The 115343-nt window shown below is 47.0% G+C and carries 92 protein-coding genes, 1 tRNA gene and 1 riboswitch (2 of these 94 only partly in view); of the genes, 36 read left to right on the top strand and 57 right to left on the bottom strand.

Translation table 11 applies throughout. The annotated features are described in order from the left end of the window. The 3 genes in view from AC5JBY_RS07545 to AC5JBY_RS07535 are tightly spaced (at most 35 nt apart) and all read right to left on the bottom strand, a layout consistent with a single transcriptional unit that may run on beyond the window. Positions 1-3: the start of a hypothetical protein gene (locus AC5JBY_RS07545; RefSeq protein WP_495903954.1), read on the bottom strand. 429 nt of this gene lie to the left of the window's left edge; the window shows 3 of its 432 coding nt (coding positions 1-3); the start codon lies at positions 1-3; its stop codon lies off the left edge, out of view. 10 nt (positions 4-13) lie between these two features. After that, positions 14-904, bottom strand: a complete 891-nt coding sequence (locus tag AC5JBY_RS07540; RefSeq protein ID WP_495903953.1) for a hypothetical protein — start codon at positions 902-904, stop codon at positions 14-16. 35 nt (positions 905-939) lie between these two features. After that, positions 940-1491 (bottom strand): RNA polymerase sigma factor, encoded by a 552-nt coding sequence (locus AC5JBY_RS07535; RefSeq protein ID WP_495903952.1) that lies wholly within the window; start codon positions 1489-1491, stop codon positions 940-942. A 441-nt stretch (positions 1492-1932) separates the two neighbouring features. Between AC5JBY_RS07535 and AC5JBY_RS07530 the strand changes: the two genes are divergently transcribed. The 6 genes from AC5JBY_RS07530 (at position 1933) to AC5JBY_RS07505 (ending at position 8718) form a co-directional block, all read left to right on the top strand. Further along, entirely contained in the window at positions 1933-2958 is a 1026-nt protein-coding gene (locus AC5JBY_RS07530; protein WP_119053129.1) for a rod shape-determining protein, read from the top strand. A gap of 97 nt (positions 2959-3055) precedes the next feature. Further along, on the top strand, positions 3056-3907 hold the full coding sequence (gene mreC / locus AC5JBY_RS07525) for a rod shape-determining protein MreC (protein WP_495903951.1): 852 nt from the start codon (positions 3056-3058) through the stop codon (positions 3905-3907). Next, the gene (gene mreD / locus AC5JBY_RS07520) at positions 3900-4433 is read left to right on the top strand and encodes a rod shape-determining protein MreD (RefSeq protein WP_495903950.1); all 534 of its coding nucleotides are present in this window, start codon (positions 3900-3902) and stop codon (positions 4431-4433) included. Before mreC ends, mreD begins: the two co-directional genes overlap by 8 nt. Positions 4434-4503: 70 nt before the next feature. Then, entirely contained in the window at positions 4504-6570 is a 2067-nt protein-coding gene (mrdA, locus tag AC5JBY_RS07515; protein WP_495903949.1) for a penicillin-binding protein 2, read from the top strand. A 6-nt stretch (positions 6571-6576) separates the two neighbouring features. Further along, positions 6577-7914 (top strand): rod shape-determining protein RodA, encoded by a 1338-nt coding sequence (rodA, locus tag AC5JBY_RS07510; protein ID WP_495903948.1) that lies wholly within the window; start codon positions 6577-6579, stop codon positions 7912-7914. 66 nt (positions 7915-7980) lie between these two features. Further along, positions 7981-8718, top strand: a complete 738-nt coding sequence (locus AC5JBY_RS07505; protein WP_495903947.1) for an MBL fold metallo-hydrolase — start codon at positions 7981-7983, stop codon at positions 8716-8718. Between the two features lie 327 nt (positions 8719-9045). On the opposite strand, the gene porN is transcribed toward AC5JBY_RS07505, so the two are convergent. The 8 genes from porN to AC5JBY_RS07465 all read right to left on the bottom strand — a co-directional run bounded on the left by porN (position 9046) and on the right by AC5JBY_RS07465 (position 20078). Further along, positions 9046-10095, bottom strand: a complete 1050-nt coding sequence (gene porN / locus AC5JBY_RS07500) for a type IX secretion system ring subunit PorN/GldN (protein ID WP_495903946.1) — start codon at positions 10093-10095, stop codon at positions 9046-9048. A 24-nt stretch (positions 10096-10119) separates the two neighbouring features. Next, positions 10120-11703 (bottom strand): type IX secretion system motor protein PorM/GldM, encoded by a 1584-nt coding sequence (gene porM, locus AC5JBY_RS07495; protein WP_495903945.1) that lies wholly within the window; start codon positions 11701-11703, stop codon positions 10120-10122. An 82-nt stretch (positions 11704-11785) separates the two neighbouring features. Further along, the gene (gene porL, locus AC5JBY_RS07490) at positions 11786-12556 is read right to left on the bottom strand and encodes a type IX secretion system motor protein PorL/GldL (RefSeq protein WP_495903944.1); all 771 of its coding nucleotides are present in this window, start codon (positions 12554-12556) and stop codon (positions 11786-11788) included. Between the two features lie 138 nt (positions 12557-12694). Next, positions 12695-13969 carry a T9SS ring complex lipoprotein PorK/GldK gene (porK, locus tag AC5JBY_RS07485; RefSeq protein WP_495903943.1) on the bottom strand — a complete coding sequence of 425 codons (1275 nt, stop codon included), beginning with the start codon at positions 13967-13969 and terminating at the stop codon, positions 12695-12697. A 153-nt stretch (positions 13970-14122) separates the two neighbouring features. Continuing rightward, positions 14123-16183, bottom strand: a complete 2061-nt coding sequence (locus AC5JBY_RS07480; RefSeq protein ID WP_495903942.1) for a thioredoxin domain-containing protein — start codon at positions 16181-16183, stop codon at positions 14123-14125. Positions 16184-16308: 125 nt separating this feature from the next. Next, positions 16309-17067: a uroporphyrinogen-III synthase gene (locus AC5JBY_RS07475; protein WP_495903941.1), complete on the bottom strand. Its 759-nt coding sequence runs from the start codon at positions 17065-17067 to the stop codon at positions 16309-16311. A gap of 77 nt (positions 17068-17144) precedes the next feature. Then, the gene (locus tag AC5JBY_RS07470; RefSeq protein WP_495903940.1) at positions 17145-18188 is read right to left on the bottom strand and encodes a DUF4271 domain-containing protein; all 1044 of its coding nucleotides are present in this window, start codon (positions 18186-18188) and stop codon (positions 17145-17147) included. Positions 18189-18275: 87 nt separating this feature from the next. Further along, on the bottom strand, positions 18276-20078 hold the full coding sequence (locus AC5JBY_RS07465) for an autotransporter assembly complex protein TamA (protein WP_495903939.1): 1803 nt from the start codon (positions 20076-20078) through the stop codon (positions 18276-18278). A 47-nt stretch (positions 20079-20125) separates the two neighbouring features. On the opposite strand from AC5JBY_RS07465, the gene hemW reads away from it, so the two are divergent. After that, the gene (hemW, locus tag AC5JBY_RS07460) at positions 20126-21247 is read left to right on the top strand and encodes a radical SAM family heme chaperone HemW (protein ID WP_495903938.1); all 1122 of its coding nucleotides are present in this window, start codon (positions 20126-20128) and stop codon (positions 21245-21247) included. A gap of 64 nt (positions 21248-21311) precedes the next feature. Here hemW and AC5JBY_RS07455 read toward each other — a convergent pair whose 3' ends face one another. After that, a complete protein-coding gene (locus tag AC5JBY_RS07455) occupies positions 21312-22241 on the bottom strand; it encodes a DNRLRE domain-containing protein (RefSeq protein WP_495903937.1) in 930 nt (309 codons plus the stop codon). Positions 22242-22496: 255 nt separating this feature from the next. Here AC5JBY_RS07455 and AC5JBY_RS07450 point away from each other — a divergent pair, with 255 nt between their 5' ends. Beyond that, on the top strand, positions 22497-23210 hold the full coding sequence (locus AC5JBY_RS07450) for a TylF/MycF/NovP-related O-methyltransferase (RefSeq protein WP_495903936.1): 714 nt from the start codon (positions 22497-22499) through the stop codon (positions 23208-23210). A gap of 131 nt (positions 23211-23341) precedes the next feature. On the opposite strand, the gene AC5JBY_RS07445 is transcribed toward AC5JBY_RS07450, so the two are convergent. The 5 genes from AC5JBY_RS07445 to AC5JBY_RS07425 form a co-directional block, all read right to left on the bottom strand. Next, positions 23342-24376, bottom strand: coding sequence for an NAD(P)H-dependent glycerol-3-phosphate dehydrogenase (locus AC5JBY_RS07445; RefSeq protein WP_495903935.1), 1035 nt, complete (start codon positions 24374-24376; stop codon positions 23342-23344). 111 nt (positions 24377-24487) lie between these two features. Beyond that, entirely contained in the window at positions 24488-25867 is a 1380-nt protein-coding gene (locus tag AC5JBY_RS07440; RefSeq protein ID WP_495903934.1) for an efflux RND transporter periplasmic adaptor subunit, read from the bottom strand. 20 nt (positions 25868-25887) lie between these two features. Then, on the bottom strand, positions 25888-27330 hold the full coding sequence (locus tag AC5JBY_RS07435) for a TolC family protein (protein WP_495903933.1): 1443 nt from the start codon (positions 27328-27330) through the stop codon (positions 25888-25890). Positions 27331-27447: 117 nt separating this feature from the next. Beyond that, positions 27448-28635 carry a trans-sulfuration enzyme family protein gene (locus tag AC5JBY_RS07430; protein WP_495903932.1) on the bottom strand — a complete coding sequence of 396 codons (1188 nt, stop codon included), beginning with the start codon at positions 28633-28635 and terminating at the stop codon, positions 27448-27450. Between the two features lie 5 nt (positions 28636-28640). Further along, positions 28641-29972 carry an APC family permease gene (locus AC5JBY_RS07425; protein ID WP_495903931.1) on the bottom strand — a complete coding sequence of 444 codons (1332 nt, stop codon included), beginning with the start codon at positions 29970-29972 and terminating at the stop codon, positions 28641-28643. Positions 29973-30019: 47 nt separating this feature from the next. Between AC5JBY_RS07425 and AC5JBY_RS07420 the strand changes: the two genes are divergently transcribed. The 17 genes from AC5JBY_RS07420 (at position 30020) to AC5JBY_RS07340 (ending at position 47573) form a co-directional block, all read left to right on the top strand. Continuing rightward, on the top strand, positions 30020-32071 hold the full coding sequence (locus tag AC5JBY_RS07420; RefSeq protein ID WP_495903930.1) for a TonB-dependent receptor: 2052 nt from the start codon (positions 30020-30022) through the stop codon (positions 32069-32071). Between the two features lie 278 nt (positions 32072-32349). Then, positions 32350-32569, top strand: a riboswitch (cobalamin riboswitch). Between the two features lie 122 nt (positions 32570-32691). After that, positions 32692-34578, top strand: a complete 1887-nt coding sequence (locus AC5JBY_RS07415) for a TonB-dependent receptor plug domain-containing protein (protein WP_495903929.1) — start codon at positions 32692-32694, stop codon at positions 34576-34578. A 27-nt stretch (positions 34579-34605) separates the two neighbouring features. Next, a complete protein-coding gene (locus AC5JBY_RS07410; protein WP_495903928.1) occupies positions 34606-35187 on the top strand; it encodes a DUF6580 family putative transport protein in 582 nt (193 codons plus the stop codon). A 117-nt stretch (positions 35188-35304) separates the two neighbouring features. Next, a complete protein-coding gene (locus AC5JBY_RS07405) occupies positions 35305-36246 on the top strand; it encodes an ABC transporter substrate-binding protein (RefSeq protein WP_495903927.1) in 942 nt (313 codons plus the stop codon). Beyond that, on the top strand, positions 36233-36457 hold the full coding sequence (locus AC5JBY_RS07400) for a cysteine-rich CWC family protein (RefSeq protein WP_495903926.1): 225 nt from the start codon (positions 36233-36235) through the stop codon (positions 36455-36457). Before AC5JBY_RS07405 ends, AC5JBY_RS07400 begins: the two co-directional genes overlap by 14 nt. Beyond that, positions 36444-36989: a bifunctional adenosylcobinamide kinase/adenosylcobinamide-phosphate guanylyltransferase gene (locus AC5JBY_RS07395; protein ID WP_495903925.1), complete on the top strand. Its 546-nt coding sequence runs from the start codon at positions 36444-36446 to the stop codon at positions 36987-36989. The genes AC5JBY_RS07400 and AC5JBY_RS07395 overlap by 14 nt, the downstream gene beginning before the upstream one ends. Continuing rightward, positions 36982-37710, top strand: coding sequence for a Dph6-related ATP pyrophosphatase (locus AC5JBY_RS07390; protein WP_495903924.1), 729 nt, complete (start codon positions 36982-36984; stop codon positions 37708-37710). The genes AC5JBY_RS07395 and AC5JBY_RS07390 overlap by 8 nt, the downstream gene beginning before the upstream one ends. Next, on the top strand, positions 37707-38777 hold the full coding sequence (cobT, locus tag AC5JBY_RS07385) for a nicotinate-nucleotide--dimethylbenzimidazole phosphoribosyltransferase (protein WP_495903923.1): 1071 nt from the start codon (positions 37707-37709) through the stop codon (positions 38775-38777). The genes AC5JBY_RS07390 and cobT overlap by 4 nt, the downstream gene beginning before the upstream one ends. Before the next feature lies 1 nt (position 38778). Continuing rightward, entirely contained in the window at positions 38779-39591 is an 813-nt protein-coding gene (locus AC5JBY_RS07380) for an adenosylcobinamide-GDP ribazoletransferase (RefSeq protein ID WP_495903922.1), read from the top strand. A gap of 14 nt (positions 39592-39605) precedes the next feature. Then, the gene (cobC, locus tag AC5JBY_RS07375) at positions 39606-40217 is read left to right on the top strand and encodes an alpha-ribazole phosphatase (RefSeq protein ID WP_495903921.1); all 612 of its coding nucleotides are present in this window, start codon (positions 39606-39608) and stop codon (positions 40215-40217) included. Positions 40218-40257: 40 nt separating this feature from the next. Further along, a complete protein-coding gene (locus AC5JBY_RS07370; RefSeq protein WP_495903920.1) occupies positions 40258-40836 on the top strand; it encodes a MarC family protein in 579 nt (192 codons plus the stop codon). A 7-nt stretch (positions 40837-40843) separates the two neighbouring features. Next, a tRNA-Arg gene (locus AC5JBY_RS07365) sits at positions 40844-40915 on the top strand. An 82-nt stretch (positions 40916-40997) separates the two neighbouring features. Further along, positions 40998-42911, top strand: a complete 1914-nt coding sequence (locus AC5JBY_RS07360) for a tetratricopeptide repeat-containing sensor histidine kinase (protein ID WP_495903919.1) — start codon at positions 40998-41000, stop codon at positions 42909-42911. 179 nt (positions 42912-43090) lie between these two features. Continuing rightward, positions 43091-43624 (top strand): RNA polymerase sigma factor, encoded by a 534-nt coding sequence (locus AC5JBY_RS07355; protein WP_495903918.1) that lies wholly within the window; start codon positions 43091-43093, stop codon positions 43622-43624. Positions 43625-43636: 12 nt separating this feature from the next. Then, complete coding sequence (locus tag AC5JBY_RS07350; RefSeq protein ID WP_495903917.1) at positions 43637-44959, top strand: hypothetical protein; 1323 nt, start codon at positions 43637-43639, stop codon at positions 44957-44959. A gap of 155 nt (positions 44960-45114) precedes the next feature. Then, the gene (locus AC5JBY_RS07345; protein ID WP_495903916.1) at positions 45115-45903 is read left to right on the top strand and encodes an alpha/beta fold hydrolase; all 789 of its coding nucleotides are present in this window, start codon (positions 45115-45117) and stop codon (positions 45901-45903) included. Between the two features lie 113 nt (positions 45904-46016). After that, positions 46017-47573 carry a M20/M25/M40 family metallo-hydrolase gene (locus AC5JBY_RS07340; protein ID WP_495903915.1) on the top strand — a complete coding sequence of 519 codons (1557 nt, stop codon included), beginning with the start codon at positions 46017-46019 and terminating at the stop codon, positions 47571-47573. Positions 47574-47711: 138 nt separating this feature from the next. Here the strand turns inward: AC5JBY_RS07340 and AC5JBY_RS07335 are convergent, their stop codons facing one another. Further along, positions 47712-48911, bottom strand: coding sequence for a DUF5009 domain-containing protein (locus tag AC5JBY_RS07335; RefSeq protein ID WP_495903914.1), 1200 nt, complete (start codon positions 48909-48911; stop codon positions 47712-47714). A gap of 203 nt (positions 48912-49114) precedes the next feature. Here AC5JBY_RS07335 and AC5JBY_RS07330 point away from each other — a divergent pair, with 203 nt between their 5' ends. The 4 genes from AC5JBY_RS07330 to AC5JBY_RS07315 are packed head-to-tail and all read left to right on the top strand — an operon-like array spanning position 49115 to position 56228. Beyond that, complete coding sequence (locus AC5JBY_RS07330) at positions 49115-49840, top strand: hypothetical protein (RefSeq protein ID WP_495903913.1); 726 nt, start codon at positions 49115-49117, stop codon at positions 49838-49840. A 1-nt stretch (position 49841) separates the two neighbouring features. Then, positions 49842-52619 (top strand): TonB-dependent receptor, encoded by a 2778-nt coding sequence (locus tag AC5JBY_RS07325; protein WP_495903912.1) that lies wholly within the window; start codon positions 49842-49844, stop codon positions 52617-52619. An 11-nt stretch (positions 52620-52630) separates the two neighbouring features. Continuing rightward, on the top strand, positions 52631-53782 hold the full coding sequence (locus AC5JBY_RS07320; RefSeq protein WP_495903911.1) for a DUF4249 domain-containing protein: 1152 nt from the start codon (positions 52631-52633) through the stop codon (positions 53780-53782). A 37-nt stretch (positions 53783-53819) separates the two neighbouring features. Then, entirely contained in the window at positions 53820-56228 is a 2409-nt protein-coding gene (locus AC5JBY_RS07315; protein ID WP_495903910.1) for a hypothetical protein, read from the top strand. A 162-nt stretch (positions 56229-56390) separates the two neighbouring features. Here the strand turns inward: AC5JBY_RS07315 and AC5JBY_RS07310 are convergent, their stop codons facing one another. The 7 genes from AC5JBY_RS07310 to AC5JBY_RS07280 all read right to left on the bottom strand — a co-directional run bounded on the left by AC5JBY_RS07310 (position 56391) and on the right by AC5JBY_RS07280 (position 64175). Continuing rightward, complete coding sequence (locus AC5JBY_RS07310) at positions 56391-58016, bottom strand: T9SS type A sorting domain-containing protein (RefSeq protein ID WP_495903909.1); 1626 nt, start codon at positions 58014-58016, stop codon at positions 56391-56393. 372 nt (positions 58017-58388) lie between these two features. Beyond that, positions 58389-58856 carry a DUF6265 family protein gene (locus AC5JBY_RS07305; RefSeq protein ID WP_495903908.1) on the bottom strand — a complete coding sequence of 156 codons (468 nt, stop codon included), beginning with the start codon at positions 58854-58856 and terminating at the stop codon, positions 58389-58391. 71 nt (positions 58857-58927) lie between these two features. After that, positions 58928-59737 carry a DUF6597 domain-containing transcriptional factor gene (locus AC5JBY_RS07300; RefSeq protein ID WP_495903907.1) on the bottom strand — a complete coding sequence of 270 codons (810 nt, stop codon included), beginning with the start codon at positions 59735-59737 and terminating at the stop codon, positions 58928-58930. Between the two features lie 81 nt (positions 59738-59818). Beyond that, positions 59819-61147, bottom strand: a complete 1329-nt coding sequence (locus tag AC5JBY_RS07295) for an outer membrane beta-barrel protein (protein WP_495903906.1) — start codon at positions 61145-61147, stop codon at positions 59819-59821. 594 nt (positions 61148-61741) lie between these two features. Then, entirely contained in the window at positions 61742-62689 is a 948-nt protein-coding gene (locus AC5JBY_RS07290; protein WP_495903905.1) for a hypothetical protein, read from the bottom strand. Next, the gene (locus AC5JBY_RS07285) at positions 62686-63375 is read right to left on the bottom strand and encodes a hypothetical protein (protein WP_495903904.1); all 690 of its coding nucleotides are present in this window, start codon (positions 63373-63375) and stop codon (positions 62686-62688) included. The genes AC5JBY_RS07290 and AC5JBY_RS07285 overlap by 4 nt, the downstream gene beginning before the upstream one ends. Positions 63376-63377: 2 nt before the next feature. Further along, positions 63378-64175, bottom strand: a complete 798-nt coding sequence (locus AC5JBY_RS07280) for a hypothetical protein (protein WP_495903903.1) — start codon at positions 64173-64175, stop codon at positions 63378-63380. Between the two features lie 194 nt (positions 64176-64369). Here AC5JBY_RS07280 and AC5JBY_RS07275 point away from each other — a divergent pair, with 194 nt between their 5' ends. Beyond that, the gene (locus AC5JBY_RS07275) at positions 64370-65119 is read left to right on the top strand and encodes a sensor histidine kinase (protein ID WP_495903902.1); all 750 of its coding nucleotides are present in this window, start codon (positions 64370-64372) and stop codon (positions 65117-65119) included. 14 nt (positions 65120-65133) lie between these two features. Here the strand turns inward: AC5JBY_RS07275 and AC5JBY_RS07270 are convergent, their stop codons facing one another. The 8 genes from AC5JBY_RS07270 to kdpF form a co-directional block, all read right to left on the bottom strand. Further along, positions 65134-66834: a sensor histidine kinase gene (locus AC5JBY_RS07270; RefSeq protein WP_495903901.1), complete on the bottom strand. Its 1701-nt coding sequence runs from the start codon at positions 66832-66834 to the stop codon at positions 65134-65136. 8 nt (positions 66835-66842) lie between these two features. Continuing rightward, on the bottom strand, positions 66843-67964 hold the full coding sequence (locus AC5JBY_RS07265; RefSeq protein WP_495903900.1) for a sensor protein KdpD: 1122 nt from the start codon (positions 67962-67964) through the stop codon (positions 66843-66845). Further along, positions 67957-68541 carry a GNAT family N-acetyltransferase gene (locus tag AC5JBY_RS07260; protein WP_495903899.1) on the bottom strand — a complete coding sequence of 195 codons (585 nt, stop codon included), beginning with the start codon at positions 68539-68541 and terminating at the stop codon, positions 67957-67959. The genes AC5JBY_RS07265 and AC5JBY_RS07260 overlap by 8 nt, the downstream gene beginning before the upstream one ends. A gap of 17 nt (positions 68542-68558) precedes the next feature. Further along, positions 68559-68918, bottom strand: coding sequence for a DUF7674 family protein (locus AC5JBY_RS07255; protein ID WP_495903898.1), 360 nt, complete (start codon positions 68916-68918; stop codon positions 68559-68561). Positions 68919-69004: 86 nt separating this feature from the next. Continuing rightward, on the bottom strand, positions 69005-69559 hold the full coding sequence (locus AC5JBY_RS07250; protein WP_495903897.1) for a K(+)-transporting ATPase subunit C: 555 nt from the start codon (positions 69557-69559) through the stop codon (positions 69005-69007). A 40-nt stretch (positions 69560-69599) separates the two neighbouring features. Then, positions 69600-71651: a potassium-transporting ATPase subunit KdpB gene (gene kdpB, locus AC5JBY_RS07245; protein WP_495903896.1), complete on the bottom strand. Its 2052-nt coding sequence runs from the start codon at positions 71649-71651 to the stop codon at positions 69600-69602. Positions 71652-71688: 37 nt separating this feature from the next. Then, complete coding sequence (gene kdpA / locus AC5JBY_RS07240) at positions 71689-73401, bottom strand: potassium-transporting ATPase subunit KdpA (protein WP_495903895.1); 1713 nt, start codon at positions 73399-73401, stop codon at positions 71689-71691. A gap of 20 nt (positions 73402-73421) precedes the next feature. Next, positions 73422-73499, bottom strand: a complete 78-nt coding sequence (gene kdpF / locus AC5JBY_RS07235; RefSeq protein ID WP_495905586.1) for a K(+)-transporting ATPase subunit F — start codon at positions 73497-73499, stop codon at positions 73422-73424. A gap of 465 nt (positions 73500-73964) precedes the next feature. Here kdpF and AC5JBY_RS07230 point away from each other — a divergent pair, with 465 nt between their 5' ends. Then, positions 73965-75221, top strand: coding sequence for a dicarboxylate/amino acid:cation symporter (locus tag AC5JBY_RS07230; protein WP_495903894.1), 1257 nt, complete (start codon positions 73965-73967; stop codon positions 75219-75221). Here the strand turns inward: AC5JBY_RS07230 and AC5JBY_RS07225 are convergent. From AC5JBY_RS07225 to AC5JBY_RS07140, 18 genes are all read right to left on the bottom strand, one after another. Continuing rightward, complete coding sequence (locus AC5JBY_RS07225) at positions 75218-76585, bottom strand: sigma-54-dependent transcriptional regulator (protein WP_495903893.1); 1368 nt, start codon at positions 76583-76585, stop codon at positions 75218-75220. The genes AC5JBY_RS07230 and AC5JBY_RS07225 overlap by 4 nt on opposite strands. 124 nt (positions 76586-76709) lie before the next feature. Continuing rightward, the gene (locus AC5JBY_RS07220) at positions 76710-78644 is read right to left on the bottom strand and encodes a T9SS type A sorting domain-containing protein (RefSeq protein ID WP_495903892.1); all 1935 of its coding nucleotides are present in this window, start codon (positions 78642-78644) and stop codon (positions 76710-76712) included. 225 nt (positions 78645-78869) lie between these two features. Next, positions 78870-80012, bottom strand: a complete 1143-nt coding sequence (locus AC5JBY_RS07215) for a lycopene cyclase family protein (RefSeq protein WP_495903891.1) — start codon at positions 80010-80012, stop codon at positions 78870-78872. After that, positions 80009-80491: a sterol desaturase family protein gene (locus tag AC5JBY_RS07210; protein WP_495903890.1), complete on the bottom strand. Its 483-nt coding sequence runs from the start codon at positions 80489-80491 to the stop codon at positions 80009-80011. Before AC5JBY_RS07210 ends, AC5JBY_RS07215 begins: the two co-directional genes overlap by 4 nt. A gap of 12 nt (positions 80492-80503) precedes the next feature. After that, a complete protein-coding gene (gene idi / locus AC5JBY_RS07205; protein WP_495903889.1) occupies positions 80504-81031 on the bottom strand; it encodes an isopentenyl-diphosphate Delta-isomerase in 528 nt (175 codons plus the stop codon). Positions 81032-81059: 28 nt separating this feature from the next. After that, positions 81060-81899, bottom strand: a complete 840-nt coding sequence (locus AC5JBY_RS07200; protein WP_495903888.1) for a phytoene/squalene synthase family protein — start codon at positions 81897-81899, stop codon at positions 81060-81062. Between the two features lie 139 nt (positions 81900-82038). Then, complete coding sequence (gene crtID, locus AC5JBY_RS07195) at positions 82039-83517, bottom strand: bifunctional phytoene desaturase/3,4-desaturase (RefSeq protein ID WP_495903887.1); 1479 nt, start codon at positions 83515-83517, stop codon at positions 82039-82041. A 140-nt stretch (positions 83518-83657) separates the two neighbouring features. Beyond that, positions 83658-84158: an RNA polymerase sigma factor gene (locus tag AC5JBY_RS07190; RefSeq protein ID WP_495903886.1), complete on the bottom strand. Its 501-nt coding sequence runs from the start codon at positions 84156-84158 to the stop codon at positions 83658-83660. Between the two features lie 151 nt (positions 84159-84309). Next, on the bottom strand, positions 84310-85188 hold the full coding sequence (locus tag AC5JBY_RS07185) for a MerR family transcriptional regulator (RefSeq protein WP_495903885.1): 879 nt from the start codon (positions 85186-85188) through the stop codon (positions 84310-84312). Positions 85189-85553: 365 nt separating this feature from the next. After that, the gene (locus AC5JBY_RS07180; RefSeq protein ID WP_495903884.1) at positions 85554-85892 is read right to left on the bottom strand and encodes a DUF6686 family protein; all 339 of its coding nucleotides are present in this window, start codon (positions 85890-85892) and stop codon (positions 85554-85556) included. 24 nt (positions 85893-85916) lie between these two features. Beyond that, complete coding sequence (locus AC5JBY_RS07175) at positions 85917-86951, bottom strand: hemin-degrading factor (RefSeq protein ID WP_495903883.1); 1035 nt, start codon at positions 86949-86951, stop codon at positions 85917-85919. Positions 86952-86957: 6 nt separating this feature from the next. Then, on the bottom strand, positions 86958-87779 hold the full coding sequence (locus tag AC5JBY_RS07170; RefSeq protein ID WP_495903882.1) for a heme ABC transporter ATP-binding protein: 822 nt from the start codon (positions 87777-87779) through the stop codon (positions 86958-86960). Continuing rightward, positions 87776-88831: a FecCD family ABC transporter permease gene (locus AC5JBY_RS07165; RefSeq protein WP_495903881.1), complete on the bottom strand. Its 1056-nt coding sequence runs from the start codon at positions 88829-88831 to the stop codon at positions 87776-87778. The genes AC5JBY_RS07170 and AC5JBY_RS07165 overlap by 4 nt, the downstream gene beginning before the upstream one ends. Then, positions 88828-89643, bottom strand: a complete 816-nt coding sequence (locus AC5JBY_RS07160; RefSeq protein WP_495903880.1) for a heme/hemin ABC transporter substrate-binding protein — start codon at positions 89641-89643, stop codon at positions 88828-88830. Before AC5JBY_RS07160 ends, AC5JBY_RS07165 begins: the two co-directional genes overlap by 4 nt. A gap of 88 nt (positions 89644-89731) precedes the next feature. Then, the gene (locus tag AC5JBY_RS07155; RefSeq protein ID WP_495903879.1) at positions 89732-90772 is read right to left on the bottom strand and encodes an HmuY family protein; all 1041 of its coding nucleotides are present in this window, start codon (positions 90770-90772) and stop codon (positions 89732-89734) included. 38 nt (positions 90773-90810) lie between these two features. Next, the gene (locus tag AC5JBY_RS07150; protein WP_495903878.1) at positions 90811-92871 is read right to left on the bottom strand and encodes a TonB-dependent receptor plug domain-containing protein; all 2061 of its coding nucleotides are present in this window, start codon (positions 92869-92871) and stop codon (positions 90811-90813) included. Between the two features lie 222 nt (positions 92872-93093). Further along, positions 93094-94053 (bottom strand): helix-turn-helix domain-containing protein, encoded by a 960-nt coding sequence (locus AC5JBY_RS07145; RefSeq protein ID WP_495903877.1) that lies wholly within the window; start codon positions 94051-94053, stop codon positions 93094-93096. Between the two features lie 219 nt (positions 94054-94272). Next, positions 94273-95244, bottom strand: a complete 972-nt coding sequence (locus tag AC5JBY_RS07140) for a peptidoglycan DD-metalloendopeptidase family protein (RefSeq protein ID WP_495903876.1) — start codon at positions 95242-95244, stop codon at positions 94273-94275. Positions 95245-95488: 244 nt separating this feature from the next. On the opposite strand from AC5JBY_RS07140, the gene alaS reads away from it, so the two are divergent. Continuing rightward, positions 95489-98128, top strand: coding sequence for an alanine--tRNA ligase (gene alaS / locus AC5JBY_RS07135; RefSeq protein WP_495903875.1), 2640 nt, complete (start codon positions 95489-95491; stop codon positions 98126-98128). An 89-nt stretch (positions 98129-98217) separates the two neighbouring features. Here the strand turns inward: alaS and AC5JBY_RS07130 are convergent, their stop codons facing one another. Then, positions 98218-100608, bottom strand: a complete 2391-nt coding sequence (locus AC5JBY_RS07130) for an ABC transporter permease (protein WP_495903874.1) — start codon at positions 100606-100608, stop codon at positions 98218-98220. A 295-nt stretch (positions 100609-100903) separates the two neighbouring features. On the opposite strand from AC5JBY_RS07130, the gene AC5JBY_RS07125 reads away from it, so the two are divergent. The 4 genes from AC5JBY_RS07125 (at position 100904) to AC5JBY_RS07110 (ending at position 105931) form a co-directional block, all read left to right on the top strand. Continuing rightward, a complete protein-coding gene (locus AC5JBY_RS07125) occupies positions 100904-101962 on the top strand; it encodes a PDZ domain-containing protein (protein ID WP_495903873.1) in 1059 nt (352 codons plus the stop codon). 157 nt (positions 101963-102119) lie between these two features. After that, positions 102120-103610 (top strand): Asp-tRNA(Asn)/Glu-tRNA(Gln) amidotransferase subunit GatB, encoded by a 1491-nt coding sequence (gene gatB, locus AC5JBY_RS07120; RefSeq protein ID WP_495903872.1) that lies wholly within the window; start codon positions 102120-102122, stop codon positions 103608-103610. 6 nt (positions 103611-103616) lie between these two features. Further along, positions 103617-104831, top strand: coding sequence for a TlpA family protein disulfide reductase (locus AC5JBY_RS07115; RefSeq protein ID WP_495903871.1), 1215 nt, complete (start codon positions 103617-103619; stop codon positions 104829-104831). A gap of 296 nt (positions 104832-105127) precedes the next feature. Next, entirely contained in the window at positions 105128-105931 is an 804-nt protein-coding gene (locus AC5JBY_RS07110; protein WP_495903870.1) for a hypothetical protein, read from the top strand. A 347-nt stretch (positions 105932-106278) separates the two neighbouring features. Here AC5JBY_RS07110 and AC5JBY_RS07105 read toward each other — a convergent pair whose 3' ends face one another. From AC5JBY_RS07105 to AC5JBY_RS07085, 5 genes are all read right to left on the bottom strand, one after another. Further along, the gene (locus AC5JBY_RS07105; RefSeq protein WP_495903869.1) at positions 106279-107748 is read right to left on the bottom strand and encodes a hypothetical protein; all 1470 of its coding nucleotides are present in this window, start codon (positions 107746-107748) and stop codon (positions 106279-106281) included. Between the two features lie 163 nt (positions 107749-107911). Further along, positions 107912-108367 carry a hypothetical protein gene (locus AC5JBY_RS07100; protein WP_495903868.1) on the bottom strand — a complete coding sequence of 152 codons (456 nt, stop codon included), beginning with the start codon at positions 108365-108367 and terminating at the stop codon, positions 107912-107914. A gap of 215 nt (positions 108368-108582) precedes the next feature. Continuing rightward, entirely contained in the window at positions 108583-108978 is a 396-nt protein-coding gene (locus AC5JBY_RS07095) for a hypothetical protein (protein ID WP_495903867.1), read from the bottom strand. Beyond that, on the bottom strand, positions 108975-113498 hold the full coding sequence (locus AC5JBY_RS07090; RefSeq protein ID WP_495903866.1) for a DUF6443 domain-containing protein: 4524 nt from the start codon (positions 113496-113498) through the stop codon (positions 108975-108977). Before AC5JBY_RS07090 ends, AC5JBY_RS07095 begins: the two co-directional genes overlap by 4 nt. Positions 113499-113516: 18 nt before the next feature. Next, on the bottom strand, positions 113517-115343 hold the 3' portion of the coding sequence (locus AC5JBY_RS07085; RefSeq protein ID WP_495903865.1) for a hypothetical protein. The gene runs 1158 nt beyond the window's last position; only the last 1827 of its 2985 coding nucleotides appear in the window; its start codon lies off the right edge, out of view; the stop codon is at positions 113517-113519.

Here is a 115343-nt window from a genome sequence, read left to right as displayed (position 1 = left end):
CATGGTCGTAAAGTTAGTTTGTACCTGTGTTTTTTGAAAGCAGATTCTGGTCCAGGTATTTTTGAATTTCTTCGTCTGATACATCCTGCAACATATCACTCATATCACTTTCTTCGATCTCCGGTTTGGTATTGGCTGCCAGCAGGTCGGCAGGCACTGCCACAGGCACCTCGTCGAGGTAGCTTTGCAGTTCTTCTGTAGATAGCTTGTCTACTTCTTTTGAAGCTAACCCTATTTCATCGATAGAACCACTGCCAGGTTTTCCACCCACAAACCACCAGGCGCCTATTGCCACAATACCGATCAATGCTGCAGCCACGGCATAACGCATGAGCTTACGTCCAAAGCCAATGGATATCACCTTGGCTGGCTCATTCATTTTTTTTACTCTGTCCATTACCTGGCCGGGCAGCGCTTCAAAATAACCAGCAGGTGCTTCATACACTTGCTTATTCTTTAATCCTGTCATCAGTGGCGACAGGTTTTCCAGTTCTTCATTCACGAAATCGATGGCCTGCACACCGGAAACAACATTATCAGAAAGGTCGGAAAAATAACCGGCAGGCGCCTGAAAGGGCATTTTTTTATCGAGCTTACTCAACAGCGGAGAAAGCATGGAAAGCTCCTCCTGGGCTGTAAGTCCATTATCCGACGCCTTTACCCGCGCCAGGATATTACCGGCCAGCTGATCAAAATAGCCAGCTGGTACCGAGTAGGGATTGGTGCCTGCCTGTTGCAAAACAGGCGGCAGCGCAGCTTCCTCCTCCCGGATCCGCTGCATTACCTGCGCAGCCAGCCCTTCGAAGTAACCGGCCGGCACTTCGTAGGGAAGTTGCCTGCCAATCCGGGCCACTTCGGGGCTGATGGCTTGTAATTCGCTTAATATGTTGACACTGTGTTCCATGACCGCTATATGAGACCTTTTTTGTTAAGTAAAGTTTAATGGTTCAGGATATAATCTTCGATTTTTTTTACCGCATGGTGGTAGGAAGCTTTGAGCGCTCCTTCGGAGGTTTCCAATACCTTCGACATCTCCTCGTACGGCATTTCATCGTAGTACCTTAAACTGAACACAATTCGCTGTTTTTCAGGCAATTGCTGAATGGCCAATTGTAGCTTCCATTCCAGCTTGGAGGCATCGAAATCCTTATCGGCCTTGATCTTATTTTCCAGTCCGCTTTCCACATCTCCCAACGGCACAGATGACCGTTTTTTTTGCTGCTCCAGAAAAGTGAGACTTTCGTTCGTAGCAATACGGTATAGCCAGGTGTACAACTGTGAATCTTCCCTGAAATTCTCCAGTGCATTCCATACCCGGATGAACACGTTTTGCAACACATCGTTGGCATCTTCGTGTTCGATCACCATACGACGAACATGCCAGTATAGTTTTTCCTGGTACTTCCGGATGATGGATGTATAAGCACTCTCTTTGGTGGCAGGATTGCGGAATTGGACCAGCAACTCACTGTCTTGCGTAGTAACTGCCATAGGTTAGCATTTATGGTTGGTCAGCAATATGAATTGGAATAAAATTAACCCATTTGGTTTAAAACGTGGAGCTGCTTTAAGAAAGTATTAGCAAGTATAAGCACTGGTAAATTCCACGACATAACCGTGACACGAGTTTCATCTTTTTCTTCGTTACTTTGCGTTGCAATACCTCGTTGTTTTTCGCTTAGTGCTTTATCAAAGAAATCAACAACAACAAACAATTAACAGTGATATCGCACGTTAGTGCAACAGCAGGCAACCGCATTGTCAAAAGAACAATCTCGGCCAAAGAAGGGGAAAAGGCAACAACAGAATTCACAGATGTTGAAAAAATACTGTCCTGGCCGCACCTACAGCGGGATTACACTTTGTTAATTCGGATTATTTGCATCAATTTTGCAGGCATTATATTCATATCCAAAAATCTGACCTTTTAAAATGGGCTTATTCAACTTTTTTACCCAGGAGATTGCCATAGACCTGGGTACAGCCAATACCCTCATTATCCATAACGATGAAGTAGTAGTGAATGAACCAAGCATCGTTGCACTGGATCGCAATAACCCCAAAACCGTACTGGCCGTAGGAAAGCGTGCGCTGATGATGCACGAGAAAACCCATGAAAGTATACGCACCGTTCGTCCGTTGAAGGATGGCGTAATCGCCGATTTCAACGCTGCCGAACTGATGATCCGGGAGATGATCAAAATGATCTACCCCAAAAAACCATTGTTCCCCCCAAGCTGGCGTATGATGATCTGCATCCCCTCCAGCATTACTGAGGTGGAAAAGCGTGCCGTTCGCGACAGTGCCGAACAGGCAGGCGCCAAAGAAGTATACCTCCTGCATGAGCCGATGGCAGCGGCCCTGGGTATTGGTATCGATGTTGAAGAACCTGTTGGAAACATGATCATCGATATTGGTGGTGGTACCACTGGTATTACTGTGATAGCCCTGGCAGGTATCGTGTGCGACCAGAGTATCCGTATTGCCGGTGATGAATTCACTGCCGACATCATGGAAGCGCTCCGCCGCTACCATAGCTTGCTGATCGGTGAGCGTACTGCCGAGCAGATCAAGATCAACATTGGCGCTGCGATGAAAGACCTCGACAACCCACCCGATGATATCCCCGTTAACGGCCGTGACCTTGTAACGGGTATTCCCAAGCAGATCATGGTAAGCTACCAGGAAATTGCAGAAGCACTGGATAAAAGCATCTTCAAGATCGAAGAAGCTATCCTGAAAGCACTGGAAATGACACCGCCCGAACTTGCAGCGGATATCTATCGCCGCGGCTTGTACCTCACTGGTGGTGGCGCCCTCCTGCGTGGTCTGGATAAAAGGCTCAGCCAAAAGATCAAACTGCCGGTGCACGTGGCCGATGATCCGCTGAAGAGCGTGGTACGCGGTACGGGGCTGGCGTTAAAGAACTACGAACACTATCCCTTTGTGATGCGATAAAGAGTTGAAAGGTTGAAAAGTTGACGGGTTAAAAAGGAATGGCCTGTTCTTTGCCTTTTCAACATTTCAACTGTTCAACTTATAAACTATACCGTCGGTGCGCAATATCTTCCTTTTCATCAGAAGGTACTTTAACTTCCTGTTCTTCATAGTGATGCAACTGGTGGCATTGTACATCCTGTTCCATTATAACCGTTTCCATGAAGCTGCCTTCATGGGCGTGGCCAATCAGGTAACAGGCCGTATCAATGAGAAATACAATAATGTAGAGTATTATTTCAAGCTCAAGAAGGCGAACGAAGCACTGGTGATGGAAAATGAACAACTGCGCAACCAGCTACGCCAGAACTACGACGCACCCGATAGCACCCAGCGTATGATCACGGATTCTGCCAACTACGATAGCCTGGCGAAGTATCGCAAATACCTGTATCGTACAGCCAAGGTGGTCAACAACTCCACCAACTTCCAGAACAACTATTTCACTATCCACCGCGGAGAAGCCCAGGGTATCAAAAAAGATATGGGTGTCATCAGCCCCACTGGTATTGCCGGCGCCGTTATTTACACCAGCAAGGATTTCTCCATTGTGATGAGCATGCTGAATAACCAAAGCCGTCAAAGCGGCAGGCTGAAAAAGAGTGTTGAGACTGGCCAGGTACTGTGGGATGGAAAAGATCCCCGATTCGTTACCATGATCAACCTGCCCAAAAGCATAGTGGTCAACAAAGGAGATACCATTGTCACCAGCCAGTATTCCAGTCGGTTTCCACAAGGTATCATGATTGGAACCGTGGCCGAGATCATGGACGACAAGAGCAGTAACTTCTATACGCTTAAATTAAAGACAGCTACCGACTTTTATAACCTCGAGCATGTAACCGTAATAGAAAACCTGCAGAAGGAAGAGCAAAAAAAGCTGGAGGAGGCTATTAAAACCAATGAGTGATCTCGTTAAAAATATTATCCGGTTCGCCATATTCATCTTCATACAGGTGTACGTGTTATTCGAGATACCACCATTACACCGTTTTATAGTTCCCTACATTTACTTCCTGTACATCCTGTGGCTGCCATTCCGTATTTCCCGTGGTACCCTCACCCTGGTAGGGTTTCTGTTTGGCCTTACCCTGGATTTCTTTACCAACCACCCTGGTTTGCATGCTGCCCCCTGCGTTTTGATAGCTTACCTGCGCCCCTTCCTCATCAACATTCTTATCCCGCAGGAAGGCGCTGAACAAAACTATAAATCGCCTTCCATCACCAGTATGGGATTGGCGCCTTATGCTACTTACATCCTTATCTTAACGTTGCTGCACAATACTTACCTGGTATTTCTCGAATGGCTCAACTTTGGCTCGTTCTGGTTTTTCCTGGGTAAAGTGCTCGCAACAACCGGCATTAGTTTATTGTTAATATTGATCACCGAATTGCTCTTTTACCGTAAAGAAAAATTCAGGACCAATACTGCTTAGGGAAACAACAATTAATACAAATACTCACACTTAATTTGTACATTGATCTAAGAATCTTGTACACAGTCCTATGGCTCTATTTAACCAATCGCGCAGTAATATTATCCGGCTCATCTTCCTGGGAATATTCTTCATTATATTGGTACAGCTGTTAAACCTGCAGGTGATCTCCGGCAAATACGAACAACTTGCCATGGACAATGCCGTGTTTCCCAAAGTACGTTATCCCGACCGCGGCATCATCTTCGACCGGAAGAACAGGGCCATCCTCAATAACACCATCATGTATGACCTGGTGGTGACTCCCAACGAATCAAAGCATACTGATACCTTCAGCCTTTGCGATGTACTGGGCATCGATACGGCAGAATACCGGAAACGTATGCTGGAAGCACGCTTCAAGAACGGTCCTTACCGACCTTCTATCTTTGAGGATCTGTTGACACCCGAATTGCACGCGCGCCTGGACGAGAACATCTGGAAGTTTCCCGGCTTTGCGTTGGTAGAACGTCCCGTACGCGTTTATCCCTTCAATGCAGCAGCTCACATCTTAGGATATATCGGAGAAGCCGACTCCTCCATCATTAAACGCTCACGTGGCTTTTACAGGATGGGTGACTACGTAGGCCGCAGTGGATTGGAATCCTATTACGAGTCGGTGCTCATGGGTCAGCGTGGGGTGCAATACATGATCAAGGACAACCGTAACCGTCTCGTGGGCAGCTATGAGAATGGCCGGCGCGATACTGCCGCTATTGCAGGACGCAACCTGCGTACCTATATCGACATGGACCTGCAGCAGCTGGCCGAGAAACTCATCAACAACAAAGTAGGCGCTATCGTAGCGCTCGATCCTAAAACTGGAGGCATCCTCGCCATGGCCTCCGGTCCCAACTACGATCCCAACAGCCTTACCGGTCCTAATAAGCAAAAGAACTATGGCCAGCTTACGCTGGATGTAGCAGGCCCGCTTCTCAACAGGGCTATACAGGGTAACTATGAACCTGGTTCTACCTTTAAACCATTGGGTGCATTGGTTGCGCTGGATGAAGGCGTGATCACGCCTTCTTATGGCTATCCCTGTGGTGGCAGGTATTTCGGTTGCGGACACGGCAAGCCTGCCTGTACCCACAACAACCCGGGCCACGCTGCCAACCTCACACTGGCGATTGCCAACTCCTGTAACTCCTACTTTGTGCAGGTATACCGCAATGCAGTGGACAACCCTGAATTCAGGGGCGTGAAGAAAGGTTATGAGAAATGGAGGGAATACCTCAATGCATTCGGCCTTGGCCAACGTACCGGCGTAGACCTTACGAGCGAAGCACCCGGCCTCATTCCGGATACAAGCCGCTATAATACTATATACCGCGGCTCCTGGAACTCCTGTACCAACCTTACGCTGGGCATTGGACAGGATATGATGAATGCCACCCCCCTGCAGTTGGCTAATGCTATGTGCATCGTTGCCAACAAAGGTTTCTATTATACACCTCACTTCGTGCAACAGATAGACGGACAATTAGCTTCCGACACCTTGCTGAACAAATTCAAGCAAAAACATGAAGTGCTGACCCGGATATCGGACGACGCCTATGAAGCTGTTCACAGGGGCATGCAACAGGTGATCGATGGAACTTCCTCGCGCGCCAAGATACCCGGTATCAACGTTTGCGGTAAAACAGGTACCGCCGAAAAGTTCCGTATCATACAAGGAAAAAGGATCAAGCTCGACGATAACTCCGTATTCGTATGCTTCGCACCACGGGAAGATCCTAAAATTGCATTGGCCGTCATCGTTGAGAACAGCGGCTTTGGTAATACCTGGGCAGCTCCTATCGCAGGCCTCATGATGGAAAGGTACCTGAAAGACAGCCTTCCCGCCGAGCGCTTAAAAGAAGTAGACAGAATTGCCGGCTCCAGCCTGCTGCCGTCTTACATCCCTTATCTGCAATACATCGAAGATTCGGCCAGGGCACAAAACTGGTTGAACAGATATAGAGACAGCTCTGCCATCAAGAAATTCAACCGGGAACGTAGCAGACCACCTTTTCCCCGGTCTAAAGAAGGGAAAACAAGGCATGCCTTTGTAGTACCAGATCCTAAATTATTCACGAACAAAAATATCCTTGCTTAAACCGGTATGAGCCAACGAAATCCTGCTATATCAAAAGGTGTTGACTGGGTACTGATCTGGCTCTACCTCGCCTTAGTAGCCATTGGTCTACTGAGCATTTTTTCCGTTACCTATCGGGAAGGGGAAAGTGTGGTTCAAAGCTTCATTGGATTTAAGACAGACTATAGCAAACAGTTCTATTTTTTTATAGGCTCCATTGTATTGGGCCTGTTCATTTTGCTTACCGATAGTAAATTCTTTACCGCTACTGCCAATATATGGTATGCGGTAGGCATCTTCATGCTCCTGCTGGTATTCCCATTTCACACGGAGGTAAAAGGAACAGAGTCCATCATCCGTCTTGGAGGGTTCAACCTTCAGCCGGCAGAGATGTGTAAAATATTTGTAAACCTGGCATTGGCCAAATACCTCTCCCGGGTAGAAACAGATTTCACTACACCCCGTTCACACCTGATCGCTGCAGCTATCATCTTAGCGCCGGCAGCCATTACCATCGCACAAAAGGAAACGGGATTGGCCCTTGTATTCTTTGCCTTCTTCCTCGTTATGTTCCGGGAAGGCTTTCCTGCTGGCTACCTCATCATCGGATTTTCGGTTGGTGTGTTGGTAGTAGCTACCCTGCTGGTAGATAAATTCATCCTGGCGCTGGTGCTTTCGGCCATCGCAGTAACGATGATCTACCTCATGCGCAAGCAGATCAAGCGCAGAAGAAGATTGTTGCTTTCCGTGGGACTTATCTGGGGTTTGAGTATTATCACCATTGTGTTTGTTGTGCCCTTTCTCTTCACCAAAGTGCTGCAAAAGCACCAGGTGGAACGTATATTCTCCCTCATCGGTAAAGAGAACCCTTATGCCAGGCTTAATACGGTAGAAGGCGAAGAGCCTGTTGCCGCCACCAAGAAGGACGTCGACTACAACGTGCGGCAAAGTAAGATCGCCATCGGTTCTGGCGGTTTCAGTGGAAAGGGATTATTGCAAGGCACTCAAACACGTTTCGACTTCGTGCCCGAGCAACGCACCGACTTCATCTTCTGTACCATTGGAGAAGGCTTCGGCTTCCTTGGCAGTTCCCTGGTGTTGGGCATTTACCTGTTTCTCCTGTTGCGGATCGTAAACATTGCAGAAAGGCAGCGAAGTGTTTTCAGCCGCTGCTATGCCTATGGTGTTGCATCCGTCTTCTTCTTCCATATTGCCATCAATGTTTGTATGACCATTGGTCTGGCGCCTGTGATCGGTATCCCTTTACCTTTTATCAGTTATGGAGGAACCTCACTCCTCACCTTCTCTACCATGCTGTTCATATTGATACGGCTGGACGCCGACCGGCAGATGGTGCTCCGCTAAAACAATACAGGCGGAAGACCTGTTTTAATGCTATTGCGGTAAAGAAAATACCCGCAATTTTGCAGCATGAAAATCATTCCGTTAAGCGAAGGCACTTTCACGATCGACAAAACAAAGCTGTTCGTTCCCTTTGATACCTCCACCGATGAACTCCAGGAAAGGCCCACAGGCAGCTTGCTGGTAGAAGTGCAGCCCTTTGTGGTCATTACTTCCGAAGATGTGCTGCTGCTGGATACAGGTCTTGGCTTCAAAACGCCGGAAGGCAGGTTGCAACTCCATGAAAACCTCATCAACAACGGCATCAATCCCTCGGAAGTTACCAAAGTACTAATGACACACCTGCACAAAGACCATGCAGGCGGCATCAGTAACCCCGATCTCACCTCAGGTCAGCTGAGTTTTCCGAAAGCCACTTACTTCATACAACGTAAGGAATTTGAATTTGCCTTCGAGAAAGGCTTTCCCTCTTATATACCCGAAGAACTGGAAGCACTACGCAACTCACCACAGGTTACCTGGCTGGATGGCAATGGTGTGATCGATGGTTACATTAAATACGAAGTAACGGCAGCCCATAGTCCGTGGCACCAGGTGTATTGGATCGTAGATGGTGGCGAGCGGGTATTCTTTGGAGGTGATGATGCGCCACAGCTACAACAAATGCGTAGTCGCTTTGTAGCAAAGTACGATTATGACGGAAAAAAGTGTATGGAGCTACGGCAACAGTGGTGGAAGCAAGGCGAAGAAGAAAAATGGACGTTCCTGTTTTACCATGATGTAAAAAATCCTGTGTGGAGTTTCTGATTTGCCGAAAAGTGTAAAATATACATAGTGGATTCCGCAATCTGTGTTCGTAAAAACACGCACCATATATAACAAATGTATATAATAAAAAAGGGGCCCGGATAGAAATCCAGCCCCGTTTTTAAAATCCAATATCCTATGAAAAACCATTGTAAAAATAGTGAATCAAACCCACAAAACAATACCTGATAGTGGGTATTTTAAAAATTTTTCTTCCTCCCATTTGCCCAAAATAGTACTCATTTTTAAGGGGTTACGTAGTTACTGAAATAAAAAACAAAAGGCACCGTAAAACTACGGTGCCTTTTGCTGGTATTAATTTTAAGTTTAATAAGACCAGAGGTCCTGTTCATAGTTAAAGATCCGCTCGCGAATGTTCTCGCCTTCCAGCAATGCCAGAATAGGATCTTTAATGTATGACTTAATGAACTCGTCGTTCGGGTTGCTGATCGTCGATTTGATGATCCGGCTGGCGAACATACGGCTTTCGAACAGTTCTTCCCAGCTCATACGGGCGCCGAAGTTTTTACCATTGTACACTTCGTGTTTGGCAAAAGTGGAGCGCAGGTCAGGATAATATACCCAGAAAACAGGCGTAACGTCACGGAAAGAACCGTCTTCGTTGGTTACTGTTTTCAGCGGGGCAATACCTAAGATCCGTACGTGCATTCTGGAAGACTCCTTGTCGAATACCCAGTCTTCTTTAACCCAATATCTTTCAACTTTATCGGGATTGAATTCCTCGATGATGGTTGTATCTCTCATGATACCTTTAGAACCATCCGGGTCTTGCACCAGGTCAGGCACCTGAATGACACGTGGCTTGGCAACAAGCTGCTCGGAGATCTGATTGAAGGTCATGGGAGTAGTGAACCGGTCATCTTCTGCAGAGAATGCTGTGATGCTGTCGTTCTTGATAGCACTCAGCAGAATATTAATGAACCGTTGGTTACCCTGATCGCCATCAGCTTTATAAACGAATGGCAGGTTCATTTTTTCGTGTACGTCGATCTCTCTCCATACACGCTGCAGGTAGGCCGCATCATCTTCGCGAATGTGCTCATAAGACAACGGTATCCGGTCTTTCACCAGGTTACGTTCGATGGCATTATCATTGCGCAGTGACCTTTTGATCGCGGAGATCTTGATCTCTGCTACAGGAGGGGGAGCAGCCGGCTTAACAGTATCAACAGGAGGTGTAATAGCTGCGTTGTTCTCAGCATTATTGTTCCTGCTGGTCGTACTACCCTTCTTTGCAGGAGTTGTAGTACGCTTTTTAGCGGGCCTGTTTGGCTTTTTAGCCTGCGCGTCGGCATCCACAGTAGCAAATGCCATCACTGTGAGCAGCAAACACAATTTGATAATACGGTTCTTCATTATCCCTTGTTGTTTAATAAGTTATTATTTAAGCTGGAACTGCATACCTGGAATTTCCTGTTGGCGTCCGTCGGGACCAACCACCTGGATCTTATCAAAGAATACGCGTGTTCCGGGACCTGCACGGCCAATCAGTGACTCAGCAGAACCACTCCAACGGTTACCGTTGTTGATGGCTTCAGCATAGATCTGGATCGGACCGCCTACTGCACCTACCTGGTAGCTAACTACTTTATAGGGCGCTTCAAAGTCAGAGTCCAGCTTGGCAATTACAGCACCGATAGCTTTCAGCTCCGCAGAGGAAATGTTACCACCTTTCTTAGCACCAATGAAGGCTGTAGGAGGAGGTAAGAATTTAACCCGCATTGGGAACTTATAAGGTTTGCCATTGGCAGTTACAGTAATTTCAGCCATACCGGGATTCTTTGGCTTGATCGTGTAGCTGTCGCCACTTACTTTGGAAACAGGCACACCGCCAGAGAAACTTACCTGTACTTTTTCGCTACCTACACTACCACCAGAGATGGTGAGCGGGTTATCAACGCCAATGTACAGTACATTCATTTTTTGAAGGAACACAGAGGCGCCTGAAGGAACACCTACTGTATAAGTTACCTTCTTGTCTACCTTATCAACAGAGCCGTCGGGCTTGTTGAACTCGATATGAACATTCACAGAGTGCTCACCAGTACCGCTTGCAGTGGTCTTGAAGATCGCAGTACCATCGCTACCCAGTGCTTGAGGGGCGCCATTGATCGTGATCCTTGGCTTGGCCGCATCACTGAAAGCTCCTACACCAGCAGTGATCTCGATATTGTCACCAGGCATAGCGTAAGTAGTATTCGAAGTGGCGATAGCCTGGAACTTATCATATACCAGTTTAACGGTACCGATCTGTGAGTGCAGGTAATCTACCATTTGCGCTTCAGAGCTCTTTACATCATTCTGGAATTTGCTCAGGATGGTCATAGCAGCAACAGTAGGCGTCATGTGGAAATAGTTGGTAGTCCAACCTTTCGCATCATTGCTGTACTCTTTACCGCTTTGGCTCTTGGGCACATTCATATTGATGGGAAGATTCTTATTGAATGCTTCAATGTCTTTTTTCAGGTCTTCCTGAAACTTAGGATTATCGGCAAATTCCTCGGGCTTCAACACACCGATCACATTCTTACGATAAGCGACCAGCTTGTCATAGAGTTCTTTACCTTTTCCTTCTTTGTCCATCAGGGCAGTAGGAGCATCGAGGTTATCTTCAGAATAATGTTCAACACCATCCTTGATCTCAAGCTTGGACTTCTTTTTCATTTCCGTCTTGATGTTCTCGATGTAGTTGTACAAGTCTGCAGATATTTTCTTTACCTCTTCTGCTTTAGGTGCCCAGATAGCAGCTTTAGCAGCTGTCTGGGGATCTTTTGCTTTGTCAGCAAAAGACGAGTAAGTAGCATTATTCTTTTCAGTAATTACAGCATTGGAGTTAGCAATGCTGACATTAACAACTTTGAACGCGTTAAGGATTTCAGATGATACGTTGAGTGCCAGGAGCGCTGTAAGCACCAGGTACATCATGTTGATCATCTTCTGCCGGGGCTCTTTGGGTAAACCCATAGATGTAGGTTTTTCAGTTTAAACAATTCTTTTTAACAACGGAGCTTCTCTGTTTCATGGATACAGGATATGGATCACCGGATTAACGGCCTTGCATAGCATTGAGCATGTTACCATAGATCGTGTTCAGGCTGCCCAGGTTGCTGCTCAGCTTGGCGATCTGCTCGTGTGCTTTCTTGGCATCATCTACGCTACCCTTCATAGTCTGAGAAGCCTCAGCCAGGTTGCTATAGAATGTGTTCATAGCCTTCAGGTGATTATTCGTATCCTGTAATTCCAGTTCATAGATAGCATTCAATGAACCCAGGTTTTTGGTCAATACCTGAACCTGCTCATGGAATTGTTTAGTGCTGTCGGCAGCAGAATTGAAATGCGTGATGGTTGCTGTAGCGCCCTGGTAAGCATTCTTCATAGATTCCAGTGCAGTTGCAGCCTCAGCGGTTTTCTTAGTATAATCGCTGGTAGCTTTTACAGCATCAGATACATCAGCAATCTTGTCAACTGAAGTACCTAACTTTTTAAAGCCATCGCTCAATTTGCTCAGGTTAGCTGGAGTGATATCAGCTTCCTGGAGCATTTTATCCATCTTATCGAGAGCTGGGTTTCCTGCTGATGATGCGCCACCAGCCAGTTTGGGTAATGCTTCTGCAATTGCATGCATCTCAGAACCCGGAGGTGGTAAGATAGCGTACACCACGAAGATAACAGCTTCGGTAATGAGGCCGGCTGTTAAGAAGAAGTCAGCAAGCGCCTGGTGAGTGATTTTTTGCCAGGCACCAAAGATTACGATAGCAGCGCCCATACAAACAAACACATTCACCACTCTTTCGGTAGATTTAGAAACTCCAGCCATAATTTTAATTGTTTAAATGGTTAGAAAACGGATTTTATAGGGTTAAAATAGAGAAAACAATACTATTATCTTGACCACAGTGTATTACACCGCCATCAAAACGCATAAACAGTTAGAAATAGTACTCTTAGCAGCAACTTATTTTCTCTGCATCGGAGGCAAGTCGATTACACAACGGAAACCGATGTAAGACTTGGCAGTGTCCATGTACTCGTAGTTACGGGTGCTGGTTTGCAGGTAATAACCTACGTCTTTCCAGCTGCCACCACGAATTACTTTACGTTTCATACGGGGAGGATCAGCGTCATCCGCATTGAAACGGATGTCAGGATTCATATCGTGTTGGAAGTTGTAAGCACCTTCGTAATACAGAGAAGAGGTCCACTCGGCCACGTTACCTGCCATGCAATACAGTCCGAAGTCGTTAGGCCAGTAAGCATCAGCACGTACTGTGTAGAAACCGCCGTCTTCGGGATAGTTACCACGCCCGGGCTTAAAGTTGGCCAGCAAACAACCCTTCTTGTTCCGGAGGTAATAGTTACCCCAAGGGAACATGGATTGTGAACGACCGCCACGGGCAGCGTATTCCCACTCAGCCTCGGTAGGCAGACGGAAATCCGATTCAGTAGGCCTTTTCTTGCTTTCGAGGAATGAATTGAGGTAGTGAGTTCTCCATTCGCAGAACGCAGTCGCTTGTTTCCAGCTCACACCAACTACGGGATAGTTACCGAAAGCAGGGTGAGAGAAATAGCGCTTGGTCATTGGTTCATTATAAGAATAGCTGAAATCACGTATCCAGATAAGCGTATCAGGATAGATCTTTACATCTTTCTTTTTGATGAACTTAGAACGGGAAACAGTTGCGTTCTCTCTTTTTGAAGCTTCCTTAAGATCGAATATCTCAGAGTGGAATTCAATCTTGGTAGGATCGATATCTTTTTTACCAAAGATCCTGTTCTCAGGAGTCAGGATCATGTTGTCGATCTTTTCAATGGTAGCCTTGTCATTCCATTTAATGGTCTTAGCTTTCTTCCAGTCGATCACGAACACACCGTCGATCTCCTTACCGTACTGTAAACGTACAGCGGCAATAGAGTCACGTACCCATTGTACGAACTGACGATATTCGTTGTTGGTGATTTCTGTGGCATCCATCCAGAAGCCATTAATGGAGATCTGTTTGTTCCGTGCAGTGTAAGCGTAGTTTACGTCTTCATCGCTGGGTCCCATGTGGAAGGTTCCAGGCGGAATGTACACCATGCCGGGGGGCTTGGTCAAATTGTACTTGCTTGCCGGAGCGACCCCATAGAGCTGGCCATCATTCGGCAAACCTTTGGAAGACTTCCCCAGCCCACATCCTGTAGCAATGGAAACCATAGCCACAATAGCTGTAAAGGCGGATAGGTTTTTCATTTTCATCATATTAAAGGGTATTGGGCAAAAATAATGTTTTACCGACTTCATCACAAGTTTAGAATTTATTTTTTAAAACTGCAATACAGAACTCCAGCATAGGAATAAACGATGCGTGAAACCAGATTATTGTATACCGAAAAATATTAAGTTTTACACATTTTCCAATAATTTCACCAATGCATCTGCCTCATTTACAGGCTGTTGACAAGCATATCCCCGACACAGAAAAATGGCTGCGTCCGACGAGTAAGGCTTTTGTACCAGCATGGGAAATTCCTGGCTTGTGGGTTCAGAGGGAGCGGACTGAAGTACGTGAATAGGGATAAATCGTCGTAAAACATCCTCGCGAAGCATTGCAAAATCCCCGCCAATAATCGCTATCTCCGGAACGGTATAAGTGAGGGCCTGGATCATCGTAGCCCACACACCGAAAGAACCGGGATACCGGGTAACTGTCTGTTGTAACAAAGCACAGATCTGCACACTTCGCTCACGCCATCCGGGTACATCAAAAATAATACCTAGGCAATAGAGGTTGATGGCCATCACTGCGTTACCCGAGGGTACCGCTCCATCATACACTTCCTTCTTACGTACGATAATATCGGGCTGTCCGGTTGGTGTGAAGAAGAAAAAACCTGTATCAGTTTCGCTAAAGTTATCGAGAACCCGGTTCGTAAGCGCCCTGGCAGTATGCAGGTAAGCGGCATCCCCCGTGATCTCCTGTAGCTGCAACAATGCCTGGATCAGGTAAGAATAATCGTCCAGGAAGGCCGGAAACCTGGCATCCCCTCCTTTGTAGGTATGCCCAAACGAGCCGTCCGGCAGCTGAAAACGTTGAAGTATGAACTCCATATTCCGCACAGCCACCTCGCGGTAATGGTCACTACCCAGCGCCCCGGCAGCTTTGCAATAGGCATGATTCATCAGCGCATTCCAGCCAAGCAGCTGCTTGTCGTCCAGCAGCGGACGTATACGCCGGTTCCTGACCTGCATCAGCAGACCGCGGCACTTGTCCATCCGCTGCCACAAGTCTTCCACCTTCAGGCCATGTTGATCTGCAAACTGTTGCGGAGGCGTTTTAATATTCAGGATGTTCTTATGTTCCCAATTGCCTTCCTCCGTCACGTCATAAAACGCACAGAATAGCGGCGACTCTTCGCCCAGGACCGCATCGATAGCCTGTTTGTCCCACACATAAAACCTGCCCTCCTCCCCTTCACTGTCGGCATCGAGCGCCGAATAAAATCCGTATTCCTCCGACAGCATTTCGCGCTCCACGAAAGCCAGCGTTTGGCGGATAGCCCTTTCATACAGCGGATCATGCGTAAGCTGGTAGCCTTCACACAGCACGATCACCAGCAGCGCATTATCGTACAGCATCTTTTCAAAGTGCGGCACCAGCCACGCCGCATCGGTGGCATAGCGGGCAAAGCCGCCACCCAGTTGATCATAAATGCCACCCAGCACCATTTTATCGAGGCTAAGGCAAGCCTGTTGCAAAGCCCTGGGTTCTTTGGTATAGTGAAAATGATGAAGCAGGAATTGAATCGTAAACGTCTGTGGGAACTTGGGCGCCCGGCCAAAGCCGCCCTCGTCCTGGTCGGCCGTTTTCATGATGTTCTCAAACATGAGGTGGGCCTTTTCCCGGTTGAAGAGTGCATCAAAATCAAGCTCCAGGCCAGCTACGCTTTGCACACCAAACTCATTGGAGCGCACCAGGTGCTGCGTCAGGTCTTCAGCCTGCTGATCGATCGCCTCCCGCTTTTCCCGGAAAGCATTGCTCACCCCTGCCAGCACATCCTGCCAGGAGGGCCTGTTGAAAACTGCTTTGGGAGGGAAATAAGTGCCGCCATAGAAAGGCTTACCGGCAGGCGTTAAGAATACATTCAATGGCCAACCACCGCTGCCGGTCATCGTTTGCACAGCATCCATATAGATATGGTCCAGATCGGGCCGCTCTTCCCGGTCGATCTTGATGTTGATGAAATATTCGTTCATGAAAGCAGCCGTCGTCTCATCTTCGAAGCTCTCTTTTTCCATCACATGGCACCAGTGACAGGCTGCGTAGCCAATACTAACCAGGATTGGCTTATTCTCTGTCCTGGCCTTGTTCAAGGCCTCTTCTCCCCAGGGATACCAATCCACGGGATTATGAGCATGCTGCAATAAATAAGGGCTGCTTTCTTTAATAAGCCTGTTTGTAGCCATTGAATAGATCAGTTAAAATTGAAAATTGTCCTAATGGTAGAGCATTGAACATTACAGGCAAAAATGCTCAATGTTCAACATATGTCCGATGAATATCGGGACAATTCGCAATAAAATAAAATGACCTACTTCTTCTTCAAAATACCGGCCAGGTATTGCTCAAGGGCAGCTACCATGGAAGGCGCCTGAGGCTGAGGAGCTTTTATGTCTAATGTAAGGCCCGCATCTTCAATAGCGCGGGAAGTGTTGCTGCCGAATGCCCCGATACGGGTACCATTCTGCTTGAACTTAGGACAATTGTCGAACAGGCTTTTTACACCGCTGGGCGTAAAGAAGCAGATGATGTCGAATTCGGTGTTGTCCAGTACTTCCTTCACATCATTGCTGATGGTGCGGTACATATAGGGGGTTGCAAAACCGCAATTGTTGTTCTTGAGCCAGTTCACGATCTCATTGTCCTGCTGGTTTTCGGAGCAGGGATAAAGGAACTTTTCGTTCTCTTTATGCTTGTTGACCACGTCGAACATGCTCTTATTGGTGCCGTCAGCACCATAAAACACCTTGCGTTTGCGGTAGAGGATGAATTTCTGGAGATATAAAGCCACGGCTTCCGTGATGCAGAAATACTTGGTATCCTGTGAGATGCTTACTTTCATTTCCTCGCAGATACGGAAGAAATGATCGATCGCGTTGCGGCTGGTGAAGATGACAGCAGTGTACTGCGCAATCTCAATCTTTTGCCGGCGGAAATCCTTCGCAGGAATTCCATCCAACCGGATAAAGGGATGAAACTGCAGTTCCACGTTATACTTCTTCGCAAGCTCGAAGTACGGTGACTTGTCGGTCTCTGGTCTGGGTTGGGTGATCAATATTTTTTTAATCACACTAATCGAATTAAGATCAGTTGCTACGCTTTTAGCCCCGTTTTTAACCATATTTTGTGCCGTATGGATTCGCAAAATTAATAACTTCTTTCCACAAACTTCAACAACACCCTGTAAATCAACAATAGCGGTGCTATTTCGAAGGCGCAAAGGTAAAGGAAAAAATGGAACCTACTCACCTTTATTTCACTACGAATTGGTTTATAAGAGATTATGAACCGATAAACCAGCGCCAACGCCAATAAAATGAACGCCAGGGTCATCACCACCGGTAGCCAGGACCCGTACGGGAACGCCATCAGGATCAGTACCGGCACCAGGAAAATCCCGACCATTTTATTGACCATAAAGATGATGAATATGTAAGTATCGGTTGCATTGCTCACGTTAAAGATCCAGCCAATGATCTTCAGGATAATGAACTTGCCCAGGTATATACCCATCACCAGCAAACAGCCATAACTCCACAACAACCACAGGTTTTGCCCAGGCATGTAATGATAATACCGGGCCGCAAAAGCCAGGAACATACCCCCGGTGCTCACAAAAAGGATATTCAGGAACAAGGAAGGCAGCGGCGTTTGAGACAGCTGCTCCCGCAATTGCTGCTGCCGCATGGTGACGCGGAAAAACAGCGTGGTGATATTATCCAGGTATTTGGGGAAGAAGATCTTGATAATCGCATAATAGAACAACAGGCCGAAAAGAAAGTAAAAAATGCCATCGGTACTGGTGCCCTCGGCCTCTTTAAGGAACAGCTGCCGGGGCGTGCCTTTGAACCTGAGGTTATAATATGGATGGTCGCGCAAAGCTGCCTGGAACCTTGCCAGTGTGTTTTCAGCCGGGATACTATCCAATTTAAGCGGCGGAGGCATAAAGGCAGTATCTTTTGTGGCCGGCTGCACGGAGTCTGCTACTACAGGTTTATTAACCTGTGCCGCACTATCGACCTTTTTCCTGGCAACAACAGGCTTGCGAACAGGTGTATCAGCTTGTACCGGTGCTACGGGAGCCACAGGAGAGGCAGTATCGGCTTGCCGCGTAGTGGAATCCTGGGTTTGAGCAAAGGAAAATTGGGACAACAGGATACAATAAAAAACAAGTAGTACAATTTTTTTCACCTGCAATAATTGGGTGTGCAAAAGTATTAAGAATACTTAATAATGAACGGAGAACGACGAAGTATATTGATTCATTATAATGCCCGCCTAAAAATAATTCACATAGCCCAGGTGAATCTTGGATTGCCGCAGGTTGAACTTACTGTCATCCCGCTTGCCTGCCGCATAGGAAATGTTGAAAATGCCCGCCTTGGTCTCGAAAGCCATACCCAGCCCTACCCCCAAAAAAGAGTTGCTCACGTTCACCGTCGGCACCTTGTTGCTGGCCCAGCCCAGGTCTGTAAAAGCAAACATGTAAGAGTTCTGCCCCAGCAGGTACCGGTATTCCACGGTGCCCACCGCATAACGGGAAGCAAAAATGCTTTCTTCGTCAAAGCCCCGCAACAGGCGGTAGCCGCCAATCTGGAACAGCTCATTCCTGAATATACTGGGGCTTTCAAACCAGCCTCCGCTGACACTCGTCTTTAGCGTGGAAGCCCGGGTAAGCTTAAAATAATGAGCCGCCGTCAATTTCACCCTGAATTGATAAGCATTCAGCGTCACCGTATCGTACAACCTGTTAAAATCAAATGAAGGATCACTGTCGTCACGCAGCTTCACAATAGAACTGTTCTTATTGATCTTTTTGGTACCGGCAGATGCGTTGATCGTAATTTCATTCCCCCTGCGCGGGTTGAACCGGTAATCGGTATTGAACCATTCATAGTTAATCCCGAAGTTTACCGATCGCACATCAGCCTCTACTGGTAAACGACGCGTGTTCTTGATCTGAAACGTGTCCACCGTCAACAAGTTGGAGGACAGGTTTTGAATATAGATACTCCCCGTTTGGTTCGAAGCAAGCGCATACTGCATACCCAGCAACAAGCTGATATTAACGAAAGAAGAGTCCTTCTTGAAAAGATCGAAACCGAAATTGATACCGAATGGAGAGTTGAACAGATAAGGATATGCAAAAACAATATTGAGCCTGGGCGATTTCACCTGCACCTGTTGCCAGTTCAATCCGATGGTCTCCCCACCGCCCAACGAGTTCTTCAGGTTGATGGTAGCTTCACCTGTTACCAACAGCTTGTTGTTCACGAGTTGATCATTGGCCGGCAGGAAACCTACCAGCACATTTATCTGACTACTCTTTTTAGGCGCCAGATACACATTCAGGATAGAGCCCGTGCCCAGCAAAGTCATGTCCCAGGGTTGTTGCTCCTGCACAAAAGGCAGCTCACTCAACTTTTTACTGACCGTTTGCAGTCTGTCTTTCCTGAACAGGCTGCCATTGGGAATACTCAGGTAATGCTGCAGAAAAGAAGACGATAATTTCGCATTACCCTTATTGTAAATACTGTCGATCTTATACAGAGGCCCTTTCTCGATCTTTAAAGCAGCTTCAAATGCATTATCCTGTACAGAGATGCTGTCCAGCTTTATCTTGGCAAAGGGATAACCGTTGTTTTCCAGGTAATCGAGGATCTTCTGTTGCAGGGTCTGCAACTCCTGGAAGCTAACCGGCTTCGACGACTTCTTACCGCTCCAGTTCACCTGCTCCAGTATTTTCCTGTCTGCAGAATCTGTATACAACCGGGCCCAATTCATAGGCTCCCCTATAAAAACATGAATGCTGGCTGAGAGAGAATCATACGAAGCGCTGTCTACTGAAGCAGCGGGATACCCCTTGGATTGAAGCAGAGAAGGAATACTATTGACATATTCTTCGCAAAGCAGCTGATTCCTGAAATCGGTTTGCAGGCGCATTTGCCGGATAAACACCGAATCCTTATCCACCGGAACGATCTGCAGGCGATACTGCGCGTGGAGCAACAACGGCAGCAGGAACAGGATGACAAAAACGCCCCTTCTACCCATATTCCGATATACTGCTACCTTTGTCATCCATTTCAACAATTGAACTGTAATATCCGATAAAAATACGGAACCCAATGGCAGGCATCTACCTACATATACCCTTTTGCAAACGAGCTTGCCATTACTGCAACTTTCATTTTTCCACGTCACTTGGCCTAAAGAACGATTTTTTAACCGCTTTATTGAAAGAGATCGAACTGCAGCAACAATACCTTGCAGGAGAAATAGTCGAAACCATCTACTTTGGCGGAGGAACCCCTTCTTTATTGAACAATGAGGAGCTGCAAAAAATACTGGGCGCCCTGTCCCATCACTTTACTATCGACCCCACTGCCGAAATAACCCTCGAAGCCAACCCCGACGACATCAACGAAACTACCCTGCTGCAATGGAAGCAGGCAGGCATCAACCGCTTAAGCATCGGCGTACAGTCATTCTTTGAAGAAGACCTGCAATGGATGAACCGCGCCCATACGGCGCAACAGGCAATTGGCAACCTCCAACTGGCCTTGCAGCACTTCAGCAACCTTACCATCGACCTGATCTATGGCACACCCACGCTTTCCGATGAGCGGTGGCAACAGAACGTACAACAGGCAGTGGAGTTGGGCATACACCACCTTTCCTGTTATGCATTGACGGTAGAACCTAAAACGGCGCTGGACACGATGATACGCAAGCACCAGGTGAGCAACGTGCAGCCCGACGATCAGGCCCGGCAGTTCCTGTTGCTGATGGACTGGGCCGCAGCGGCAGGCTACGAACATTATGAAATATCCAACTTCGCTTTGCCAGGCCACCGCAGCCGGCACAATAGCTCTTATTGGCAAGGCAAAAAATACCTGGGCCTGGGTCCATCCGCTCATTCCTTCAATGGACTGGGCAGGCAGTGGAATATTGCCAACAATGCCCTTTACATACAATCACTGAAACAGGGAACAGTACCTTTTGAAGTAGAGACCCTCACACCCGATCAGCGGCTCAATGAGTACATCATGACCTCCCTACGCACCATGGAGGGGCTTAGCCTCGATCATGTGCAGCAACTAAGCGGCGATAAAATGAGCCAGGCCCTGCGCAGGAACAGCCACAAATACATACAACAGGAATTGCTGCGCGAACAAGATGGAAAGCTCATATTGACCAAACAAGGAAAGCTCTTTGCGGATGGAATAGCAGGAGACTTGTTTGTATAAGCCGCAGGCAAAATAAAAGCCGCCCCTGGGTAGGGACGGCTTCTGCTATTCAGCACAAATATCTTTATTGGTAAGTAACCACCAGTTTGGGGCGTTTGTCCGGGAACCGGGTTTCAAAGCTACCTACGAATATGCGTGAAGTATAGATCACTTCATTTTCAAGCTTGAAGTAAAAACCATAATTGGCATTATTGGTAACCATCGAAGCCACCTGGCCTTTTACATCAAGGTCGAGATCAAGGAACTTTAGACCGGTATGCGGCACATAAACCTGGTTGGCATTTGTAACTGTAGGGGGATTCGACCAGCTGACACTTGAAGAAGTCCAGTTGCTGGTGATCTGACGCACATAGAAAGCATTGGCAGAACCTGAATTTGCTTCTGTTACATTACCACTTTGAGTCGGAGCAGGATAAGAATATAAGTATAAACGTGCGCTGGTAACCGTCGCACTCGCCGGAATACTGCTCAGATCAAACTTAAGTACCATACGCACATCGAACTGGTCTCCGCCTTTAGTCCATGACTCTACCGCACACTCAAGCGGTCCATTTGCGAAGTGAGAACCCAGGTAATAGATAAGTTGAAACTCATTAGGGTTGCTGGCAGGCTGTAGTGTCAACGTTTGGGAAACAGGCAGCTTAGCCTGAACAGAAACGGTGTCAACACCTGTGGCGCCTTTATTATCGGTAGCCATCAATTGAAACAAATAGATACCATTTTTCAGGTCTTTGATGGAAGTTGTGGGCGAACCTTCATTAACAATATGCGCTTTGGAAGGCCCGGAAACCTGGCTCCACAAATAAGCGACTACCTTTCCATCGGTATCCGAAGCAGATCCTGTAAGCGTGGTAGCGTCTACAGTGATTACCTGTGCCGGACCGGCATCAACTTTCGGAACATAATTTTCAGGAGGAAGCGGGTCTTTCTGGCAGCTTGTAATAAAAAGCGCCGACACACAAAGAACGGAGAGAGCGTTTCGTAATAATGACATAAAAACTTGTTTAAGGGTAGCACAGTTCAATAACAGCGCGAAGATAGCGAAAACCACTAACGTAACTATTTAGCTGAAATTGTTTGACTTAAAGCAAGTCAACGGCACCATTTAGTCCACATAAATCAAAAAATCACTACTCCACCGCATTATTACTACGACACTAATAATATTTATAATAATTTTTACGATACTGCATTACCTACCATTACACATTAGACCTCCCTTACATACACTACCCCCTAAATCGGCTACATGAAACTTTTTCTGATCAGGTATACCAAAATTTGGTTTACCTACTTACAGCTGCATTACATCTTTAATGCACTCAACGGTTTTTTCCTGAACCTGATGCACATGTCAAAGCTTTCCGAATGGATAAGCAAGAACAAACCCCTCTACAATGATTTTCCTTCAAAATGGGACTATAACAAGCGATTCGATTTCTATGAATGGGTATTACTGCAGGAAAAGTTGACAGATAGCCCGGTCAATTACCTGGAATTCGGAGTAGCACATGGCCATTCGATGCGTTGGTTTTCTGAAAAAAATTGCCATGCGGATAGTGAGTTCCACGGATTCGACACCTTCACCGGTTTACCGGAAGATTGGGGTCCCTATAAGAAAGGAACATTTGGTACCGGCAACCAGGTACCGGTGATCGATGATACACGCATACAGTTCCATCAGGGACTTTTCCAACAAACCCTGCCCGGGTTTGTAAAACAGTTTCCGGAAAATAAGCGCTCCATTCTCTTTATGGATGCCGACCTTTACTCAGCCACCTTGTATACGCTGACGTCACTGGCGATTTTCCTTAAAAAAGGGGATATCATTTTCTTCGATCAATTTGCAGTTCCTACCCATGAGTTCAGGGCATATACGGACTTCATCGAGTCTTCTTACCTCAACCTTGAATTGATCGGGGCTTCCAATAACTATTACTTTGTAGCCTTTAAAGTAGTTTAATGCTGCCGTTTGTGGCCCTTGAGGTATTTAACAAGCTCCACAACAGAGAGGACTCCTATGATCAGGAGAATTACAATGGGGCCATATGATTGATAAGAGAAAGGCATAATTCAATATGTAAGTTACACTATTTAGACCAGCACTTGTTCTATCTGTTTAAAGCCATCGGCAGGTTTAACATTTTGCCATAAAATGCGGTATACAGCCGTAGCGATAGGCATTTCAGCCTGCACCGTTTGATTCATATCAAAGATGCACTTGCAGGCATTGTACCCTTCCGCTACCATGTTCATTTCCAATTGTGTAGCCCGCACCGAATACCCTTTGCCAATCATATTCCCAAACGTACGGTTACGGCTAAAGAGCGAATAACAGGTCACCAGCAGGTCACCCAGGTATACCGACGCTGAGTAATTGGCCGCTTTTCGATGCGTAATGGGGTCTTCCTCGTGAATACCCACCTCTATATGCTGAATACCGACCTTCTTGAGAAAACCGGCCATTTCATCGGCACAATTGGCAATCAGCACACTCAGAAAGTTGTCACCATATTCCAGGCCATGAGCAATACCCGCTCCTAAAGCATAGATATTCTTCAGGATAGCAGCGTATTGTACGCCATACACATCATTGTTGACAACCGTATTGATATACTCTGTCCTATAATAAGTCGCTATTTCTTCAGTCAATGTTACATCTACGCCCGAAAAAGTGAGATAAGACAACTTTTCCGCCGCCACTTCCTCGGCATGGCAAGGCCCCATCACGGTAAAATAATCCGATATAGGGAAATCGTACTCCTTGGCCAGGTAGTCATTGAGCAACAAATTGTTCTGGGGCAGGATACCCTTTACAGCCGAAATGATCTTTTTGCCTTTAAAAGCCCCCTTATCCAACAACTGCAACGTGTCCAGAATATACGCCGAAGGAATTGCGATCAGGATCAGGTCGCTGGCGGCTACGACGGCGGCCACATCCGTAGAAAGCGTCAATAAAGCAGTATCGAAATAAACAGAATGCAGGTACTGAGGATTGTGGTGACGCTGCTGCAGGTGCTTTACGATCGCCTCTTTGCGCACAAACCAATGAACCGGTTTTTTATTGTCGGTAAGGATCTTTGCCAATGCCGTTGCCCAGCTGCCGCTGCCGATAATGCCTACTCTCATGCTCATTATTTGACCCAAAAGTAATGAAACAGCAGAAAGAAAAAAGCCCAGGCGTTACCACCTGAGCTTTCAATATATTTTGTCTTACCTTTTACCGCCTACTTCTTACGGCTATTTCTTTACCTCAAACAACTTATCAGCCGGCACCACTTTTACTTTCATGCCATCCTTAAGCGTTTTGCTGATTACATTGTAAGGAGCAGTAATGATCTCATCTCCTTCCTTCAATCCACCCAGCACCTCGATATAATTGATATCCTGGATACCGGTCCTTACTTTCACACGCTTTACGGTTCCGCCAGGTTGCAGCACAAACACCACCTCATCGAGATCGCTGCCGATACCAGTTTTCGTTTCTTCCTGGATGCCTTCTTCAGGCTTCTTATCCTTTTGATCTTTATTAGCCACATTGTCCGTTCCCTTTTCGCGGGTAGTCACGGCATTGATAGAAGCAGCAATAACATTAGGCTTGGTAGTAGTTTGAATATCCGCACTGGCATTCATACCCGGCCTGAAAGGGAACTTCTTGGGTTTGGAAGGGTCCAGCAGGTCTTTATAAGAAGAAGGCAGAATACGGATGTGTACTTTATAATTCGTTACATCGTTGGTGGTAGCAGTAGCGGCCACACTACCGGCAGTAGTATTGCTGCTGGCAATCTTGGTAACGATGCCTTTGAACTTGCGGTTGCTATACGCATCGATCTCGATCAATGCAGAATCGCCCATATTAACTTTAGGAATATCGTTCTCACCTACATCCACCTGCACTTCCATTACACTCAGGTCGGCAATACGCATCATTTCCGTACCCGCCATCATGGAGTTACCAACCACACGCTCGCCCTTCTTTACATTCATCAGCGATACTACGCCATCCATGGTAGCCAATACAGCTGTACGGCTAAGATCTTTATTAGCTCTTTCCAGGCTGGCCTGTGCGCCGGCAATAGAAGCCTGCCCACTGCGGATGTTCTGCAGCGCTGCATTATAATTGGCCTTGGCGCTACGCAACGTATTTTCAGCCTGCTCAAATTCTGAAGCTGAGATTACCTTATCGGCCACCAGTTGCTTTTGACGATCGTATGCACGCTGCGCCAGCTCCTGGGCAGATTTCAGACTTTCCAGTTGCGCCTTGCTGTTCTCCACCGTAGCCTGCTGTTGATCTACCACGGCAGCCGCCTGGTTGCGCTGCGTAGAATAAATATCAGCATAGATGCGCGCCAGTACAGCACCTTTCTTTACACTATCACCCTCATCATATTTCAACTCCACGATCTCACCGGAAATATCAGGACTGATCTTTACCTCTACCTCTGGATATACTTTACCGCTGGCGTTAACAGTTTCAATAATGGTGCGTTTGGTCACTTTTTCTGTCGACACTTTGAGGCCTTCCTCTTTGCCGATCACACCGCCCGATTTAAGCCCCACTAATACCACTATCAGTAAGATGAGCGCTATGATGATCCACCAGATTTTTCTCTTCTTCATAATGCGAAAATTGGTTGTTTCTACTTGGTTAGTTTGATCCCTTGTCCTTTATAAAACTCCAGGACTTTTAACTTGAAAACGTAATCATATTGAGCCAATACCAGATCGATCTTGACCCGGAATAAATTATTCTGATTGGTAATGAGATCTATCGTGTTCAACAAACCGATCTCATACCGCTTAGACGCGAAATCATAAGCCTTTTGAGCTGTTTCTACAGACTTCTTGCCGGCACTGAACTTTTGCAAAGAAGCAGTGGCATCTGTATAAGCCTTGTAAATATCCTGCTTGAGCGTAAGATTATCCTGCTGCTGTTGCAATTGTACACCCTGCAAGTTCAGCTTCGACCTGTCGACCGCTGCCCGCAGGCTACCACCATTTAATATAGGCACACTGACACTGATACCAACAGATTGCCGGAAGTTTTGGTCTATCTGTTTGAAGTAACCCAACTTACGCGTATCATACGCAAATGCCGGGTCTACAGATATAACATTATAATTAGTAGTGCCAACTGTTACGTTACCAACAATGGGATTAGGCAACTGCCTGAGATTATAGGCTTCCATTGCCCTGCTGTTGGTACTTGAGCCCAGGCTACCAAACAATGAAAAAGTAGGATATAAATTACCCCGGGCTGCCTCAACTGCTTTTTGAGACGCCTTTACCCGGAAATCATTCACCTTCGAGATAGGCATATTTTGAATGGCCATGCCATACACCGTTTCCGGCTGCAGGTCGGCAAGACTCTCTACCGGTATCTGCTCCACCGGAGGCGCATCCAGTTCAAAAGGGCTGCCGGCATCCATGTTCAATATAGCTTTCAATTGCAGGATCGATATAGCCGTAGTAGCCCTGGTAGTTACCAGCGTAGAACTATCCCGCGCCAGTTGCGCCTCCAGTTCCAGCGCATTCAGCTCGGGCACCGAGCCGGCCGCTACCAGCTTCCGGGTATTATCCAGTTGAGCAGAAGTTTGCTTAACCTGCACCTCACTGATATGCACCTGCTCTATATTGAGCAGCGCCTGCAAATAAGCAGCCGCCACGTTCAGCGAAATATCACTCTTGATTTTTTCTACATTAGCTCTTGCAGACTGTACATCCAGCTTATTGGCAGCAATAGTATTTTGCCTGCTGAACCAGTTGAATAAAGAAACACCAGCCTGGAGAGAGTAACCACTGGTCAGGAAGCCTTGCGTAATAAGGCTGAAACTGGTAGGGTCCTGGTTACGACCAGAGCTGTAACCCACATTGCCATTGAAGTCGAGATTAGGATATCGGGAACGCTGATTTTGTAAAAGCGTTACTTCAGACAGCTTAGCTTGTACATCCGCCTGTTTAATAGAAATATTATTCGACACCGCATATTCCACACAACGCCTCAGGTCCCACTTATCCTGGCTAAATGCGGCGCCAATAAACCCTATCTGCAATAAAACAGGTAATAGAATTTTCCTTTTCATAGAACGATAACTGTGATTATAAAGTAAGGGGGATGCCAATTAGATATAAACAAATATACATACAACCGTAACCCCACAAAATACAGTATGCACGGCAAAGGATAAAATAAAATAGCGTTAAACAACCGTAGCCGATACCGCGGCAAAAGCCTGCCCAATGTCTTTCACCAGGTAGTCCGCCTCTTCCAGCCCAACATAAAAACGGATCATCCGGTGTTCCCGTTCAGCCGCGTTAAAAGCCTCCGGCTGCAGGGACGCACAACGGGGTATGGCCAGGCTTTCATGACCACCCCAGCTTACAGCCATCAGAATATGTCGCAATGATTCGCAGAAGGTTACAATTTCTTCCATTTTTTCTGCTTTCATCACGATCGTAAACAGGCCGCAGGCTCCGGACATCTGGGATTTGGCCAGCTCCAGCTGCGGAAAATCACGGTCGAAAGGGAAGATCACCTCCTCTACAGAAGGGTGTTGCTTAAGGTATTCAACTACTTTTTGAGTGGTAGCGGTAATGCGTTCCAGCCGGATGGGGAGTGTGCGCAAACCCCTGATCAGTAACCAGGCATTAAAAGGCGATACCCCATTGCCCATATTCAACAACTCATTGTCGAAGATCTTCTTCATCATTTCATGCGTACCCGTAAGCACCCCGGCCACCACATCACTATGCCCGCCAATATACTTGGTGGCCGACTGCAACACCATGTCGATACCCATTTCGATCGGCTTCTGGTACAGCGGCGTACAAAAACTGTTATCACAGATGGTAACGATACCCTCCGACTTCGCCAGTTCGGCCACTGCCCGCAGATCCTGCAAGGCAAAATCCCAGCTATTGGGCGATTCCAGGTAGATCACCCTGGTATTGGGCAGGATGGCACGCTCAAAGTTTTCGATTTTCGTACCATCGACATACGTCGTGGTCACCCCAAAGCGCGGCAGCACATTATCGAACATCTTTTGCGCCCAGGTATACGGCTTGTTGACAGATACGATATGATCACCCGATTGGATATTCGCAAATACAGAAGCAAAAATGGCCGAAGAACCACTGTTGAACACCAGGCAGTCCTCCGCCCCGTCCAACGCAGCCAGCTTCTTGCGCAGGATATCGATGGTAGGGTTCAGCCCCCGGCTATAGAGATAATTACTATACTCGTCTTCAAATACCTTGCGAAGGTCCTCTACTCTCTTGAAAGCAAAATTACTGGTTTGCATTATCGGAGGCGATATCGCACGGAAGTACTGCTCCCTTTCTTCCCCCAACTCATTGAGGATATATGACAAATCATGCTCAGACATCATGCTAATTATTCAGTTTTCACCGGGGTGTTTTTCGGCATTAAGAAATATAGTAACATAAACCCACCCAACACCGATACACCGATCAACGCCGTCATGGGCTTACTGATAATGATACTAATACATACAAAGATATAGGCAGCAATGAAAATGATGGGTTGTAGCGGATAAAGCTTCATGGAATAGATGCCCGTACCATTGAGATGACGGGTACGCTTACGCAACATAAAGATAGAACCTGCCGAAAGCGCCATACCAAAACAATCGAGGAAAATAGTAAAGCTCAACAACTCATCAAAAGTCTTGGCAAAGAACAATTCGATAATACAAACGATGGTAAATACGGTAAGGGAGGTGACCACTACTTCCTTTTTGGCTGACTTCTTTTTGAAAACACCCGGCAGCACACCATCCTCACTCATCGCAAACATTACCCGGGGATTACTCATCAGCTGCACGTTCACATAAGCCAGCACCGACAGGAACAGCAGACCTGAAAACACATCCGCTCCCCCCTGTCCAAACAACTTAAACGCAATGACCGAAGCAATCTCATTCGTCTGCTTCAGGTTATCAAATCCTACAATTTTATAATAACTGTAATTAACAGCCAGGTACAATATGATAATGGCGGTGATGCCAATAAAAATGCCCCGCGGAATGTTGCGCGAAGCATCCTTCACCTCATGCCCGAAATTGATGGTTTGTTGATATCCCCCATAAGTGAAAGACACGGCTATCAGGCTCAGACCAAAAGATTTTATATACTGATCCCAGGAAGCTACGGGCTGGGCCGCTATGGCAGCACTGTTGTCATGATACAGAGACGGAAAGAAAAGCGCCGCGATCAGCATAACCACCATACCGATCTTGATGATCATTAACACATTTTGCGTCTTGGCACTCATCCTGAGCCCCAACAAATTCACGCCATAGAAAATAACAACCCCCACCGTAGCAATGAACACCTTGGTGAGGTCCGATACAGGCCCCGCAAACAATACTTTACTGATATAGCCTGCACCGATGAGCGCCACCCCCGATAAAGAGCCCGCATTGGATACCAGTATGATACAATTGATAGAAAAGGCGAGAGAAGGATGGTATGCATAAGAAAAAATGCGATAATACCCGCCGGTAGCGGGATGCCGCGAACCGATCTCTGCATAAGTGAGCGCACCACACAACGCCACCAATCCACCCACAATCCATGCAGTGAAAAAAACAGTCGGGGTTAAAGCATCCTTGGCTGAATTCGAAGCAGTTCTGAAAATGCCCATTCCGATCACCAGGCCGATAACGATCATGGTGAGATCGAATAAGCTGAGTTTGGACTTCATTCGTGGAAGATAAAGAAAAGCTGCGAGCTTTGAGCTATTTTTAGCCAATGAAACACACCCTTCTCTTTCTGCTTACCATCATGATGGTCAACACCCTGAAGGCCCAGAACACACCATCCAAAGATTCAGCAGCCACCCTACAATCCGTCACCATTAAAGCCTACGAACAGAACCGGCAATTGAAAGAAGTTTCCGGCGCCATCAACTACGTTGGCAAAGCACAGCTGGAACGCTTCAATAACTACAGCCTGCTACCGGCACTCAATACCACACCCGGCGTACACATGGAAGAACGCTCACCCGGCAGCTTCCGCCTCAATGTACGCGGCAGCACCCTCCGCTCCCCCTTTGGTGTACGCAATATCAAAGTATATTGGAATGGCATACCATTCACCGATCCCGGCGGCAACACCTACCTCAATATGCTGAGCTATTACAACGTCAATTCCCTGGAAGTGATCAAAGGACCGGCAGGCAGCCTTTATGGCGCAGGGACCGGCGGCGCATTACTCATCAACAGCCAGCCCGAAACCTGGACACAAGGCGTTGACGTCGGCTATTTATACGGAAGCTACAACCTGCATAACCTCAACGCACAAGTACGATTAGGCAGCGAAGATCGTCGCAATGTGTTTGCGTTTTCACACCAGTCCTCCAACGGCTATCGCGTACATACCAATATGGACCGCAAAGTAGCCACCTGGGAGACACAAATGAAAGTAAACGACAAACAACAAATACAAGCTAGCGTACTCTACAGCGACTTCTGGTACCAGACACCGGGCGGGCTTACCAAAGCAGAGCTTGCCAACAACCCGCGCGCCTCCCGCCCCAATGCAGAAGCACTGAATGCCACGATCTATACAAAAAACTTTCTTACAGGAATTACCCATACGTATCGGTTCAATGATCACATCACCAATACCACCGCTCTCTACGGAGCCTTCTCCATCATCAACAACCCAACCTTCCGTAACTACGAAAAAAGGACTGAGCCACACCTTGGCGGCCGTACCGTTTTCAATTGGAACACGGCTATAAATGCCACACAATTAAACATCACCTGGGGCGGAGAGATCCAACGCGGATTCTTCAATACCAAAACCTTCCAGAATAAACAAGGCTATCCGGACTCGTTGCAAACAGACGATGACCTGGGCTCTATCACCAGCACCGTGTTTGCACAGGCAGCCATTCGTTTTCCGGGAGACTGGAATATCGATGCCGGTACAAGTCTCAACAGGCTGGCAGTAAATATTACCCGCCTTTTCCCGGCACGCGCACACATAAAAAAGATCTACCACAATGGGCTTGCACCGCGTATAGCCGTTTCTAAAAAGATCATTCCTCAGTTGTTGTTATATGCCAGCGTTGCCAAAGGCTTTTCGCCACCCACCACACAGGAGATATTACCCTCCACCTCGGTCATTAGCACCAGCCTGAATGCAGAAGAAGGCGTAAATTATGAGACAGGTATCAAAAGCAGCTGGCTGCAACAAAGACTATATGTTGAGGTCAACGCCTTTTACTACCGCCTGCAAAATGCCATTGTACTCCGCCGTGATGCCAGCAATGCCGATTACTTCGTCAATGCCGGTTCTACCAAACAAAGAGGACTGGAATCGCAAGCCTCCTACCAGCTGTTGCCCAATCGTAAAGGATTTATAACAGCCGCCCGTCTTTGGATCAGCCACACCTGGAGCCGCTTTAGATACGATGAATTTAAACAAGGCACTGCCGACCTCTCCGGCAAGCAACTGCCCAGCGTGGCGCCCCATATCGTAACTGGCGGACTGGACCTGGCCACCCGGCCTGGGCTGTACACCAACCTCACCTGGTATTACAGCGATCCCATTCCACTCGACGATGCCAACACGGTGATAGCCTCATCTTATCAGTTATTCGGCGGCCGCATCGGATGGCGCGCCCGCTTCACCAAAAAGATAGGCGCCGATTTTTTTGCTGGAGCCGACAATCTATTCAATGTACAATACAGCCTCGGCAATGATATCAATGCCGCCGCAGGCAGATACTTCAACCCGGCCGCTGGCGCCAACTACTTTGGCGGCATCACACTGAAATACGCCTTCGGACAATAAAAAAATACTACGACCACGTCTAAAAAAGCCCGCCAAAAGCGGGCTTTTTTTGTGCTATCAAAAAAAATAAAAACTTCATACTTACAGAGACCTTTCAGAGACATTACAGAGAGTTTATAGAGACCTTATAGAGACTTTAGCCCGGATCTGCCCTATACCTGGCCCCTACCTTGCCCGGGGCTGGCCAGGGTCTGGTCCTATCCCGCCTGCCCCTTTCGGAACGGATGCCGGCAACCATGCCCACAAACACCCAACCCCAAATCCCGGGGTAAACCCTTACATTTGCCGCGTTAATTGGTTTCCGCTCCGCCGCCAGGCAGAACGGATTAAAAGGGAAACCGGTGTAAGTCCGGTGCTATCCCCGTAGCTGTAAGTTTCGTGAGTACCACTCACCAGGTTCAATCTTCGTACCACTGTTCTACCCGCTTATCCGGCAGAATGGGAAGGTCTTGAACCAGGGAAACAAGCCAGAAGACCTGCCAGTTATCAGCAACAACATCGACGAGCTTTCGGGTGAAAAGCCGGGATTGAAACCGTCTACAGGCAGTAGACATTTCATTTCTGTTTGAATCATTTTATTCCGAAGGTTCATAGTTCATCATTACAAACAAACTATGAGCATGACAAGAAAGTTACTCGCACTATCAGCCCTGCTGGCAGCCATGAACGCGCAGGCGCAAGACTCAACTGCAAAAAGAGATTTGGATGAAGTAGTGGTTACCGCTACCAAATACCCTGTTAAACTTAGTGAAACAGGAAAAGTAGTGACCGTTATCGGCCGCGAGCAAATAGAACGCAGCAGCGGCAAAAGCCTCGCCCAGGTATTGACCGAGCAAACAGGCATCATCGTAAACGGCGCCAACAGCAACCCCGGTAAAGACAAATCGATCTTTTTACGCGGCGCCTCCAACGACTACACCTTGATATTACTCGATGGCATTCCTGTAAACGATCCCTCCGGGGCAGGCGGCGCATTCGACCTGCGCTTGTTTCCCGTAGAACAGATCGACCACATTGAAATCTTGAAAGGCAGCCAGTCTACCCTCTACGGGTCAGATGCAGTAGCCGGCGTTATCAATATCATCACGAAGAAAAAAGGCAGCAAAGCAATCGGCTTCAACGGCGGCGCTACCTATGGCAGCTTCAACACCTTCACCGGCGATGCTGGCCTGAGTGGCCACAAAGGCATCCTGGATTATAATGTAAATTACTCTTACACCAGTACAGACGGAATTTCCGAAGCAGCCGACACCACCGGCAAAGGCAACTTCGATAAGGACGGATTTAACAGGCACAGCGTACAAGCAAATCTCGGCATCCAGGTAACCGACAAGATCAGGATCGCCCCCTACTATCGCTATAGCTATTTCAACGCCAACACCGACGGTGGTTCTTTCTACGACACCAAAGACCAATTTGTATACCTGCTCAACAATACCGGCGCCACTGCTACTATTGGTTTGCCCAAAGGCACCATCACAGCCAACTACGGATACTCCTATTCAAGGCGTAACTACGCCACCGACTTCGGCAACTCCTTTTTCAGAGGCGGTTTCCACAGCGGCGAAGTATACCTCACCCAAAACCTGAGCGATAGGGTAAAGATGCTGGTCGGCGTAAACTACCAGAGCTACAAACTCACCGATTCCACGCTGACACCTAAGAACCCTTCCACCAACATCGTGAGCCCTTACCTGTCATTCCTCATGCAAAGCGCAGAAGGATTGAGCGTGGAAGTGGGCGGCCGGTACAACCACCACTCCGAATTTGGCACCCAATTCACCTATAGCTTCAATGCCGCCTATCTGATCAATAACCAGATTAAAGCATTTGCCAACGTTTCTACAGGTTTCAAAGCACCTACAGTGATGGACCTGTTTGGCCCCTCCTGGTTTGGCAGCAATCCCAACCTGAAACCGGAAGAATCTTCCAACCTTGAAGCAGGCGTACAATGGCAAACCCTGCAAAATAAATTACAGGTTACCGCTACAGGATTTTACAGAGACATCAAGAACGTGATCGCTTATGTAGCCGGCAAGTCCATCAATATCGACCAGCAAAAAGACAAAGGCGTCGAACTCGAAGCAACCCTGCGCCCCACCGACCAGTGGACGATCAAAGCCTCTTACACCTATGTAACAGGTGATATCTACCAATCACGCAGCGGTAAAGACACGAGCTATTTCAACCTGCTCCGCAGGCCCAAAAACACGATAGTGGCCAGCGTAGGATACCAGGCTACACCACAGTTGTTCATCAGCCTGTCTGCACAAAGCCTGGGCGAAAGAACAGACCTGTCGTTCGGACCACCCCCGGCCTATGCCACCATTCCTGTAGACCTGAAAGCCTACACGCTGATCAACGCCTATGTAGAATACAAGCTATTCAAGAACAAGGTGCGCCTGTTTGTAGATGCCAAAAACCTCACAGATACAGATTACACAGAGGTATATGGATATAATACACCAGGTATCAACATACAAGGTGGTTTCAGGATTAATTTATAATTTTAAGCCTCTTATAAAATAGTACATATGTCAGTAGCAACATTTAGCCCGAGAAATGCAGTATTACTCCTCATTATTGTTGTAGTAGCAGCACTGCGCCTGCTTTCGTTTATGGACCTGGGACCATTAACCTACTTTACACCGGTAGGAGCCATGGCCTTATTCGGGGCAGCCTATTTCCGCGGCAATGTTAAGCCCTACCTGTTTCCGCTGCTCACCCTCTTCATCAGCGACCTGGTATTATCCTATACCCTGTTTGCAGAGTACCGCAACGGAAGCCTCCTGTACGCAGGCTGGTATTGGACCTACCTGGCATTTGCCCTGATGACAATAGCCGGCAAACTGATCCTGAAAACAGTGACCATTCCCCGACTCGTGATATCGATCGTAACAGCCACACTCATACACTGGCTGATCAGCGATATCGGCGCTTGCGTGGTAGAAAACAAGTTCACGTTCCCCTACTACGTTGGACGCCTGATCACGGCGTTACCCTATGAACTGAGATTCCTGGGAGGCACTGCATTCTTCAGCACCATCATGTTTGGCATATTTGAACTGGTACAAAGAAAATATACAGTGTTGAAGCCTGCGAAAGCAAACAGCTAAGCAAACATCAACAGCTAAATAATAAATGGCGGGTGGAGAGTAGGGCTAAAAGATCCCACTGGCTACCCGCCATTTCTTTTTACATAACATTAAACATTCATCCTTCAATTACAATATATGGTCGCCTGCTCCTTTCTTCCCGCTGCTACACAGATGATCTACGATATGCAGCTGCAACACCTGCTGCACGGCATCACCTTTGAATGCCCACCGGCAGCACTGGCCGAAAAAGACAAAGTAGTACGTTGCGTACTGGAAGGAAAACACTATAGCAGCATCGAGATCGACCGGATATTCTCCGCCTCCAAAGCACAAGGCAAAAGCCTGTACTATGTAGACGAAGCCCTGCTGCAAACGATCAGCCCCGATGTGATCTTCACCCAGGATGTATGCGAAGTTTGTCAGATAGACACCGCCTGTACCGCTGCAGCTGTTTCCAAATTAGATAAACAGCCCAACCTGGTTCCCCTCACCCCCAATAACCTGCAAGACGTTTTCAATACGGCCATTACCATTGCCGCCGCTTTAGGACAGGAAGAAGCGGCCTACCCTTACCTTTCCTCTTTACAGAAAAGGATCGATACGATCATCGACACCTTGCGCGCGCACAAAGCGCCGCCCAAAAGAGTGATGATCATGGAATGGGTAGAACCTATTTATAACTGTGGCCACTGGATACCTTACCAGGTGGCCTATGCAGGCGGCATCGATATGCTTTCCAACCCGGCCGGCGACAGCATCGTAACCCCCTGGGAAAAGATCGTACGCTACAATCCCGAAGTATTGGTGATAGCCCCTTGCGGCTTTACCACTGAGCGCACAGCAGAAGAGCTGCACCTGCTCACCAACAAACCAGAATGGCAACAGCTCACCGCCGTACAACAGGAAGCCGTATACGTGGCCGACTACGACCTGTTTACCCAACCGAGTGCCAGCACCCTCACCGATGGCATAGAAGTACTGGCAGCCATGTTCCATCCTACCCTCTTTAGGGTGCCAGCACACTTGCAACACAAATGCTCATCCCTCTTTAAAACAGCCGCCCATGTGCAAGCATGAACAAAAAAGCTGTCCGCGATGCCAGCAAGCCTTCGAATGTAAGGTGGGCGATGTGCACCATTGCCAGTGCTTCGGCATCAACTTCAGCGAAGAAGAAAAAGCCTTCATAGCAGGCCGCTACCAGGACTGCCTGTGCAGAAAGTGCCTGCTGGAACTACAACAACGATCCGTTCTATTTACAGAGAAATATTCCCTGGATGCCAATAAATAAAGAAGGCGCTTCTCCCGGTATTATATTCATTACCGGAGGCGCCCGCAGCGGCAAAAGCCGGTACGCACAAGACCTTGCCCTGCAACTGAGCTCCTCACCAGTATACGTAGCCACCGCCCGCCAATGGGACAGCGATTTCCAGCAACGCATCAAAAGACACCAGAACGACCGCGATGAACGCTGGACCTCCATCGAAGAAGAAAAACACATCAGCACACTTGACCTTACCGGTAAAGTGGCCGTAATAGATTGCGTGACACTGTGGCTCACCAACTTCTTTGTAGACACCAAATACGATATCGACCAGTGCCTTGCCGCCTGCAAACAGGAGATACAACAACTGCTGCAGCAAACAGGCACATTTATCATCATCAGCAACGAGATCGGCATGGGCGTACATGCCGAAACAGAAATAGGCCGCAAGTTCACCGACCTCCAAGGCTGGGTGAATCAATACATCGGCTCCGTAGCTTACAAAGTAGTATTTATGGTAAGCGGCATACCCATGGAAATAAAGAACACGCATGCATAAGATGAAAGCATACATGAACTGGAGCGGAGGAAAAGATTCCTCTTTATGCCTGCACAAAATATTACAGGACCAACGGTACAGCGTCGACAGCCTGCTCACGAGCGTAAACGCAGCACACAACCGCATCTCCATGCATGGCGTACGCAGAGAACTATTAAACCAACAAGCCCAATCGATCGGATTACCACTAAACACGATCGAACTGCCGGAACAACCCGGCATGCACGAATATGAACAAGCCATGCTGCAACAGGTAACAACCCTGAAGCAGGACGGCTATACAAAAGCGGTGTTTGGTGACATCTTCCTCGAAGACCTGAAGATCTACCGCGAACAGAAGCTGGCCACTGTTGACATGGAATGTGTATTCCCTTTGTGGAAAATACCTACACATCAACTGATGCAGGAATTCCTCGCACTGGGATTCAAAGCCATCATCGTATGCATCAATGAAAAGTTCCTCGACAAGAGCTTCTGTGGTCGCCTCATCGATGAATCCTTTGTGCGCGATCTGCCCGCCAACGTAGACGTGTGCGGTGAGAACGGAGAGTACCATTCCTTCGTATTCGATGGCCCCATCTTCCGGGAACCCATCCCCTATACAAAAGGAGAGATTGTATACAGGAAGTATGAGGCCCCGCAAACGACCGACAATACCTGCAACCCTATGGATCAGCCTTCCACTTACGGATTTTACTTTTGTGATCTATTAAAGCCATGATAACAAACACCATCAACAAAACAGAACTGCAGGCACAGCTACTGCACAAGATCAACAACAAGACCAAGCCACTGGGCGCACTGGGCCTGTTGGAAGAAATCGCCCTGCAGGTGGGCCTCATACAGGAAACCACCTCACCAGTGATCAGCCAGCCGCACATCGTAGTATTTGCCGGCGACCACGGCATTGCCAAAACAGGATTGGTAAATCCCTATCCACAGGAAGTAACCGCACAGATGGTATTGAACTTCCTGAACGGTGGCGCCGCCATCAACGTATTCTGTCGCCAGCACAACATCACCCTGCAGGTAGTGGACGCAGGTGTTAACCATGAACTGATACCAGCCTCCACTCAGCTGAAAGTAAAAGGCGGCGAGATATTCATCAACGCCAAGATGGGATATGGCACAGCCAACTACCTCGAAGCACCAGCCATGAGCGAAGCAAATGCTGTAGCGTCTATCGAAAAAGGCAAAGCCATCGTAAAGACAATTGCCGACAGAGGAGGCAACTGCATTGGCTTTGGCGAAATGGGCATCAGCAACACCTCAGCAGCATCCCTCATCATGAGCGCTATTACCGGCATTCCCGTGGCAGCCTGTGTGGGACGCGGTACGGGCGTTAATGACGAGCAATTACAAACGAAGATCAGCACACTGGAAAAAGTATACGCGCTACATCAGCTACACCAGCTGAAAGATCAACCGGTAACACTACTTTCTAAAGTAGGAGGATTCGAGATCGCTATGATGGCCGGCGCTTACATACAGGCAGCCGAACAGAAGATGATCATTGTAGTAGATGGCTTCATTGCATCTGCTGCCCTGCTGATAGCACAACAGATCAACCCTGCTGTACTTGACTATTGCATCTTTGCCCATACGAGCGGAGAACATGGACATGAAAAAATGCTGCAACACCTGAACGCAAAAGCATTGTTGCACCTGGGCATGCGGCTGGGCGAAGGCACAGGCGCAGCACTGGCCATCCCACTGATACAATCAGCCGTCAATTTCTTACAGGAAATGGCCTCCTTCGAATCCGCCGGTGTTTCCAACAAAGAATAACATGAAAAAAGAGATACGCATTTTCTTCACCGCACTGATGTTCCTGACGCGCCTGCCGGTGCCGAAGTTCACCGACCACTCGCAGGAGTACCTGGAAAAATCCGCAAGATACTTCCCCCTCATCGGCTGGATCGTGGCCCTCATCAGCGGCCTCACCTTCCTGGTATTCAATAAATACATCAGCGAAGACATTGCCATCCTTGCCTCTATCATCGCTGGCATCTTTACCACCGGCGCCTTTCATGAAGATGGCTTTGCCGACGTGTGCGACGCCTTCGGCGGCGGCTGGACTAAAGAGAAGATACTGATGATCATGAAAGACAGCCGGCTGGGCACCTACGGTGTCACCGGGCTGATAGGCATACTGGCAGCCAAATTCCTGCTGCTGAAAGAGCTGCCTAAGTTTACCCCCGATCTCCAGGCCCCATCCATCAACATCTTCCTCAACTACAAGAACTTTCTACTGATACTGATAGCAGCACACGCCATCAGCCGGTTGATGGGCGTATGGACCATTTACTTCTTCGATTACGTCACCGATCCCGATGGCAGCAAATCAAAACCAGTTACCAGCAACAAACCATCAGCCATCACTTTATTAGTAGCCTGCCTGTTTGGTTTACTGCCATTCGTCTTCCTCAGCTGGCATTTTGCATTGGCCATCATCCCGGTACCGTTGGTAGCATACCGGTTGGCCAGCTATTTCAAAAAGTGGATCGGTGGATACACAGGCGATTGCCTGGGTGCTATTCAACAAGTCAGCGAACTCACCTTCTATCTTAGCACATTGATCATTTGGCGGTACATTATTTGATAGTATTTTGCGTCATGAGCATTTATGTGATCCGTCATACCACACCACACATTGAAAAAGGCACCTGCTATGGGCAGGCCGATATCGATGTGACCGACGCCTTTGAAGAAGAAGCCGGCATCATCCGGCAACACCTTCCCGGCGATCTGCAGGCTATCTACAGCAGTCCGCTCATCCGGTGTAAGAAACTGGCGGAACACCTGTTTCCTGCGCACAACATCAACTTCGAGCACGACCTCAAAGAGATCAACTGCGGCGAATGGGAGCTGCAACGGTGGGACGATATTCCCCGCGATGCCATCGATCCCTGGATGAATGACTATGTAAACGTCTGCATTCCGGGAGGAGAGAGCTATGTACACCTCTTCGCACGCGTTACCCGTTGCTTTGATGCCGTAGCAGCCAGCGGACAACATGCCGCCATTATTACCCACGGCGGCGTTATCAGGAGCATCCTGGCCCACATCACTCAAACAACCCTGAAAGATTCCTTTGCTGCTTTTTCCCTGCACTATGGATGCGTGGTAAAGCTCGATCAGCAGGAAGGCGGCTTTAACTACACGATGCTGTCCAATATCAATGTCGGCAAGGAACAACACAAACCGAGCTATGCAGCAGCGAAATAAGCTGTAACTTGTACTATCCCCGTCAGCCAAATCTATTGCTATGGACATGCGAATGGACGATCTGATAACAGTTACCTTCACCTTATTTGCCATCATCGATATATTGGGATCAATCCCTTTGCTCATTACACTCAAAAAGAAAATGGGCGGCATCGATGAAGTAAAAGCCACATTGGTATCCGGTGGGCTGATGATCCTGTTCCTGCTAACCGGCGAAAAGTTTTTGCAGGTATTGGGACTCGATGTAGGCTCCTTTGCCGTGGGCGGCTCCATCGTGATCTTCATCCTGGGGCTCGAAATGGTACTGGGTATCGAATTCTTCAAAAGCGAGGCCGACGCCAAGTCAGGCACCATCGTACCGATCGCCTTCCCGTTGATTGCCGGCTCGGGTACGCTGACCACCATCATTTCCCTGCCTGCCAACTATAGTAAATGGGTCGTATTCTTCGCTATTTTGATTAACCTCCTGATAGTTTTCCTGGTTTTGAAATCCCTGAACTATATTGCGAAACTTTTGGGACCAGCAGGTTTATTAGCGGTGAGAAAGTTTTTTGGCGTAATTTTGCTGGCCATTGCCGTAAAGATCTTTGCGAGTAATGTAAGCGGATTGATAAAATAGAAAAATTGGCTTCGTAGTACAATGGATAGTATAAGAGTTTCCGAAGCTCCAGATCCAGGTTCGATTCCTGGCGAAGCCACACCAGACCTCATTTTCGGATCCTAAAGATCCGAACTCCTTCAAAAAGATTGACGCTGTCATTTTTCCCCGGACTTTGTTATATGAGGTACACACTTATCATATTATGGTTCCTCTTGCTGGCAACGAACTCCAGAGCCCAGGACCCTTTGGACCGGCTGCAACAGTTGCCTGATGATACCGCCAAAGTTAACCAGCTCAACCACTATGCGCTCAGCATCCAATCGACCTTTCCGCAAAAAGCGATACCCATCCTGAACCAGACTGCGGACCTCTCCCGCAAACTGAATTATGACTATGGCCTCGCCACCTCAAAGTTTCTCCGGTCGGGCATGTACTTCTATATCATGAAGCTGGACAGTAGCAGCCTGCTGCTGGATGAAGCATTTAGTTTACTGGCCGGTAAAACCGATAAAGCATCAAAAGATTTGTATGGCTCACTCCTGATGCGAAAGGCAAACCTATTTCAGCAACACCAAAACACAGATTCAGCTATCTATTATTATTTGCAGGCGGCTACCAACTACGCAGATAAAAGGATTGTAGCCTACTATAACATATCAGGCATCTATCGTTCTTTGAATGATACCAGCAAGACACTTGCTTATGCCCGGCAAACCCATTCCATTGCACTTGAAGCAAAAGATTCAGTTTTCCTGCTGCGCAGCCTCATCGTATTGGGCGACGCCTTTGTGCTTGCAGGAAAAAGAGATAGTGTATGGTCGATCACGCAGACGGGTATGCCGATGGCAGCAAAGATGAACATGCCTTTTGCTACAGGCATGTTTCATGCTCAATTGGGTTATTACTATTCAGATAGTGCCACCCGCTACGACTCAGCCCTCAGCCATTACCGGTACGCGCTCGACATATTTACTGCCTACAACCTGCAGTTTGAACAGGCATTGGCATTGCAGCACCTTGGCAACGTGTGTCTGAAAAAAGGAGATTACAGCGAAGCCATCGGCTACTTAAAAAAAGCTACTACACTTGCCAGGCAGCTGGACCTTAATCAGGTGCTGTTTTATACGCTGAAAGACTTATCCCTTGCCTTTGAAAAAACCGGGAATCTGGCAGAAAGCAATCAATACCTGCGTGAGCTCCTGGCCGTAAACGATACATTACAACAGCGCAACAACCAGAAAACGGTTATGGAACTGGAAGCCAAATACCAGATGCAGAAAAAAGAAGCTTCCCTGGCAGTGCAGCAAAAAGATATTCAGGAAAAGAAATTCATGATCTGGTTTCTCCTGTTGGGATTGGTAACGCTGACGATCACTTCTTTACTGCTATACCGTAATTACCACCATAAACAAAAGCTCCAGCAGGTCAAAATAGAAGAACTCGAAGCCGACAAACAACTCGCCGCTACCGAAGCAGTGCTCAAAGGCGAAGAGCAGGAACGCGCCCGCTTAGCCAAAGACCTCCACGATGGCCTGGGTGGCATGCTCAGCGGCATTAAACACTCCTTAAACGCGGTGAAAGGAACCCTGGCGCCAGACAATGCACAGGTTTTTGAACGCAATATTGACATGCTCGACAGTTCCATCAAAGAGATGCGACGCGTGGCACACAACATGATGCCCGAGGCCCTTGTAAAATTTGGATTGGATACCGCGCTGAAAGACTTTTGCAATGACATTAACCAAAGCGGCGCTTTGAAGGTAACCTACCATTCGATCGGCATGGACAACACAGAATTGGACCGCACTACTTCCATCGCCATTTATCGCATTGTGCAGGAGCTACTCAACAACATTATCAAACATGCGGAAACCCCAAACGCCATCGTACAGGTTTCAAAAAACGGGAATATCACTTCCGTTACCGTTGAAGACGATGGCAAAGGCTTCGACACAAAAGTTCTGGAGTATAAAGAAGGGATCGGCTGGCGCAATATCCAAAGCCGCGTAGATTACCTCAAGGGAAAGCTGGATGTGCGGTCAGAGCCAGGAAAAGGAACATCCGTTTGGATAGAATTTAATACCGGAGCTTAACAAGAAGATTTCCTCATATTGTAGGGCGTTCAGTTTGAACGCCTTTTTCATTTTACCATCTCCGGTAACCGCCGTGCTAAAAAGAAATCCCTCTCCCCACCCAACCTTTCCCCTTTTCCGCACCGTTCATTTAATAAAGCACTGATGCTTATAGTTAGCCAGATCCAAAAAGAACACTTTTGCAGGGCCTGAACGAACTCATACAAAAATGCAACGGCCACGACCGGCTGGCGCAGGAACAATTTTACCGGCACTTCTATCCCTCGATGTTTTGCCTGTGTAAAAAGTTCTTCCGGGATGACCATGCCGCACTCGAAGCAGTCAACGATGGCATGATGAAAGTGTTCACCCATTTGCCCAATTACAAACCCGAGAAAGGAGCCATATTCAATTGGGTATACACGATCGTGCGGAATACAGCATTGGATAAACTAAAAGTGTCCATCAAAATTCCTGTTGCCGGCGACGAAGAGGAAATGAGCGAGATGGTAGTAGGCAATATTCTCGAGCACCTGGAATGGAAGGACGTGTACTATTTCCTCGATCATCTGCCTCCGGCCACACGTGCCGTATTCAGTTTGTTTTACCTGGAACACTATACGATACCGCTCATTGCAGAACAGCTGCAGATCAGCCCGGGGACAGTGAAATGGCAGCTGAGCGAAGGACGTAAGATTATGCAACCGATACTTAAAAAACATTTTTCACATTAAAGATTTTAAACGGTGAACAACCAGCCACTCCATAATAAATTCTTTACTGAGGAAAACAGTCCCTTACCACTGATCCCTACCGACCAGGCCTGGGAGGCCATGCAGGCAAAACTCAACAGCCAGTTCCCGGAAAAGAAAAGAAGAAGAATGATTACCTGGTTACCTCCTGTTGGCTGCGCCCTGCTGCTCTTACTATTGGGTGGCGGCTATGCACTTTGGCAATACACTATGCCCAAACAGATAACAGAGGCCCCCGATCAGGCTAAGCAAACAACGAGCAAAGAGAAAACCCAGGCACTCACACAGAAATCCACCGTCACCAAAACACCAACCAGCAATACAGCAGCAAAAGAAACACAAACAGATAACCCTACACCCACTCCATCATTGCAAACAGCAACAACATCGCTTACCGCTAAAACTACCAGCACCACTAAGCGGAAACCACAAACCAGCAAAGCACTGGCAGGCACAACAACCAACCGGAATGGTACACCGGAGTTGTTGCAAAAAGAGCAACACAACGTGAACGCAACTTCTTCCAGGAGCTCTTTGCGCCCTTCACCAGTGGCAGGCATTCATTACGCGGCTTCGATCCATGTACAGCCTGCACGGCCCCCGAAGCCACTATGGTTACCGGACGAGTCAACATGGGTTACAGACTCTTCCGGTAACAAGCCTGCCCCTAAGTATGTATTTGCAACAGGACTACAGGCAGAAATACCAGTTCCCATTTACACACCCGACGTATACTTTAAAAATCCCGAAGGGAAAGACCGCTTCTATCAACCCTTTTCACCGGGCATCTGGGCCAGCCTGACTAAAAAGCGGCACCGGCTTACTGCAGAATTCAAACCATTCGCCAGCGCACTATTACCATACAAGCCTTTCAAGGATGGTGCTATCCGGTTACCCGACAGTACTACCTATTGGGGGCAACATACTGTAGTAAAAGTGTTTGGTGCGCAGCTTGCACTACAATACACTTACCAGGTACGCAAACAATGGTGGGTGGGCGTTGGTCTCGATCTATCCAAATGGCGCAAGGCATTGATACAAGTAGATTCATTTTCAAACAAGCCCTTATTTTATGGAGTACATAAAAACGATGCTCCCTACCTCAACGCAACACAGTTGGGCGCAGTTATTCACCTCAACTACGAGTCAACAAAAGCCTGGACAGGCACCCTACAAATAGAGACACCTTTCAAGCCTACAGTTAAAGGTGGTCCACTTCCGGTATGGGTAAGACTGGGCCTACGCTGGCGGCTGCTGCAAAGCAGAAGCATACCTACCATCACCACAATGCCAGTGATCAGGAAATCCCTTCCATAATTCATCACGCCTTCCTTTCATAACCTTCATGGTAGCAAAAGACAGCATAACTCCCCGTAGTATGCTGTTTTTGCCTGTTCGTCGATTACCGGTTTGTGCCGCGTGATAGGCAGGATAGTTTTGTTTTGAAATTATTCACCATTAAAAACAAAACCATGAAAGCAATTAAAAATACCATAAACGGACTGGTACTCACCGGCGCATTACTACTGGCACTATTGGTGCCCACAGCAGCCATCGTACAACAGCCGCCAGTTGTAAAAAACATTGTATTGGTACACGGCGCCTTTGTAGATGGGTCAGGATGGAAAAGCGTTTACGACAGGCTTTCCCAAAAAGGATACCATGTCAGCATTGTACAGGAGCCGCTTACATCTTATGCAGCAGATGTGGCAGCAGTAAAAAGAGTATTATCCCGTATGAACGGACCAGTTATTCTTGTTGGCCACAGCTACGGCGGCGCCGTCATTACAGAAGCCGGCAATGACCCTCACGTGGCAGGCCTGGTATACATCGCCGCCCACGCACCGGATGCAGGCGAGAGCGAAGCCGCCAACGGCGTAAAATTTCCACCAGCGTACAAGTCACTGGTAAAACCAGCAGACGGCTACGACTACATAGACCCTACCAAATTCGCCGCAGATTTTGCAGGAGGCGTTCACGCAGCACTGGCCAGCTTTATGGCCTACAGCCAGATGCCCACCGCCGACAGCGCCTTTCATGCCATTATCAACAACCCGGCATGGCGCACCAAACCCAGTTGGTACATGGTAGCTAAAGCCGACAGGATCATCAACCCCGATCTTGAACGCCTGTATGCCAAACGCGCCAACAGCCATACAATAGAAATTGACGGCGCCAGCCACAGCGTATTCATCACCCATCCCAAAGAAGTAACCAATCTCATCATCGACGCAGCTGCACGGGCAATCAACCATAAATAAAAGGCTTCTCTGCCAGGCTTCGTGGTGACGCATAAATTTTAATTATGAATGGGGCTGTACTTTATTCATTCCTTAATACTTTCGGCGAATAAACACAACCCAATCATTCATATATGAGAAAAAACACTACCGCTGTTGCCCTTGCCTTCTTGTTGGCCGGCAACATAGCGTACTCCCAAACCAAAGATTCGCTGATGGTAAAAAGCATCATCGAAGAAGCCACCGGCAATTCACAACTCACAAAACTGGCCCATGAATTAATGGATGGCATTGGTCCCCGCCTTGTTGGCACTCCCCAGATGAAACAAGCCAATGACTGGGCAGTGGCCAAATACCAAAGCTGGGGTATCTCCGCAAAAAATGAACAATGGGGCGAATGGCGCGGATGGGAAAGAGGCGTTACCCACATCGATATGGTATCCCCCCGCGTAAAATCATTGGAAGGAACACAACTCGCCTGGAGTCCGTCCACAGCGGGCAAAACCGTGACAGGCGAGGTGGTGATCGTACCCGACCTTGCCGACTCAGTAGCCTTCCAGCAATGGCTGCCCTCCGTAAAAGGTAAGTTCGTAATGATCTCTATGGCACAGCCCACCGGTCGCCCCGATTACAACTGGGAAGAATTTGGCACCAAAGAATCAATAGAGAAAATGAAGAAAGACCGTGCCGCACAAACAGAGGCCTGGCGCAACCGGATCGCTAAGACTGGTCAGTCCGCCCGCACCTTACCCGTAGCACTTGAAAAAGCAGGCGCAGCAGGCATCGTGATGAGCTACTGGTCTAATGGCTTTGGCGTAAACAAGATATTTGGCGCCAATACTACTAAAGTACCTACTATCGACATAGCCCTGGAAGACTATGGCCTGCTGTACAGGCTTATCGAAGATGGCACCAAACCTAAGATCAGCGTACGCGCCGATTCCAAAGAGCTGGGCATGGTACCTACCTTCAATACGATTGCCGAAATCAAAGGCAGTGAAAAGCCCGATGAATACGTGATCCTTTCTGCACACTTCGACTCATGGGACGGAGGTACAGGCGCTACCGACAACGGAACTGGCACCCTCACCATGATGGAAGCCATGCGTATCCTCAAAAAAGTATACCCCAATCCCAAAAGGACCATCCTCGTAGGCCACTGGGGCAGTGAAGAACAAGGCCTCAACGGTTCAAGAGCCTTTGTGGAAGACCATCCTGAAATTGTAAAGAACATCCAGGTATTGTTCAACCAGGATAATGGAACCGGTAGAGTGGTGAACCTCTCTGGCCAGGGCTATTTACATGCCTATGAATACCTTGGCAGGTGGCTGGCCCGCGTGCCCAACGATATCCGCAGCCAGATCGAAACAAGATGGCCAGGCGCTCCGGGTGCCGGTGGCTCCGACTTTGCTTCTTTCGTAGCAGCAGGCGCGCCAGCATTCTCATTGAGCTCCACCAGCTGGTCTTATGGCAGCTACACCTGGCACACCAACCGCGACACATACGACAAGATCGTGTTCGACGACGTGCGCAGCAATGCCATCCTCACAGCCATCCTCGCTTACATGGCAAGCGAAGACCCTGTTAAAACATCCCGCGAGAAAAGTGTGCTGCCGGTTAATCCCCGCACAGGACAACCCGGCACATGGCCTGCACCTACCAAGGCTACGAGGAAGGGAGGCGTGAACTAAGTAGAGAGTTAAGAGTCATGAGTACAGAATAAATAAGGACTATACTAAAAAGAGCAGGTGACACCTTTTTGCTTACAATGCAAATACAAGGTGTCACCTGTTCTTTTAAACGCCTTCCCGTCTTACCGGCTAATGCATTTATAACTGTAACCTGATCTTTAATTTATTGAGCAGAATAGCCACACCCATTAATAGTACTGCGTAGCAGGCCGACCACGCCACGCCCAGCCAGCCATAATGAAATGCCCCGGGCATGAAGTACAATCCCAGCCATGCCTGGAAAGCATACACAATACCCGGCAGAATATAGATGAGTAAAGGATTGGAAGCCGCCGGCTGGAAGAAGCCCGTCCAGCCCCTTACTTTTTTCACATCAGTGAGCCAATACAGCATGCTGAACAAGACGGAACAGATGGCCACACAATATAAACACCAGGTAGGTGTAGCATAGATTTTTGAAATACCATGCAGCGGCCTCAGCAGCCAACCGGCAATAGCCATCAGGATCATAAACACAATAGCCTGGATAAAACGCTGGGTATTGGTTTCTATCTTTTTCCGCTCAAAGAATATCAACGACAATACGATACCACTCAACACAATGCTGGTATGAGCGGCATGCCCCGACTGCCATCCGATCCAATGCAACGCAGGATTACCGGCCACTGCAGGCAACTTCCCTACTACATACCATGCTACACACAGCGCGATCATGAACAACAAGCCGCCAATACTGCCACGCACCAGCTGATAAATAATGCAACTCAGTAAATAAGCCCAGCCGATCAATCCCAGTATGCCCCACCATTGCGGTGTAAGTCCCTGCGTTCCATCCTCACCACCCTTGTAGATCAATCCCAAACACAATAAGCCGATAGCCCCAATAGCCCGCAACACCCAGGCCCAGGCTTTTTGCTGAAACCGGTATACGTTCCAAACCAGGATAGCGCATCCATAAAACAACAATGACCACAGGTGAATAGACATACCCATCGCAGCTTCATTATAATCACCCTCCCCATTTACCATGAACACACCCAATATCAGCAAACCGATCGTTCGCCAGAGGATATGCCCCTGCAATTGCCAAAAAGAATCACCTTTGGCAAGGCGGTTATTCAAAGCAAAAGGAAGCGACATACCTACAATAAACAGGAAAGCCGGGAATACAATATCCACGAAAGTCATGGCATCGGCATCAGCCGGCATATGCTTCATCCATACCGGAATACCAGATACACCAGCCACATCATTGACAAATATCATGACAAGGATAGTGATACCTCTAAAAACATCGATGGAAAGAATACGCTCTGTAGTTAACGTATTATACTTCATTTGCAGGGGATAATAATTGGGTTGCCTAAAAATACAATGAAGAAAAGACTTTACCGCAGGAATATTATTTGACAGTGGTTATGTAAATGGGCGACATTAAAAAAAGATTAATCCCTAAAATCGTTCGCCTGTCGAAAAAACGGTTAAGGCTCAACGGAAATAATGTAAATTGGCACCAGCCCTTAACATTCATATTACAACTAATGCTAAAACGACTGCTACTTATCTGTACTGCCTTTGTAGGCACTGCTGTTTTGGCGCAGGACACTGCTACCAACAACAACTTTACAGCAGTGGCTACGCACAACGCCGTGAGCAGCTATCACCATTACGTCGACAAACAATCACGTCTGTACAACGGTATAGAATTCGTTGGTTATTCCCCCAAGATCGAGAACATCCCTTTTTTTCTCGAAAGCACCTGGAGAAAAGGCAGCATCGTATACGATGGCATTTTCTATGATACCGTACAAATGATGTACGATGCCGTAAAAGACAGGGTTGTCATCCTCCACTACAATGGCTTTTTCCGCATGTCGCTCTTCACGGAGAAAGTAAGTGAGTTCACCCTGAATGGTCACCACTTCGTTCACATTGAGCGCGACAGCCTGCGCCATGCTATCCTGGAAACGGGTCTTTATGATCAAATGTATGCAGGCCGCACCACTATGCTGGTGAGGCGCCACAAGTTCATAGAAGAGACTGTCAAAGATGTGCTCGAAAGAAAGTTCATGGAACAATACAGCTACTACCTCCTCAAAGGTGGCAAGTACCATATTATCCGCACCAGAAGCGGCCTCCTCTCCCTGCTGAAAGACCACGCCCGCGAGATAAAGCAACACCTGAGAAAACAAAAGATAAAATTCAGAAAAGATAAAGAGAACGCAATTCTGCAAGCAGCTATCCATTACGATTCCTTAAACAACTGATATGAGACGACTGCCTTTCCTTGTGGTCCTTGGCGTAGCCCTGTTGTATTTTGCAGGCACGGCACAAGCCCGGCAAACCAACCCAAAGCCAGTAAGTATTATCTTAAGCGATACTTCGGTCAATGTGATCGTGCAAGAACTGGAGCGACAAACCGGCTACCACTTTTACTACGATCCTGTTCACTTCGACAGCCTCCGCATTAGCATCGCTATTAACAACCAGCCCCTGCAAAAAGCCCTTGAACAGCTTTTTGAGAACACCGACTTTCATTTTACCATCCTGCCCGATAAGCAATACGTATTCATCACCAAAGGAGCGATCATCAGACCAGAGCTGCCGGCCGGCTTCTTTGCCAAAGCAAAGGATACCGTTCGCAGAGACCTTACAGGCGTTCCGGATTATGGTGATAAAAAGAAAGTACGGGCAGACGCCTCCATCGAGAACAAGTTATTTGAAATAGGCAGCAAGGCCAATAGCGGCGGACCGGGCAACGTGACCGTTGCAGGCCACGTGCGTAATATCAAAAGCGATGAGCCTATTGTAGGCGCTTCCATCACCATTCCCGGCACTTCTATTGGAACAGCTACCGACCAATACGGCTACTTTTCACTTACGATTCCCAAAGGAAGATATGTGCTGAACATACAGGGCATCGGTATGAAAGACACCAAACGCCAGATCCAGCTGTATACAGGAGGCGAGTTGAACATCAACATGGAAGAGCGCGTCATCTCCCTGAAAGAAGTGATCGTGTCGGCTCAAAAGGTGGCCAATATCCGCAATGTGCAAATGGGCACCGAGCGATTAACGATCAGGGCTATCAAACAAATACCTACCGCATTCGGTGAGGCGGATATCCTAAAAGCAGTACTCACCCTGCCTGGTGTAAAATCAGTAGGGGAGGCAAGCACAGGCTTCAACGTACGCGGTGGCTCTGCCGATCAGAACCTGATCCTCTTCAATGATGCTACCATCTACAACCCCTCCCACTTCTTTGGTTTCTTCTCCGCCTTCAACCCCGACGTGGTAAAAGATGTTGAACTGTACAAGAGCAGCATACCGGCTAAATTCGGAGGTCGCTTATCTTCCGTATTGGACATCTCCAGCCGCGAAGGAAATAAAAAAGAATTCACAGGCACTGCAGGCATTGGCCTGCTGACCAGCCGCATCAATGTCGAAGGCCCTATCCAAAAAGAAAAGACCTCCTTCATTCTCGGCGCCCGCACCACCTACGCCAAATGGATGCTGAACCTGCTGCCCGATGAATATGAGAACAGCAAGGCCTCTTTTTATGATGTAAACCTGCACATCAGCCACCAGTTCGACAAAAAGAACAACCTGTATTTTACCGGCTACACCAGCAGGGACCGTTTCAACCTCAACAGTGATACCACTTACGGATATAACAACAACAACATCTCTATCAAGTGGAAACACCTCTTCAATAACAAATTAACAGGCTTCCTTACAACAGGATACGATCGCTACGCCTATTATATACAAAGCGAAAAGAACGAGATCAATGCCTACAAACTGGGCTTCGACATCAACCAGTTCAACTTCAAGGCCGACTTCACCTGGTACCTGAATCCAGAACATACCATCGACTTTGGCGCCAGCACGATCCGTTACAAACTCCACCCCGGCAAATACCAGCCGCTGGGCAAAGAGTCACTGATCTCATTGGATGAAGTACAGGCCGAGCAGGCCCAGGAAAGCGCCATCTACCTGTCAGAAAAATGGAACGTCACGCCAGACTTTACCATCCAGGCAGGCGCCCGCTATTCATTCTACCATTATCTCGGCCCAGGCAAGATCAATAGCTATGCACCTAACCTTCCCAAGAACTCAGACAACGTGTTGGAAACAAAAACCTATGGCAAAGGCGATGTGATCCAAACCTATGGCGGTCCCGAATGGCGGCTTTCAGCACGCTATGCCCTCTCGCCCAGTTTCTCTATCAAGGCGGGTTATAACTCATTACGTCAGTACATCCACATGCTCTCCAATACCACGGCCATTTCGCCTACTGATATCTGGAAGCTGAGCGACCCGAACATCAAACCGCAAATTGGCGACCAGGTTTCTTTTGGCCTGTACAAGAACTTCAGGTCCAACTCCATCGAGACCTCAGTGGAAGTTTACTACAAGAACATCAAGAATTACCTCGACTACAAGAGTGGCGCCTCACTGGTGATGAACCACACCATCGAGACAGATGTGATCGGCACCAAAGGCAGAGGCTACGGCGTGGAAGTGATGATAAAAAAACAAAACGGAAAACTGAACGGCTGGCTGAGCTATACTTATTCCCGCATCGAGTTGAAAATGGACGACCCCAACACGGGTGAGATCATCAACCGCGGCGAGTATTACCCGGCCAACTACGATAAGCCCCATGATGTAACGATGGTAGGCAACTACCGGTTCACCCACCGTTTCAGCATCTCCATCAATGGCACCTATAGCACCGGCCGGCCGGTAACCCTGCCCATTGGTCGTTATTATTATGGCGGTTCATGGCGTGCCTTGTATGCCGACAGGAACTCTTATCGCATACCCGACTATTTCCGTACCGACTTTGCCATGATCGTGGAAGGCAACCACAAGCTGAAGCAGAAGTTTCACAACTCCTGGACAATCGGCTTATACAACCTTACCGGAAGGAAGAATCCATACTCAGTATACTTCACGTCTGAGAACGGCCGTGTTAATGGATACAAACTATCCATATTCGGCAGCATCATTCCTTTCATCAATTATAACATTCGTTTCTAAATACCGCTTGTATGAAAAAGCTTTTATATAGTTGTATACTGTTGTTGGCGCTGGGTTGCAAGCAGCGCTTTGAGCCACAGATCACCCAACCGGTAAATGGCTACCTCGTGGTTGACGGCACGATCAACAGCGGTACAGGTCCCACCACCATCCGGCTTTCACGCGCCATCCTGCTGGCCGACAGTACCCGGCCGAAGAATGAGCGGAGTGCTATCGTGCGGGTAGAAGGAGAAAACAACACTCAATTTCCATTAAGCGAAACTTCCCCGGGAGTATATACTGTACCACAATTGACACTCAACGCCAATGTGAAGTACCGGCTTTATATCAAAACCTCCGACAGCAAAGAATACAGATCAGATTTTACCAAGGTCATCAAAACACCTCCCATCGACGGCATCCGCTGGGAGCAACCCGCCAATGGATTGGAGATCTATGTAAATGCACATGATGCGCAAGGCAACACCCGCTACTACCGTTGGGAGTGGTCAGAGACCTGGGAATTCCATTCTGCATTTACTACCCAGCTGGAATATACCAGGAACGCTACGGGAGACATCAATGGTGTCAAATACAAGTACCCCGACCAGTCTACCGATACGAATGTTTATGTGTGCTGGAGAACTGAAACATCTACCAACATCCTGCTCGGCTCAACAGCCAAGCTCATCAAAGATAGCGTTGACCTTCCGATCCATTTCATTCCACGTGGTTCACAAAAGATAAGCGTACTGTATAGCATCAACGTAAGACAAAATGCCCTGAGCAAAAATGGATATGAGTTTTTGTCAAGGATGAAGAAGAATACAGAAGCAACAGGTACTCTATTCGATGCTCAGCCATCGGAACTGGTAGGAAACATACACGCTGTAAACAATCCATTAGAAGTAGTGATTGGATTCATCGACGTGGCCGACGTGTATGAGAAACGGGTATTTATCCAACCTTCCGATCTGGACGATTGGGGATACCGCTCAGGCTGTGCACAAACGTTGGTGCCGAATATTCCGGATTCTGTACGTGCCTACAGTTATCTCACGCCGACCATGGCAGCCGAAACAAGCCCAACGGGAGCAATCGTTACTTATTATGGTTCCGATATCGCCTGTGTGATTTGCACCCTCACCGGCGTTCACCTGAAGCCAACCTTCTGGCCCCGATAAACCCGAGAATACATCAGTATAACCTAAAACGAATTGGATGTACCGCACATCACGCACGATAGTAAAACAAGTAGTACCATTACTGGCTGGCTGTCTCCTGCTGAATAGTGTCTCCACAACAGCACAGGATTTCGACAACGCAATACAAACCCGCTTCAATGCGTACCGGGAAAAAGCTGTAGCCGAAAAAGTATACGTACATACCGATAAAGGATTTTACCTGGCCGGAGAAATACTTTGGTTCAAAATATATTACGTCGATGGCGCCAGCAACAAGCCCTATGACCTGAGCAAAGTAGCCTACGTAGAGATCCTTGACAAAGACAATAAACCGGTGATGCAAGGGAAAGTGTCTTTGCAGGACGGAAAAGGAAACGGATCATTTTACCTCCCCTCCTCCATCACCGCCGGCAATTATACATTAAGGGCCTATACCAATTGGATGAAGAACTTTGGGCCCGATTATTTCTTCGAACAGCAGATCAGCATTGTAAATTCCTTAAAACCACTTCCTGCAGTAGTAGCCGATACCATCAGGCACACGGCAAGATTCTTTCCCGAAGGTGGCAACCTGGTGAGAGGCATCAACAGCAAGGTAGCCTTTCAGGTCACCGACCAATATGGCAAAGGCATCAACTTCAACGGCTCGCTGATCAACCAACGCAATGAAGTAGTAACCCAATTCAAACCCACCAGGTTTGGCATTGGCAACTTCTCCTTCACCCCTGCTGCCGGCGACAGCTATACCGCCGTGATCAACACCGAAGATGGCAAAACAATTACCGGTCAATTTCCAGCCATCTATGACAATGGATACGTGATGCAATTACAGGAAGATGCCAATGGACAATTGCTGGTAAGCGTAAGCTCCAATATGCCTGCACGGTCACAACAATCAGAAGAAGTATTCCTGTTTGTACATAGCCATCAGTCAGTAAAAGTGGCCACTAAAAAAGCAGTCACAAATGGTGTAGCCCGCTTTACGATCGATAAGACCCAGCTGGGAGAAGGCATTTCACAACTCACCATATTCAACGAATCAAGACAACCGGTATGTGAACGGCTCTACTTTAAACAACTGCAACAGGTATTATCCATTGGCACTACCGGCCAGGCAACACAATACGACAACCGGAAGAAAGTAGACTTCACCCTGAATACTGCTACCACTGCGGGCAAAGCCGTGCCGGCTAACCTGTCGTTGTCCGTTTACAGAATGGATTCACTCCCTTTACAGGACAAGAGCAATATCCTAAGCTACCTGTGGCTCAGTTCTGACCTAAAAGGAACCATTGAATCTCCTGAATATTATTTCTCATTACCCAATATAGAAGTAGCAGGAGCACTGGACAACCTGATGCTGGTACATGGATGGCGCCGATTCAATTGGCAAGACCTGTTGAAGAACAGCACGGCATCCTTTGAATACATCCCTGAATTCGATGGACATTTCATTTCCGGCAAGATCACCCATGCGGCTACCGGCGCTCCTGTATCCAATGCCAGAACTTACCTGTCGATAGCAAGCACCAAGCTGCAGTTTTACCCGGTGTTGAGCAGCAACAAAGGCGATATACAATTTGATGTACGCAACTATTATGGACCGGGGGAGATCATTATCCAAACAGAAGGACAGCTGGACAGCAACTTCCATGTAGATATCCGAAATCCATTCTCCGATCAGTATGCGGCACATGGCCCTTCCCCTTTCTCTCTCTCACCCCAACTGCAACAAACTCTTACAGAAGGCAACATTAATATGCAGGTACAAAATGCTTTCTTTAGTGATCGCTTAACTCAATTCGACATACCGAAAATAGATACGACACCATTCTTTGGCACCGGTTACAAAAAATACCTGCTGGACGATTACGTACGGTTTACCACCACGGAAGAGATATTACGGGAATATGTTCCAGACGTTGCCGTTAGAAAAAGCGACGGGCAGTTCCTGTTGTATATTTTTAACTGGGAAACTGAAAGGCACTATAAGAGCCAGCCACTCGTTTTGCTGGATGGAGTTCCCGTGAGCGTTCAAAAGATCATGACCTATGATCCGCTGAAGATGCGGGTGCTGCAGGTAGTTACCGACCGGTACGTGAATGGCGAGTTTACTTTTGATGGCATTATTAGTTTCAATACCTATCATGGTGACCTCACTGACCTGAAGCTCGACAACAAAGCCGTGATCCTGGATTATGACGGCCTGCAGCTTCAGCGGGAATTCTACGCGCCTGTTTATGAAACACCTGAGCAAACAGCCAGCCGCCTGCCCGACTTCAGGAATGTATTACACTGGTCGCCCAATATACAAACCGATGCCAATGGCAAAGCGGCCGTTCAATTCTTTACCTCCGATCTGAAAGGCAAATACGTAGCAGTACTGCAAGGCATGGACAACAACGGACATGCAGGCAGTTACTCATTTACATTTGAAGTGAAATAATTCTTATTTAAGTAAGCATACTTGCTTTAACATAGAAAACCCTGGCAGCACAACTGCCAGGGTTTGTTTTTATACCTGATTAGTTCTTCGGCTTAAAAGGAAAAGGGCCCCTCATGCAGGAAGGGCCCTATCTTGCTTACTATGCGCCGACCTTACACTGAGTTATTTCTGTATCAGTAATTTTTGTGACAGCCTTTGTTCACCGTCATTGATGATCACCGTGTACGCACCACCCTGAAGCGTATTGGCTTTTGAAAGCGGCACAACATTATCACCTGCACCAACACCCGTACGCTGAGTGATCAGCAACCTGCCGATATTGTCAAACACATTAATAGTGATATTCCGCTTCTTATCTGATACAATACTAATGTTTGCATTACCGCTGGATGGGTTAGGTGACACACTCATCGACATACCTACAATCTTTTGCGTAGTTATTGTCAGTATCCTGCTGTAAACAAAGCGCTCGTTGTTATCAACCTGTTTCAACCTGTAATACAGTTTGCTGGCAGCCTGCGTACCCAGGTTATCTGTGTAAGCATACAAAGCCTGCAATCCGCCCTTACCAGGTATAGTAGCCACAACAGTAAAGTTTAAACCATCCTTGCTTCTTTCCAGTACATATTCCCGGAAGTTGACCTCATTTTCCGATTCCCAATTGAGCACTATGCTGCCGTCTTGTCTCGCGGCTGTAAACCTTACCAGCGTAAGCGGCAACGTAGAATTGAAACTTCTCCAGGTCCGGTCGAGATCAGAAGGAAGTGTTCTTTGCAGGGGTCCCCGTGCCCCAAGTGTTCCGGTAGGATCTGCGGGAGGGTTAGTAGAAAAGAAAGGCGCACCGGGAGCCTGAGCCATCCCCTGACTGCGGGTATTAGGTCCTGTATTATCGAGATCGAAGGCATCATCGAGGCCATCGCCATCGACATCCGTACCAGTGGGTGTGTAATCAGCCACCCCATTCAAATTCGCATCATGTCCTTCTACAATATCTGGCCTTCCGTCATCATCGGCATCTGCATCAATATAATCAGGGAGTATATCCACAGCGCCCTGGAAGTTGACAGGAATCAGCCCCTGGTGAGTATAGAAAAAATTATTATCCTTATCATAAGCATCGTCTATCCCGTCGTTGTCGCCATCCGTCCCCAAAGGCAGCACATAACTATTGGTAAACTGAGCCTCTACATTATCGGTAATACCATCGCCATCCGAATCAATATCGCGAAAATCGGGTAAGGGATCAGTGTCATGATTCGGAGCAATGAACCCTATGGGCACATTCAGGTTCAATCCAATACTACTGATAGAAAGACCATCTATCTTTCCATTTGCATCGATATCATGAAACCCGGCTTCCAGCACATCAGGAATACCGTCTCCGTCAGTATCAAAATCATGAGTATTGATGATCCCGTCACGATCCATATCGTAGCGGTCATCGATGCCATCTCCATTCACATCCACCCATCCGGCCTCTGTATTGTCGCGGTAATTGGGAACGGTATTACCGTTATTATCACCCAACGGATTAAGTCCGGTAGGGCTTTCAAACAGATCGATAAGGCCATCATTGTCATCATCTACATCCACACCGTCCAGCACCCCGTCAAGATCAGTGTCATCGAGAAGGCCGGGAAACAATGCTGCCGGCGGCTGATATACGCGAACATTACCAGTATTTTTGGTGCGGTTATTGCCTGTAAAAGCCGTGATAACGATCAGACCATGCAATAAAAGCACGCATGTAAGAACATTTCTTCCGAGTGTAAAATTTCTGTTTGCCATAAGCACATATTTAGAGGTAAGCAATTGAGTACATCGTATCTCCTCAAGTGAAACAAATAAAATAACCATCTGACAGGATATCCTATCCGAACATTTAGTAAGATCTCAAGTGAAGTAAAGTATCCAGCTACAAAACAAAGCGTCTACAGGGCTGTAGAATCAAAAAAGGTATTCAACACAGGTCGGGCCAAAGATAGAACTATCACCTTTACTACAATGGGGATTCCTATCCATTATACGGATAAGATATCCGTATAATGGATAATGCGTCATCAGCAACAGTTTTTATGAGTATAAATACGCAAGAATAAACGCAAACAAAAAGACCAGCCTCATGAGGCTGGTCTTTTTGTTGATCATTTTCATGGCCGCCTATAAGCGTTCAAATAAATAGTCGAATGATTTGCCATCACCAGAGATGGTAGCTACCAGTTTATTGCCATTCAACTTATATACAATCTTCTTCGGAAAATCATGAGCAGCGTTTTCGCAGGTAAAACCATCATTGGCAATGGCGGTAAGTTCAAAGAAGACAGGCGCTTTATTTTGCGCCACATCAGCCACATACCATATCTTATTGTCTTTGATCACCAGTTCCAGCTTCTCTACAAAGGCGGTATCCTGCTCCTTCATCGTTACGCCAAATCCTTTCATGGCCTGGCTGCCCATCATTTCCCACCGTTCATGCGCCTTGCGACCTGCCTTCACATTCGTCCGGTTCCAGGTCCCTGCAAGCCAGGTGAGCTTATTAAAATTGTCGGTAGTTGCCTTTGTAATATCCTGCGCTTGCAGGCCTTCGGCCAACAGCGCCAGCAAAAGGGCGATAAGGGTATGCTTCATGCTCATATAATATTTTACTACGAAAGTAAATCCTCTCCTACACCTGGTATTGTACAAAGCCGACATGGGCATTAGGATTTCTTTTTCAGGAAAAAGTTGGCCATGTTCTTTTCATCAAAGCCATAACGGGAGGGATCTTCGCCCGTGAACGCCTTGAAATTCCGGATAAAATGCGATTGATCGTAATAACCGGATTCATAAGCGAGCCCGGCCCAACCCGGGTCTTCCTGCTGAATAAGCTGAAAGATGGTGCTGAACCGAACAACACGGGCAAAGAACTTGGGCGATAAACCAACATACTTTTTAAACAACCGCTCCAGCTGTCGTTCGCCCACACCAGTACGCTCCACCATATCCGTCACGGCAATCATGCCCTTGTGTGCAAAAATGAGGTCAACGGCCTGATCGGCAGGAGATACTTTATAATCAACAGCCAACAATAACTTCCGGAAGTAATCATTAAGCAAGTTCACATATTCGTCATGATCCTGTGTAAGGCGCAGGCTTTGCTCAAGGCTTTCCAGCCGTGTTCCCAGCACTACCGGCACATCCACCACCTTATCGGTGAGCGCATGCATTTCCAGGCCAAACAAATGCGTAAGAACAGTCGGCTTTAACTTGATGCCAATAATACCAGACTGCCCTGTATTCTCCAGGAAGAAATGCCGGCTGATCTGACCAGCCACAAGATGCATAGATTGTTGCTCCCAGGTATCTGTAAGACAAATACGGTAAGGGTCTTTATAATGAAAGATGATCTCGCAATAACCATCGGGAATGATCTTTTGCTGGTAAGGAGTCGGATCATCATTCTCTATGATCCAATAACAGTCGATGATCCTTTCCAGATCGGACGGGGGTGTAATTCTTTTAAAGATCACGCACGCAGGTTTTCACTAAAACTAATAAAAAAGGGGATGCAGAAGCATCCCCTTTGCTACAGGCACATATAATACTCATTCTTACAACCTGAAGCTGGCGGCCACCAAAACGCGGTTCTCGCTTTTCCTGAGGTCGGGACGCCAGGCGCCAGCAGGCGTATCGGCCCAGCCATCAGGGGAAGTGGTACCACCGGGACCGGCGAAATAAGGTACATTACTATGACGGTATCCATATTCGAAGCGCAATGTGAAATGGTCATTGGGCATGATATCGAATGTGGTCGTAAACTGTTGCAGGTTCAGCTTTTGTTTGGGATCAGCACCGATGGCATCGGTAAAGTCATTAGGTGCAACAGGAGAAGGCGCATAAGCCAGGTACACACCAGGATTGGTAAGCACATCCCCTCTCAGGGTAAGCGCCAGTTTATTCCTGTTGAACCATACGCGGTTAGAAACCGACGTGCCCATCATGTAGTTGTCTTTTGCCTTTATACCACCGCCAGTTTGAAAACCATAGTGGCTGTTGATACTGAAAGCAGCCTGGGAAATACCCTTGCTTTCTTTGTTCTTATAGTATCGCGCAACAACACTGTTGTCATGGTGAAAGCGCCTCACGCTGGAATTGTTTCGCGTATCCTGACCATTGAGGTAGAAATTAGCTACCAATTGCAGATTCTCCGTAGGACGGTAATAACTGGAAGAGCCGATACCGATACCTGAGTTCCAGCCATTGTAAGTTTGCCAGCCATTGAGCAGCCACAACTCCGTTTTAAACTTTTTAGAAGGAAACACCTGCGCGCGTAATCCCTGGAAATAGAAAGGCGTGAATTCGCACACCATGCTACGCTGATAAGACCAGTTCTCACCAAGTACATAGCTTTCCAGGCCAATATAACTCATGAAGATACCCATCTCTACATTGATGCCATACCACTTGTTGAAGTGATAACCAGCGGCCGCCTCACGAATGTATTTAAGGTTACCGATGCTGGAGTTCTTACCATGGTTGGCAGTACCATCCAGGTCCTGAACGATAGAGCCCATTTGGCCATATTGCAGCCAAAGACGGCCGATGATGTTCTTGTAATAACTTTCAATACCAACACTGGCCATGTTGATGGTAAACTCATTGCTACGGCCTATACTGGAAGAGATGGTATGTGTATTGTCCTTAGGCTTGTGGAAGTCGTAGTTGAAATAAGCATCTACATAAGCCACGCCGGTAAGGATGGTCTCACCCTTTTTATCTTTCAGTACCAACGGAAAATCCGATTGCCTGTTTTGTCCATTGATCCATCCGAGGTCCATGCCATCAAATGGTATTTTAGGAGCTGGGGCGGTGGTATCACTTTGAGCGTTCAGCACGGCGGTTGCACCTAAACACGCGGCTAATAATAAACTTTTCTTCATTGTGTGTTTTTTAAGAATGTTTGAAGTCTGATCTGGAGTTTAGTTCGACAATGCCTGCCTGAGCAGGTATTTTACTTTGTACATGTTCTGATAAGGGTCCCAGGCGCTCAGTTCGCTGTCGGAGCGAAACTGAGCATCGAGAGCATAATGAAAAGCAGGTACGGATGACCAGTTTTTCTTCAGATGTTGGATCGTGAGGGGGCATATTTCCCCGTTGGCTACTCCCCCTGTCCATTGCCGTTTGCAAAGGAACCGCTACCTAATAGGGCGGAGATAGCGATAGTGATAACTGTCCTTTTCATTTTTGTTTGTGATTTGGCCAGTGAGGAGTCAAAAGGGGTGCCCTAAAAAGCGTCAGTTGTACCAACGGGCTTGAAACCTTTACAGGACAATGTTTTAGAAGATGATACAGGAAAAGTGGAGCAATAGAAATATGATAGACACCCTTTCAAAATGAAAAGGTGCCTATTAAAATGAAAAAGATACCATCGATTATAAGACTATGAAGGCAATGTACCGAAATGAACAACGGCAGTAAATCAATGATTTACTGCCGTTGGAAAAGTAGATGATTGAACTAGAAAGTGAATAACATCACCGTTCGCTCAGATAATTTTCAATTTCTTCCTTACATGGATACACAATATTTGGATATACACTATCCTGCAGATACCGGTTACTGAGAATAAAATACTTCCGCTCTACTTTTTCTATGGGGTAACCATCGTTAGTATCAAATTCTATTTTCAAAATACCGGTAACCAAACTGGCCATCACACCATCATCGAGGTTTTCCCAGGTAATAAACTCAATCATACTAAGCAGGGGTACAAATCCCTCAGCGGGTATCTCGTTCCACTTGTTTAGATTCGTTGAACTGGCTATTCCTATGGAGGTAATTTGTTTCACAGGCACCTCGAAATGCCGGGGAGCATTAAACACCCTGATCTTATTGGTAAATTCTGCGATCTTAACCGGAGGTGCATTTATAGTATCTGGTTGTGGTCCAGATGGCTGCGCTACCTGCCACTCGGCCTTTGCTTCCAGTTGAAATAAACCGCTACCTGGAAATAAAAGAATCCGTCCAGTTGGAGCTACTACCGTCGCATTAATACTATTGGCCAGTGTATGCAATAGTTTAGCTCCTTTTTCTCCAGCTCCGGTAAAACAACTCAACAAATAAAGATTCTCAATCCTATTTGTACTTAACTGGCCAAAAATTGTTTCCCAAATTCCTTGATTATCCAGACTTATGCATTTATCACTACACTTCCCATTAAAAAAACGGCCTGTGCCTATACCTAAGACACCACTAATACCATGCCCTACAAGCACAAGAAATTTGGTCTTTTTCACAATTTCTGAAAGATTCTGCCCTGCGGTGTCTACTCGAGAATGGTGTTCTTCGTCACTGTATAAGTCAATCACCGTCATCAGATAACCTTTTTTCGGGCCTATGTTGTCTTTTGTAGTATCAACAGTCAGCCCACCTTTTACCTTTGTGAAATGAAAGCTCTTACCATAATTATTGGGATCGTTCATGATACACCATTTATATTATTAGAAATTGCTTTTCCATCTTCTCGTATCGTGCGATAAAGCTGGATAAATGCGCAGGTGATGAGGCTATAAAAAAGAACATTGGACAGTTGTAACATAATGAGTAGGCGATGGGCAGTTGCTCTATCCAAATTACTCAGGAAATTCAGCGTCCCGAGATAGGTAAAGTTGCAGGAAAAAAAGACGATCAATGCTGTAGCTATCCAGAACGCAAAACTATTGATCAGCTTTACCATTGGCTCCTGGGTAAATAGCTGGTAATACATCCAGGCCGACAATACGATCATGACAATGCTGCCTGCTACAGCAACATGACTATTCCAGGTATTAAACCCTGCAACAAAAAATACTAGTACGCCCCAAATAACTGGAAATAAGATCAGGTAGACCCGAATAATTCTTCTGATAGTTTTGTTGTGCAGTACATGCCAGAAATAAAACCCATAACCCCAGAATTCTACTAGCATTACCACGTTATATAAACCATTACGCTCTAACGAAAAGGGTATCGGCCAATAATTAGCCCATGCTTCCAATACAAGATCGCAACCCAGGATGACAATGAAGACCCTCAAGTACTTCGGATACTTTTTATCCAGCACGATTAGGCTGATCAGGAAGGCCGGTATAATTAAAGAAACGTAGAGATCTACAAGTATAGTCAGCATAGTTAAGGTAATGGAAGGTCCTTAGAATTACAAAAGGCAGGTGGGCAGGGATTGCCGGTATCAAAATCACCTGACACGGGACGTTCATCAAAACCATCTCTATCTTCAATATGAAAATCTTTTTCAACAGATCCCACCCTCTCCGTCAGTACAAATTGAAGCAACAACTTTGTTTTATGAGGAGAGTCGTCATTTTCATCATCCGGATCAACAGAACCGAAGTAAATTTTGATACCCGTAGCTTTCTGACAATCGATTTCCTTTATCAAGTCATCGATTTGCAGCTTTGTAAAATGTATCGCCTTTGTATCGTCGACGTTATCGATTGTTGTCGTCTTCAATATCACCAGCTTTTTGTGTTCATAATTGAAAACCCAATCACTGGCAACCACCGTTTCTAATTCACATTCATCAGGGTCAAAACTCTTACCAGGAGGAACAGAATAATACTTGCCAACGTCACGAGGTTCATCGTCCTCGTCGTTCTTTGTAGGCGAAAATATAAGCGTCAATTTACCGCCGTGACCTTTAGGAACAAAAGGCTTGCCCTCGCTACTATAATCCGCTATATATATTCTGAGACCATCTACTTTATCTGCTTCATCAGCATCAAAAAAACAAGACATCATCTTATCGAAATCAGTAGCCGAAAAAAATAAAAAGCGAGTATCCAGTTCTTTGCTGATTGCATTACATAACGGGATATATTTATTTATCATAAAATGCCCGATCCGGGAACGGGTAATAGCTTTCCCTACAAATATCGCAGGAACGGGTACATCAAAACATGGGTTTGGCATATATAATAGTTTGAGTTAAGAAATATTGGCGCTGTAATATTCGAGGAAGTACGTATGTTGAAAAACGTGAAAAACACCTTATATTCAATAAAGGAAACACCTTCCTTTACATAGCTTTTTTCATTGTACACTTATCTATATTTAATACAATGATTTCCAATCGCGAGGTTATCGTAATGCTTATTGGGGGAAGTATGATTATGCTATTGCTGGCTGTCATACTCATCCGAATTGTACTATTCTATCAAAAAAAGAAGTTCCGTCTCACCCAGCAATTGCTGGAGATCGACAAGCAACACGCGGAAGCCCTGATGCAGTCCAGGATTGAAATACAAGAGGAAACATTTAAAAATATCAGCCAGGAAATACATGACAATATTGGACAGGCATTAACCTTCGTAAAACTGAACCTGAATGGTATTTCCTCAGTACAGGAGGAACACGATAAAGAAAAATTGAACACATCTATTACCATGATCTCCAAATCAATAAGGGATCTAAGAGATGTAGCCAAGAGCATCAACTCCGATTATGTTTCTCAAATTGGCTTAAGCAAAGCCATCGGACACCAATTGAACATTCTCCAGAAATCCGGATCATTTGAGACACAATTTCAGGAATACGGTTCGATAATAAGTCTTAAGCCACAGGATGAACTGATCCTGTTCCGGGTAGTGCAGGAACTACTGAATAATATTGTCAAGCACGCAGAAGCAACTGTCATTAACTTACAGATCACCTATGAAGCAGAAGAGCTTAAGATACAGGTATCAGACAATGGTAAAGGATTTGATATGGAAACAGTTAATCAATCAAAAAAGCTGTCTTCCGGATTAGGACTGTCCAATATGCGCAATAGGGTATTACTTATTAAAGGACAGTTTATGGTCAATAGCATTCCGGCCGAAGGCACCACCATCACTATTTCTGTTCCTGCTGCCTGAGTGGCCTTCTTCTATTACCTGGCCTGTAGCAGATTGAAACCAAAAAGACTGCCTTCGCCGATACGGCTTTTCACCCAGATCGTCCCACCCTGGGCTTCTATAAATTCTTTGGAGATCGCAAGGCCAAGACCCGTACCATTGCGTTCATGTGTGCCCGGCACTTTGAAGTAGCGATCGAACAAACGCGGCAGGTATTTTTCATCGATACCTCTGCCATGATCCGTTACAGTAAAAATGATCTGCTGACCATCCTGCCGCACGGCGATATCGATATCGGAAGCATCGGGAGAATACTTAATGGCGTTGGTAAGCAGGTTGATCAATACCCAGGAAGTCTTTTCCATATCGGCCTGCACTGCGGGCAGTTGTGGCGACAGCTGAGGATGAAGCGTAATACTTTTCTGCTGTGCCTGAAACTGAACAGCCTGTATAGCCTGCTCTACAATAGCTTCCGGCCGTGACGGCTGAAGCTTCAATTGTATATTTCCCGTTTCTACCTGCGACATATTGAGCAGCTCGCTCGTAATATTCAGCAGCCGGTTGGCATCTTCGCGGATACTCTTTGTCAGCTCCTGCTGCTCGGCATTCAATTCGCCCACCCGGTTGTCGGTCAACAGCTGAGCGCTCATCTTGATAGAAGATATAGGCGTTTTCAGTTCATGCGAAACGGTGGCAATAAAATTGGTCTTGGCCTCATTCAACTCGTGGAAGATGGTAATGTTGCGCAACACGATCACCTGTCCCGCCAGCTGTCCATTGTTCATTACGTCCAGCACATCCTTGTTGAAATAACTCTCTTTGTTGTCGGCAAATATCTTCAGCTCCTTTTTAGGCGCTTCTTCCCGCAGGAGTGTACGCATCAGGTCGTTCCTGAGTGCAAGATCGGGCGCATACTTACCTATAATATCAGCCTCTTTAAGTCCAAGCAGCTTCTCGGCAACAGCATTGAGAAATAGAATATGATTCTTTTCATCCAGCCCTATAATACCATCACGCATCTGGTTGATGATCGTCTCGATACGTTTCTTTTCAAAAGTGAGTTTGGCAAGATTGCTGTTCTCATATTCATCGAGCTTGCCCGCCATGCTGTTGAATGCCTGCGCCAACTCTCCAAACTCATCGTCCTGTTTAAGGTAAATGCGTTTGCCATAGTTCTTATTGGCAATCTCCCTGATACCTTCGGCCAGCTTGGCAATGGGCTCGGCAATCACACCAGGGAAATTATAAATGAACGTGAGTACGATGAGGATCAACGTGGAGAATATGATAGTAAGCCAAAGCTGTGCGCTCTCGGCAGTCGCAGTGGCAATGGCGTTCTTCTTCAGGATAGCATCCTGGTTCAGGTCATTGATCATGCGGATCGACTCCCGCAATTGCTGGTAGTTGGAAGAGTCTGTTGGAGCAGCCAGCAATTCTTTAAAGTTCTTGCGCAGAGATTCCGTCAGCTCTTTTTCTCCCGACTCTGTTACGTTGATTTCCTGTTTATGCAGACTGGAATCGAATGCGGCAACAGCCGCAGGATCTTCCGGAATATCCTCCAGTGCCTTCAACATGTTGTTGGAATACACCAGCGACTCGTAATTATTCTTGAGAATGCGATTGGCATCACCGCTGAGGCGGTTAATATAATAGAGGCTGAGGATCCCAAAAGTGAGGATCACCAGGAAGAGAAATCCCAGGCCCAGCGACAACTTTGTTTTTAAACGAATACCCATGGTATAAGTTATGACAGGATAACAATATCGATATCTGCGGCAGACAGCTTGTTCAACAACTGGTTGAACACAGCTGTATTCATGATCACATTGAACAGGCTGAGGTGTGGTTTCCCAATACAAATGGTCGTTACCTTTTTCTGTTCAGCAGCCTCGATGATCCCCTTGGCAATATTACTATGTTTAATTTTAATCACCTCCCCGCCCAGCTCCGTCGCCAGCTTGAAGTTGTTGATCAGGTGGCGTTGCGCAGCAAGCCCGATCTTGTCACCATCTTCCCGGGGCGTTTGCACATACAGCAGGTACCATTTGGAATTGTAATAGCTCGACAGCCGGGCCGTTTTGCGTATTACCTTCCGCGCCACTTCATGGTTGCTGCTGATGCAGGCCAGGAAACGCTCCTGCCGTGCAGCATTCCTTGGCAGCTCATTCTCTATCTTGCGCTCCACCTGGCTGGCCACTTCCTTGAGTGCCAGCTCACGCAGCTGCAGGATCTTTTCCGATTGAAAGAAGTTGCGTAGCGCAGTCTCGATCTTCTCGGGCGTATATATTTTCCCTTCCTTCAGCCGGGTCACGAGTTCGTCGGCTGTCAGGTCGATGTTCACCACTTCATCAGCTTGCTTCAAAATACTATCCGGCACACGCTCTGCCACTTCGATACCGGTTATTTCTTTTACCTCCTCATTCAGGCTTTCAATGTGCTGTATATTGACAGCGCTGATCACGTTGATACCGGCATCAAGTATATCCATCACATCCTGCCAGCGCTTTTCATTCTTGCTGCCTTCTATATTGGTATGCGCCAGCTCATCCACCACCACTACTTCCGGGTGCAGGTTCAGAACGGCCTGCACATCGAGCTCTTCCAGCTCCTTCCCTTTATAAAAAAGCTTGCGGCGGGGAATCACGGGCAATCCATCCAGCAATGCATGCGTTTCTTTCCGGTTATGCGTTTCGATGTAACCTATCTTCACATCCACGCCGTTGCGCAGCAACGTATGCGCTTCCTGCAACATGCGATAAGTCTTCCCCACACCGGCACTCATGCCAATGTATATCTTGAACTTCCCGCGTCGTGACTGACGGATAAGCTCAATGAAGTGTTCTACATTTTTATCCCGATCAGGCATGATGATGTTGGATAGTATTCTCTAAGTTAATTTTTTTCCTTGCAGGGGTAAACAGCATGGCTGTACAAAGACAGTTCTTACATTGCTTCCCTTGCAGAATATCATAATTGACACAGCTCTTACAACCCTGCCAGAAACTTTCACCGACGGCTAACTGATCAAACGTCACAGGTTCAAATCCAAGATGGGTATTCATTTTCATGATCGCCATACTGGTCGTGATACTGAATACTTTTGCCTGGGGGTATTTTTCCCGGGAGAGCTGAAATATCTTTTCCTTGATGGCTTTAGCCACACCCTGCCTCCGGTACAAAGGATTTACGATCAACCCGGAGTTGGAAACAAATTCTCCGTTGGCCCACACGGCTATGTAGGAAAAACCTACCCATTCGCCAACTGCTGTCAGGGCTATCACGGCTTTCCTTTCCCGCATTTTAAGGGCTATAGATTCCGGTGAACGTTTGGAAATGCCGGTTCCCCGGGCTTTTGCAGAGCTTTCCATTTCATTGATTATCTGTTGAGCATATTGTTCGTCGTTACTGTCCGCATAGCGGACGATGATACTATCAGGTTCCATGATTTTGTTTTTATACGTTAGCAACCGCTTCCCATTACCTGCTTTACATATACGGTATACAGGGAAGCAGGGATAATGGATTGTAGTATGAGTTTCTGGATACGATCTTTAGGCATAAAGGAAGTAATAGAGAAAACGAAAACGTTCTCAATCACATTCTTTACGATGGCGTCACCATCACGGTACAGCCCCTCTGCCACATGAAAACATTTTTGAGCAAGGTTGAAGTTGTGGTCTTCCACCGCCTGCTTTGTATAATCGGAAAAACACTGTACGGATTTATATACATCCATGGCAAATCTTGAAGGGTAGTTATCGCCTGTTAATCTTGGAAGCTCTTCTTTCAAGAGAGAGGGTACTTCGTATTGAGTAATCATGACTGATGGATTTGGGAAAAAGCCTTTCCAAAAAGGAAAGGGCTTTTTCATTTTGAAAGGAGTAAGTAAGCACACGCAAAAATTACTTATTGGAGTTTGTCCAATGCCACATTGAGCTTAAGCACATTCACCTTAGCAGGTCCCAGGAGCGGCTTTTGGATATGTTGCTCTACCAGGGCTGTGAGTTTCAACTCATCCAGCTTGCGGATAGCTGCAATCCTTTTTACCTGGATCCTGGCAGCAGCGGGCGAAAGGTCCGGATCGAGGCCACTACCCGAAGCAGTGACCAGCTCGGCAGGAATTTCTTCTTTCTTCACTCCGGGATTATGCACCAGGAAACTGTCGATCCTTTCCTGCACTACCACCAGGTAATCAGGATTGGAAGGACCTTTATTGGAACCGGCAGAACCTGCAGCGTTATAATCTACCGCAGAAGGACGGCCCTGGAAATATTTATCGTCTGTGAACTTCTGACCAATGAGCGCATAGCCCACTACTTTGCCATTCACTACAACCGTTTCACCTTTTCCTGCACCGGGCGCTGCTTTACCAACAGCGGCTATGAGGGAAGGGTATACCAATGCCAGCAACACGATCATTACAACAGTGAGCTTCAAGGCAGGTAATATATACTTTTTCATTGCTTATTATTTATGATTGATTACTCGTTTTGCTGTCAGGTTACATAAACAGCCCCAACAACATATCGATCAGTTTGATACCTATGAACGGAACGATGATACCACCGAGGCCATAGATGAACAGATTCCTTCTCAGCAAGGCGCTCGCACCAATAGGTTTGTACGCCACACCCCGCAATGCCAGCGGTATCAGGATCGGGATAATGAGTGCATTGAATATGATGGCGGAGAGGATGGCGCTCTCAGGGCTTTTCAGGTGCATGATGTTCAGCGCCTGCAAAGCAGGAATAGAAGTGATAAACAGCGCCGGCACAATAGCGAAGTATTTGGCCACGTCATTAGCAATAGAGAACGTGGTGAGCGTACCACGCGTCATCAGCAATTGCTTGCCGATCTCCACGATCTCGATGAGCTTGGTAGGATCATTGTCGAGATCCACCATGTTACCGGCTTCTTTGGCTGCCTGCGTACCACTGTTCATAGCCACGCCTACATCAGCCTGTGCCAGTGCGGGCGCATCGTTCGTACCATCGCCCATCATGGCTACCAGTTTACCACTTTGCTGTTCTTTCTTGATGTAGTTCATCTTATCCTCGGGTTTAGCCTCGGCAATAAAATCATCTACACCCGCTTTTTCAGCGATGTATTTTGCAGTGAGCGGATTATCACCGGTCACCATCACGGTCTTAACACCCATTTTACGCAGGCGCTCAAAACGTTCCTGGATAGCAGGCTTGATGATATCCTGCAATTCGATCACACCCAGCACCGACTCATTGCGACTTACCACGAGCGGTGTGCCACCAAGCTTTGCGATCTGTTGTACTTTTTCTTCGGTCTCGATGGGATAACCATTGCCGGCCTTCTTGACAAGCGTCTTGATTGCATCGGAGGCGCCTTTACGGATTTTGGTGCCATCACTCAGGTCTACACCACTGCTGCGCGTTTCGGCGCTAAAGGGAATAAACTTAATTCCGTTGGCAGATGGCGTATGCTTCACTCCTTTGTTGGTAGCCAGCTCGATGATGGATTTACCTTCAGGTGTTTCATCAGCCAGCGAAGCAAGGATACAAGCTTCAATGAAGTCGTTTTCTTTTACGTTGCCGGAAGGCCAGAACCGGGTAGCCTTACGATTACCAATGGTAATGGTACCCGTTTTGTCGAGCAACAAAGTATCGAGGTCACCGGCAGTTTCTACTGCCTTACCACTCTTGGTGATCACATTGGCGCGCAGCGCCCTGTCCATACCTGCGATACCGATGGCAGAAAGTAACCCACCGATCGTAGTAGGAATAAGACACACAAACAAAGAGATGAATGCAGCGATGGTAATAGACGTATTGGCGTAATCGGCAAAAGGCTTCAGCGTTACACACACGATAATAAAGATGAGCGTGAAGCTGGCCAGTAAGATAGTCAATGCTATCTCATTCGGAGTCTTCTGACGCGAAGCGCCTTCCACCAACGCAATCATTTTATCGAGAAAGCTTTCGCCTGGCTCGGTAGTCACTTGTACCACAATCCTGTCGGACAATACCTTGGTACCACCGGTAACAGATGATTTATCACCGCCCGCTTCCCTGATCACCGGAGCAGATTCACCGGTAATGGCTGATTCATCGATAGTAGCCAACCCTTCAATGATCTCTCCATCCATGGGGATCACATCACCCGCCTCGCACACAAACCGGTCGCCTTTGCGCAGTTGCGAAGAAGGCACCACTTTCACTTCATTGGTATAGATCTCTCCTACCGGAAATATCTTTTTGGCAGGCGTATCTTCTCTTGTCTTGCGCAAACTATCGGCTTGCGCTTTACCCCGTGCTTCGGCAATGGCTTCAGCAAAGTTGCCGAACAGTACCGTGATGAAGAGTATGGCAGTGATGATGGCGTTGTAGGCCAGGCTGCCCTGTGATGCTTCACCCGCGGCGATCCAGATACAAACACCCAACATGATGAAGGTGCCGAGCTCCACGGTAAACATGACCGGGTTGCGGAACATGCTTTTGGGATTCAGTTTTACAAAAGACTGTTTCAGGGCGCTCAGCACCATGGCCCGGGGAAACAGTGTATTGCTATTATTACTTTTCATTGTGTTCAATTTTAATGGTGAGTGTCAACTCACTCTCTTACATACTGAAATACTCTGCAATAGGTCCCAGTGTTAAAGCAGGGAAGAAGGATAAGGCGTTAATGATTATAATAACTGCGAATGTCATCATCCCGAACGTAACGGAATCAGTACGGAGTGTTCCGGGCGATTCAGGAATAAACTTTTTATTAGCCAGTAATCCAACGATCGCTATCGGACCTATGATCGGTATAAACCTTGCCAGAATAAGTACGATACCGGTAGACACGTTCCAGAAAATATTGTTATCGCCTAGCCCCTCAAAGCCACTACCATTGTTGGCGTTGGCAGAAGTGAACTCGTACAACATTTCCGAGAAGCCATGATAACCAGAATTGTTCAGCCAGTTGGCCGGCTTCACTGCCCACGCAGCTTCCGGATGATGCGCCACGAAGTAAGCTGCGAGTGCAACGCCCGCTTTCAGCAGGAACGCTGAGAAAAGCGTCACGATGGCCGCGATCTTCACTTCACGCGCTTCTACTTTATGCCCCATGAACTCTGGCGTACGGCCCACCATAAGGCCGGCGATAAATACTGCGATGATCACATAGATGAGGTAGTTCAGGATACCTACACCACAGCCGCCATAAAAAGCGTTAATCATCATGCCCAGCATTTGCATCATGCCCGATAAAGGCATTGAGCTATCGTGCATGGAGTTCACAGAACCGGTAGATATGATGGTGGTAACAATACTCCAGAAACCGGAGGACGCAGGTCCAAACCTTACTTCCTTGCCTTCCATAGCACCGGTGGGCTGCGCCACACCTAACTTAGCGATGGCCGGGCTGCCATTTATTTCCCAGTTGATCGTTGGGATCAGCAAACAAAGCATACCGATCGTCATCACACCAAATATTACATAAGCAAACTTCTTTCGGTTGATGTAGAAGCCGAGCGCAAAGATCATGGCAATAGGAATGATCATCTGCGCAACCAGTTCTACCATGTTGGTGAAGTAGTTGGGATTCTCGAGCGGGTGGGCCGAGTTGGCGCCAAACCAGCCGCCACCATTGGTACCGATGTGCTTGATAGCGATCATACCGGCAGCAGGTCCGCGAGACACTTGTACTGTATCACCCTGCAGGGTAGTAATGGTATCTTTACCATCGAAGCTGGAAGGCGTTCCATTGAACACCAGCAACAGGGCCACTACAATACTCAGCGGTAATAAAACGCGGGTAACTGTCTTCGTAAAGATGCTCCAGAAGTTACCAAGATTATTGGTTGTCTTTTCTTTCAGGCCATTCAACACACCTACAAGCGCTGCGATACCGGTGGCAGCACTTACAAACATCAGGAAGTTGACCACAAACAACTGCGTCAGGTACGTAAGTCCCGATTCACCGGAATAGTGTTGCAGGTCACAGTTCACCAGGAAACTGATGGCCGTGTTGAAAGCGAGGTCAGGCGTTTGTCCGGGGTTGCCATCCGGGTTGAGTGGCAGTTTATCCTGGAACAGGAGCAGGAAGAAAGCATATACAAACCACAGCATGTTGATGGTAAGCATGGCTTTCAGGAACTCTTTCCAGTTCATCTTTTTAGTGGGATCGATACCACTGATGCGGAAAATAAACCGCTCTACGGGGTTCATAAAATCGGTGATCGTCCTGTCGCCCCGGAACACCCGGGCGATGTACCGGCCCAGCGGGAACGCCAGCAGCACGGTAATCAGGAACGTTACGACCACACCGGTTAATTCTGTATTCATTTGTCCAACGTGTTTAGGAATTAAAATTTTTCGGGTTTCAGCAGCACGTATATCAGGTAGATAAATACCAGGATGGATACGGCGAAGAGTAGATTCATCATATAATTTGTGTTTACACTTTTTCAAAGAAGTCTACGCACTTGAAGAAAAGTGCGAAACTGATGATCCCGGCTATTAATAAAATAACTGTCAGCATATCTTATCTTTTTATTGAATGAGTGATGAGATGAGCAGTGCTACCAGCACCGCTACATAAATGGTTGGAACTACGATGTGTAGTTTGAACCGTTGATCGAAGGGCTTTTTATATGTTTTCATTTTACCTTTTTGCCTATAGGATTGGCAAAGGGTATACCGTTGGCGGCCACCACCACTGCAGGGAGGTTGTAATACACTGTTGTAAAGGGTTTTAAAAGATTTTACGGGTTTAAGCCGGCGCGGGAAGGCAGTCTAAAACCCTTCCATTTTGGAAAGGCAGGCTTTCAAAATGAAAATGTCTGAACCGGGATTGGTTGGATTTGAAGGATTAGCGGAAATAGGGATTATTTCCATATCTTGACCGCATGATCCCAAAGCGTAAGAAGTTCTACCAGACTCTTTATTTCCAGGTAATTGTAGCGATCGTAGCCGGTATTTTACTGGGTCATTTCTATCCTTCCTTTGCGGTGCAGCTAAAGCCCTTGGGCGATGGGTTCATCCGGCTGGTTAAAATGCTTATAGGACCAGTGATCTTCTGTACCATTGTGAGCGGCATGGCCGGCATGGACGATATGAAGAAAGCAGGTACCGTAGGCGTTAAGGCACTTGTATATTTCGAAGTATTAACCACCATTGCCCTGCTGATCGGGCTGGCAGCCATCAACATCCTTCGTCCCGGAGAAGGCATGAACGTAGACGTTTCCAAACTTGACCCCAACGCACTGAAAGACGTAGCAGCTGCCCCCAAAGCACAAACCACCGTCGAGTTCCTGCTGAACATCATACCACACACCATTATCGATGCCTTTGCCAAAGGCGACCTGTTGCAGATATTACTGTTCTCTGTATTGTTTGGAACCGCCGCCTTAAAGATCGGCAGCCGTGCACAACCGGTAATGGTTTTTGTAAAAGGGTTTTCTGATATCCTGTTTGGTATAATTCACATCATCATGCGGGTAGCTCCACTGGGTGCATTAGGCGCCATGGCCTTCACGATCGGCAAATACGGCGCAGGCAGCCTGCAATCGCTGGCCAAGCTAATGGGCACCTTTTACCTTACCTGCATCATATTTATCGTCATCGTACTGGGCGCGGTGTTGTATTCCATACGCCTGAACATTTTTAAACTGCTGGCTTATTTAAAAGAAGAATTGCTGATCGTACTGGGCACCTCTTCCAGCGAATCGGCCCTGCCCAGCCTGATCGAGAAACTGGAGAAAGCAGGCTGCTCCAAACCGGTAGTAGGTCTGGTCGTGCCAACTGGTTATTCCTTCAACCTCGATGGCACTTCTATTTACCTCACCATGGCAGCTATCTTTATTGCGCAGGCCACCAATACACCGATGAACTTCTCGCAGCAACTTACCCTGCTGGTAGTGTTGATGGTTACCTCCAAAGGAGCAGCCGGCGTAACCGGCAGCGGCTTCATTACACTGGCAGCAACCCTGCCGGCAGCTGGCAATATCCCCGTAGCAGGCCTCGCCTTGATTCTGGGCATCGACCGGTTTATGAGTGAAGCCAGGGCCCTTACCAACATCATTGGCAATGCAGTAGCCACCTTATTTGTGTCCAAATGGGAGAAGGAACTGGATATGGAGAAAGCGAAAGAGGTGCTTGGTTAAGATTCACGACCGAGACCATACTCCTCGATCTTCCTGTATAAAGTAGTGAGCCCGATATCGAGCAGGCGGGCAGTCTCTGTTTTGTTTCCTTTGGTATGATTGAGCACCCGTTGAATGTGCAGCTTTTCCATACTGGCCAGGGAAAATGCAGAAAGCGTGTGATGGCCATTGCCACCAACCGCACTATCAGCTTGCTGTTGCAACTCCACCGGCAGGTTATTCACGGTCAGCAATGGACCATCGGCCAGTATCACCGCCCGCTCCATGATATTCTTTAATTCCCGGATATTGCCTTTCCAGTCATGACGTTGCAGATGCTCCAGGAAACCGGCATCCATGCCTTCAATGCGTTGGTTGGCTTTCTTTGCAAACAGTTGCAGGTAATACTCAGCCATCACAGGAATATCTTTCTTACGGTCGCGCAGCGCCGGCAAGGGAATCACAAATACATTGAGGCGGTAAAAAAGGTCTTCCCGGAACCTGCCCGCCGCTACTTCCTGTTGCAGGTGACGGTTGGTAGCAGCGATGATCCGTACATTTACCCGGGTGGGTTTGGTGTCACCCACTTTGATAAACTCACTGGTTTCCAGCACCCGCAATAATTTACTTTGCAGGTCTATATGCATCTCCCCGATCTCATCGAGAAAGAGCGTACCGTTATTCGCTTCTTCGATCAATCCTTTTTTATCTTTCACCGCACTGGTAAAAGCTCCGGCACGGTAGCCAAACAGTTCGCTTTCCAACAGCTCTTTACTGAAGGCGCTGCAGTTTAATGCAATGAATGGTTTACCGGTACGCTTGCTCCCCGCATGAATGGCCTGTGCAAACACTTCTTTGCCTGTACCCGTTTCGCCCAGCAATAATACCGTGGCATCCGATGGCGCCACTTTCCGCGCCAGGTCGATCGCTTCCCTGATCAGGGGAGCACTGCCGAGAATATTTTCAAAGCTGTATTTCTTTCCTACCTGCTGCTCCAGTTGCTCGATCCGTTTTTGCAGCTGCACTTTTTCCATAGCCCTCATGAGCAGCGGAATGATCTTGTCGTTATCATCGCCCTTGGTAATGTAATCGAAAGCACCATTCTTCATAGCCTGTATGCCATCAGGAATATTGCCATAAGCCGTCAGCAGGATGATCTCGACAGCAGGACGCTTCGTCTTCACTTCTTTTACAAAGTCGACACCACTTCCATCCGGCAACTTTACGTCGCACAGCACTACGTCGATGGGCTCTCTTTCCAGCAGCTTCGTGCCGGCTTTCAGGTCCGATGCTTCATGGATCGTAAATCCTTCCAGGGTAATGATGCGCTTGAGGAGACCGCGTAGTTTTTCTTCGTCGTCTATAAGAAGTATGGTGCCGGGCATAACATGCTTTGTGGGGGCAAAGCTACAGAGAGTACACGAATTAATACGAATTACCCAAAAACGCGCAGAACCTCCGGTTAGGGAGGCTCTGCTGGGAATTATAAATAGTCAGTAGTGAGTAAGCTTACCGTGCAATGATGAACTTCTTCATCTCTTCCGACTTTTCGGTAGTGAAGCGGCAATAGTATATACCACTCACCAGTTGCTGCACCGGCAACGATACCACGTGTGTGCCACCCGTAAAGGAACGATCGGCAATGGCCGTAGCTACTTGCCTGCCCTCTGCATTAAAGATGGCCACTTTTACTTTGGCGCTGTTTTTCAAGGTAAATGTTATAGACGCATTCGCCGATGCCGGATTCGGATAGATGTTTACCGAGAAATGTTCATCAGGCTTCGGCACTGTTGGTTTATCTGTAACGGGCAATACACTAAACTCTTCGGCTATCAACACCGGTGTACTGCTGATCTGAAAACTATTAGAATTAATAACCGATGTTACATTGGTCGATCCCCAATGCCAGCTTCTCAGGTTGAGCTGCGGTGGCATGTTCATGGCAGCAGGAAAACCATAGGTAGCTGTTGCCGTTTCGACCAGGTCTGTCGTGGTTTTGGCCCACAGCACATAGATATGCTGCCCACGGCCATCTAAGAAAGCGCCCCCCTCGATGGTAGCAGGCAGGTTGAGCCTGGCTGTTTGTGCAGCATCATAACGTGAACCCAACAACAGGTCCGACATGGTTTTGAATGCAGTGCCTGCATTTTTGTATCGTTGGTTGTATCCCGTACCTCCATCTATTGGTCCCTTGCCGGGCAGTTCTTCATAAAGCCCCATCAGGTCAAACTCACTGGTGGCCGTTGCCGGGGTTTTACTATCACCCAGCACAAAGTAATAAGTCTGCAGAATATCATGCTTTTGACTCATCACCAGTGATTTCATGACGTAGTTGGTCTGCGCCTCGTCGGAGCCGATCATATTGCTGAAAGATTTGGAAGCGATATTGGTCTCTGTACAGATGAAAAGCTTCTTTGGTTTTTGCACACCATCATATCCATACAGGTGCAGGATACTGTCGAAATCATTTTTCAGCCCAACAAACTTCTCCGCCGCTCTATCGGAATGACGCTCATGCACAAATCCACCGGCCGCATTACTCCAGTAGGCCAATGCATATTGGGGATAGCTATGAAAACTGAGCACATCGAAATAAGCAGAACCAGGTTTTGGATATTGCGGCGTCACACTGCCATCCACCGGATTATCAGTATAGCGACATAATACATCGGCAAAACTAATATATCCTAATCCACCGGGCGCCACATAAGCAGTGGGGTCCAGCGTTTTGATAATATCATAGGCAATACGCAACCAGCGTATATAATGGAACACCGGGGCTTTTAAGTTATGAAGCGCACAGGGAGCAGGAGCATTTTCCCACCAGTTACCTGGCTGACCACGCGTGAGCCACGCCGTATTCGTCCAATCGAAATCAGGTTCGTTGACTATTTCCCAGAATTTAGTAAAGTCCTTATACCTCGATACGATCTCATATACATACTTCGCGCAATAGTTGGTATCGTTATACGGCGTGCCGTTAAGCCCTCCATCCCAAATAGGCGTGTACATATTTTTAAACAGGATGGAGTGTTCACCACACTCGTTGTTTGTAGACGCTGTGCCATCATTTCTATAAAATGCAGGATCCATCTCCCGGTCTACTGGTGAGTTAAGGATCACTGTATAATCCCGCACACCTAATGAACGGTAGTGGGCAAATTCAACAGTACGGACATTGTAGCCGTAAAAGTCTACAAAAGAACCGGGTAACGGAGGCCTGAAAGTTTTACTTCCTACGCCTTTTACATTTTTCGAAGGATTACCTGCGGCAATATCCGCAATGCTCATATCATCCCAGGTAGGATACCAACCGCCATTGGTACCATAATAGAAGAGTCCATTGTAGGGTGGAACAATATCATCTGCAGTAAAGGTTACCTGGGCTAACAGGGTTGTACTGCTACATAACCATGCAGCTACGCACACAATCAGGTTTCTCATAAGAACACAATATCTTGATTAATGAATGATCGCAGGGATTATGAGGAGAATAGGCTACAATTACTCTGCCAAAATGCCAATGAAAATCATCAGCAGTTAAAATTGAGTGAAAATACTTAGTAGATCAAACACACGTGGGGCCTGCATTTCATTAAATGCATGAGCTGATATGGGCATGTAAAAAAGGTGGCTATTAATTGTTAATCAGACAACTTTAGCTGTTACTTATGTTAGTTGTTCCAATGCCGCGCGTAAGAAGATTCTCTTAGGTAACACAGTGATAATTTTAATCTCCTGCATCAATGAAGTCTCATTATCGAGAAACTGTAAGACGTCTCTTATCTGATTCTTATTAAAGAGTGTTGTAAAAATAACAGCACCAGGCAATTTATTTTTTGCAAGCACGTTGAGCAATACGCTATCATACCAATGAAATCTCCTCTGTAAAAAAGATGTATCGATAGCAGGCTTGACATTTCGCAACATAGCATCCACCAATTGCGCTGTTTGCTTTTGAATAAATTGAAATGTGTACCCGCTGGAAGCTTTTGTTTGTCCTCCTGCAGTACCCATATAAGTGATAGCTCCATCGCTTGAAGGAAAACGATAATTCGTCATAGGAATGATACCAAACTCTTCTTCCTGTACAGTATAGTTTGATATATTGAGAAAGGTATGAATGTAATTTTTAAGACCTGTATCATATTCTTCGCTGCTCAACGTTTCATTCGTGAATAAAGTATATTCCACCAATGCACGATGTGGTGTGAAGGGCATCACATATACAAACGCAGTTCCTTGCTCCTGGCTTATCCGGAAATCCATCAACGTAGCTTCAGCCGGATTGAAAACAGCTTCCTGCGTTTCAATCACCCAGCCTTTGAAGTGTTGCAACAAATGATACTGTCCTTTTTTCAATACAGGCTTCACCGGTATAATGCTGCTGAAGATATGATCTGCCTCATACAACTGATCGTTTGTCTTCAACACTGCACCATTGTGCGTGTTCTCTATGCTTTGTATAGTCGCTTGCTCAATGATCACATTTGGGTATTTACGAATAAACTCCAAACAGTATTGATAAAAATCAATCCCCCTGATCATCTTATAAGTATAGGGCGCAATGTCATACAACCTGACATCGGCGGGGTCGCAGAGCCACAATTGCTGCCACCGTTTATATACAACAGCGTCAAAAAGGCCGGGTGTTTTTTCCCAGAAGCACCACGTGCGGTCGTTTACATTTTTGAGGGAGTGGTCAATGAGTAAGATCTTCTTATCGGAGAACCGACCTGTTTGCAGCAGACGTACCAGGAAACTCAATCCTGCACAACCGGCGCCAGCAACGATATAATGGAAACGGTTCACTTCTTATTTGCCATGAACTTTTTATCGCGACGCACTTTGTCCCAGTATTTTTTATGCACGTATAGCATGCCAAATGATTCACCATGCTGAGGGCCAAGATGCCTGTGATGCATTTTGTGGGCCCAGCGAATAGCGCGGATGTAGGTATTGTTGGAGCGGGTAAACCATTTGAAACGCTGGTGAATGATCACATCATGCACCAGGAAGTAGGCGAAGCCATAGGCCATGATGCCGAAGCCGATCGCTTGCAGCCAATACATTTTATCAAGCGTGCCAAAGAGGATACAAAGGAAACTGGGTATTGCGAAGATGACGAAGAAGGCGTCATTCTTTTCAAAGAAACCGGGTTGTGGCTGATGATGGTCTTCATGCAGGTACCACAAAAACCCATGCATCACAAACTTGTGCGTGAGCCAGGTGATCCCCTCCATCGCTACAAAAGTACCAGCCAGTATGCCTATATATAATAACCAATGCATTGTTTATATCATTTACGCCGTTTTCCGGGCCCAGGCCGCAATACGCGGATACACGATACGAAACCATACAGTGTATTGCTGCGGATGCTCACTCATGGAGTGCCTTATCTCGTCAAGACTCATAAAGCAATGATCATGCACTTCTTCCGGATTGGGATATATTTGTTCATCCCAGGTGCCGGCAAAAACATGGTCAAGCTCATATTCGGTCAGGCCATTATCAAAAGCATGCCGGTAAGTGAAATCAAAAAGCTCATGCAGCTCAGTCGTAAATCCCATCTCTTCGTTGAGCCTTCTGGCAGCAGCGTCGCCCGTCTGTTCACCAGGAGACGGATGCCCGCAACAGGCATTTGTCCATAAGCCGCCACTGTGGTATTTACTGAAAGCGCGTTGCTGCAACAGCATCTCACCATTCCTATTAAAAATAAATACGCTGAATGCGCGGTGCAGTACCGCTTTTCGATGGGCTTCTATCTTTTCCATCACACCCACCTCTTCGTCCTGCTCGTTGACCAATATTACCTGGTTCAATGTACTCATGCAATAATTCTTTTTATCTGAGCCTCGCCTAACCTATTAAATTTAATCTATTTTTTACACCTGCACGAACCAGGATCAATGCCTTTAGGTAATTGGGTATACGGATCCGTTGTTCCAGTATTTGAGAAGGACACGTTTTCTTTATCTTTTTAAACAGCGACATATAATATTTATATGCCACATACACGCCAAACCGCGCTTTCAAGGGCAACTTCACTATGCCTGCATAGGCATGTTGAAAATCCTTTGCGATGTCCTCCTCGATCTCCTGTTTCATGCGGCCTGTAAAGTTACCAAAATCCGCACCAGGAAAATAGTTCCGGTTGAGCTGGAGCTGATCAGCTTTAATATCACGCAGGAAGTTCACTTTCTGAAAGGCAGCGCCCAACGAGCGGGCATGTAGCTTCAATTGATCGTATTGTTGCAGATCGCCTTCACAAAAAACAGACAAACACATGAGCCCCACTACTTCGGCGCTCCCATAAATGTATTGCTCGTAACTGCTCCTGTTGTGGTATTGCTGCGAAAGGTCGGTGGCCATGCTTTGAAAAAATGCCTCTACCAGTTCCAGCTGAATATTATACTTGTGAACGGTCAGCTGAAAGCTGTGGAGGATCGGGTTCAGGCTAATGCGCTGCTCGATGGCTTTATAGGTATCTTCCCTGAACTCTGCCAGCAGCGATTCCTTATCATGCTCGTGAAAGGTATCCACGATCTCATCGGCAAACCGTACAAACCCATAAATATTGCAAATAGGAGATCGAAGGTCGGCATGCAGTAGCCTAATAGCCGAATAAAAGGACGTACTGTACTCCTTTGCGGTTATCTGACTGCACTGCTGACTGACCTCATGAAATAAACGCATCATAAATCGCTGATTAATGGATTGGGTGGATTTCGTAGATTTGGATTTCGCGGATTTGGATCGTCGATTTCACGGTTTGTTTAAGAATATACGGTAATATATTCAACACGGATTAATTCCATTCATCTGTTATAGTATTTCTCTACCCTTGGGAGAAATGCTTCAACACTTCATTGGCCACTACTTCTCCACTGATCAGGCTGGGGGGGACGCCGGGACCTGGGACGGTGAGTTGCCCGGTATAGAACAGGTTGCGTACTTTCTTGCTTCTGCAGGAAGGTTTCAGGATAGCGGTTTGCCGTAATGTGTTGGCCAATCCATACGCATTACCTTTAAATGAGTTGTATTCCTGTATAAAATTACTGTTGGCAAATGACTGCCGGAACACAATGCTGTCCGACACGTTTTGCCCGATGCGCTGTTCAAAGCGTTGTAATATTTGCTCAAAATAGCGGTTGCGCAGCGCCTCGTCATCGCCAGTGAGGCCGGCTGCTACCGGTATCAGGAAGAAAAGGTTCTCTCCACCGGCAGGCGCTGCCGTATCATCGGTCACCGATGAGGCGCATACATAGAACAAGGGATGTGTTGGCCACTCTTGCGTAGTATAGATCTCCTCTGCGTGTTGCTCAAAAGGCGCATCGAAGAACAACATGTGGTGGCGGATATTGTCGAGCCGTTTATTGAGCCCTACATAATATAATAAGGAAGAAGGCGCCAATACCCGCTGCTCCCAGTATGCCTCACTATAGGAGCGATAGGCAGCAGGCAGCAGGCTGCTTTCTATGAAATGATAGTCTGCCCCACCAATCACCACATCGGCCTCCCAGGTATTGTTGTTAGTGATCACCTTTTTGGCCGTGGAGGCTTCCAGCTCGATGCGTTGCACATCTTCGTTGAAGTGGAACTGCACGCCCAGACTGACGGCCAGCTGGTGCATGGCTTTTACAATACTGTACATACCGCCTTCGGGATACCAGGTGCCGCCCACAATGTCTGCATAGTTCATGAGGCTGTAGAGAGCAGGCGTATTGCCGGGTAAAGCACCGAGGAAGAGCACGGGAAACTCCAGCATCTGCCGGATATAGGGATGCTTGAAATATTTGTGAATGTGTTTTTTGATGGAGGTAAATATATCGAGCTTGAAAACGCCTTTTATGACATCTGCATCCAGGAACTCGGTGAGTGATTGTCCGGGTTTGAATACCAGTTTTTGCATGCCGGTCTTGTACTTAAAAGCAGCTTCCTCCAGAAACCTGTCGAGCCTGCCGCCAGCGCCGGGCTCCCAATCATCGAGCATTTTTTTGAAAGCATACAGATCAGCAGGGATATCGGTGTAGCCATCTTCACGATAGATGCGGTACGATGGATCGAGGCGGTGGAGTTTATAGTATTCGCTCACCTGTTTTCCAAAGCTGGCGAAGTAACGTTCAAATACATCGGGCATCCAATACCAGCTGGGTCCCATATCGAAAGTGAAACCACCGTGCTGCAACTGCCGCGCACGGCCGCCGGGACCAGCCTGCTTCTCCAATACAGTAACCTGCCAGCCGGCTTTGGCCATAAAAGAGGCAGCCGACATGCCGGCAAAACCACTTCCAATAACAATCACTTTTTTTCCCACGCCCTTAAGTTAAGTAAAATGGAACACAGTGAAATAAGGTGTTAGCTTTTAGCCTTTAGCTATTAGCAATGTTCGAACAGGCATAAAAAAAGTGGGCCACCTCAGGTGACCCACTTTGTTGAACTTTTTTGCGATGCTATTTAGAACCGATGCATTTGTGTTTTCAGCAGTTTACGCGCGAAGTGTATTCTGCTTTTGATAGTACCGAGCGGCTCATCGAGCATTTCAGCAATTTCATGATACTTGAACCCGTCGAAGTACAACAGGAAAGGATTCCTGAATATTTCGGGCAGGTTGTGAATAGCATGCTGAATGTCTTTCAGCCTTAAATTACTTTCCGCCTCATTGGCTGTTACTGCCTGATTGTGATTCAGCAGGAAATCGTTGGGCGTACTGTCGAATATAGTGTTTTGCTTAGCCTTCCTCCTGTAGTTGTTGATAAAGATATTGCGCATGATGGTATACAACCATGCTTTAATGTTGGTGCCAACATTATACTTATCCTTATTGGCTAACGCCCTAAATAAAGTTTCCTGAAACAAGTCTTTTGCAGCTTCTGTGTCACGTGTAAGTGTAACAGCGAAGGGTTTTAAGAACTCTGCATTGTTCACGAGCATTTGATTAAATTCGATCGTCGACATGGCTTTTAGTTTATTCAGTTAATTAAATCCACTACAAATTTAAACAATTGTTTAATTCAGGGCGGTATACTTGTTGATACCGATATGTTAAAAAACTTAACTTATAGTAAAACAATCAGTTATAAAATCCATGCCATGTCGCGAAAGGCCATCAGGAGGCCGATACGTACTCCAGGACCTCTGTAAGCGACCTTTTCAGGTGCATTCCGGGCGGTATTTTTTTGAACCGGGCCTGGGTTAACTGGCCGGAAATAACCACCGGTGTTTGCGGCATTTTATGGTGTACCTGGTTAAAGAATTTCTCTACGCTGTTGCTACCGGCATTACACGTAAGATGTGTATACAGGTAATGGGGTTTCTTGAGGTTGGTAATAAATTCGAGGTCACGTACAGGCACATTCGCACCGAGGTAAATAACCTGTACACCCCGGTTCTTCAATAAGTAGTACATGTACAGCAATCCCAGTTCATGATGTTCTCCTTCCGGCAGAAATAAGATCACTGTTTTGTCGAGCACCATGTGCGAATGCGTGCTTTCAATACCTACGATCAGCTTTTGCCTGATCACATTGGACACCAGGTGCTCCTGTGCGGGGTTGATGTGGTTGGTAATCCAAAGTATGCCGATCTTATCGAGGAATGGAAAGATAAGGTAAGTAATAGCTCTGTCGATACCGCGCGTCTTGATGTAGTCATTGAGAATGTCTTCAAACTGCTCGATGTCGAGGTCTACCATACATTGCAGCATATCGTTGACAAGACGCTCCTGTTGCGCTTCGTTGTGCGAAAGGGAGACGATCTTCTGCCTCACTTCATCGGCATTCATCTTATCGATATGCGAAATCTTATAGCCATACTTATTCAGCAGCGCTATGTCGAGGATCGCCTTTAGCTCATCATTATTATAATACCTGATATTGGTTTCTGTGCGCCGGGGTTTGAGGAAGGAGTATCGCTGCTCCCAAATCCGGATCGTATGGGCCTTGATGCCTGAGAGATTTTCCAGGTCTTTAATAGTAAACGCATTCATAGTAATTCAGGTAAAGTGTTTAAGTATTGGTGCCCTAATCTTAAACCTTAATCAAATATAATAAAAATTAAGCCAAAACAAACTACTAACCAGTTGATTATAGATGTATAGAAATTTTTCTACCTGGTGGGGGATAGAACAGGTAGCGGCAATAATGAACAATTGGTAATCAACGCACTGTGTTCTTACAGGTATGTACGTTAAGATTACCCCAATGGTTTTGGGGCATGCCGGAATTTGTGGAATTGGGTAGAATTAGTACAAAAATGCTATAAAATAGCTTCGGGCCGGGGCACAAGTATACCGGCACAGTTCACTGCGCGGCATACTTGAGACGGGTTGGGACTATAGAAACAGGGGGAGTTTTAAGCTGGTTTGTCCGAGAAGAGCTGCATCATTTCGCGGGCGCGCCATTCTGTGTCGGCCACATCGAGCATGTCGTGCAATTCTTTCAGTTCACGCTGGCTGAGGAACAACTTCAATCCTTCGCAGGGAGTAGGGATGATAATCGATTTAATGCTGGGATCGGTGGCGCCATACGCGTCGATCGGACAATCTTTTATCCATTGTACAAACTCACAGAAGTCGGGCGTGTACAGGTTGATAAGCACATTACCATAGCCCACCTGGAAGTTTTCACAATGGAGGCAACGGATCACATAGCCGATCTTATCGTCATAAAACAAGGTTTGGTATTGGCACATATAGTTGGATTTAATGATTTACAATTATTGCAGGCCATTCACAAAGTTTGTCCACTCGGGCAGCTCCGGAGAACCGGGTTTGCGCTTGCCGAAGAACTGTACAATGAGCTCTCCTGCTGCGTCGAATATTTCCACAGAATGAACCGGTCCGTCGGCAGTAGGCTTCTTCACTGCCCAGCTTTCTGCAATGTGGTCGAGGCGCAGGTGCAGGTTGAAGGTTGGGTCCATCACATTGATCCAGCCTGGTATCTCTACGATCTTCTTCACCGGACCTGTATGTATCTGGATATTGCCGTGGTTGGAAACAAACACCATGATCTCCATCTCCGTATTGGCAGCATGTTCCAGCAATTGCTTAACGCTGTCGTTATTTACTTTACGAGCAAAATCGCCGGCTATCTGCACTGCATAATGACGGGATATCTTGTATTTGCGCAGCAGGGGAAAGAAGTCATGTGTATCCTTCAATTCACTCCAATCTTTTACAAAAGCAGCTACATCGGCATTTTCATTTTCGTATACAGGCGGCGCGGGTGGCGGCTGTATCGCCAGCTCAGATGATTGCTGTGATTCCTGGAAATCGCGCACGAGGTGATTGAAAGCTGTCTCATCACTGGTGGGCTGCAAATATATTTTTACAATAGCGGTTCCCTGGTGGTCGAACACCTGGATAGACTTTTTAAAACTCGCTTCTTCATTATCGAACACCGCAAAGGCGAAAGCCCAGCAATGAAACAACATGCGCAGGTCGATATCTTTACCTACTACCACGCCCACATGTTTGCTGTTCACGCTCACTTCTTCAAACACACCTTTGCGTTCATGCACGCAGCTCTCGTTGCGGGTGAGCACCATGACATATCCCAGTTCCGGCATGCGCTTCCACAACTCTGCAAACTCCGTATTCAGCCTAATCACACTGCTGCCTGCAAAAGCAGCCAATAACTCTGCTTCAGTAGTTTGTAGTTGACGGGCCGCATCCCGGATGCGCACGCGCGGGTTGTCTTTGTGAAAGGCAATCCATTTATCTTTTAGTGATACATTCATGGTAACGCTCATGGTTTATTATTTAACAGATCTAATTAAAACGGGTTTACTTTTTTGTACAGCCGGCACCAGGATCGGAAAGTCGTATTCATCATACTCCAGCACGTTTACTTCCATATCATAGGCTTCGGCAATGAAAGCGGGTTGCAACACTTCGCGGGCAGTACCAGTGGTCACCAGCCTTCCCTGCTTCATCAACAGGATGGTATCGGCAAACTGGGCCGCCAGGTTGAGGTCGTGCAGGATCACTAACACGGTATATCCTTCACCCGCCAGTTCTTTTGCTTTGCCAAGACAACGTTGCTGGTACAACCAATCCATGCTGGCCGTGGGTTCATCCAGCAACAATACTTTGCGGTAAGGGTGCTGGCTATTGTCTTTCAGCTGGGCCAACACGCGGGCCATCTGCACGCGCTGTTGTTCTCCACCCGAAAGTGTGTGATAAGGTCGTGCAGCGAAGGCGCCTACCTGCATTTCGTCCATGCACTGCACTACAATTTCTTTGTCGATGGCAGCGGGCTTGTGGCCAAAGTGCGGGTAACGACCCATCATCACGATCTCTTCGCAGTTGAAGGGCAATGCTGCAGCATATTGCTGCGACAGCACCGCACGCCTGTGAGCCAGTTGCTGGAACGTCTGCTTGTGCAGGTCATCCTGGCCGAGCAATACTGTTCCTTCCGAAGGTTTTTGTTCACCCGACAGTATCTTCAGCAAGGTGGATTTGCCCGCTCCGTTTTGTCCCAACACTACACTCAACTCACCGGGCCGTAATGAAAAGGACAGCTTGTGCAGTATATGTTTCTGTGCCACTTTGTATGATATGTTTTGTACAGTGATCATGACGTAGTATGACGCAGTTGTTTTTTTTGTTTTAAGAGTAAGGCAATGAATACAGGCGTACCCAATATTGCTGTAACAATGCCGATGGGTAATTCTGCCGGCGCTATCAACGTTCTGCTCACCAGGTCGGCAATCGTAAGCAGTGAAGCACCGAGCAAAGCGCAATTGGGCAACAGGCTGCGGTGATCGTTTCCGGCAATGCTGCGGAGCATGTGCGGCACGATCAATCCCACAAACCCAATGACACCAGCCACCGCTACGGAAGCACCTACCGACAGGGTCGCCAACACGATCACGGCCGTCTTCAATCTTTTTACATTGATGCCGAGGTAAGCGGCTTCGTTTTCGCCAAGGGCAAAAGCATTCAATGACTTGCCCAGTACCGGCAATGCCAGCAAGGGTATGATGATAAATGGTAACAGGGCGAGTACACTCATCCAGCTGGCTCCGCCGAGGCTGCCCATGGTCCAGAAGGTGGCTGTGCGCAGCTCTTCGTCGTTGGCCACGTAGGTAACGAGGTCGATCAATGCACGGCAAAGGGCGCCGATCGCCAGGCCCGCCAACAATAACGTGATGATCGATGAGCGGCCTCCTATTTTTGACAGGCGGAATATCATCATGGACGTAAGGCAGGCGCCTGCAAAAGTCATAACGTTAATTAAATAATAGCGTGGTATAACAGCATCGATACGCAGGGACGGAATGGATGATACCAATACGATAACGGCTACTGCCGATAGCGTGGCTCCCCAGGAGATACCGATCAGACTGGGATCGGCCATGGGATTGCGGAACAAGCCTTGTAAGGATGCACCGGATATCGCCAGCCCTGCTCCGATGAGCACAGCCAGTACTACACGCGGTAAACGTATTTGCAATAATACATTGGCCATGCCTTCGTCATAAGTAACGGGCAAATGAATGCCCAGCTTATCCAGCAGGATGGCCAGCACCTGTTGTGGCGCTATCGACATAGCTCCTATGCCGGATGCCGTGATAACGGATGCCAGCAATAAAATGATCAATGATATGGTGAGCCACTTTGGCTTCATTGCAATTTCTTATTCAGTTCAGCAATCGCAGCGGGCAGGCGAAGGCCAAAGCCGCTGAGAAACTGTCCATCCATGGAAACGATCTTTTTGTTCTTGCCGGCATTGGTGGCGGAAACACCTTGCACACCCAGCAATCCTTCTGCACCGCCTACGCTTTGCAGGCCGCTGTCAAATAGCAGGATCACATCGGGATTGGCTGCTACCAATGATTCGGCAGACAAAGGCTTGAACTGTTCAAAGCCGGTAATCGCATTTTTTGCGCCAGCCAGCTTGATCATGTTGTCGAGGGCTGTGCCTGTTCCGGATACTGTCATGGAACCAGTGCCACGGGCATAGATGAACAACACTTTTTTATTGGCAGGGGCGAGTTTCAACGCAGCCATTTGCTTGTCGAAGGTGGCGCGGAGTTCTTTTGCTTTGGCAGTAGCGCCAGTCACTTCTCCGATCTCCTGGAGCAGTTGACGGGTGCCGTCCGGGCTGTAAGCAGGTTTCACCAGTTTCACTTTTACTTTCGCCGCATTGAGCTGCTCGATCACTTCGCTTTTCATTTCTCCTTCTACACCCAATACGAGATCGGGCCGCAGGGAAAGAACACCTTCCGCAGAAATGGTCCTGTTGTGGCCCACTTTAGCTTTCTGTTGCAGGGAGGCCGGATAGTTACTGGTAACATCCACGCCCACGATCTTCGACTCCAGCGACAACGCACACAGCATTTCACTGATGGCGCCACTGAGCGAAACTATTCGTTGCTGGGCGGGGGCAATGAACGCAACACAGAGTAGAGAAAAAAGTATGATTAGTTTCTTATGCATATTATTCACTTGGAAACAGGTTTCAAGTTGCAGGTCACAGGTTACAAATACCTTGAAACTTGTAACCTGCAACCTGTAACTATATTAATTACGCTTTCTTAACCAGTTTGTATTCGATCTTCGGATAACCTCTTACACCGCCATCAGAAGCGTGGAAGCTGATGAAACGAAGTTTGTATACATTACCAGCGCCGTCTTTCACTACATAGAAGCGGTCGGTCTTTACACCAATCGGAGCTTGTGTATTTCTCCAGTTACCACCGATCACTGTTTTGCTGCTGCTGAAAGTAGTAGCGGCAATGTTTGCTTCTGCATACGCATCAAACGTAGCAGTGGTGGTCAACACTTCTGCTGCCTGTACACCAGCGAGATAGTTGATGTATACGTAATCGGAATAGGTATAAGGCAAAGTAGGATTGGCTTTGTAGGTAGTGAGTGTCCACTGGATGTCCCAGTTGGCCTTCGCTGGCTCTACATTAACAGCGCCATTGGTTTCAAGGGAAACATATTTAAAGTTGTAGCTGGCATCTTTGGTAACGTCGATGGTCTTAACAGCAGTTTCAGACAGCTTTGCATATTGCAGTTTGTAGTTGCTGCCGTTGCGGATGATGCGGATCTTGTACCAGTCGCGCGCTGCAGCCACCATACCGTTGGATGGTTTCAGGATGTATACTTTATTCTCGGCTTCTGTAGCAGAAACAGCAGCTATAACAGTCTTTGTAAGGTCACCGTCTACATCGTCGATGATGCTGAACGTACCAGCACCCTGCCCCAGCGCCAGTGAAGCGGCAAAACCAACAGTATCAGCCACGGTTACGGCTGCCAGATCAGTTTTGTTGATAGCCTTGGCAGTAGCTGCCGTCGTGTTGTTGATAACAACACGGAAGTCGGTGCCGCTATAAAAACCAAGATCCCAGGCAGTACGTGCCACAGAGTCCTGCTTATCGGTACTGAAATCGATGTATACAGCGTTGGCTGCATTGGCGCCGCCAGCACCGCCGCTGAGGGTTTCGGTTTTTCCATCGGATGGAGGAGGTATCACTATTTTATCATCCTTATCACAGGAAGCAAGGATCAGGGACAAAGCCGCACAGCGCACCAGGAGGGATGACTTCATTGTAGTTAACATTCGTTGTAGGTTTTAGTAGTAGTTTTTATATGTCGTTGTTATTTTGACCATTGAAAGTTGATCCCCGCAAAGAAGGAGATACCATAACCAGTAAGCACAGGGCCGCCGGTACTGTGGGCGCCGCCGCCAACACTTGCAGAATTTTGCACACGCTTCACATTAAACAGGTTCTTTGCTCCATATTGTACACTCAGGTATTTGCCTGCTTTTTGGGTAACGGTAAAATCTGCCCAGTGGTAAGCATCCATCTTCGACAGCTGTATGTCGCCATTGGAGTTGAGCAGGTAAGAAGGCAGCTTGCCATTGTATTTATAGAATAATCCTATCTGTGTACCCAGTTCGGCGATGCGGACGGTGATATTGCTGTTGACCTCCGGCGCCCAGGAGAACTCGGAGTGATCCCCTTCGAGCGTTGGGTCGCCGGCATAAGCGTTGTAATAACCTATATAGGAAGCACCCAGTGTGACTGCCAGAAATCTCCATTGCAGTGTATTCTCCAGCGTAGTTCCCACTGTCTTATACTTCGCATTATTGAAATAGGTATTCACCTGGCGGGCGGGATCGAATGCCATGTCGATGAAATCACGATAATCATTGTAGAAGCCAGCCAATGAGGAGGTGATGTGTTCGCCTGTTGTCAGTGTCTTTTGCCAGGTAAGTGACCCAATAAAACTATTGGAATACTCTGCCTTCAGATTGGGATTGCCCTCGATGCTGTGGCTGGCGTCATGAAAGAAGAAATACAACTCACGCAGGATAGGAGCGCGGAAACCGCGCGCATATGATAAACGCAGGTCGAGTTCTTTATTCAGGATGAACTTGGTGTTGATAGAAGGAATAACAGGTGGTGCATCATACACCGAGTTGTTGCTGAACCGGACGCCGGGGCGGATCAACAGGCGTTCAGTTGGTTTGATCTCCGCAGAAGCAAATACCGAGAAGTCGGTAATGGAAGGGGTGCCGCTGATGCGTTCGCCACTCGTCTTATCCGTTTTCAATTCAACACCGGGTTGCACGGATACCCACGGCGCTACGCGCCACTGGGCGGTGCTGCGCACAAAGAAGGTCTGGAACTTCGACACATCCCAAAAGCCTTCGCCCTGGGCCACCGTTTTGGTGCCGGCACGATAGTCGATGGTATAGCTTTCGGTGCTGCGTTTATAATCCTGGTAAGAGACAGCGGTATTGAGGCTGAACTTTTCGCTGGCAGTCCAGTTGGCCTGCGCCTGGTGCGTAAAGCGGTTGGTGATATAATATTTATCCAGTCCGGAGTAGCTGGTGGTGAACATGGGGCCGGCTGCAAAGAGTTCTTCGTCGAGGTAATCGAGCCGGTACCAGGCATGTACATTTTTAAAGTGGTAACCGATAGAGCCGCCGGCCATCCATTGCTTTTTAGGCTTCCAGGTTTTTGCCGGCACAGGAGCCGTATCATTCCAGCCGCCAAAGTTGTTGCGGGTACCCCAGGCTGATAGCTGTAAGCCTTTGTGTTGCCAACCGAGGGTAAGGTTCTCATTGTGTATGCCGTCTTTTGCAAAAGGGCTGTAACGCTTGCCGGTGGTTTCTTCCTGCACACGTGCATTGATGGAGAACTGATCAGCGCTCTTACCTTTTTTGGTGATGATGTTGATCACGCCGGCCAGGGCATCGGTACCATACACTACGCTCATGGGGCCGTCTACAATTTCAATGCGCTCGATGCTGTTGATGTCTATCTGGGCAAGGCTCTGTTTGGTAGCATCCCGGTCGATGAGGGGAATTCCATCGAGCAATACTTTTACACGCTGGCCACCAAGGCCCATGATCTTCATATCGCTTTCGCCAAGGGTATAATCGGTTTCAATGCGGATGCCCAGCTCATTGTTCAATACACCGGCAATATCAGTGGCGCCGCGCATGGCAATGCGTTCACGATTGATAGTGCGTACACGGTAAACGGAGTTCTTTACGGATTGCGGCGCATATTGACCGGTGACCACTACTTCCTGCAAGGCGTGAACTTTGCTGGTATCGGGCTTGGTTTGTTGGGCCGAGGTGTGCAGGCATAGCAATAGCATCGCACACACCGCAATAAGGGCGTTGCCGTAATTTCTTACAGTCATAATAAATAGCATTTAATTCATTGCGCAACGCAATGAAGCATGGCTGTGCTTAAGGAAAGTACACAAATGTAGCAGGGACGCGGGAAGCTGATTTACCTTAAAGGGAAAAGGATTTGCGCGATGGGGAAATCATCGGCAGTCGGCAGTCCGCAATCGGCAATGCTACCGCGACTCTAACTTACGACTTGTCATTGCCGACTCACGATTGCCGATTGCCGGCTATCAATGCAACAGCAACTCACAAGGTTTCAAGCCTGTGTGTTTTTTGAAGGCGGTGGAGAAGTGGGAAATAGATGAATAACCCAGCATCATGGACACTTCTGTTACGCTCAATCCTTTTTCATACAGGAGGTAGCGGGCATGCTCCATGCGCTGGCTTTGATAGAAGTCAAATACCGTTGTACCGAAGAGTTCCTTGAAGCCTTTCTTCAGGTAGCATTCGTTGATGGCTACTTTGCGGCTCAACTCTTTGATGGTGATGGGCTCACCGATATGTTGGAGGAGTATTTCTCTTGCGCGAACGATCTTCTCCCGGTCGGCATCATTGGCCAGGAACTTGCACTGGAAGGTTTCGATGGCTTTGTCGCCTTTCTCATCACCCAGCATGCACTCCAAACTGTACAGGAGCAGCATTTGTACCTGGGCGTTGATGTAGATATTTTCCAGGCTGCCGGTATAGGTATGGTTCAGCAAGGCTTCCAATACCATGCGGGTGCGGCCGCACAAAGGCAATATTTTGGAGAAGGAAGAAGGATGCGTGAAATGAAGGATGTTGTCAGTCACCGCCGAATCTTCACCCAGCTTTTTAGGCTTAGCAAACTGTGACAGGTGTACCGGCGTAAACCGGAAGCTCAATACATCAACACTATCCTCCCGGTCACTGCAATTACGGGAAGTACCCAACTTGCACTGATCGCACTCAGATTCTTTATGCTGGCAATACACATTTCCGGACACACAGAACCGCAGTTCCACATAATTCTTTGCAGGATCGTTCTTCTTGTAATTGTACACCATCATACCCGCATCATCAACCGCCCACTGGGAATGTTTGCGGAAACGGCTGATCACATACTGCACTGATCCAGGGATCTGTTGCTCTTTTTCATAAAGAACATCGAGCTGATCCTGCATCATGGGTTGCTTATATGCAAAAGATAATATATCTGGCGCTTGTAACATGGTGACGTGCAAAATTACTGCTACAACACTAAAATTCCTAAATGGTTTGTCAATGCAGGGTCATAATTGTGTCATAGAACGCTGGAAGACAAAGAGTCAGGGTTGGGTGCCAAAACACGTTGCAAGTTACATGATACAGGTTGCAAGGACTTACTCACCAGCGTACCTCTGTAACTTGAGACCTGAAACTTGCAACATTTTCAAGCCCGAAGGTGGCTTCTAATCAAAGCTTTGGTTGCTGGCGGCGGCCATCTTCAACAGACGGTCATATTGCTCGGGGGTGAGGTCGTTGTAGAAGAAGTAAACGGGGTCGAGGTGGCGGCCATTCTTATGTACTTCGTAGTGGCAGTGAGGACCCGTGGACTTGCCCGTGCTGCCTACCCAGCCAATGATCTCCCCTCTTTTTACGCGCTGGCCGGCTTTTACCTTGATGCGGAACATGTGGCCATAGAGGGTTTCGTAGCCATAACCATGGTTTATAATCACGTGATTACCATAGCCTGAGCCAACATTGGCAGCCGTGCGGATCGTTCCGTTGGCGGTAGCATATATAGGTGTTCCCTGCGGAGCAGAGAAGTCGAGACCGTTGTGGTACTTGACCGTTTTGTATACCGGGTCGATGCGGTAACCAAAACCGGAGGCGATGCGTTTGAGGTCGCTGTTGCTCACCGGCTGGATGGCTGGCGTGGAGGCCAGCAGTTCTTCCTTATTCTTGATGAACTCGGCTATTTCATTGTAGGACCTTTCCTGGGCATTGATGCGGTTGGACAGGTTGTTGATGGTTTCCACGATGGAGTTCTCCAGCTGGAAGTTGGCCATCTTCATAACCAGTTGTGTTTCTTTCTGTTGCGCCATCTCCTTCGACCGGATGCTATCGGGGATAGGGTCGGCTTCAAAGATGGTGCGGTATACTTCGTTGTCGCGCTTTTCCAGTTCTGTCACCTGCTGCTGTATTCTTTTGGTGCGTTCTTCCAGCACTTCATACTGCTGTTGGAGCTCCTGGTTGTCGGTGATCAGTCTTTTTTCGGTGGCGGAGGGGAAATAGCGGTAAGCGATGGACACTATTATAATAGCAGTAACGATGGCGGCTGATATAAAACCCAATACCCGCAACAGTTTTACCCGTAACGGGGTCTCCAGCTTTTCGTAGCGGAGGGTATTGGTATTATAGTAGTATTTAATCTTTTTCATGGAGCAATGCCCAGGGTGAAAGGGTTTGTTCCCATCTTAAAACAGTCTTAATTCAATTACCTTTGCACCACGTTAATCAGCCCAAGGTTACAAACGTACACGAAAATGTTGATCTTTTGCTGTTTACGTCAATGATGCATTAACGTTTCCTGTTCGGGATTTAGTGTTTATGGTTTGTGAATGAAACGTTGAAACACGAGGCTTCGACATTAACAAAGATTGTTCCGAATATATTATGACAACGATGACCAGTGCAGAAATCAGGCAGCATTTCCTGGATTTTTTCCGTTCGAAAGGCCATACTATTGTTCCTTCCGCCCCTATTGTGGTGAAGAATGACCCTACGTTGTTGTTCACCAACGCGGGCATGAACCAGTTCAAGGATTATTTTTTAGGCAACAGAAAGGCGCCCAACGCCCGGGTGGCCGACACGCAAAAGTGTTTGCGCGTGAGCGGCAAGCACAACGACCTGGAAGAAGTGGGCGTTGACACTTACCACCATACCATGTTTGAGATGCTGGGCAACTGGAGTTTTGGCGACCCCGCCAACCCCACTGCCGGCTATTTTAAAAAGGAAGCGATCGCCTGGAGCTGGGAGCTGCTGACAGAAGTGTTCAAGCTGCCGAAAGACAGGTTGTATGTTACTGTATTCGAAGGCGACGCCAAAGAGCAACTGCCCAAAGACGAAGAGGCCATCAATGAATGGAAGCAATGGATTGCTGAAGACAGGATCCTGCTGGGCAACAAGAAAGACAACTTCTGGGAAATGGGCGATACCGGTCCCTGTGGCCCCTGCACGGAGATCCATGTGGACTGCCGCACCGATGAGGAGCGCAAAAAGGAGGACGGTAAAGCGCTCGTGAATGCCGACCACCCACAGGTGATCGAGATCTGGAACAACGTATTTATTCAGTTCAACCGCCTGAAGGATAGCAGCCTCGAACCGCTGCCCGCCAAGCACGTGGATACCGGTATGGGCTTCGAGCGCCTGGTGCGCGTGTTGCATGGCAAGCAATCGAACTACGATACTGACATCTTCTCCGGCACCATTGCCGCTACCGGAAAGATCGTGAATAGAAAATATGATGCTACCGACAGCAAGGAAGCGATTGCTTTCCGCGTAATCGCTGATCATATCCGGGCCATCAGCTTTACTATTGCTGATGGACAGCTGCCTTCCAACACAGGCGCCGGTTATGTGATCCGCCGCATCCTGCGTCGTGCCGTACGTTATTATTATAGTTACCTCGATTATAAACAGCCGCTGCTGCACCAACTGGTGCCGGTACTGGCCGAGCAGTTCAAAGCTGTTTTCCCTGAACTGCACCACCAGGTAGACTTCGTGAGCAAAGTGGTGAAGGAGGAAGAAGATGCTTTCCTGCGCACCCTCGATAAAGGCTTAAAGAAGATAGACGAGCTGGTAGCCAATGCTAAAAACAAAACGATCGATGGCGCTGCCGCTTTCGAATTGTATGATACCTATGGCTTCCCGGTTGACCTGACGCGCCTGATTGCCAGTGAGCAGCAACTATCAGTGGATGAGGCTGGTTTTGAAAAAGAAATGCAGCAGCAGAAGGAACGCAGCCGCGCCGCTACCACACTGGACACTGAAGACTGGGTAAACCTGTATGAAAACAAGGGACAACAGTTTGTAGGTTATGAGCAACTGGAGTGCAAGACCAAAGTGGTGAAGTACCGCAAGATCAAAGCCAAGGGCAAAGAATCTTTCCAACTGGTATTGGCCTCTACCCCTTTCTATTCTGAGAGTGGCGGGCAGGTAGGCGATACCGGCCAGCTATACTTCGATGGTGAGATCGTAGCAGTAACCGATACTAAAAGAGAAAACGACCTGATCGTTCATTTTACCGATAAGCTGCCGGTAAACATCACGGCACCGGTAGATGCCACTGTGGATGTTGAGCGCCGCCGTAAGATTATGGTGCACCACTCGGCCACGCACCTGCTGCATGCTGCCCTGCGCAAAGTGCTGGGCACACACGTAGCGCAGAAAGGCTCGCTGGTTAATGATGAGTACCTGCGTTTCGACGTATCGCATTTTGCCAAGATCACCGACGAGGAGATTGCCGCTGTAGAGAAGCTGGTGAATGAAAAGATACGTGAGAACGTGCCGGTTGTCATTAAAGAACTACCCAAAGACGAAGCGATCAAGCTGGGCGCTATGGCCTTGTTTGGTGAAAAATATGGTGATGTGGTACGCGTAGTGATCATCGATCCTGCCTACTCCATCGAGTTGTGTGGCGGCACGCACGTAGGCGCCACTGGCGAGTTGGGTGTTTTCAAGATCACGCAGGAAGGCGCTGTTGCAGCCGGCGTACGCAGGCTGGAAGCGGTATGTGGTGGTGCTGCCGAAGCGTTCATCAATGAGCAGTTTACTTTGGTGCGCAACATCCGCGAATCGCTGAAGAATCCCAAGGATGTGATCAAAGCAGTAGAGAGTCTTTCAGCAGAGAACAATGACCTGAAGAAGAAGCTGGAGCACCTCGAAAACAGAATGCTTGTAGGCGTTCGCAATGAACTGTTGCAAAAAGATGAGATCATCAATGGTGTTACTTATATCGGACAGATCATAGAAGTAGGTAATGCGGATGCGCTGAAGAAACTTTGTTATGATCTCAAGAATAACCTGAATGACTACGTAGTGGTATTGTGTGCCAACATCGGCGGCAAGCCTTTCGTGGCAATCGGTATTGCCGACACGGTAGTGGCTGCCAAAAACCTCGATGCAGGCAAGATCATCAAGGAGCATGTAGCGCCCCTGATCAAAGGTGGCGGTGGCGGCCAGAAGAACCTGGCAACTGCCGGTGGCCAGGAAGCGGGCGGGTTGAAGGCTGTGATCGAGAAGGTGAAGTCGTTGCTGGGGTAATATTCAAGCTGTGAGCTAAATACATTAAAGCGGGTTGTCCTGTAAAAGGCAACCCGCTTTATTATTTCATGAGCGTTATTGTTGAGCAGTTATTCTGTTCTCAGGCTTTTTACCGGATTGGCAATGGCTGTTTTTATCGTATGAAAGCCGAGTGTGAGCAATGCGATCAGTATAACGATCGCCCCGGCGAGGGCAAATATCCACCAGCTCAGGTCAATGCGGTAAGCAAAATTCTGCAGCCATTCGTGCGCGGCATAGTAGCCGGCCGGCAGGGCTACCAGGAAGGCCACGCCAATCAGTATAAAAAATTCTTTCGCTATCAATACCGCAATACCTGTAACAGCCGCTCCCAATATTTTACGGATACCGATCTCACGGGTACGCTGTTCTATCGACAACATCACCAGCCCCAGTAACCCCATGCACGCAATAAGGATGAACAGTACAGCAGCTACTCCAATGATCTGTTTCCATTTTGTCTCTTCCGCATATCGTTTGGCTACGATATCACTGGCAAACTGGTAATTGAATGGAAAAAACGGCGCCACCTTTTTGTAGGTATGCTGCAAGGAGGCGAGGGTTGCAGGCACTTCTGCCGCGTTTATCTTTATCCAAGCCTGCCCATAATTCCTGGCCGAATCCATGGCAAATACCTGCGGCGTTATCTTTTCTTTCAACGACCTGAAATGGTAATCTTTGATCACCCCTATGATCGTTAATGTCTGTTCGCCTTTTCTAAAGCTGATGGTTTGTCCTACCGGATCGGTCCATCCTGCTTCTTTTACAAAGGTTTCGTTGACGATGGCAGCCTGTGTATGATCGGAAGAGAAGGCGGGCGAAAAATTACGTCCTTCGATGATGGGTATATCCAGTACAGGAAAGAACTGTTCATTTACTTTGCTGTAATCGATGGTAATGTCTTTTCCTGCTGCCCGTATTCCGGCAGTCGTATTGCCCCTGTTCCTGCCAGCGATGCTGATAACGGATGAGCTACCGGCCAATTCATTGCTGAAAGTTTCAAACGTGTTGTGGTCACTTTTACCATAGGGCATATCCACTTTCACAAGGTTGCCGGGATCGTATCCGAGATCCTTATGGTACAGGTAATTCATTTGTGTGTAAATGGCAATAGTAGCAATAATGAGAAAGATGGCCAGGGTAAACTGCAGCACTACCAGCCCGCGGCTGAAATAGTTTTTTCCCATCAACTTTTGCCGATTGTTCAGCGCTTTGACCGGCTGAAACGAGGAAAGTACCAGAGAAGGGTAGAAGCCTGCGATGAATGCCGTGGCGAATAAAAGGAGGATATATGCAACGCACAGTTTATAATCGGCGAGGTAGCTAAGACTTAGTTGCTTATTGGCCATTTCATTGAAGAAGGGAAGTGTTATGAACGTGAGCACAAGGGCCAGAGTAAACGAAATTGCAGCAATGAATAATGATTCTGCCAGAAATTGTATGATCAATTGCCCACGCGTGCTGCCAATCACTTTCCGGACGCCAATCTCTTTGCTCCTTTTCAAGGACCGCGCGATGGCCAGGTTGATAAAATTGATGCAGGCCACTACGAGTATAAACAGTGCAATGAGCCCCAGGATATACGACCAGCTGATATCGCCGCCGCTGCCTAAGCCATTATCCTGCCCAAACTCGCCCAGGTGGATGGCGGTTATGGGTTCAAGGTTCAATGCCACGTTTATGGCAATGTTCTTTTTTGCTTTTACCTCCGCGATCTGTTTTCCGGTATGCCTGTCGAACAGTGCCTGTATTTTTTGATCTACTGCTTTTACAGCTGCCCGGGGCTCAAGCAACAGGAATGTATTCACGTTGCCGCCAATCCAATCGTCATCAGGCTTGTTATTTTGCAGGTAGTAGTTGTAAGGCAATAGCAGATCGAAACGGATGGACGAATTCTGTGGACTATTCTTTGCAACAGCAGTTACCGCAAAAGCCTCAAAGTCGTTATTGAATTTCAGCTCCAGCGTTTTGCCAATCGCGTCTGCAGTTCCGAAATACTTCTTTGCAACATCTTCGGAGAGAACAATGGCATGCGTGTTATTGAGAGCAATACGGGGATCGCCCTGCAGCAGCGGGAATGAAAAAAGTGCAAAGAAGTTACTGTCGACAAACAACGGGTTTTCAATAAATGCCTCGCCTTTATGTTTCACCGTTACCGGCGACTGCGTGGTCCTTGTGTACCCTGTTATTTCAGGTATTTCTTTTTCGAGGGAGGGACCCAGGTGAGGCGAAGTGATACCCATTTTATGCGGGGCATCCTCTCCTATTTGTATACCCTGCACAACCCTGTATAACCGGGTATAGTTTTCATGAAACCGGTCGTAGCTAAGTTCATCTTTGGTATACAGGAAGATCAGCATACATACGGTGAGGCCAATGCTTAATCCTGCGACCATAATAATAGAGAATGTTCTGTTCCGTAAAAAGCTTCTCCAGGCAGCTTTGAAGTGATTTTTAAGCATACTGTTTTGGTTTTAAAGAGCTGATGGAACGTCCCTGTATAAGCACTGAAAATATGCCAATCCTTTAATTGTTTAATTATCAAACGCATCCTTGTGACCTTACCGCCAATCCCGTTCGGTTATGATACAATTATTGCCCGCTATTGAACGGACGCCGGCCTGTCAACCCTCTCGTAATCCTAAGATTGTGTTAAACCAAACGGCCCATTTCCGAAATTTTTCGTATTTCAATTATTTCCCTATATTTGATGTACGAAGACTACCGTAGTTCCGCATTTTTAAAAACACATGTATCATGAAAAAATACTTCTTCTCTCTATCCGGATTAGCAGCGTTGCTGCTGGTGCTGGCCCAGCCGGTTGCGGCCCAGGACGATAACAAAGCCGACAAAAAAGACAAGGACAAAGACAAAGTGAAACAGTATGACGAGATCATCATCCGTAAGAAAACCGATAAGGATGGTGGCAAGGTAACTGTAGAGATCAAGGATGGTGAGGTATTAGTAAATGGCAAGCCAATTGAAGATTTTGAAGATGAAAACATCTCCGTGCGTAAGCGCAAAACAGCTATTGCCGGTCTTGGTGCTGTAAACGGTTCTCCTTTCCGCAGCCATGGCGGCACTGCCCTGAACTTTGGTGATGATCATTTTGAGGCATTCGGTTTGGGTGATTCCAAATCTGCTTTCCTCGGCGTAGCTACCGATGACGGTAAAGACGGCGCCAAGGTAGAGACAGTGACCAAAGGAAGCGCCGCTGAAAAAGCCGGCCTGAAGAAGGGTGATGTGATCACCAAGCTTGACGACAAGGCTGTTTACAGCCAGGATGAAATAGCGGCTGAAGTGAAGAAGCACAAACCCGAAGATAAGCTGACCGTTACTTTCAAACGTGATGGCAAGGAGCAAAAGGCTACTGCTACTTTGGGTAAAAGACCAGGCAACGCGATTGCCTTTGGTGACAACTTCCAGGGTTTCTCTGCCCCCAACCTCCAGGGCCTCCAGGCGCTGCCCAACTTCGACTTCAAGTGGGATGAGCGCAGTGGTGGTGGCGACGGCCCCCGCGTGTTTTATAACTCCAGCCGTGGCCGCCTCGGTATCAAAGCCCAGGACACGGAAGATGGTAAGGGTGTGAAGGTATTGGACGTAGATGATGAGTCTATTGCCGAGAAAGCCGGTGTGAAAGAAAATGATATTATTACAGAATTTAATGGCAAGGCAGTGAACACCGCCGACGAGCTGGCAGCCGCCGCCCGCGAAGCGCGTGAAAAGCCTTCCGTAACCGTGAAAGTGCTCCGCGATGGCAAAGCCCAGTCGCTGGAGTTGAAAACGCCTAAGAGGCTGAAAACTGCCAACCTGTAATCATTCTGCATGACAGCACTATAGAGGCCTCCCGGTAACGGGGGGCTTTTTTTGTTACAGGATACACGTTGCAGGGTACAGGGGTTGGTTACCAAAGTGTTACTTCCGGCACGGCTTTGCCAAAGCTTCGATGAGCGGGGTGGGAAATCCGCCTTTTATGAGGTATTTTTGCGGGCTTAGCAAGAAGTACACAGTTATGGCTGATATTAAGGATTCATATGAAGTTGTGGTAGGGCTGGAGGTTCATGCCCAATTGCTCACAGAAAGTAAATTGTTCTGCGGCGACAGTGCGGCTTTTGGCGGTGATCCCAATACGCATATCAGTCCCATTACGCTTGCTCATCCGGGCACTTTGCCCAAGCTGAATAAGAAGGCGGTGGAATATGCCATCCGCATGGGGCTGGCCTGCCACTGCGAGATCAGCCGTAACAACTATTTCGCCCGTAAGAATTATTTCTATCCCGATCTGCCGAAAGGTTACCAGCTTTCGCAACATACTACGCCGGTGTGTATCGGTGGCCATGTCACTATCCGTACTGCGGAGGGTGAAAAGGCCATCCGCCTCAACCGCATTCATATGGAAGAGGATGCCGGCAAAAGCATTCATGATGCCGACCCCAACAGTACTTGTGTAGATTATAACCGCGCCGGCGTGCCGCTGGTAGAGATCGTGACCGAGCCCGATATCCGAAGTGGTGACGAGGCTTATGCTTATCTCACCGAGCTGCGCAAACTGGTGCGCTACCTGGCCATTTGCGATGGTAACATGGAAGAAGGCAGCATGCGTTGCGATGCCAACGTATCTGTGCGCAAAAAAGGCGACACGAAGCTGGGCACCAAGGTGGAGGTGAAGAACCTCAACTCTATCCGCAACGTAAAGAAGGCCATCGAAATTGAAGCGCAACGCCTGATCGGTCTGCTGGAGAGTGGCGAACCCATCATTCAGCAAACGAGGAGTTTCGATGCCGGCAACAATACTACGTTTGCCCTGCGTACCAAAGAGGACGCCAACGATTATCGTTATTTCGCCGATCCAGACCTTACACCATTCCGTGTAACCGAAGAAATGCTGGCATCTATCCTCCGGGATATTCCTGCATTGCCGGAAGAAAGGATCGCCCGCTATACCACACAATTGCAGCTGCCGGATTATGATGCGCGCGTGATCTGTGATGAGAAGGAAACGGCCGACTATTTTGAAGCTGTCATTGAACATACTTCCAACTATAAAGGAGCCGCCAACTGGATGCTGGGTCCTGTGAAATCATGGTTGAATGATAACAATGCTACCATCCCTTCATTCCCGGTTACTGCTGCTTCGCTGGCAGCGCTGATCGCGCTGGTGGATAGCAACCAGGTGAACTTCTCTATTGCTTCTACCCGCGTGTTGCCAGCTTTGCTGAAAACACCGGAGAAAGCACCATTGGACATTGCCAAGGAACTGAACCTGCTGCAGGACTCTGATGAAGGCAACGTAGCTGCGTGGATAGAGGAAGTGCTGAACAAGATGCCTGATAAGGTAGCTGAGTACCAGAAAGGCAAGAAAGGCTTGATGGGACTTTTTGTAGGGGAAGTGAAGAAGATATCTAAAGGAAAAGCAGATCCAAAACTGACGAACGATATTCTATTAAAAAAATTACAATCATAGTCTTATATGAAATACCCTTTGCGTTGGCTTGTATTGGCAGTATTAATAACGTTAGGCGCTTGTTCCGGCGATAAAGGCAATACGCTGGAAGTAAAAGGAGCACTGGAGCACCTGGATCAACTGACAGCAAACAACCCTGGCCTGGTAAAAGATGGCAAGATCAAACTGGCCTTGTATGAGATACCTATGAGCGCCGATGGTGCGGGCGCGCCTCCCATATTACTGGATACCCTTACCATCCCTGTGACGCAAAAATCTTACCGCCTGAAAGGTGCTGCGCAAAGTAATGGTGGTCTATATAATTTATCTATTGGCGATGGGCCTATGCTGCCGCTGATCTACGACAGCAAATCGATCACTGTCGATATCGACTTCTCCAATATGAACCGCTTCTACTCCGTGAAAGGTTCTGCTGCCAGTGAGCAGTTGAAAGATTTTATTTTCACGTATGCCGATCGGCGCACTTCTGTTGAGCGCCAGATGCAGGCATTGGACAGCCTGAAGCAATTCCAGGCGAGTGATAGCCTTGTGCTGGCCGCTACCAGTAAAAAGAATGAAGCGCTGAATGGTTTGAATGCTTACCTGAAGCAATTCCTGGGTAGTGCCAACCAACCTACGCTGGCTTCTTTTGCGTTGGGCCGTGCCGCTCAAACGTTGCCTATTACTGATTTTGAAGCTTCTTTAAACCAACTGACCCAAAAGTTTCCGCAAGACAGTAACCTGACTGAGCTAAAGAAAAAGTACGAGTCTTTCAAGGCGCAGCAGCAGGGTGCGGGCGCCGGTGGCAGCTGGGTGGGCAAGCAGGTGCCGGAAATGGTGATGCCTACACCGGAGGGGAAAGATGTTGCTTTGTCTTCTTTCAAAGGAAAGTATGTGCTGGTCGATTTCTGGGCCAGCTGGTGTGGTCCCTGCCGGGCAGAGAACCCCAACATCGTGCTTGCGTACCAAAAATTCAAGGATAAGAACTTCACCATCCTGGGCGTATCCCTCGACCAGGACCGGGGCAAATGGGTGGAAGCTATTAAAAGAGATGGCCTTACCTGGACCCAGATCAGCGATCTGCAGTATTGGGACAGCAAGGCGGTACCGCTCTTTGGTTTTAATGGTATTCCTTTTAACTTGCTGGTAGACCCGCAGGGCACCGTGATTGCCCAGGGCTTGCGCGGCGAGGCGCTGGAGCAGAAGCTGACGGAGGTATTGGTTGCCAAGCCTGCTCAGTAAGGAATAGGCAAATTAGTAAATAACTGATTTTCAATAGAGACGACTCACTACGGTGGGTCGTTTTGCATTATAGCTACGGACAAGATTTACAACGAATTAAAACAGGATGCAGCATATATGCAGCATATACCCAGCACTTATACAGCTTAGATACAGCATTATTTAAAAGGTATGCTGCATCTATATTTAATAATTACATATTATTTTATATTAATAATTTAATTTCTTAAATTGAAGAACCGGCACCTGACGGAAACCCCGAAGGATGCTTTTTAACACATTAAACTTTAACTATTATGGCAAAAGCACAAGGAGGCCTTGGCGATGGCCTCAGGGGAAAGATTGATGGTCTTTCCTTTTACACAATGAAGGGCGTAGAAGGAACGATCGTTCGCAGAAGCTCCGGGCATACCAAAGAAAAGAAGAACTCGGACCCTAAGCTTAGGAACTTCAAACTGGCCGGGGAAGACTTCGCCGGCCGTGCCCGGATGAGTAAATTCCTGATGGGAGCGCTGGCCCATCAGAAGCCGATGGCCGACTACAATATTGCCGGCCCGCTCATTGCGCTGATGAAGCCTGTCCAGGAACTGGATAGTGAGGGCGATTATGGAGCCCGCAACGTTAAGTTGACAGCCTACCCGCATGTGCTCAAAGGTTTTTCGCTCAACAACAGCCATCCGCTCGATACGGTGATCCGCTTCCCGGTTACCGGATCCATTAACCGTGAAACGTTGTCGGCCAAGGTACAGTTCCCTGAATTGGTACCGGGTATCAACTTTGCGCCATCGGCGAAGCAACCTTACTACGCTTTCCGTATTTCACTGGCTGTGGTGCCCGATATTATTTTCAACAAAGGTCTCTTTACAGCAACACATCCCGGTTATCCGATCAGTTGTGCCAAGTCTGTAGACTCCGACTGGTTTTCGCTGCAGGAAGGTTCCAAGGCATTGGAAATGGAGGTCGGCACCGTCTTTACTCCGCCCGATACCAACTTTACGCTGATACTGACAGCAGGCATTTTGTATGGAGAATTAAAAGCACTCGAGCATATTGGCCAGGTGAGACATGCAGGCAGCTCGAAAGTGTTGGAGGTGGGGTAAGAGAAGGCGGATATAAGTGCATATCACACATAGCCTATACGCCAAATCAGAAATCCATATAACAAAAGGATGAATAGATTACTTAGAATAACCCTCCATTTATCATACATTTTAAACCTCTTCAACAGCAATCCGTTCGCTAATAAATGAATGGCTATAGTAGCTCCTAAAAATATCCAGGCTAATCTGTCATAATCATTGTTTGCCCCAAAACCATAGCTATATGCAATTATTGTATTAACAATTACCATTACGATAAACAGAACAATATTAAATCCGAAGATGATTTCATTGTACAGATTGTATTTACCACGGTTATCTTGCATTGGCCGGTTAATTCAAAGTAGTTAACGGAATGCATAACCTATTCTAAATTTAACGGCCTGTGTGCGGGGTTGCTGCTGGTAGCTGAGGAAATCCCAGAGTAACTGCACTTTTGTTTTTTTGAATGTTTTGCTCTTGAGAGAAATTATTTTGCTGATGCCTACCAGACCACTTTGCTGCCATTTGTCGCTTTGTGCAGCTATATCGGGCGTAATTGTTCCACTAATTGTGAGCGGCTGGTAGTTGTACTCATAGCCGCCCGAAGCAAAGAAGCTACCTTTCAACTTTACATCGAGGAAGGAGCGCACGCCTGCGCCCTCGCTGGAGATAGCGATGTTGCGTATATCTTTTCCCCATCCAACTTTGTAGCTGCCACCAATACCGACGACGCTTTTATCGCTAAGTTTATACCCGACCGATAGTCCAATATCAGAAGTGGTGGGGAAAAAGTTGTTGGACTTTTGTGTTTGCAGATTGGTTCCGTATTCCAGTCTTTTCCAGAAGGATTTTGTTTTTTCGTTGTTGGGTTTAAAGTCTGGCATATCCATATCGGCTCCACCAGCGCCCAATTTGTTGATCTTGTCTTTTAGCTGGTTTAGCTGGGCCTGTGCAGCTTGCAGGTTTTGTTGCAACATTTGCTGGGCATTAGGACCTGCAGATGCTAACTGTGTTTGCAGGAGTTGCTGTATCTGGCTGCGGGTTTGCAAGCCTGCGAGACTGGCATTGCTGGCATACCCTGCCGGTACGGAAAACAGCCCTGCCAGCTCTGAATGTTGCTGCAGGAAGCTTTGAAAGGCGGGCAGTTTATTGAGGAGGGATAATGCTTTTGTAAACAATTTGTCAGGATCGTTGAACATATCACGGTATTCCTGTATCTGCCGGGAATAATAAAAAAGTTCTTTATTGAAATCCTGGTAGCTTTGGGCAAGTCCAGGCGGCAGGTTGGTGTATCTGCTAAAGGTGGCTTTGATCTGCTCCTTGCGTTGGCGAATGAAGGCTTTAATCTGTTCGGATTGTTGGAGTTTCCCTTGTAGCTGTTGTACCTGCTGCAGGGAACCGGTAATTTTTTTGGCTTCGTTGGAATTAAGTAGGTTACTATTGTTTTGCAAGAAGGAAAGCGAGGTTTTCAATGAATCCACATATGGCATGTAGGCACCACTTGCGCGGCCGGTAAGGGTTGTGGGATTTTTGAGTTGTTCGCTCAGTTTGGCATATTGTTCGGCTGCCCCGTCGAAAAGCTGTTTGGCAGCTGTGGAGTCTGTCTTCATTAATTTCTTCCTGAGCTTTTCTTCTTTGCGAGCGAGTCGTTGCAGGAACTTTTCGGTTTTCCGGGTGAGCTGCGCTTCGAGTTTTTCGGTCTTTTTCTGTATGTGTTCGTTGAAGCGAGTGGGCAGGTTGATCAATTTATCCGTGAAGGATGGTTGATCCTGCGCGACTGCGATTTGTATGCAGGCGAGATTAAGGAATAGTATCAGTAAACCCGAAATTCTCATAATAACAGCTTTGATATTTTCATACAGGTAATATAAGATGTATTATCCAGGCACAAGTACGCTTCTGCACATATCCAACCTGCATACTTGCGCCAGTTAAGGGGCCCCGCCAGAGTGATTGGCGGGACTGTTGCTCTGTAATAGTCCTCATAAGTAATCAAAATCATTCATTTGTTACAACAAATTTGCTAACTGATGAGGTATACTCAATATCATTTGCTATATAACAGAATGTTGATGAATCAGTCTTTAATCGATGCCTTACTTCGGCTGCCATTAATTGATTCCGCTCCAGCAAAGCTTTGAAAGCATATATTCTCATCACAGTACTTCTACTATATGATAAATTCAACCATTCCGAATCCGATATTAACTTATTAAGTCTATCGTAGGATTCGTATGTAGCATTAGCCCTACTTTCAATACCAATACCTGCACCATATACACAATCGCTTGCTTCTATTCTTGTTATTAAAATCTTCAAATTGTTTTCAATATCAGGCATTGTTCTTTTCGTCAACGCACTATCCTTTTCTCTCAAATTACCCTGATTACAAGCTGTATTTGCATAAAGCTGAATAAAAGTAAAAGCTATTATAACCCTACCTTTTCTATTCATAATTCAGATTGACTATCGTTTGGAAAACTTTGTTTTCGTTTTATCTACTGCTGCTTGTTGCTGTTCTAAAATAAGTGTAGAAGTTACTCCGATAACAGTTGTCTTAGTTACACCTCTATGATCCATTCGAGTGCTCGCTTCCCACGGTATGAGTGCTGCTACACCATTCACCTCTCTAATTGTATTATACTCCTCACAATTGGTGAACAGCTATTTTAACCTGGCACCCAAACCCAAAAAGATTTTATTACTCCAAATTGATCCACAATAATTCCCAGCTCCTTATTACCAAGAGCATTACCACCAGCATAGTTTGTTAATCTGTATCGAAAATATCTTTCATTGCCACTCACATTGGCAAAGTTTGCTTTTCCAAAGAAATTTTGGTACACATCCCACCTCTCACCTTCCAGCTTGCAAGAAGCTTTAATGCTTTGTACAGCTAATAATCTAAAACCAGTATCGCCTATACTATCCTTCTGCCAATACTCAGCATATCTCGCCAAAAAAGACGAGCAGGATATTGGACGATCTTTATGCACTTTCTGCGTTGAACAACTAAGGCAACTATAAAAAAAAAGCACCGCAAAAACTGCATTGTAACGGTTCATTTTTTGTTTTTTATTTTTATTGCGGACTCTTTCTTAAAGTTTTCCATCTCTTCTTCCGTGTTAAAAATTGTGTCTGTACCCGGGAAATAATAGTTAAAGTTAGGCTTACCTGGCCTCCATAAAATATTCCTTGTTAACCCTAAACCATCGATATCCTGGGGAGTCACTTTCATATCCTTCATTTCAAAAATTTCATTCCCTGGAATCCACATGATTGGTAATATACCATTCTGCTTATGATGCAAATGAGTTTTATCGTCGGAAAAATCTGGTTCACCAACGGTTTGCATGAAGCCCATCATATGCCCTATTTCATGTCCAGCAACTTTCTTATCAGTCGCTCTCCAATCTGCTAAATTTAGCATTCCTGAATTTCCACCAAAAAAAGATCTCAAACCGTTGGCATCATCAGTTATTTTCATAAAATTCACACTTTCATCTCTATTTTTCCGAGCTATTTCGACAACATTATCCATACTTTTAGCCTCAACAGTAAAATTAAACTTAACGTCATACGTTTTTTTATTAGCCCCGACCGTAGGTTTTACTTCTATCGTATTCCCTTTTTCATCAACATAGGTTACAGTGTTCCATTGAGCATTTAAAGCTTCTTGTATTTCACTTGCCAGGTCGCTTGTTGCACCATATCCGTATATGTATATCGTTGCTGATACTTCTATATATTCTTTACCATTTTCGTCTTTTTTAAGAGTAACTTTTACACCTCTCCCATCGGGATCAACAAACATTAAGGGATTATTAAGTGCATAATTATATGGTGAAAGTGACGCATATTTTTCAGCCAAAGGGTCAACATTGTGCCATCTACCAATTTGTGGGTCATACATTCTGGCTCCGTAATCATACCACTCCAATCCACTACCATCACTGAATTCTTTCTCCTGTTTCTCCTTACCGTTGTACTCATACTTGTTATCCAACTTGCCAACAGCTTTGGAACTAATACCTGCCATCGTCAGCCCAAACGGATAATAATGCGTTTCTTCGATGACAGGGCCGGTCGTATGCTTTATACTCAGGTTATCAAAGAACACATCCCAGTTCTGAGTTTCATTGCTGACATAAATGTACAAAAATCCGTTTTTAGTCATTGAGATGTCCGAATACCCTATGGGCTGTACACTGTTGGCCACCCCTACAACCTGGGCACCGCTACTAGCAGCCACGTATTTCAATTGCTCATCCAAAAGTATCCAGTTGAGGTAAGCCTTGGGTTTGCCGTTGCCTGCCTGGGATGTTTGCTTATCGACTATAAAATCACCGACAGCAAGCGCCACAGGCCCCGGATTACTACTTAATTGTAACAGTGTTCCTTTACTTTCTCCCGCAGCTCCGACGATTCCTCCAGCCAGGGAAGAAAGTATGTTAGGAACCAGGTTAGTACCATCATTATAGCTTCCCCCGTTGCGATAAAAATGAGATGCACTGATATCAATTTTATCTCCACTCATTACTTTGAGTACAATAGCCGGCCCTATCTTATTACCATTACCATTTACCAGGTCTACTATGTCATTGGGGTTGGTAACAGGCACGGGGTCGTTGGGATAGCCGCCAGGAACCGCTGCTTTGGCTATAGCTGTTTGGGGTATGTTGTAAAAGAGTTGTTCCTCGTCCGTTCGGTAGGCAGTTTCCATCGAAGCGAGGTACTGCGTAGTATCCGTTTGTTCAGTAAGCACCATGCGCACATTCCCAAGATGATCTTTCAGAAAGTAATCATACTGGAACTGGTATGCATTATCTCCGTTGGTGAAGTACCTTTTTGCGTAACGCAACCTGCCTTCTTCATGACTAATGAATTGTAATATATCGTCTTCATAAACAGCACCAACATGGTAATAGGTATATTTGACAGGCTTACCAGTTTCACTTACTTTTTTGCTTAGTTTAATACCCGCTGCATCGTATGTATATTCAATACTTCCTTTACCATTGACTTGTATCAGTTGAGGCAAATTCAGATGATTATAGGTAATACTGGTAATACCTTTATTGGCGTCCGAGATCAGGTTGCCATTATCATCGTATTGATAATCGATAGTATTCGTATTTTTCGTACCTGTATAATGAAAGTCTCCCAACTTTGTATCAGGCACATTATTGTCATCTGCCACTTGTTTTAGCTGATTGCTATTATTATCCTGCTTGTATTCGTAATGCAATGCATCTATAATCACATCGGCGTTGAAAGGCGTAATACCATGTTGCTTCATACTGCGCAAGTTGCCATTTGCATCATACTTAATCTTATAATTGTTATCAGAAAATCCCTCAACAGTAAAATTGGCATCACTGGTATTCCAGGTACCGCCGCTGGCAGCCGCCGTGTTTTGCGTAAATGTTGCTTTTTCAAAACGACTGACCGCATCATACTCAAAATCATACTTACGCCTTACTGCATCGCCCTTACTTTTCCAGATAGTACCCGCAACATTGCCATTGTATTGTGTATTGTAAAAACTAACAGAGCCTGGAGTAGTAGCCGTTTTGTCATAGGCCAGTTCAAATCCGAAGTAATTATCGGTATATCCATCAGCCCCCTCATTAAGCAGGTATTTACGGTTGGCGCCCAGTGTCCACCCTCTTACATTATAATCATAGGTTAGGCTTGCCAAGGGATTGCCACCAGCTCCACCTGCGGGAGCCAGCTTTTTTATTTTCAGCTGCCCCAATGCATCGTATTCGTTGCGGGCAATTATCTGTTCTGGCTTGCTTACTGTCTGACCATTAATAGTACTATTGACTGCTTTTCTCGTTGTAATCAGGCGACCCAAATCATCATACTCAAGCTTTGTAACCACTATATTGGTATGGTTGGTAAATGCACCTTTATTGATCACCACCAATGGCTTGCCAGAAAAGTTGTATTGCGTGGTAGCCACATCCGTTCCTGCGCCACTGAGGTTATTGCTTTGGGTTTGAATAATTCTTCCCTTGTCATCATAGATATTAACAGCACTAAGGAAGTATTCTGTACCAAGTATACGCGCAAATGTACCGGTAACGAGACCGTTAACTTGTGTGGACTGGGTCATCGGTTCGGCCCAGGGATATGCTCCATTAACAGGTAGCAGATAGCTGTCGTAAGTGGTGACCCTGTTACTGCTGATCTGAGGAGAGCCACTGGTTGCCATCCAATCATAATCATCATAAAAAGTAACGGTATAAACACTTTGCCAAACCTGATAGGGGTATGTTTGTGTAAGGGTATAGCCGATATTAGAGTTATTTCTGGTTTCGTAACGTATCTGCCAGATTTCAGCTTCTTTCACATGGGCCATCATTTGGACAAGGCTTGTGTTGAAGGGGTCATGCTGACTACCAGTAACAACAGGGCGATTCAAAGCATCATACTTAATATAAAGCCAGTTGTGGTTTATCCGTAAATTAGCATTCTGCGTCAGGATGAGCCTGTCCCATCGGTCGTACACCATATATATATCTCCCGCTGCACCAGGTACTTTTTTCATGATCATGCGTCGACGATGATCATACTCGTAACGTAAACACTGCTCATTAAGAATGAGGCTACTATTCCATGTGAGCGTCCAACTATTGGCAAGCAATAATTCCACTCCCCTGGGCTGGATTACCAACCTCAGATTACCCAGATCATCGTAGATATAATAAGTACAGAGCCAACCAGAATAATCAGTACCGCTACCATTATCTGCAGTAGCGGACAGTTGTACTTTCTTAAGGATCACCTGTCCTTTTTTATCTTTAAACTCAACTACCTGCTTATTATGCTCATCGACGGAGATGTTTTTGTAAAGCTCTCCCGGATTGTAGATTCCCGCCAAGGTATAAGATCCCCAACCTGTTCCAACACCACCAGGTGCATCGGTGACAGTCCAGCTTTTCACATCATCTATGCTGGTGTTGAGATAATACTTGCTTTTTATTGAATGGCGGTTGGCCTCACTACCTTGCGACGCAGTACCTACCCAATTGGCTCCAGCTGCAAAGACCTCTTGCACCCGGTTAAGCGGCGAGGACTCAAAATTGGTTTGGCCATAAGCCCAGTTTAGATTGCCCCCAACATTGGTCTCTCCTGGTTGGCCGCTCAACTGTGTATTATAGAACTGGATCTGTTGCTGAAAAGGATCCAGCTTAAATAGGCCGTCTGAACTATTGGCGCCGAAGGGAATATATTTGTATTTTTCACGGCTAAATTCATCATAGACGACTGCCGTTACCAGGTCTACCGCACTTGCTGAAGATGTAGGGGCATTGGGGTTGGTAGCCAAAGAACCTTTTTTGATAATGGTTTGCCATGGCCGGCCTAAACCATCAAAATATGCAGTAGTTTGTCGTACATCCTCGAGGTTACGACCTGGGAGTGTCGCCGGGTTCTGCTCCGGCGCCAATGCTTCCCAGGTTCGAACGTAGTTAACTTTTATGTTGCTATTATGAGCCGCCGGCGGTGTGACGGGAGTTTGCGCTTGTGCAACTGTTTGTAGCAATAGCAAACTCAGTATTATAATAATTTTACTCATGGTTGAGCGGATAAGGAGTTATTGGTTATAATTTTTCTGGAATTGGTAGTCGATGGTTTTGAGTACATTTTTGTTTTCATCCCTGACAGTCTTTAACCGCCCAAAAGCATCGTATTCATAATAGGTAATGCGGTTGTTAACATCGCATTGACTCGTCATACCAATCAAGGGATCATAAGTATAGGTCGTCATCTGGGCACCTTGTGGCATAAGACGTACTTCATCCATGATATTGGCGGCTACTTCGATATTTGTAACATTGTTAAGCACACGTTCATAATATTTCCACAGGCCTCTGATTTTTATTGGTTGAGTCATGAGTTGTCCATTGATCCAGGTATCGGCAGTACCCCAGACTCCTACAACATAGTTTCCGGAAGGAACTGTTTTAAGGATTACTCCACTAAAAACCTTCTTTCCTGTAAGCGGATTACCATTGTCAAGAATAGTAGATCCAGGGTTCATGGTCCAACCGCCCCACCCATCAGCTTCGAAGGATGTGTAAGCAATGTTTACTGGCTGTGCATTTATAACTTCAGCTATTGGCAGGCCTTTTTTATAGTCATATATGTATGATTGCCTAATATTCTGTGACTTCGACATATCCAAAATATTACCATCAGCATCGTATTGGTGATAAGTGAATTTTTGCTCCAGGGTTGCTCCTATGCCAATAGCTTCCTTTATCTGATCAATCTCAAAAAAGGAATTGTACCATTTTAAAAAAGACATCTCCCTTATCCGGTTAAGATTGCCTGCTGTATAATATTCTTCTCTGACAGGCGTAACAATATTACTATCTGTCATATCCTTCAAGATAGCATTTAACGGAAAATTGAAATTGTACGTAAAGCGTTGCTCTTCAACCTGTGTTCTGGAATTAGTATTCACTACTTTCGAAACATAATTCCTTACTGCATCATATGCTATATCCACCTTAACTACTAATGAATCAGTATAGTTGTAAGTAGAAAACTCTTTGGACACTTCCTGCACTTTCCGATATATTGCCGGTACAAGCAACATATTCTGTGCTATCATTGTATATTTATTTTGGGCACAAAAAGAGTAAGGAGCAGGATCATTTTCATAGTAATAGAAGCCGGTAAATATGATTGGCCTTGGCAACCCATATATATACTCTTTTAACGTATCAATGGCTATTCTTTCGTAATTTGTTCTCGTAGACCGTATTACGGTAACAGAGTCATTAACACAGTAATCTGTTTTAGTTAATAAGCCATAAGCAGTAGCATCCAAATTGCTTGCACCAATGTAATAGTCTTTTTGATAAAGCTTTTGACCGCTACCTATGCTTTCCGTAACAACATATGCATAAAGCGTGGAAAACACACCTGGTATTTCACTTTCCGAATTCAATGAATTGATAGGACAATCAGGAGCATCGGGACTGTATTCGTTTTCGCCTGCGCACAAAACCCAGTCCATCCTAACGCCATTTTGAAGGCCAGCATAATAAAAAATTTTCTTATTATAGACCTTTCCGTCGACATCAATGTCCTCGATTTGTTTTATCCTTATACCAGGCACAAAATAATCATAGCCACCTTTTGTTTCCTTATTGGATTCGTAATAGAATTTTGTTTTACCTCCCGTAGGATATTGTATTTCATTCAGTGTCCCGTTTGCAATAACATGATCATATACCTGCCGATTGGCTATCTGGCCGGTATATCCATACAAAGCGGCATTAGGGCACCCTATAAGCGATAAACCACCTTGTCCATTATTATAACCAAAAATATCTCTGCCACCAATATCCATGAAGCTACTGTAAATCTCTGCTTCATAAGAAAAGCCATATTCTTTTACAACATTATTATC

The sequence above is a fragment of the Paraflavitalea sp. genome (genome assembly GCF_059502485.1).
Note: the sequence above shows the minus strand (reverse complement) of the source record. Positions and strands in the feature narration are given on the sequence as shown.

Excerpts from the sequence above, each read along its gene's own strand:
- AC5JBY_RS07540 (WP_495903953.1), bottom strand. The coding sequence starts at position 904 with ATGGAACACAGTGTCAACATATTAAGCGAATTACAAGCCATCAGCCCC.
- AC5JBY_RS07535 (WP_495903952.1), bottom strand. The coding sequence starts at position 1,491 with ATGGCAGTTACTACGCAAGACAGTGAGTTGCTGGTCCAATTCCGCAAT.
- AC5JBY_RS07530 (WP_119053129.1), top strand. The coding sequence starts at position 1,933 with ATGGGCTTATTCAACTTTTTTACCCAGGAGATTGCCATAGACCTGGGT.
- mreD (WP_495903950.1), top strand. The coding sequence starts at position 3,900 with ATGAGTGATCTCGTTAAAAATATTATCCGGTTCGCCATATTCATCTTC.
- mrdA (WP_495903949.1), top strand. The coding sequence starts at position 4,504 with ATGGCTCTATTTAACCAATCGCGCAGTAATATTATCCGGCTCATCTTC.
- rodA (WP_495903948.1), top strand. The coding sequence starts at position 6,577 with ATGAGCCAACGAAATCCTGCTATATCAAAAGGTGTTGACTGGGTACTG.
- AC5JBY_RS07505 (WP_495903947.1), top strand. The coding sequence starts at position 7,981 with ATGAAAATCATTCCGTTAAGCGAAGGCACTTTCACGATCGACAAAACA.
- porN (WP_495903946.1), bottom strand. The coding sequence starts at position 10,095 with ATGAAGAACCGTATTATCAAATTGTGTTTGCTGCTCACAGTGATGGCA.
- porM (WP_495903945.1), bottom strand. The coding sequence starts at position 11,703 with ATGGGTTTACCCAAAGAGCCCCGGCAGAAGATGATCAACATGATGTAC.
- porL (WP_495903944.1), bottom strand. The coding sequence starts at position 12,556 with ATGGCTGGAGTTTCTAAATCTACCGAAAGAGTGGTGAATGTGTTTGTT.
- porK (WP_495903943.1), bottom strand. The coding sequence starts at position 13,969 with ATGAAAAACCTATCCGCCTTTACAGCTATTGTGGCTATGGTTTCCATT.
- AC5JBY_RS07480 (WP_495903942.1), bottom strand. The coding sequence starts at position 16,183 with ATGGCTACAAACAGGCTTATTAAAGAAAGCAGCCCTTATTTATTGCAG.
- AC5JBY_RS07465 (WP_495903939.1), bottom strand. The coding sequence starts at position 20,078 with ATGACAAAGGTAGCAGTATATCGGAATATGGGTAGAAGGGGCGTTTTT.
- hemW (WP_495903938.1), top strand. The coding sequence starts at position 20,126 with ATGGCAGGCATCTACCTACATATACCCTTTTGCAAACGAGCTTGCCAT.
- AC5JBY_RS07455 (WP_495903937.1), bottom strand. The coding sequence starts at position 22,241 with ATGTCATTATTACGAAACGCTCTCTCCGTTCTTTGTGTGTCGGCGCTT.
- AC5JBY_RS07450 (WP_495903936.1), top strand. The coding sequence starts at position 22,497 with ATGAAACTTTTTCTGATCAGGTATACCAAAATTTGGTTTACCTACTTA.
- AC5JBY_RS07445 (WP_495903935.1), bottom strand. The coding sequence starts at position 24,376 with ATGAGAGTAGGCATTATCGGCAGCGGCAGCTGGGCAACGGCATTGGCA.
- AC5JBY_RS07440 (WP_495903934.1), bottom strand. The coding sequence starts at position 25,867 with ATGAAGAAGAGAAAAATCTGGTGGATCATCATAGCGCTCATCTTACTG.
- AC5JBY_RS07435 (WP_495903933.1), bottom strand. The coding sequence starts at position 27,330 with ATGAAAAGGAAAATTCTATTACCTGTTTTATTGCAGATAGGGTTTATT.
- AC5JBY_RS07430 (WP_495903932.1), bottom strand. The coding sequence starts at position 28,635 with ATGATGTCTGAGCATGATTTGTCATATATCCTCAATGAGTTGGGGGAA.
- AC5JBY_RS07425 (WP_495903931.1), bottom strand. The coding sequence starts at position 29,972 with ATGAAGTCCAAACTCAGCTTATTCGATCTCACCATGATCGTTATCGGC.
- AC5JBY_RS07420 (WP_495903930.1), top strand. The coding sequence starts at position 30,020 with ATGAAACACACCCTTCTCTTTCTGCTTACCATCATGATGGTCAACACC.
- AC5JBY_RS07415 (WP_495903929.1), top strand. The coding sequence starts at position 32,692 with ATGACAAGAAAGTTACTCGCACTATCAGCCCTGCTGGCAGCCATGAAC.
- AC5JBY_RS07410 (WP_495903928.1), top strand. The coding sequence starts at position 34,606 with ATGTCAGTAGCAACATTTAGCCCGAGAAATGCAGTATTACTCCTCATT.
- AC5JBY_RS07405 (WP_495903927.1), top strand. The coding sequence starts at position 35,305 with ATGGTCGCCTGCTCCTTTCTTCCCGCTGCTACACAGATGATCTACGAT.
- AC5JBY_RS07400 (WP_495903926.1), top strand. The coding sequence starts at position 36,233 with ATGTGCAAGCATGAACAAAAAAGCTGTCCGCGATGCCAGCAAGCCTTC.
- AC5JBY_RS07395 (WP_495903925.1), top strand. The coding sequence starts at position 36,444 with ATGCCAATAAATAAAGAAGGCGCTTCTCCCGGTATTATATTCATTACC.
- AC5JBY_RS07390 (WP_495903924.1), top strand. The coding sequence starts at position 36,982 with ATGCATAAGATGAAAGCATACATGAACTGGAGCGGAGGAAAAGATTCC.
- cobT (WP_495903923.1), top strand. The coding sequence starts at position 37,707 with ATGATAACAAACACCATCAACAAAACAGAACTGCAGGCACAGCTACTG.
- AC5JBY_RS07380 (WP_495903922.1), top strand. The coding sequence starts at position 38,779 with ATGAAAAAAGAGATACGCATTTTCTTCACCGCACTGATGTTCCTGACG.
- cobC (WP_495903921.1), top strand. The coding sequence starts at position 39,606 with ATGAGCATTTATGTGATCCGTCATACCACACCACACATTGAAAAAGGC.
- AC5JBY_RS07370 (WP_495903920.1), top strand. The coding sequence starts at position 40,258 with ATGGACATGCGAATGGACGATCTGATAACAGTTACCTTCACCTTATTT.
- AC5JBY_RS07360 (WP_495903919.1), top strand. The coding sequence starts at position 40,998 with ATGAGGTACACACTTATCATATTATGGTTCCTCTTGCTGGCAACGAAC.
- AC5JBY_RS07345 (WP_495903916.1), top strand. The coding sequence starts at position 45,115 with ATGAAAGCAATTAAAAATACCATAAACGGACTGGTACTCACCGGCGCA.
- AC5JBY_RS07340 (WP_495903915.1), top strand. The coding sequence starts at position 46,017 with ATGAGAAAAAACACTACCGCTGTTGCCCTTGCCTTCTTGTTGGCCGGC.
- AC5JBY_RS07335 (WP_495903914.1), bottom strand. The coding sequence starts at position 48,911 with ATGAAGTATAATACGTTAACTACAGAGCGTATTCTTTCCATCGATGTT.
- AC5JBY_RS07330 (WP_495903913.1), top strand. The coding sequence starts at position 49,115 with ATGCTAAAACGACTGCTACTTATCTGTACTGCCTTTGTAGGCACTGCT.
- AC5JBY_RS07325 (WP_495903912.1), top strand. The coding sequence starts at position 49,842 with ATGAGACGACTGCCTTTCCTTGTGGTCCTTGGCGTAGCCCTGTTGTAT.
- AC5JBY_RS07320 (WP_495903911.1), top strand. The coding sequence starts at position 52,631 with ATGAAAAAGCTTTTATATAGTTGTATACTGTTGTTGGCGCTGGGTTGC.
- AC5JBY_RS07315 (WP_495903910.1), top strand. The coding sequence starts at position 53,820 with ATGTACCGCACATCACGCACGATAGTAAAACAAGTAGTACCATTACTG.
- AC5JBY_RS07310 (WP_495903909.1), bottom strand. The coding sequence starts at position 58,016 with ATGGCAAACAGAAATTTTACACTCGGAAGAAATGTTCTTACATGCGTG.
- AC5JBY_RS07305 (WP_495903908.1), bottom strand. The coding sequence starts at position 58,856 with ATGAAGCATACCCTTATCGCCCTTTTGCTGGCGCTGTTGGCCGAAGGC.
- AC5JBY_RS07295 (WP_495903906.1), bottom strand. The coding sequence starts at position 61,147 with ATGAAGAAAAGTTTATTATTAGCCGCGTGTTTAGGTGCAACCGCCGTG.
- AC5JBY_RS07290 (WP_495903905.1), bottom strand. The coding sequence starts at position 62,689 with ATGAACGATCCCAATAATTATGGTAAGAGCTTTCATTTCACAAAGGTA.
- AC5JBY_RS07285 (WP_495903904.1), bottom strand. The coding sequence starts at position 63,375 with ATGCTGACTATACTTGTAGATCTCTACGTTTCTTTAATTATACCGGCC.
- AC5JBY_RS07280 (WP_495903903.1), bottom strand. The coding sequence starts at position 64,175 with ATGCCAAACCCATGTTTTGATGTACCCGTTCCTGCGATATTTGTAGGG.
- AC5JBY_RS07275 (WP_495903902.1), top strand. The coding sequence starts at position 64,370 with ATGATTATGCTATTGCTGGCTGTCATACTCATCCGAATTGTACTATTC.
- AC5JBY_RS07270 (WP_495903901.1), bottom strand. The coding sequence starts at position 66,834 with ATGGGTATTCGTTTAAAAACAAAGTTGTCGCTGGGCCTGGGATTTCTC.
- AC5JBY_RS07265 (WP_495903900.1), bottom strand. The coding sequence starts at position 67,964 with ATGCCTGATCGGGATAAAAATGTAGAACACTTCATTGAGCTTATCCGT.
- AC5JBY_RS07260 (WP_495903899.1), bottom strand. The coding sequence starts at position 68,541 with ATGGAACCTGATAGTATCATCGTCCGCTATGCGGACAGTAACGACGAA.
- AC5JBY_RS07255 (WP_495903898.1), bottom strand. The coding sequence starts at position 68,918 with ATGATTACTCAATACGAAGTACCCTCTCTCTTGAAAGAAGAGCTTCCA.
- AC5JBY_RS07250 (WP_495903897.1), bottom strand. The coding sequence starts at position 69,559 with ATGAAAAAGTATATATTACCTGCCTTGAAGCTCACTGTTGTAATGATC.
- kdpB (WP_495903896.1), bottom strand. The coding sequence starts at position 71,651 with ATGAAAAGTAATAATAGCAATACACTGTTTCCCCGGGCCATGGTGCTG.
- kdpA (WP_495903895.1), bottom strand. The coding sequence starts at position 73,401 with ATGAATACAGAATTAACCGGTGTGGTCGTAACGTTCCTGATTACCGTG.
- kdpF (WP_495905586.1), bottom strand. The coding sequence starts at position 73,499 with ATGAATCTACTCTTCGCCGTATCCATCCTGGTATTTATCTACCTGATA.
- AC5JBY_RS07230 (WP_495903894.1), top strand. The coding sequence starts at position 73,965 with ATGATCCCAAAGCGTAAGAAGTTCTACCAGACTCTTTATTTCCAGGTA.
- AC5JBY_RS07225 (WP_495903893.1), bottom strand. The coding sequence starts at position 76,585 with ATGCCCGGCACCATACTTCTTATAGACGACGAAGAAAAACTACGCGGT.
- AC5JBY_RS07220 (WP_495903892.1), bottom strand. The coding sequence starts at position 78,644 with ATGAGAAACCTGATTGTGTGCGTAGCTGCATGGTTATGTAGCAGTACA.
- AC5JBY_RS07210 (WP_495903890.1), bottom strand. The coding sequence starts at position 80,491 with ATGCATTGGTTATTATATATAGGCATACTGGCTGGTACTTTTGTAGCG.
- idi (WP_495903889.1), bottom strand. The coding sequence starts at position 81,031 with ATGAGTACATTGAACCAGGTAATATTGGTCAACGAGCAGGACGAAGAG.
- AC5JBY_RS07200 (WP_495903888.1), bottom strand. The coding sequence starts at position 81,899 with ATGATGCGTTTATTTCATGAGGTCAGTCAGCAGTGCAGTCAGATAACC.
- AC5JBY_RS07190 (WP_495903886.1), bottom strand. The coding sequence starts at position 84,158 with ATGTCGACGATCGAATTTAATCAAATGCTCGTGAACAATGCAGAGTTC.
- AC5JBY_RS07185 (WP_495903885.1), bottom strand. The coding sequence starts at position 85,188 with ATGAATGCGTTTACTATTAAAGACCTGGAAAATCTCTCAGGCATCAAG.
- AC5JBY_RS07180 (WP_495903884.1), bottom strand. The coding sequence starts at position 85,892 with ATGTGCCAATACCAAACCTTGTTTTATGACGATAAGATCGGCTATGTG.
- AC5JBY_RS07175 (WP_495903883.1), bottom strand. The coding sequence starts at position 86,951 with ATGAGCGTTACCATGAATGTATCACTAAAAGATAAATGGATTGCCTTT.
- AC5JBY_RS07170 (WP_495903882.1), bottom strand. The coding sequence starts at position 87,779 with ATGATCACTGTACAAAACATATCATACAAAGTGGCACAGAAACATATA.
- AC5JBY_RS07165 (WP_495903881.1), bottom strand. The coding sequence starts at position 88,831 with ATGAAGCCAAAGTGGCTCACCATATCATTGATCATTTTATTGCTGGCA.
- AC5JBY_RS07160 (WP_495903880.1), bottom strand. The coding sequence starts at position 89,643 with ATGCATAAGAAACTAATCATACTTTTTTCTCTACTCTGTGTTGCGTTC.
- AC5JBY_RS07155 (WP_495903879.1), bottom strand. The coding sequence starts at position 90,772 with ATGTTAACTACAATGAAGTCATCCCTCCTGGTGCGCTGTGCGGCTTTG.
- AC5JBY_RS07150 (WP_495903878.1), bottom strand. The coding sequence starts at position 92,871 with ATGACTGTAAGAAATTACGGCAACGCCCTTATTGCGGTGTGTGCGATG.
- AC5JBY_RS07145 (WP_495903877.1), bottom strand. The coding sequence starts at position 94,053 with ATGTTACAAGCGCCAGATATATTATCTTTTGCATATAAGCAACCCATG.
- AC5JBY_RS07140 (WP_495903876.1), bottom strand. The coding sequence starts at position 95,244 with ATGAAAAAGATTAAATACTACTATAATACCAATACCCTCCGCTACGAA.
- alaS (WP_495903875.1), top strand. The coding sequence starts at position 95,489 with ATGACCAGTGCAGAAATCAGGCAGCATTTCCTGGATTTTTTCCGTTCG.
- AC5JBY_RS07130 (WP_495903874.1), bottom strand. The coding sequence starts at position 100,608 with ATGCTTAAAAATCACTTCAAAGCTGCCTGGAGAAGCTTTTTACGGAAC.
- AC5JBY_RS07125 (WP_495903873.1), top strand. The coding sequence starts at position 100,904 with ATGAAAAAATACTTCTTCTCTCTATCCGGATTAGCAGCGTTGCTGCTG.
- gatB (WP_495903872.1), top strand. The coding sequence starts at position 102,120 with ATGAGGTATTTTTGCGGGCTTAGCAAGAAGTACACAGTTATGGCTGAT.
- AC5JBY_RS07115 (WP_495903871.1), top strand. The coding sequence starts at position 103,617 with ATGAAATACCCTTTGCGTTGGCTTGTATTGGCAGTATTAATAACGTTA.
- AC5JBY_RS07110 (WP_495903870.1), top strand. The coding sequence starts at position 105,128 with ATGGCAAAAGCACAAGGAGGCCTTGGCGATGGCCTCAGGGGAAAGATT.
- AC5JBY_RS07105 (WP_495903869.1), bottom strand. The coding sequence starts at position 107,748 with ATGAGAATTTCGGGTTTACTGATACTATTCCTTAATCTCGCCTGCATA.
- AC5JBY_RS07100 (WP_495903868.1), bottom strand. The coding sequence starts at position 108,367 with ATGAATAGAAAAGGTAGGGTTATAATAGCTTTTACTTTTATTCAGCTT.
- AC5JBY_RS07095 (WP_495903867.1), bottom strand. The coding sequence starts at position 108,978 with ATGAACCGTTACAATGCAGTTTTTGCGGTGCTTTTTTTTTATAGTTGC.
- AC5JBY_RS07090 (WP_495903866.1), bottom strand. The coding sequence starts at position 113,498 with ATGAGTAAAATTATTATAATACTGAGTTTGCTATTGCTACAAACAGTT.